This is a genomic window from Sphaerotilus microaerophilus, assembly GCF_023734135.1.
GTDB classification, from domain to species: domain Bacteria; phylum Pseudomonadota; class Gammaproteobacteria; order Burkholderiales; family Burkholderiaceae_C; genus Sphaerotilus; species Sphaerotilus microaerophilus.
This window is the reverse complement of sequence record NZ_AP025730.1, coordinates 1,009,898-1,125,240: the sequence shown is the minus strand read 5'-3', so window position 1 is coordinate 1,125,240 and position 115,343 is coordinate 1,009,898. Positions and strand designations below refer to the sequence as shown.

Genomic DNA, 115,343 nt, shown 5'->3' with positions numbered 1-115,343 from the left:
TCGACGGCATGCTCGACAGGGGCTGGGGCCGGATCATCAACATCTCCTCCATCAACGGCTCCAAGGGGCAGTTCGGCCAGACCAACTACTCCGCCGCAAAAGCCGGCATGCATGGCTTCACAAAAGCCCTCGCACAGGAAGTGGCGCGCAAAGGCGTGACGGTCAACACCGTCTCGCCGGGGTATCTGGATACGAAGATGGTGACGAGCATGTCGGAGGAAGTGGTCAAGCAAGTGACTGCCGGTATTCCCGTGGGTCGTCTGGGACGGCCTGAGGAAATCGCCGCACTGGTTGCATTCATCGCCAGTGAGTCTGCGGGGTTCATGACCGGCAGCAACGTGTCGATGAATGGTGGCCAGCACATGTACTGAGTGAGGAAGGGCCGGCAAGACGATGTGCCTGCGGCCCCTTTTCATTCAATTTTTCAGTTTCATCATAGACGGAGTGCCCATCGCCATGAATCAAGACACCACGACATCACCAACGGCCGCTTGGGGGCAGTTGCTGTGGGACCCGTTGCGACTATCGGCGATGGCAAACGAGTATGCAGTGGATGCCTGGCAGCGGTCCATTCTGTATGCCGACGTTCGCCGCCAACGCGGCAACCAGTACCAGGAGCATTTGCAGGAGCAGACGCCGAACGTACTCGACTTCGCCTCTGAGGTCATCATGTCCGGGCTGGACCTTCCGCAGCCGGTCAACTATGGCCTCGTACGTATCCTGCCGCCAGCCGACACGCCGAGCGATCCCCACAAGCGACCGTTCGTGGTGGTCGATCCACGCGCGGGCCACGGCCCAGGCATCGGCGGCTTCAAACCCGATAGCGAGGTCGGCGCGGCCCTCAAGGCTGGCCATCCCTGCTACTTCGTAGGCTTTCTGCCCGATCCCGTTCCCGGCCAGACCGTCGAAGACGTCATGCGCGCCGAAGCGGCCTTCGTGCGCAAGGTCGGCGAGCTGCACCCCGACAGCCGCGGCAAGCCTGCGGTCATCGGCAATTGCCAGGCGGGCTGGCAGATCCTGATGGCAGCTGCCGTCTGGCCCGAACTGTTCGGACCGATCATCGTCGCCGGCGCGCCGCTGTCGTACTGGGCGGGCGACATGCCGATGCGCTATGCAGGCGGCCTGACCGGCGGTAGTTGGTTGACGGCATTGACCGGCGATCTGGGCGCCGGTCGGTTCGACGGCGCCTGGCTGGTACAGAACTTCGAGAACCTGGACCCGGCCAATACGCTGTGGAGCAAACAGTACAACCTGTACGCCAAGGTCGACACGGAAGGCCCGCGCCACTTGCAATTCGAGAAGTACTGGGGCGGCCACGTGTTCCTGAACGATGTGGAAATACAGTACATCGTCGATAACCTGTTCATCGGCAACAAACTGAGTACGGCGCAGCTGGTGACGTCTGATGGCGTGCGCATCGACCTGCGCAATATTCGCTCGCCGATCCTGGTGTTCTGCTCCTATGGGGACAACATCACGCCACCGCCCCAGGCCCTGGGCTGGATCACCGACCTGTACCGCAACGACCTGGACGTGCTGGGACATGACCAGACCATCGTCTACGCTACCCATGACAGCATCGGACATCTGGGAATCTTCGTCTCCGGCAGCGTCGGGCGTAAAGAGCACCAGGAGTTCGCTGCGAACATCGACATCATCGACGTGCTGCCGGCAGGCATTCACCACATGCAAATCGATGAGCATCCCGACCCAGTGCAGGAAGGAGACCCAACCAGTGACGTCTTCCTGACGCGGATTCGCCGCAGCAGCATCGATGAAGTCCGTGAGATCGTCCGTCCCGACCCTGAGAACGATCGCCGGTTCGCCGCCGTTGCGCGGATCTCCGAGGTCAACCTGGCTTGCTACCGCAGCTTCGTGCAGCCATGGATGCGTGCCCTGGTCACGGACCAGGGTGCGAAGTGGCTGGAGCAGCTGCATCCGCTGCGCATGGGCTATGAATTGTGGTCTGACAGGCATCCGCTCGCCGCCGCAGTACATGAGGCTGCGCAACACGTGCGCGACCATCGTCAGCCCGTCTCCGAGGCCAACCCTTTCCTGCAACTGCAGGCGCAGTTTTCCACCGCCGTCGAACAGATGCTGGATCAATTCCGTGATTGCCGCGACCAGATCTACGCACAGGCGTTTGACACGCTGTACAGCCTGCCGCTGGTGCAGGCCATGACTGGACAGAGCCTGCACGACGATGCACCGCCGCGACCCCGTCCCAGCGAGACGCCCGAGCATCGCCAGTATCTGGCGCAAGAGTTGACACGGCTCGAAGCGGATATTCACAGCGGCGGGCTCGCCGAAGCCTCCATACGGGCGCTGTTCTTTGTGCTGGCCGCGCGTGGCGAGGCCGACGGGCGGCACTTCCGGCACGCAAAAGAACTCGCGCGCCCCCATTTGGCAAACGACTTCGACATGCAGGTCTTTCGCCACCTCGTTCGTCGGCAGGCTTTGCTCATGAGGCTCGACGAGGACGCCACGGTGTCCGCCATCCCCGGATTGCTCAACGGCATAGCGCCTGATGACATCCGCCAGGTGGCGGGAATGATCGTGCAAGTGATTGGCAGCGGCGGTGTGCTGTCCGCACAAGAACAAACCAGGCTGGAACAGGTTTCTACCTTGTTCGAGCAGGCCGAGCGCCAAGCGCAGGCGGCTTCGGCGCCCGCCGTGATAAGTCCCGCCACTGATACCTCCGCTACGGTCGTGGACGCGAAGTCGACAACCGCCATGCCACGCTCTGCCAGTGGCACATCCGCTGCGGTCGAGGATGCGAATGCGGCGCCAGCCATGCCGAGCTCCGCCAGTGACACCTCCGCTCCGGCCATAAACACGACCTCCAAGACATCCTCTCCAAAGCCTAAGGCGCCTCAGAAGAAAACTGCTACGCAGAAAACTGTGTCCAAGACGCCAGCCGCCCCGCGGACAAGTCAAACACGGCGAGGGAAAGGCAAATGACGACGTCCTCCGCACCGGTCGATGGCGCCGCCGACGCATTGCAGGTTCTGCGCAACCGCACCTTCGACGAGATCGCCATCGGCGACAGCGCCAGCCTCGAACGCGCGTTTTCGCCGCAAGACATCCACATGTTCGCGCTGCAATCGGGCGATGTGGATCCGGAATCTTCGGTGTCTTCGCCCTCGCGGGGCACCACGGAGGCCATTTGTGCAAACGCCCTGATCTCGGCTGTGCTGGGAACACGCCTGCCGGGGCCTGGAACCCAATATGTCAGCCAGAACCTGCGCTTGCTCGGAGCCGTTCGGCCCGGCGACAGGCTGACCGTGCAGATGCAGGTGAGCAGCAAAGACACGGCCACCCATCACGTCACGCTGGACTGCACCTGCACCAGCCAGGAGGGGGTGGCGATTTTCCAAGGCCAGGTAGAGGTCGTAGCGCCCACTGAGCGCATTGAAAGAACGCGCACGGCGTTGCCGGAAATCCATCCGGATGCGCAGGGCCGCACAGGCCTGCAGCACCTGCTGGCGCATGTCGCGCACTTGCAACCGATTCGGGTAGCCGTCGCCCATCCGTGCGATGTCCCCAGCCTGTCCGCTGCGCTCGAAGCGCGCCACGCGGGGTTGATCGAGCCGGTGCTGGTCGGGCCACGAGGGCGGCTCGAAGCAGTCGCCACCGAGGCCGGGCTGGATCTGGCCGACGTCGCCATTGTGGACGTCCCGCACAGCCACGCCGCTGCGCAGCAAGCCGTCGCCTTGGCAGCCGCAGGTGAAGTCGAAGCCCTGATGAAAGGGAGCCTGCACACCGACGAACTGATGTCCGCGCTGGTTTCGGCAGCAGCGGGGTTGCGCACCAAGCGCCGGGTCAGCCATTGCTTCCTGTTGCAGACACCGGCCTATCCGCGCCCGTTCATCGTCACCGATGCGGCGATCAATATCGCCCCGAATCTGGAACAGAAGGCAGACATCATCCGCAACGCCATCGAGCTGGCACAGGTGATCGGCGTGCGCGAACCCAAGGTCGCGATCCTGGCCGCGGTCGAGACGGTCAGCCCGACGATGGCGGCCACGCTGGACGCTGCGGCGCTGTGCAAGATGGCCGATCGCGGCCAGATCACTGGCGGCCTGCTCGACGGGCCGCTGGCCTTCGACAACGCCGTCTCCATCGCCGCTGCGCGTATCAAGGGGATCGTTTCCGAGGTCGCCGGGCAAGCTGACATCCTCGTCGTGCCTGACCTGGAGAGCGGCAACATGCTTGCCAAGCAGTTGATCTTCATGGGCGGCGCAGCCAGCGCCGGGATCGTTCTTGGAGCCAAGGTGCCAGTCATTCTGACCAGCCGCGCCGACTCGCGTGATACACGCATCGCCTCATGCGCGATCGCACTGATGCTGGCCCACCACTATCGGCTGTCACCCCCTTGAGCCGACTTATCGGCAACTTATTAACCCCCTCTTTTTAATCCACCCCTTTGGAGGAAACACCATGCAGTACTCATTCTCTGGCCGCGTAGCCCTGGTCACCGGTGCAGGGTCTGGCATTGGCGAGGCCATTGCCCGGCTGCTTGCAAGCAACGGCCTGAATGTCGTCGTCTCCGATGTCAGCGCCGACAATGCGCAGCGCGTCACCAGCCTCATCAACGCCGAGGGCGGCCACGCCGTGGCCAACGTGGCCGACGTGGCATGCATCGATGAGGTCCAGGCTGCCGTGGCCTGCGCGGTCGATACGTTCGGCGACCTTCATTTTGCCGTCAACAACGCCGGTATCGGTGGCGACCAGAGCCCGGCGGGAGAACTGGACCCTGCCGCCTGGCGCCGGGTGATCGATGTCAACCTGAACGGCGTGTTCTATGGCCTGCGCCATCAGATTCCCGCCATCCTGCGCTCGGGAGGCGGCGCCATCGTCAACGTCTCCTCCATCCTGGGGGTGGTGGGCGACGCAGCGAACCCTGCGTACGTCGCAGCCAAACATGGCGTGACCGGGCTGACCCGCTCGGCAGGACTGGCCTATGCGTCCAAGGGAATCCGGATCAATTCGATTCATCCCGGTTACGTGCGTACGCCCATCCTGGATTTCCTGGATGAATCGGCCCTCCAGAAGGCCGTTGACCTGCATCCGATCGGCCGTCTGGGGACCCCGGACGAAATCGCCCATGCCGTGGCGTTTTTGCTATCGGAAGGAAGCAGCTTCTTTGCGGGCACCCAGCTCATCGCGGACGGCGGCTACACGGCACGCTGAATCTGACGACGATGAGAGTGCAGGCATACCCGCACACCGTGGCGACGTCACCGGGGCCGGGCAAAAAGAGGACGACATGATGGATGCGACCACGGCCCGCTCCGGACGCCCCGGGCACGGACTGATCCTTGTACTGAACTGCGGTTCATCCAGCATCAAGTTTGCGGTGTTCGATCCCTCGGCCACGCCACTGCCTCGCCAGGCATTGTGGAATGGCAAGGTGCAGGGGATCGGCGGTGCCGATCCGGATTTCGGAGAGACCGGAGTTGCGCCGTTCTCGATCGAACTGGACACGGCACATCCGTATCGCGCCGCACTGCGCCTCATCCGCGATCGTGTCAGCCGGCGGCTCGACGGCCGCCACGTAGGTACGGTCGCCCACCGTATCGTCCACGGCGGCAGCAAATACTCCATGCCCGTGCGCCTGGACGCAAATGTCCTGGCCGACCTCAAGGGCTACATTCCTCTGGCCCCGCTGCACCAGCCATTCGCGCTCGAAGCCGTGGAGATCCTGCTGCGGGAGCAGCCAGATCTGCCACAGATGGCTTGCTTCGACACGGCCTTCCACCACACTTTGCCCCAGGTCGAGAAGATCCTGCCGTTGCCCTATGCCGCATGGGAGCGCGGTCTGCGTCGGTACGGGTTTCACGGCCTGTCGTATGAGTACATGGCAGTGGCCTTGCCCGAACGCCATGGCGACGCCGCGTGCGGGCGCACCGTCGTTGCCCACTTGGGCAGTGGCGCCAGTCTGTGCGCCATGCAAGGACTCAAAAGCGTGGCCACCACCATGGGCTTCTCCGCGCTTGACGGCCTGATGATGGGCACCCGCACCGGCGCGCTCGATCCGGGTGCGGTGCTCTACCTGATGGAAGTCGAGAAGCTCTCACTGGAGCAAGTGGGGCGCGTCCTCTATCACGAGTCCGGCCTGCTCGGCGTTTCGGGAATCTCGGCCGAGCCGCGCGTCATTGTCGGGCACGAGAACGATGCAGGCGAAACGGGGGAGCGAGCGCGCTTGGCACTGGCCCTTTACGTGCGACGCATCGTGCGCGAGATCGGGGCCCTGGTCGCCGTGCTGGGCGGTCTGGACATGTTGGTGTTCACGGCGGGTGTCGGTGAACACAATGCGTTCATTCGCGAGCGCATCTGTGCGGCGCTGGGCTTTCTGGGCATTGCCCTGGATACCGACGCCAACGCCCGCCACGCGGCGAAGATTTCCAGCGACCACAGCCAGGTCATCGTGGCGGTCGAGCCCACCAACGAAGAGTGGATAGCCGCCAGCCACGCACTGTCCTGCCTGGACAGGGAGAAGGCGCGATGACGATCGATGCCTTCCATGGATTCACGCTCGCCATCGTGCTGTTGTTCGTGGGCAAGGGCCTGGTTGCGCGTTGGGGCATCTTGCGTCGATACAGCATCCCGGAATCCCTGGTGGGCGGCCTGGCCTGCGCCCTGGTTGTCTTCGCCCTGTACTACGGTGCGGGGATCGTCGTCAGTTTCGATCTCGAAGCGCGTGACGCGCTGCTGCTGTACTTCTTTGCGGCCATTGGCCTGGGTACCGACGCCCGCACGCTGCGCCATGGTGGGCGGCCCTTGCTGATCCTGTCGGGGTTGGCCATCGGGTTCATGGTGCTGCAGAACCTGGCCGGGATGGAGATGGCACGCGCCTTCGGCCTGGATCCGCGCGCCGGGCTGATGGTGGGATCGATTTCCCTGACCGGAGGCGTGGGCACCACCTTGGCCTGGTCCGATCACTTCGTTCAAAACCTCGGCATTGCGCAAGCGCAGGAACTGGGATTGGCAGCGAACATGATCGGCCTGATCGCGGCCTGCACCATCGGCGGCCCGATCGCAAGCCTGCTCATGCGCAGGCATCGGCTTCAAGCCGGAGACAGCGCCCTGGAAATTGGCACGCTGCACAGCAATGAGCAGCATGCCCGCCTGGACTACTACGGCGTGCTGCTGGCATTGCTCTGGCTCAACTTGGCCTTGATGCTGGGATACGGAATCAATGCCTTGGTAGCGCGTACCCCCGTCACGCTGCCCGCCTTTGTGGGCTGCCTGCTGGCCGGGATTCTCCTGCGCATGGTGGCCGACTGGATGAGGCCGAGTGGGGGCGGACGTCTATGGAACTGGCCGAGCATGCAGCCAGGCATTGCCCTGGTCTCCGATATCTCACTGGGCCTGTTTCTGACCATGGCGCTGATGGGACTCAGGCTCTGGGAGCTGCAGCCCGTGCTTGCCTTCATCACGGCGGCGATGCTGGTGCAGATTGCCCTGGTCATCGCATTCGTTTTGCTGATTGTTTTTCGGGCAATGGGCAAGGATTACCAAGCCGCCGTGGTGTGCGCGGGTTTCGGCGGTATTGCGCTGGGATCTACCGCCACTGCCATCGCCAACATGACGGCGGTGACTCGGGAGCATGGTGCGGCACGCGAGGCGTTCATTGTGGTGCCCCTGGTATGTGGGTTCGTCATCGATATTGCGAACGCACTGGTAATCAGCCTGATGGCCGGTTAGGCGAAGCGAAACAGCGGAGCGAGCTGGCAGATGGATACATCGCTGACGCGCTGGCGAGGCGTCGTCGCCCAGGAAATCGCAATCGACTCCCGTTTTCAAGCAAGGGGCTCTTTCTACTTGTGCAGAAATAGAGGTAATACGCTTTGACGAATAAAAAGAACGGCAATATCGACTCAGCCATCAATCCGAAGTTGGATGGGGATGCCCATGTCGCTTGGGCACAGGCTTGGTCGTCTATTTCGCCGGAGACATCGTTGCTCGCGTGGGTGGACTGGGCGAGCCATTTAGCAAACAGTCCTGGCAAGCAAGCCGAGCTTTTGGCGTTTGCAGCCTCCCTGTCCGAGCAATGGATGGCCGTATTGAAGAAGAATCGGGCCAACCCGAACCGGGGAGCCACCGCTCCTGACCGGTCACCTGTCAATGACCGCCGCTTCAACGATCCTGCATGGGATCAATGGCCCTACGACCTTTTCCGCAGTTCATTCGTCAATCAGACCAAATGGTGGGAGCAGGCCACGCAGGGGGTGTGGGGAGTGGATCCGAAACACCAACGCCTGCTGGCGTTTGGCGCCAAACAGTGGCTGGAAATGCTTTCGCCCGCCAACGCTGCGGTTTTCAACCCCGTTGTCCTGAAAAGAACCATCGCAGAGCAAGGCGCCAATCTAGCGCGGGGGACGTCCAACTTTCTCGACGACTTGCGTCGGCAACTATCCGGCCAGCCTCCCGCGGGAACGGAGAACTTCGTCGTTGGGCGCGACGTAGCGGTCACGGAAGGAAAAGTCGTTCTGAGAAATCGACTGATCGAACTGATTCAGTACACGCCCACTACCGAGAAAGTCCATCCCGAACCGATCATGATCATTCCTGCCTGGATCATGAAGTACTACGTACTGGATCTGTCACCGCATAACTCGCTGATACGGTATCTGGTTGCGCAAGGGCATACGGTTTTTTGCATCTCCTGGAGAAATCCGGATGCTGAGGATCGAGATTTGGGCATGGATGAGTACCTGGAGTTCGGCCTGCATGCAGCGCTGGACGCTGTGACTTCCGTTGTCCCCGGGCATGGAGTCCACGCGGCTGGTTATTGCCTGGGCGGAACGCTACTGGCCATTGGTGCTTCAGCCATGGCGCGTGATGGCGATACGCGGCTGGTGTCGGTAAGCCTGCTTGCCGCACAGACGGACTTCAGCGAACCGGGCGAGCTGAGTCTTTTCATCAACGAGAGTCAAGTGGCGCTGTTGGAAGCCAGCATGGCTCAAACCGGTTATTTGACCTCCGACCAGATGAGCGGAGCTTTTCAGCTACTGCGCTCCTACGATCTCATATGGTCTCGCATGATTGACGAATACCTATTGGGCGATCGCCGGCCAATGACCGACCTGATGGCTTGGAATGCCGATGGGACTCGCCTGCCCGCGAAGATGCATTCGCAGTATCTCCGACGCCTTTACCTGAATAACGATCTCAGCGCGGGGCGTTATCCCGTCACGGGTCGCCCCGTTTCAGTGGGAGACATCGCTGTGCCGGTGTTTTGCGTCGGCACTGCCTCGGATCATATTGCGCCTTGGCGCTCGGTTTACAAGCTGCATCTCCTGTCTTCGGCCGAGCTGACTTTCGTGCTGACCACTGGAGGACACAACGGCGGCATCGTGAGCGAGCCCGGCCGAGGTAAGCGCCAATATCAAATCCATACCCGCGCGGCCGGTGATGGATACATGGCGCCGGATGAGTGGCAAGCGACGATGCAGACGCATCCGGATTCCTGGTGGCCCGCATGGTCGGCGTGGCTGCGAGAGCGTTCCGGTGATGTTGTTGCGCCTCCGCTCATAGGTGCTGAATCCAGTGGATACCCCACTGTTTGCGACGCCCCAGGGGAATATGTACGCAACTGAATAAGCGCATACCGCGTCCGCTATTGCGACACGGTATACGCAATATCTGTTCGTCACCCCGTTTTACTCTGATAACTGGAGACATTCATGTACTCAAGAATCCTGGTTCCGCTCGACGGAAGTCCTACTGCCGATTTAGCGCTCCACCACGCTGCGGTGCTGGCACGCCTGAATGGCGCAACCATCGTCTTGCTGCACGTCATCGAGGAGATGAAGCACAGCAACGGCTTCGAGAGGCCGAGGATCTATATTGAAGAAGTGAGGCCGGGCTTCCTGGCGGCCGGGCAGAAGCTGCTGGACGAGGCGGCGCTGCGGCTGAGGCAGGGAGGCCTGGTGGTTGAGACCGTCCTTCTGGAAAGTAACGGCGAGCGCGTCTCGGTGCTCATCGCTCAGCAGGCACTGACTACTCAATGCGAGTTGGTGGTGTTGGGTACCCACGGACGCCGGGGCGTGGACAGGCTGCTGATGGGAAGCGATGCAGAGCAGCTCGCTCGCATCGCACCAGTTCCGGTGATGCTGGTGCGCCAGCCCCAATCGGTCATTGCGACTGCAACCCCTGGGCAGGGTGGCACGCCAGCGTGACGAAGGTTCAGTCCACCGACCAAACTGAATGGAGGCTGAAAGTCGCAGCCCCCTTGCTGCTGCTATTGCTGAGCGCCTCCGCACAGGCCCAGTCCTGCCACCAGGACAACCCGCTGCGCTCAACGGGAACGCTCAATCTGCGGATCGACAACGACATGTTCGGCGGCATTGGACAAGACCAAGGGTACTCCAACGGGTTTCTCGTCAGCTGGGTCTCCCCCAACCTTGTGGACTATCGCGATGACCCTTGCCTACCCCGTCTCGTCCGTGGGCTGAATCGTTTTCTCACGGTGCTGCAACCCGAGGGTTTTGACGAACAGAACATGACCATCGGCTTCGGGCAGATGATGTACACCCCGAACGACAAAACGCGCAGCGATCTCATCAAGGATGATCGTCCTTTCGCGGGCGCCTTGATGTTGAGCCTTGGCTATAACGCGAGGCGGGGCGATACGCTGCGCACTTCGCAACTCCGCGTGGGGGTGGTGGGGCCCTCCTCCCAGGCCAGGCAAGTCCAGAACTGGTGGCATGACACCGTCGGAGTGGACAGATTCAATGGCTGGAGACATCAACTGCGCGACGAACCCGTGCTGCAGTTGCTCCACGAACGCCGAACACGAGTCATCAGGCAAGAAAACGTCAGCGGTTGGGGTTGGGATCTGACCCGCCACTGGGGCGGCAGCTTGGGCAATTTCGCCACCTACGCGAATGTCGGCGGAGAACTGCGCTATGGCCTACGCCTGCCGGACGACTTAGGCACCGCACCGCTGCGCCCGGCTGGAGAAAACACCTCGCCCGTGCGTAAGACCGCTGGCAGCAACTGGAACGGGCACCTGTTCGTGGCACTCGACGGTCGCTGGGTTTTGCACGACATCACGTTGGACGGCAATACGTTCAAGTCCAGTCATAGTGTTGATAAACGGCCATTCGTGGCTGATGTGGGCTATGGCATCGCGATGACTCAGGGCAACTGGCGCATCGCGATAGCCCGCTACCACCGCACCCGCGAATTTCGTGGACAAAAGGAAATCCCGGTCTACGGAACGATCACCGTAGGACGGCGATTCTGATGCAGATCGATTCCTTGAACGCCATGCAAGCCACTCTGTTGCTGTTCATGACAAGAGCCTGGTTGCTTGTGGAGCTACCACGTCGACGCAGTACTGCCAATGCCGTCGTCATTAGCCAGTTGGCAAGGTGAACACAGCGAGCTGAACGATAAGGCACCCGCGCTCGATAAGAGACCAAGGACAACAAATAAGGAGATAAATGGATGCAACGACTCACCTTGGCCCTACCCGGCAATGAAGATCTGGCCCGCGGCATCGCGCAGGCATGCGGCAGCGAAGCCGGCCGCATCGAAACGCGCCGATTCCCCGATGGCGAGAGCTATGTCCGGTTGCATGGCGAACCTGCCGATCGGATCGTGGATGTGATTTGCACGCTGGCCCATCCTGATCCGCAGTTCCTGCTTCTGGCTTTTGCCGCTGACGCGGCGCGCGAACTTGGCGCGCAAGAGGTGAACCTGATCGCACCGTATCTGGCCTACATGCGCCAGGACAAGCGATTCCATGACGGAGAAAGCGTGACGTCGCGGTCCTTCGCACGTCTGGTCTCATCGACCTTCGACAAGCTGCTCACGGTGGATCCGCATCTGCACCGCTATCCGACACTATCAGCGGTCTACACGATCCCCACCATCACCTTGCATGCCGCACCACTGCTGGCCGACTGGATCGCGAATCATGTCGAAGAACCTTTGATCGTGGGCCCCGACGAGGAAAGCGAGCAGTGGGCCGGCGCCATCGCGTCCCGCATCGGCGTACCGCACGCTGTGCTTCGCAAGACACGCCATGGCGATCGCAGCGTGGACATCGATGTTCCCGACCTGTCGATCTGGCGCGGCAGAACGCCGGTGCTTGTGGACGACATCGCATCATCAGGCCGCACGCTCGCCGTCGCGGCGCGCAAGCTCGCCGAGCAAGGAATGCGCAAGCCGGAGTGCGTAGTGGTGCATGCCCTGTTCGCCGAGGATGCCTGGGCCCAATTGACACCGTTGTTTGCCCGAATTACGTCCACCGACGCAGTACCGCATCCGAGCAACCGGATTGGTCTCGCTTCGCTGATTGCCGACGCTCTCTCTAGCGGGAAAACCGATCCGCGAGGCTGATCTTTTTATCGATCCAACTATTTTCAAGGAGACCTGAAATGTCCTCTCAAGCTAACCTCGCAACCGATTGGCGTGCTGGTTACGGGCCCATCGCGCACAGGTCTGAAACCATCGAACGTATGCAGGCCCTAGTGCAACGTCTGGTCGCGCAAAGGCGTATAGCAGACGAAGCCTCGGCCCATGCGCTGCTGGCTGCAGCCGACCGGGTGGCCTGCACGGCCATGAGCGTAGTGGCGCATATGACCTATGCCCGGCGCATCGACCGAAGCGGCTGCCCACTGGGCTCCGATGATTTCAAACAAACGCCCGAAGGCCACACCGGCGGCTCGCTCAACATGGTGCCAGCCTTCGTGGGTTATCTGTTGGCCAACGCGCTGACCGGGACGACACGCGGCTGGCTCATGGGGCAGGGGCACTGCGTGGCCGCGATCGAGGCGGTGAACGCACTGACCGGCGATGTATCCGCCGCCCAGCGTGGACGCTACGACCGCAGCGAGGCGGGCCTGTCGCGTTTGATCGGGGACTTCTACTCCTATGCCATCGATAAGCAGGGTCGGCCCGCGGTACCGCTGGGTAGCCATGCCGGGCCGAACACGGCCGGCGCGATCTCCGAAGGCGGCTATCTGGGGTTCGCCGGGCTGCAGTATGTGCACACGCCGTTGCCGGGAGAAAGCCTGGTGGCATTCCTCAGTGATGGCGCTTTCGAGGAACAACGTGGCTCGGACTGGGCGCCGCGCTGGTGGCGCGCCGAGGACTGCGGCTTCGCCATCCCGGTCATGATTCTCAACGGACGGCGCATCGAGCAGCGCACCCAGATCGTGCAGGAAGGTGGCGCTACCTGGCTGGCCGAGGACCTGCGCCACAACGGCTTCGATCCGGTCATCGTTGATGGACGTGATCCGATGGCGATCGCATGGGCCATTGTTGAAGCCGAAGACACGCTGAGCGCCTTCGCCGCACGCTCGGATCGGCGCTATCCGGTCAAGCTGCCCTACGTGATCGCCGAGACGGAGAAAGGTTTTGGCTTCCCGGGCGCGGCGACCAATGCCGCCCACAACCTGCCGCTGAACGGCAATCCGCGCGAGGATGCGCAGGCACGCGAGGCCTTCAACGCAGGGGCTGCGGCGCTGTTCGTGCCCGAGAGCGAACTGGAAAACGCGCTCACCGTCCTTGCGAATCACGGCCAGAGCCAGCGCTCGCGCGAAAGCGAGCACCCCATGGCCCTACGCCATCCAGCGAGCCCTCATCTGCCGATGCCGGCCTGGGCGCCAACTGAGGTATCGGGCAGCGCCATGTCTTCACTGGATCGTTGGTTCGTGAAACTGGCGCAGGCAAATCCACAGTTGCGCGTCCGGATCGGCAATCCCGATGAACTGGCCAGCAACAAGATGGGAGCCACACTGGCACTGCTCAAGCACCGCGTCAACGTGCCCGAACCCGGCGTCCCGGAATCGACGCATGGCTCGGTGATCACCGCACTCAATGAAGAAGCCGTTGCGGCCGCCGCCCTCGCCAACAAAGGGGGGCTGAACCTGATCGTCAGCTACGAGGCCTTCGCGGTCAAGATGCTTGGATTGATTCGCCAGGAGATCATCTTCGCGCGCCGACAGAAGGAACTGGGCCAGCCGCCAGGCTGGATCTCCATCCCGCTGGTCGTCACATCCCACACCTGGGAGAACAGCAAGAACGAGCAGTCACACCAGGACCCGACCATTGGCGAAGCATTGCTAGGGGAAATGTCGGACACCGCACGCGTGTTGTTCCCGGTGGATGAAAACACGGCGTGCGCCGCGTTGCGAGCGGTCTACGCCAGCCGCGGCCAAGTGGCTTGTGTGGTGGTCTCCAAGCGCGACACGCCGAATCACTTCAGTGCCGCCGCGGCTCAATCGCTGATCGAGCATGGAGCAGCCCATGTAGCCGGCGATCCGTCCACCGCACAACTGCAATTCGTAGCGATTGGCGCCTACCAGTTGGAGGAAGCGCTCAAAGCCCATGCCCGCCTGGAGCACCATGGGCTTGCGTCGTGCATCACCGTGGTGGTCGAGCCCGGCCGTCTACGCATTCCGCGAGACGAACTTGAGGCCGCCTTCGTGCTCGGTGACGAATCCCTGCAAGCGCTCTTCCCGCCTCACCTGCCGCGCGTGTTGATAAGCCATACCCGCCCTGAGCCGATGCTGGGCGTGCTTCGCCGCATTGACAGCGGCCCTTCGAAGACGCGGGCTTTGGGCTACATCAACCACGGCGGCACCCTCGATGTGGCTGGAATGCTGATCGCCAATCGATGCACCTGGGTGGATGCCATCTATGCCGCTGCGCAAGTGACCGGCTGGAACAGTTCGCAGGCTGCTGCTGCCGCGACCGACGCGTGAATTTCAAGTGGTTCTGACACGGTCCGCAGTGACCGCGCCAGCTCCTGATTTCACAACCCACCAACAAGCGAGGAGACAACTTCATGCTCTCACTGACCAGCCTGGGCGGTGCCGGTACCGTCACCGGCTCCAAACACCTGATCACATATGGCAGTACCCGCATCCTGATCGACTGCGGACTTTTCCAAGGACTGAAGAACCTGCGCGAGCTGAACTGGCAGCATCTTGTCGTTGAGTCCAAGGACATCGATGCGGTTGTACTGACGCACGCGCACCTGGATCATTGTGGATATCTCCCCCGATTGGTGCTGAACGGGTTCCGCGGGAAGATTTTCTCGACGCCAGCCACACGGGACGTCGCCGAACTCATCCTGCTCGACAGTGCTTGGTTGCAGGAGAAGGATGCCGAGTTCGCCAACCGGAAGGGATTTTCCAAGCACAAGCCAGCCCTTGCCCTGTATCGGGTCCGAGATGCCGAACGCACGCTCTTGCAGTTCAAGCCCGTGCCACTGCATCAGGAGACGGTATTGCCGGGCGGTGCACGCCTGGTTCTACGCAGGGCCGGCCACATTCTTGGAGCGGCGACGGCGCAGATCGACATCGGCGGCAAGCGTTTGGTGTTCTCCGGCGACCTGGGCCGCTATGACGATGCGGTCATGCCTGATCCTGAACCCGTCACGGAAGCGGACTACATCATCATCGAGTCCACCTATGGCAATCGTCATCATGACCGTTCCGATGCCGTCGAAGCGCTAGGCGACATCATCGAGCGTACGACTCGCCGCGGAGGCACCGTAGTGATTCCCGCTTTTGCCGTAGGACGCGCGCAGTCGTTGATCTATGACCTATGGCTGTTGCGACAGCGCGGTCGGCTCCGCAACGTGCCCGTCTATCTGGACAGTCCCATGGCCACCAGCGCAACTGCGCTGCTGCACCGCCATGCCGACGACCACAAGCTCGCTCAACACGATTTCGAGACGGCATTCTCAGAAGTCACATACGTGCGCGACGTTGAAGAGTCCAAGGCGCTATCGGCGAATCGATACCCCAAGGTGATTATTTCCGCCAGCGGCATGGCCACCGGCGGCCGCGTGCTGCATCACATAGAAGCGTTTGGCGGTAGCCATCAGAACACGCTGCTGTTCTCTGGATTCCAAGCAGCAGGTACGCGCGGGCGCAAGCTGCTTGAGGGCGCTCGCGAAGTCAAGATCCATGGACGCTGGATGCCGATCAAGGCAGAGGTCGCCGAGCTTGCGATGTTGTCGGCTCATGCCGACAGCGATGAGCTGATGCGATGGCTGCGCGGCTTTACCAAGGCGCCGGAAAGAGTGTTCATTGTTCACGGTGAATCTGATGCCTCTGAGGCGCTGCGCGAACGTATCCAGCGCGAACTCAATTGGCACGCATCGGTGCCCATGCAAAACCAGGAGTTCGCCCTGTGAGTGCCCGCATCACGCCCCAGACACCCGCCTTGCAAGCATTGCGCATGCGACTGCATGCCCAGCATCAACCCGTCGTCTTGATGCGGACCGACTGCCATGTCTGCCGTGCCGAAGGGCTGGCACCGCGGTCACAGGTACTGATCATCGCCGGCGACCGAACTGTGCAAGCGCTGCTGTACCAAATCGACAGCGATCTGCTCAAAGCCGGACAGATCGCTCTGTCCGAGGCCGCCTGGGATGCCCTGGACATCCATGAGGGCGATTTTGTGCAGGTTCGGCATCCGCCAATGCTCGAATCGTTGTCGGCCGTGCGTGCGCGAATTCACGGCCACCGACTGCAAACGACGGAGTTGCAGGCGATCGTCCGTGATGTGGTCGATGGTCGCTATACCGATGTCGCACTTTCGGCCTTCCTGACCGCAACGGCGGTACTGCCTCTGGATATGCAAGAGACCATCCATCTCACCCGTGCGATGGTCGATGTCGGAGATCGCCTGCAATGGCAGGCTCAGATTGTTGTGGACAAGCATTGTGTGGGCGGATTACCGGGAAATCGCACCACGCCGTTGGTGGTTGCCATCGCCGCAGCCAATGGATTGGTGATGCCCAAGACCTCATCACGCGCCATCACCTCTCCCGCTGGCACGGCGGACACCATGGAAACGCTGGCTCCTGTAGACCTGGACCTGGATACGCTCAGAAAGGTCGTGGAGAAAGAGGGTGGATGCGTGGCGTGGGGCGGCGCGATGCACCTGAGCCCTGCGGACGACATCTTCGTGCGTATTGAGCGTGAACTGGATATTGACACCCAAGGACAACTGATTGCCTCGGTGTTATCCAAGAAGATTGCGGCAGGGGCGACCCACATCGTGATCGATATTCCGGTTGGGCCAACCGCAAAAGTCCGCAGCCGGGAAACTGCCGAGCACCTTGCGCATCACCTTTCAGAAGTCGCCGCGTCATTTGGCCTTGTATTGCGTTGCCTGTTTACAGACGGGAATCAACCTGTCGGAAGAGGTATCGGCCCGGCGTTGGAGGCGCGCGACGTGTTGGCCGTGTTGCGCAACGAGGCGGATGCGCCGCAAGACCTATGTGACCGCGTGGCGTTGGTGGCGGGTGCGGTGCTTGAGCTTGGCGGCGTCGCCAAAGAAGGGGAGGGATTTCGGTTGGCTCATGAGACGATCAGCAGTGGCCGCGCGTGGGAAAAATTTCAGAGAATCTGCGCGGCACAGGGGGGATTTCGTGAGCCGCCCCAAGCTCTCTATGTCGAACCGCTTCTGGCAACCACTTCAGGCCGAGCAGTACACATCGACAACCGTAAGCTTTCTCGTTTAGCCAAATTGGCCGGTGCGCCTGAGAGTCCAGCCGCAGGGATTCAATTGCAGGTGCACTTAGGTGACGAGATAACACGAGGACAGCCATTGATGTTTTTGCATACGCAAACCTCTGGAGAGATGGCCTATGCACTTGCATACGTACAAGACATTGGGGACATTGTAAAGATTGACCCTTAGCGCCGTAGATAAACAGGGCTCTTGAATGCTCGGTCAAACACAGCCCGATCTCTCGTTTGGAAAAGTTGAACGCCTACATCTCATGCTCAAGAACACATGAATAGGACTTACGCAGGGTCACTTCAGCTAGCGCAATGATTCGCCATTTCGACTCAATATGTCAGATGGGTGCCATGCGAATGGTTGGTGACCGAAGTTCCTTCTTGAGGAATTCCGAGAGGATTCCCTTCTTCAGGCTGTAGATGTTTGTCTTCAGCGCTTTGGCCGTCTCGCAGAGGTGGACCCAGGCCAATATCGCGCAGGCGATGTGATTCTTCTGTGACCGGGCCATTCTGCACTGACATTTTTCGATGCCAAGAACCTGCTTGATCTCCCTGTGGTACTGCTCAATCTTCCAGCGCACGGCACACATCTCATGCGTATCGTCCGTCGAATCTTGAGATAGGTCGTTTGTCACAACCCAGTCCGTGCGATTGGTATCAACCACAACCCGGAACAGTTTCAGCTTGATGTCACTGGGAAACTTGAACAGTTTGACGTGTTTGCCATGCACATGTTCTTGGGCACTCCACTGCAGCGTACTGACCGCCTTGTAGGGCTGCTGGCCTTGGCTGTCGTCAACCTTGCGATTGCTCTTGAGCGGGCAGTAGAAGTGCTTGCCCGCCCGGTGGATGTGCTTCATCAGATCCATGGTGGCGTACCAGGAGTCCATCAGCACGGTGCGAAAGGGCAGCTTCTTGTGCGCCATGGCATTGTCGAACATCTCCTGGACATGATCCAGCTTGGACTTGCCGTCTTCGTCAGGCGCATAGATGCGCCAGTCGATGATCCAGTAGTGGCCGGTCTTGATGTTCACGTACAGGCAGTTGACCACCCCAATGCCCTTGATCAGGCCGTGGGCGTTGCCGCTGTACTGTTTGCGCACCAGCTCGATTTTGTGCGAGTGGTTCTTGTCCAGAACGCTGTCATCGAAAACCAGGCAGGCATCGTCGTCAAATTCGATGTTTCGTCGGGCCAGATTCCAGACATCGGCCGGGCTGATATTGGCAGCCTGCAAGTAGCGATTTATGGCGTCATGAGAAAACCTCTGATGGTGATCCGCAAAATAGGTCTGCGTGTAGTTGATTTGTGTGGATATCAGAAATTGGCAGTAGTCTCGGCTCGTGGGTTTCATGGTGAATATATTATCACAAATACCACGAAATCGGCGCCGATATATTAAATAATCTAGTTTGATTTAAACGTTTGCGTAAGTCCTAATGAAAAAACATCGCTTAAAAGAGGTTTTCAACGCGCATAGCGTGGAGCAAACAGAAGGAGGTCGTCAGCGCCTGTATAGGAACATTGCTCATGGAACTGCGGCATCTGCGTTGCTTTATCGTTTTGGCCGAAGAGCTTCATTTCACACGGGCGGCTGAGCGTCTTCACATTGAGCAACCTCCTCTGTCCCGCGCCATCAAGGAGCTTGAGGACGAGTTAGGCGCTGTGCTCTTCGACCGGGACCGCCGGGGCACCCGACTGACCGCTGCGGGTGCCGTGTTCCTGCAGGACACTCGCCGGCTATTCACCGTCCTGGAGCAGGCCCGCGAGAACGTCAAGGCTGTCGCGGCGGGCTTGCGAGGCAGCCTGCGCATCGCCGTATCCGACGGCGCGCTCGATCCCCGGCTGTCGGCGTTTCTAGCCCGTTGCCGTGCCGAAGAACCCGAGATCGAGATACGGATGTCCGAAGTGCCTTTGGCCGAGCAGTTGCGCGGCCTGCGCTCGGGCGACTTCTGCATCGGATTCGCTCATACCGCCGACGTCGGTGATGGCATCGTCGCCGAACCTATCTGGCAGGACCCGCTGGTGGTCGCCTTGCCAGCCCGGCACGCACTGCTCGTCCACAAGGAGGTTCCACTCCATGAACTCCGGGGGCATCCTCTTGTCCTGTGCGATCCCCAGGTGTGCGAAGGCTACTGCCGCGAGTTGGCGCGCCTCCTGCAGACCCAGGAACACAAACTGAATGTCGTTGAGGAGGTTTCCTCGCTGGACATGATGCTCACCTTGGTCGGTGCCGGCTACGGCGTGGGCTTCATGACGGCGACCAAGATTCCGGTCAGCCAGCGACCGGACGTGGTGATCCGTCCATTGGCGCTGGATACAGCCGTGATCACCACCTACCTGCTTCGACTCGAAAGCAGCAACTCATCGGCTTCGCTGGTGCGATTTATCGACCGCCTCCGGGACCCTTCGAGCGACTGACGCAACGGACCGCACCACTTAAGATTGGGCATCGGCACGAAGATTGCGTTCCGTTGCACTCATCAGCTCTGCCGCACTTATGCTGAGGGCAGCGGAGATTTTCAGTATCAATGCGAGCGTGGGCATGTGCTCCCCACGCTCGATCTTGCCCATATGCGAGCGAGCTATACCAGCCATGGACGCGAATTCATCCTGAGCGACTCCCTGCGCCAAGCGGGCAGCACGCACCGCTTGGCCGAAGGCCAGTGCCGGCTCGGCTTCATAGGTGGTTGTGCCAGGGGGGCGGCCCGGTTGAACGCTGCGCTTCTGCATCACCAGAAGCGTCGATCAATCGACCGAATTTAACCACGTTAAAGATATCTCTTTTGGCTATCATGGTGGCTCGCCTTTTTGATCCGATCGCTTTGTGGGGGCTCTCATGCACGACGCCACCAGCCAGTTTTCCTTTTCCAATTTCAGGCTTGCCATAGCGCCTGGCGTACCGTCATCGCATCTTTCGGCATTGCTTGCGTTGCAGCGTGCGGAAGAGCCGGAAGTCACCATTTCGTTTCATGAGGTCACAGCCGATGATTTGATTGCGGGACTTCGGGAAGGCCGCTACGACGCGGGCATGACGCTTGAAGGATCGAGCGATCCGTCGCTGAAAAGCCAACCTCTATGGACCGAGAACATGGCCGTCGCCATGCCGTTGCGCTTTCCCTTACTTGACCAGGCGAAGCTCACGATCGCCGAACTGTTGGACTACTCCGTCTTTCGCTGGCCTGCAGAGAATTGCCCTTTGCTGGATCAGCGGCTGCCTTCTCTTCCCGCGGTGAGTCAACAGAACATTCAGCGTGTCTCTTCCTTCGAGATGATCGCGCTATGGGTCGCTGCCGGCTACGGCGTCGGGGTATCCGCGCAATCGCGCATTGAGCATGCGCAGGGATGGGGCATTCACACACGGCCGCTGTCTGACGGACCCTACGAGATCGTGACCCACCTGCAGCGGCCCTGCGGACAAGCCGACGTTGTTTCAGAGCGGTTCGAGCGCAGAGCACTGCAGGTCGCCAAGAATGCTCCAACCTAGTCGAGTGCCAATGTCCTCGTTCTGCGTCTTCAGTTCAAGGTGCTACACGTGCATTAGGCATTCCACTCGCCAAGCAGCAGACATCACTCGCGCTCTGTGACACGGAGCAGCGCCGTTCTACGCTTCGACATGGGGCCAAACGCCTTCGTGACCCCTTCAACGGGTTTCCCTGCCTGCAATGAGTCAAGGATGTCAGCCCAGTCCTGCATGATTACCTTGCGGGACTCCACAAACTTCGTGTGATCGTAGGGCGCGCGCGATGAGTCCTTGCTCTTTTTGGAATGAGCGAGTTGAAGATCGACCCGCTTCTCCGGATATCCCAACAGTCCAAGGATCGTCGTTGCGGTCGAGCGGAAGCCATGGGACGAAAACCGTCCGCCATAACCCATGCGCTTGAGTGCTTGATTGAGCGTCGTTGCCGACATCACTTGTCCCGGCTTTCTGTAGCTCGGGAACAATACTTTGCCGCCGCCAGTTAGAGCATGTAGTTCCCTAAGAGCGGCCACCGCCTGCCGTGACAGGGGAACCAGATGGGGGCGTCGCATCTTCATGCGCTCGGACGGAATCGACCACATGGCGTTGTCCAGGTCGAACTCTTCCCAGGAGGCCTTGCGCAGTTCTACGGTGCGCACGTAGGTCAAAGCCATCAGCTTGAGGGCGAGGACTGTCGTCTGGTAACCCCCTTCGTTGTCCACACGATTGAGAAAGTCCGGGATCTCTGCCCATGTCAACGGAGGGTTGTGGCGGACCTGAGGGCGCTTGACCAGTCCCTTGAGCAAGGAGGCAGGATCGTATTCGCAGAGACCTTGGGCAGCCGCATAACTGAAGATTTGCCCACACCACTGGCGGATGAGGATCGCCACAGTCTTCGCGCCACGAGCCGCCACATCCTTGATGATGGGGCGCAGATGTGGAGCCCTGATGCTGCTGATCGGCAACTTGCCAATCCGGGGGAAAACATCCTTCTCAAGGTAGCTGGTGACCTGGTTGGTGTAGTACTCGCTCCAGTGAGCATTGCTGACGATCCACTCCCGAGCAACGGTCTCGAACGTGCGTTCGTATGTGTCGGCCTGGAGGGCGATCGCCGCCTTTTTCTCCACGATGGGGTCGAGGCCCTTCTTGACCAACGCCTTTGCCCGGTCCCGTTCCGCACGGGCTGCCTCCAGCGTGACCTTTGGGTACACCCCGATTGAGTACACCTGTTCAGCGCCGCCCAGCCGGTAGCGGTACCACCAGAGCTTGGAGCCGTTGGGCTGAACGCGCAAAAAGAGGCTGCCTCCGTCCCGGAGTTGGTACACCTTGGGCCTGGGCTGCGCCGTTTCCACTTTGCGCGCCGAGAGAAGATTGAGTGCTGTGAGTGCCATGTGTATAACGCCTCCAGTTTGGCCCGTTACACACTCCATTACACACATGAGCACTGGATTTGTCCAGCTTTCAGAATCGCTCGATGGACGATCAACCCTTTAAAAACATAGACTTAGAGTTGTTCCATGGAGGTTGATAGACGCCAGTAGACCTCAATCGTAGTTATCGATCATCAGCAGCATGGTGGTTCTCCCGGTGCGGTTCAGAAGCCTTCTTCGACCAGTTCGGCGGCGCGGATGACCGCGCGCATCTTCACCTCGGTCTCCTTCCACTCCATCTCCGGCACCGAGTCGGCCACGATGCCGGCGCCCGCCTGCACGTACAGCGTCTGGTCCTTGATGACGCCGGTGCGGATCGCAATGGCCACGTCCATGTCGCCGGCAAAGCTCAGGTAGCCCACCGCGCCGCCGTAGACGCCGCGCTCGCTGATCTCCAGCTCGTCGATGATCTCCATTGCGTGGATCTTCGGCGCGCCGCTGAGCGTGCCGGCCGGGAAGCTGGCGCGCAGCACATCCAGGCTGCTCATGCCGTCCTTCAGCACGCCCTCGACGTTGCTGACGATGTGCATCACGTGCGAGTAGCGCTCGATGCCGAAGGCCTCCGTCACCTTCACCGAACCGGTCTTGGCGATGCGGCCGATGTCGTTGCGCGCCAGGTCGATCAGCATCAGGTGCTCGGCGCGCTCCTTGGCGTCGGACAGCAGGTCCTGCTCATTGCGCGCGTCCAGCTCCGGCGTGGCGCCGCGCGGCTTGGTGCCGGCGATCGGGCGGATCGTGACCACCTTCTCCTGCTGCCCCTCGACCGTGCGCAGCTCCTGGCGCACCAGGATCTCCGGCGAGGCGCCGACGATCTGGAAGCCGCCCATGTCGTAGTAGTACATGTACGGCGAGGGGTTGAGCGAGCGCAGCGCGCGGTACAGGCTCAGCGGGTTCTCGGTGTAGCGCTTCTTGACGCGCTGGCCGATGACGATCTGCATGCAGTCACCCGCGGCGATGTAGGCCTTGGCCTTCTCCACCGCCGCCTCGAAGTCGGCCTGGCGGGTCTCATGTTCGACCGGGTGCGAGGGGCCGCGCCGAACCACCGGCGCCGTCACGCTGTAGCGCAGCTGGTCGCCCAGCTCCGACAGGCGCTTCTTGGCCGAGAAGTAGGCCTCCGGCGTGCGCGGATCGGCGTAGACGATCAGGTACAGCCGGCCCGACAGGTTGTCGATCACCGCCAGCTCCTCGGTCTGCAGCAGCTGGATGTCGGGCGTGCCGATGCCGTTGGGCAGGCGTTTGCCGGCCAGCTTCTTTTCGATGCAGCGCACCGTCTCGTAGCCGAAGTAGCCCGCCAGCCCGCCGCAGAAGCGCGGCAGCCCCGGGCGCAGCGCCACCTTGAAGCGCTGCTGGTAGGCCTCGATGAAGTCCAGCGGGTTGCCCTCGTGGCGCTCCACCACCTGGCCGTCGGTGACCACCTCGGTCACCCCGCCGGTGGCGCGCAGCAGCGTGCGCGCCGGCAGGCCGATGAAGGAGTAGCGCCCGAAGCGCTCGCCGCCGACGACGGACTCCAGCAGGAAGCTGTGCGGCTTGCCCCCGGCCAGCTTCAGGTACAGCGACAGGGGCGTTTCCAGGTCCGCAAAGGCCTCGCTGACCAGCGGGATGCGGTTGTAGCCCTGTTCGGCCAGGCTCTTGAATTCGAGTTCGGTGATCACGGTGTGCTCCGAAAAGAGGAACTGGGCCCACCGGCATGTTCGCGTCCGAAGAACACTCGGCGCACGCGGTCTGCCGCGGGCCTGGTTTGATCGTGTGGGGGACGGGGCGGATCGTCACCGCGCCAGACCCCTCGGGGTCGCGGGCCGTTGGCGCTCAGCGCCGCGGCGGCAAACAACAGCAGATCAGTGCTTCAGCGGGCCGGACTCGTCCTGGTTTCAGACCGAGACGGCCACGCCCGCTGCCAGGCGTGTGGTCAGCGACGCCAGGGCCAGGCTCCCCGGTCGTGCGACCCGGTCACCTGCGTGATGCTGCGTTTGCGCGGAAGGAACATGATGGGCGCGAAGTGTAGCAGCGGCTTTCCATGCGGCATCAAGCCGCGCCCCGGTGTGCCACGCGACCGGCATCGGCCGTGCGCCGGTGCGTCAGGCGCTGCACCCACTGCACCACGTCGTCCACGTAGGTAAACACCACCGGCACCACCAGCAGGCTCAGGAAGGTGCTGGTGATGAGGCCGCCGATCACGACGATGGCCATCGGCGCGCGGAAGCTCGGGTCCACGCCCAGGCCGAGTGCGATCGGCAGCATGCCCGCGCCCATCGCGAGGGTGGTCATGATGATCGGGCGAGCGCGCTTGCGGCAGGCGTCCAGCAGCGCCTCGGGGCGCGACAGGCCATGCTCGCGCCGCGCCAGCAGCACGTAGTCCACCAGCAGGATGGAGTTCTTGGTGGCGATGCCCATCAGCATGATCAGGCCGATCATCGAGGGCATCGAGATCGCCGTGTGCGTGACGAACAGCGCCAGGAAGGCACCTGGCACCGACATCACCAGCGCGGCCAGGATGGTCACCGGCTGCACGAAGTCGTGGAAGAGCAGCACCAGCACGATGTAGATGCACAGGATGCCCGCGCCCATCGCCAGCGCGAAGCCGGTGAACAGCTCGCCCATCGCCTCGGCATCGCCCACCGAGGTGCGCGTCACACCCGGCGGCAGCTTGCTCAGGCTGGGCAGCGCGAAGGCGGCGGCCTCCACCTCGCCCAGCGGCACCTGGTTCAGCTCGATCTCGAAGTTGATGTTGCGCGAGCGGTCGTAGCGATCGATCTGCGCCGGCCCGCTCTCCAGCGCCAGCGTGGCCACGTTGCCCAGCGGCACCGGGCCGCGTGCGCCCGGCACCGGCAGGCGCGCGAGCAGATCGAGGTCCTGCCGCGCGTCGGCGGGCAGCTTGACCACCACCGGCACCTGGCGCTCCGACAGGTTGAGCTTGGCCAGGCCCTGGTCGTAGTCGCCCGCGGTGGCGATGCGCAGCGTGTCGGCGATCGCCGCCGAAGTCACACCCAGGTCGGCGGCGCGGGCCGGGTCGGGCCGCACGATCAGCTCGGGCCGCTGCAGGCTGCTGGTCGAGTTCACGCCGCCGATGCCGGGGATGCTGCGCAACTCGCGCTCGACCTGCCTGGCGTGCTCGCCCAGCACGCGCCCGTCCTCGCCGGCCAGCACCAGCACGAACTTCTCGCTGCTGGCGCCCAGGCCGACCTTGAAGCGCGCGCCGGGGATCTCGGCCACCAGCTCGCGCAGCTGTGTCTCGATGGCCTGCTTGCTCAGCCCCGGGCGATCGCGACGGTGCGTCATGTTGATCGTCAACGTCGCCTTGCGGACCTCGGCGGCCTGCGGCGCGAAGGGGTCGCCCCCGGCCGAGCCGCCGCCGATCGCGGTGTAGACCAGCTTGACGTGCGGGTTCTTCTGCACCGCGATGCGGGCCTGCTCGGCCGCGGCGCGGGTCTGCTCGAAGGTGCTGCCCGGCGGCAGCGTGACCGTCACCTGGGTCTGCGAGAGGTCGTCCGGCGGCACGAAGCCGGTGGGCAGCAGCGGCACCAGCATGAACGAGCCGACGAAGAACACCGCCATGCCCAGCAGCGTGAGGATGCGGTGGTGCAGGCACCAGGCGGCCCAGCGCAGGTACCAGCGCAGCCAGCCGGGCTCGTGGTCGGCGCTCGGCTGCGGCTTGAGGAGGTAGGCCGACATCATCGGCGTGAGCATGCGCGCCACCACCAGCGAGAAGAACACCGCGATCGCCGCCGTCCAGCCGAACTGGACGAAGAACTTGCCAACGATGCCGGTCATGAACGCCGTGGGCAGGAACACCGCGATCAGCGTGAAGGTGGTCGCGATCACCGCCAGGCCGATCTCGTCGGCCGCCTCCATCGCCGCCTGGAAGGGCGTCTTGCCCTGCCGCAGGTGGCGCATGATGTTCTCGATCTCCACGATGGCGTCGTCCACCAGGATGCCCACCACCAGCGACAGGCTCAGCAGCGTCACCACGTTGACGGTGAAACCCATCAGGTACATCACCGCAAAGGTGGGGATCGCCGACAGCGGCAGCGCGGTGGCGGCCACGAAGGTGGCGCGCCAGTCGCGCAGGAACAGGAACACCACCAGCACCGCCAGCGCCGCGCCCTCGTAGAGCAGCGTCATCGAGCCCTCGTAGTTCTCCTGCACCGGGTCGACGAAGTTGAAGGCCTCGGTGATGGTGATGTCCGGGTGCTCGGCCTTGAGTTTGTCCAGCGCCAACTTGACGCCCTCGGCCACCTCCAGCTCGCCCGCGCCGCGCGAGCGGGTGATCTCGAAGCCCACCACCGGTTTGCCATTGAGCAGCGCCGCCGAGCGCTGCTCGGCCACCGTGTCGCTGACCGTGGCGACCTGGTCGAGGCGGATGTGCCGGCCATCGGCCAGCGTCACCTGCAGCGCCGCCAGCTCCTCGGCCGACGCCACCGTGGCGATGGTACGCACCGACTGCTCGCTGCCGCCGACGTTGCTGCGCCCGCCCGAAGCCTCCTGCTGCACCTGGCGCAGCTGGCGGGACACGTCCGCCGCGGTGGCATTGAGCGCCAGCAGCCGGGTCGGATCCAGCTCGACGCGCACCTCGCGGCTCACGCCCCCTACCCGGCTCACCGCGCCCACACCCTTGACCGCCAGCATGGCCTTGGCCACCTGCTTGTCGACGAACCAGGACAGCGCCTCGTCGTCCATGCGCGTCGAAGCCACCGTGTAGGTCAGGATCGGCTGGCCGGACAGGTCGACCTTGGCGATCACCGGGTCGCGCAGGTCGCCAGGCAGGTCGGAGCGGATGCGCGCCACCGCGTCACGCACATCGTCCACCGCCTCCTGGGTGCCCTTCTCCAGGCGGAACTCGGTGGTCACCACCACCGCGCCGTCCATCACGTTGGTGTAGATGTGCTTGACACCCTGCAGCGTGGCGATCGAGTTCTCGATCTTGCGCGCCACCTCGGTCTCCAGCTGGCCCGGCGCCGCCCCGGGCAGGCTGGCGGTGACCGTGACCATCGGCAGGTCAAGGTCCATGAAGTTCTGCACCTTCATGGCCCGGAAGGCCACCAGGCCCACCAGTGTGAGCAGGATGAACAGCAGGATCGAGGGGATCGGCTTGCGGATCGACCAGGCGGAAACGTTCATGCCGGTCGCTCCTCAGCGGGCCGCCACCGAAGCGGCTGGCGCGGGCACGGGGGCAGACGCGGGCCCATCCACCACCTTCACCAGGTCGCCATCCACCAGGAAGCCGGTGCCCGAGGCCACCACCCGCGCCGCGGCATCCAGGCCCTGGGTCACCTCGACCCGGTCCGCCGTGCGCCGGCCGGTGGCCACCTTGCTCATCACCAGCCGCCGGTCCGCGCCGACGCGGAAGACGTAGGCAAACCCATCGCGCAGCACCACTGCCGAGGCCGGCAGCGTCAGCGCGGGGCTGGCCTCCAGCGCCAGGTGGCCGCGGGCGAACATGCCGGCGCGGGCGCTGCCGGGGTTGGGCAGATCGACATAGATCAGGCCGTTACGCGTGGCCGCATCCACCGTGGGTGCCACCATGCGCACCGTACCGGTGAGCGGCTGGCCGCCCGGCGGCGTCAGGGAGGCGGCCATGCCGCGCCGCACCCGAGGCAGGTCCGCCGCCGACACTTCGGCGCGCCACTCCAGCCGGCCCTGGCGGATCAGGCGGAACAGCTCCTGCCCCGGGTTCGCCACCGCGCCCAGCGTGGCGGCGCGGGCGGTGATCACCCCGTCATCGGGCGCCAGCACGCGCGTCTGCGCCAGCCGCAGCTCCTGCGCCTTGGCCGACGCGCGAGCCGCCTCCAGCCGCGCCTGCGCAGTGCGCTCGGCGGTGAGGTTCTGCTCGATCTGCTGCTTGCTCCAGGCGCCGGACTCCTGCAGCTCGCGGGCGCGCCGCGCATTGGCCTGCGCCTCCTCCAGCTGGGCCTCGGCCTGCACCACCTGGGCGCGCAGCTGGGCCAGGTCGGCCTGCACCGTCTCGGTCGCAAACTCGGCCAGCAGCTGGCCGCGCCGCACCGTGTCGCCCACGTTCACCAGCACCTTGGCCAGCCGCAGGCCCGCCACCTCAGCGCCCACGCTGGCCTCCTGCCAGGCGGCGATGCTGCCGGTGGCCGGCACCTGCTGCGGCAGCTGGGCGCGCTGCGGGCTCACCAGCGTCACGGTCAGCGCCGGGCGGGGCGCCGCCGAGGCGGCCACCGCGGGCTTGGGCGCATCGGCCGCCCTGGCCACGCCAGGCCAGCCACCGGCCACGGCGAGCAGCCCGCCCAGCAGGGGCAGGCAACGCGAAGTCAGAAAAAAAGGCCGATCAGCGGCCAGGGGGCGAGCGGTTGGGGCGGCGTGCATGGGCGTCGGTGGGGACTCGGCTGCAGGAAGTCGCCCCCACGTCGAAGGCGACCAGCTGCAACGGTAACACCGGCTAACTGTCATGGCCCGGGCGGGTCACCCTGGATGATGGAAGACACTGAGGGTGTGCGGGCCTGAGCGGGTAGAGGTCGGTCAATATTTTGATGGCACTCGACCGCGATCGCTAACTTGACCCGCTGCCGACCACTCGTACCCAGGATTGCCTGCGGGCGCTGCTGAGTTCCTTGCGGAGCCCGGGCGCCCGACAGCCCACATTAAAGAGAGCCGCCAGGCTTTGTCCCGGCAGGCCGTTGGTCGGCGGCACCTGCGCGGGCCCGCACGCTTGTGATTGTTGTTCAAGCTGCAGGAGCCCGGCAATGGATCTGACCCCGATGCACAAACGCGTGATCGCGCTGGACGTACACCAGGCCAAGATCACCGCCTGTGCGGTGGTCGAGCATGACGATGGCCGAGTGGAGGTCACCAAGCGCGACTTCGGAGCCTTCAGACGCGACCGCCGTGCCTTGGCGCAATGGTCGCTGGAGATTCGGCCCGAGGTGGTGGTGATGGAGAGCACGGGGGTGTACTGGAAGAGCCCGTTTGCGGCGCTGGAGGCGGTGGGCATCATCGCGTGGGTGGTCAACGCGCGCCATGTCAAAGCTGTGCCCGGGCGCAAGACCGACATGGCCGATGCGCAGTGGCTGGCCACGCTGGCGCGTGCGGGCCTGTTGCGCGCCTCGTTCATTCCACCGGTGGACTTGCGCCAGCTTCGTCTGGTGGCGCGTCAGCGGCAGAAGCTCGTGGGCATGTGCAGCGCCGAGAAGAACCGGCTGCACAAGGTGCTGGTAGATGCGGGCATGCGCATCAACGTGGTGGTCAGCGACATCCACGGTGCCAGTGCACGCGCCATGGTCAAGGCGCTCATTGCGGGCCAAGCCATGTACGAGGTGCTGGATCAAAAGGGGCGCCTTCGGGCCAGCCGGGACGAGTTGTTCGAGGCCCTGAGCACCGAGCAGTTCAGCGCCGCGCACCGCTTCGTGGCCCAGGAGATCATGCAGCACATCGAGCACATCGAGACCCGCATCGCCCGCATGGACCAATACCTGCTGGACGGACTGCGCGCCTGGCAGCCGCAGCTCAAGCTGCTGCAGACCTTGCCGGGTATCGACATCCAGGGCGCGGCGATGCTGCTGGTGGAGATCGGCGCGGACATGGACGTCTTCGGCAGTGCCGAGCGGCTGGCCAGCTGGGTGGGCATCTGCCCGGGCAACAACGAGAGCGCGGGCAAGCGCAAGACCGGGCGCATCCGCAAGGGCAACGCCTGGGTCAGAAGGCTGCTGTGCGAGTTCGCCCAGGCTGCAGCGCGTACCCGCTGCGCGCTCAAGGCCAAGTTCGACGCGCTGGCCATTCGCAAGGGACACAAGAAGTCCATCGTGGCGCTGGCCCACAAGATGCTGCGTACCGTCTACGCCATGTTGGCCAACGGCACCCACTACCAAGACAAGGAGGTCGACTACGAGGCCCTGAACGTCCAGCGCAACGCCCCGCGCTGGCTCAAAATGCTGCGCAAGCACGGCTTCATCGCCACCCCCACCGCCACCTGAGACTCGCTTGCCTGCTGACCTTGCGGCCCCGACCAGCCTCAGGTCAGGCAGCCACACGTCCGCGCTTGGGTGTCTTCCACATTAACGACGCCAGCTCGGCAACGTGAATTGCATCACACAGGCGCCTCCAGCCCCGCGCTGCGCCCCCGCAGCCCCTCACCCGGCAGCCGCCGCCAGGCTCAGTTCGCCTTGACCGAGTAGGCCGCGCCGGACACGCAGTCACGCCCCTTCTGCGGCGACTCGAAGTGATCGATGGTGTAGGTGCCAAACCCCTTGCCGGTCACGCCGATCCAGAGGAAGGCCACCTCGCCGGCCTGCGTCTGGATGCTGATCCAGGGGCTGGACGTGCCGGCGATGCCGTCGTTGCGCATGCCCACCCCGTGCGTCCCGGGCTCGACCAGGGCGTGCACGAACATGTTCGGCTTGACCGCGCCGATGTCACGGCCGTCGACCATCACCTGCGTCGTGACGCCAGCCGCCACCAGCATCGCCGGCTCGCGGCAGACGTACAGGCTGGTCTTGCCGGCCACCGGCTTGAACTGCTTCAGCTCGGCTTCCACCGTCTTGTCACCGAGCTGCACGCTGCCGCAGCCCGTCAGGGTGACTACCGCCAACGCGGCGGCCCACAGCTTGATGGACATGGAACGCTCCTTCCTCGCGGGTTGAAAGGGCTCCACCCTAGCTCGACCGCAGCAACTCGTCCAGCCGGTCCACGCAAGCCTGGGCCGGAACGTCCCGGATCGGCTCGCCGTGGTTGTAGCCATAGCTCACCAGCACGACCGGGCAGCCGGCCGCGTGGGCCGCTTCGGCGTCGTTGCGCGAGTCGCCCACCATCAGCGTGGCCGCCGGCGCCGTGCCCAGCGCCCGGCAGGTTTCCAGCAGCGGCAGCGGGTCCGGCTTCTTGCGCGCAAAGGCATCGCCGCCAAACACCACCTCGAAATAGCCATCCAGCCCCTTGGCCGCCAGCAGCGGGCGGGCAAAGGCGGTCGGCTTGTTGGTCAGGCAGGCCAGCCGCAGTCCGGCGGCGCGCAGCTGCTGCAGGCCCTCGACCACGCCCGGGTACACAGCCGAGTGCTGCCCATTGATCACCAGGTAGTGGCGCTGGTAGGCCGCCCAGGCAGCGTCATACAGCGCCGCGTCGCCACCGACATGGGCCAGCGTGCAGCGCAACAGGTGCTCGCTGCCCTTGCCGACGGTGCGCTCGACAAAGGCCCGCTCCACCGCCGGCAGGCCCAGCTCGCCCAGCGTGAGGCCGAGCGCAACGACAAAGTCGCCAATCGTGTCCACCATCGTGCCGTCGAGGTCGACGATGGCGGCTTGCAGGTTCAGTGGGGCCAGGGAAGCGGAAGAAGCGGTGAGAGCGGTGGGAGCGGTCACGTTCAGGCAGTCGGGCGTTGGCGGGGCGGCGGATTGTCCGCTGCCCCGCGCTCATGCGGGGCTCCACCGCGGATCGCTGATTCAGACGCTCAGCTTGCGCCCCAGGTGCTGCTCCACCTTGGCCGTCTTCGCCTTCAACCGCCCGCCCGGGCCGGCGCGGTAGTCCACCTTCAGGTGCAGGCCCACGCGCGGAAACTCCGCCGCCATCAGCTCGAAGCACTGCGTCACCACGCCCATCACCTCGGCCCACTCCCCTTCGAGGATCGTGCCCATCGGCGTGAGCTGATAGGGCAGCCCGCTGCGGTCGATGAGGTCGATCACCCGCGCCACGTGGGCACTGAGGCTTTCGCCCTGCCCCGTCGGGGCGATCGAAAATTCAAGCAGCACCATGGTGCGGGTTCCGGTTGCATCGACCGGGGGATCCGGTCGAAGGGCGACATCATGACGCGGCGGGGCCGCGCAGCAGGTTCACCGCCAGGCCGTGACCCGCCTGGGCCAGCCGGTCGTCGTTCGTCCAGAGTTCGTCACAGCCGTGGAGCTGCGCGCAGGCCATGTGCAGTGCATCCGGCGTTTTCAGGCCATGCCGGGCGCGCAACTGGGTGGCCTGCGCGAACACCTCGTCGTCCACCGGCAGCCAGACGAAGCGATCAAAGAACGCCTCGTAGTGGCGCTGCAACGCGAGATTGCCGGTGCGCATCGGCTTGACCAGGCATTCCATGCGGGTCAGCGGCGACAGGGCAAAGCACTCCTCGGCGCGGTTTGCCAGCGCTGCCCGAACGACGGCACTGTAGGCCGGGTGGTCTTCGCAGGCGTAGATCAGGATGCAGGCGTCCAGGTAGATCACCGGCTCACTCCCAGGCGTCCCGCTCTTCCTGGATGGCCGCGTCGATTTCCTGCGCGCTGCGCCGCAGGTAGGCTGGCAGCGGATGCGCCTCCAGCCACTGCGCCACGCCGCCGGGCTGCCGCGGCGCCCACTCGCGGGCCGTGGCCAGCCGTGGCACAGGCCGCCCCGTCGGCGCCCCGATCGGCACCAACCGCGCCACCGGTTCCCCCCGGTTGGCGATCACCACCTCTTCACCGGCCTGCGCAGACTTGATCAGCTGCGAAAGCTGGCTCTTGGCTTCGAGGATGTTGACTTGCATGGCGCCACCTGCAGACTGCCTGAATGAGACTGGTGGCAAACGATAGCGAACTCTGACCAACTTGGTCAAGTTGGCCACGTTGGCCATATTCTTCTTGCATTACACCGCCACGCGTGGCGCGGCGCGCTTACTGCAATCGTCCGCCGAAGAAGTCAAATCAAACTCTGGTCAAATCCACCGGAAACGTCCGACGGACCCTGCTTGAGGCCCTACTCACGAACCAAATGGCGCCTTGAAAATACCCTGTGCCCGCACTGCTCATACCTTTATCTACTCGTCAGAAAATTCCCCTCCTTTGGCAGGCATCGAGAAAAGGCTTCTTAAGGAAATTGCAGTCGGTGAATGGGCGTTTTCCGGTGTTGAACGCCAACGTCTGGAGAAAATCTTGAGGATCTTTCCCGAGCTCTTTCCATTCATCCAGCACTTGCGTGAGCCACGCCTTTCCATCACTTTCTGTACAAAGCTTCAACTTGTAGCGCTCTTCGATGCCGTACACGTCCTTCCACGTGTCAATCTCCTGTGCGACGGCCGCAGGGCCAAATTGCAGGGCGATGTCTGCCGGGTGCAGCCTGGCAACCGAAGTTCGACACCAACCTCGCCAAGTCCTTGATTTGCTTAGTGGCGACCTTGCGGCGCGCCACTACAGCAGGGACATTTGGGCGTCGAGGCTGGGTTTCTTGATCTTGAGTGCATCCAGGGTGTCAGCCTGGTCCTGGTGGATGGTGGAGATGCCGGCGATGGGCTCGGCGCCGTCGATGCGCACTTGGTGACGCTGGACGCGGCGCAGCTGCTGCAGCGCGGCCTCGGGCGACAGGGGGCTGCCGGCCAGCCTCAAGCGCTGGCGCATCACCCGGTGCAGCACCAGCGCCATGAAGCAGATGCTGGCGTGCGCGCGGATGCGCTCGGGCAGCCGGTGGAACACCGGCGCAATCTCGATCTCGGACTTCAGCACATGGAAGCCACGCTCGATGTCAGCCAGGCTCTTGTAGCGCGCCACGATCTGCTGGGCGCTCAGGTCATGCACGTTGCTCACCAGCAGCAGCTTGCCGTCCATCGCCTCTGCGCGCGCCTGGGCGACGTGGTCGATGTCGTAGGTGAACAGCTCGGACTTCAGGTCCACCCGGATGATGTTGGCCAAGTGCGCCTCGCACACCTCGTGGAAGAAGCGCGCCTTGGCGCCGCTGTCAGACAGCTTGCGCCCGCGCTGGCTCTGGCCGGCGTCCTGTTCGTCGAGCTTGCCGGTCAGTGCCTGGGCGCGCACCTGCAACGCCGTGATGCGATCACGTCGGCGCTGGGTGAGATCGGCGGCCTGCTGCGCGTTGTGCGCCACCACCAGGCGATGGCCTTGCCAGCTCAGCTCGTCGATCACCTCGGCGGCTGAGCCTTCAGCCCTGGCCTGCAGTGGCGCCAGCAGTTCGACGAAGTCCCCATGCCGGCGCCCGGGCACGGCCAGGATGAACTCCAGTGCCCGATCGCCCGGCAGCTTCAGCTCGCTGAGCATCTGCAGGTTGTCCAGCGACAGCAGCCCCCGATCGGCCACCACCACCAGGCGCTTCACATGCGGGTAGCGCTGCAGCACGCGCTCCAGTGTGGGCTTGAGCGTGGGGCCCTCGCTGGCGTTGCCGTCGAACACCTCGTGGTAGATCGGCAGGCCATCGGCCGTCTGCACCACGCCCAGCAGGAACTGCCGGGCAACGACACCTTCCTTGGACATGCCGAACTTGCGCACGTCATCGCGTTGCTGGCTCAGCCCCTCGACCCGGATGGTCGTCAGGTCATAGAACACCACCGACAACTGCTCGTCGATGAGCGGGCGCAGCAACTGCGCCACGCAATCGTCCACGCTGGCCTGGTGATCCATCAGCGCGTCCATGCTGCGCAGCAGGTGCTGGTGGGTGATCGACCCGGGATCGACATCGGGCATCGCCACTGTCTGCAACCAGCGCAGCGCACCGAGCTTGGAATCGGCATCACAAAGCCGGTTGAACACCATCACGCGGATGGCCTGTTCCACCGGGGTGGTGTAGCGCGCACGGCGGAACACCGCGTGCAGCCGATCAAAGCCCAACTCGTGCCAGAGCTGGTGCAGCACCCAGACATCGCCCAAGGCCAGCGCGGACTCGAACTGCACCTGGGGCGGCGAGGCCAGCGCGGCAGGGCGACCCTTCACGCGCAGCAGGCCCTGCAGCAGCGAATCGACCTGGCCGCCGATCTCATCGGTGCGGCCCAGGGTGGCCAGGGTGCGCTGCCGCGGGCGGCCTTGCTCATCGCGGAAGGACTCGACCAGCTGGGCGTAGCTGCGTCCACCGGACCGCGTGAGCTTGATGAACATGGCCTGCGAGTATAGCCAAAAGGCAGGATAGTGCCAATACATGAATTCCGCAAACGTGCCACTACAAACCTTCTCTCAAAACGTCGCCAAGTGCTTGTCGGGATTGAGATCGGCCTCGCCAAAAGGGCGCAAAGTGTCGAACTTCGGTGGCAATGTCTGCATGCTGCAGGTCGATTTGCAGCTCAATGGAATGCGGCGTTGTCTTGTAGGGGTAGAAGATCGGACGGCGATGAACCGCCCCTGCTGGATCCTTGATCGGATAGGCGGGATCCTTGCTGGTTTTGTAGCTGCTATTGCAGTGATGACAGGCCGGGACAAGATTGCGAAAGTTGATGGAGTTAAACGGGTAAAGTGCTTTGGGGAAGTAGTGATCGTAGGCTTCACGAGGAGTGTGGTTCGGCCCTAGCAAATCGCTCATGCCGCAAAACGGGCACTTCCCAGTATTGTTGATTTTTACAAAGGTCTTGTAATGATTGTCGATGTCACCGATCTTGGCGCGCAGTGCGGCGAGTCCTAGAAGCGACTGCGAGTACAAGTCTCTGAAGAATGCGCCAAGTTGGGCTGCAAGGTCTTTGTGATTGATGGCAATGTCAGCGTAACGAGCGACGTGTGTTGCCGGATCATTAGCGCATACTTTTTCCAGATCGTTATTGCCTTGGTACCAACACTTGAATTGATCGATCTCCGTCGCTGAGAGTGGCGCAAATAGTTCGTAGATCGCTTTCACGTCTTTGTAAAACGTCTTCCCCCGCTCTGCCGCCTTTGCAGAGAATCCAAACTCCGCCATGATCTCCTTTAGGTCTGAATTTCCAACGAACAGATCAGGATGAAAAACCAGGCCGACTGGAGCCTTGCACCAGACCTCATAAAAGATGAAGTCGATGAAGGTCTGCATCTTCTCCATCTGGTGCGGGACATAGGTGTACGGAAACAACATCAGCCCTGAGCCTCCCTATTTCCAGGCTGATCACCGTCGAGAATGGCCTTGATCAACAGCACCTTTTCTACCGAGTCACCAAGCTGCTGGTGAATCTCAGTGATCAGGATTTCCTTGTCTTCGATGCCCTGTTCAAAGCGGGCCCGCAACGCCTCCAGCAAGGCCTGCGCATGGCCGCCGATGGTTTCGCGCTTGCCGAAGGTGCTCATGGTGATCTTGTTGATCGACGCGCCCAGCGTGTTGTAGTCCGGGTGGCGGATGCTGACCTTGCCACTGGCTTTGTCCTTGGCAAACACCAGCACCTTGTCCGGTTTGCTGTCGGAAATCAGGAATGGCGTGTGGGTGGTGATCAGCATCTCTTGCGCGAACTCACCGTTGCCGGGCAGGCACTGGCGCAAGCGGCTGATGAAGTTGGCGCGCCAGTCCGGGTTGAAATGCGTTTCGGGCTCGTCGAGCAGGAACAGGCTGTTGGTCCCTCGAAACAGCAAACACAGCCCAAGGCTGTGAAGCAATTGATGCTCGCCGTCCGACAATTCTTTGAGAAGCATCGGCTTCTCAACGCCCTGTTTTGTGAAATAAAAGTTCTTAATTCGCATGGCGCGCTCATCGGACGCCAAGGTCGGAACCGTCTCACTGACGTAGTGACTGGTCGAGGTATAGAGATCTGCCTTCAGGGATTCGCTAACCGGGTAAAGGTTCAGCGCCAGGAGAACTTGCAGTGCCTGGAACAAGGCCAAAGGCGAATCATCAAAGTTGGCGCGGAAGGCCTGCTTGGTATGCTCATTGACCCAGTAATCAAGGGTCAGTGTGTCCGAGGCATCATCGTGGAAATGCAGCGTGGCGCAGCGCTTGAGCTTCTCGATGATGGAGGTATTTTGTGTGCGCTCATTCGCCTCTAAGCCTCGCAACAGCTTGAGACGATAGTCTCCGGTGGCGGGGTCAAGATAGACCGCATCGGCATCCGCGAAACGACCGTCCTCCGTCTCAGTGGGCAACATGAATTCACCCGATGTGAAGGCTGCCAGCTGCTGACGCGTGACTGGAACACTCCGGCGCAGGATGATACGAAATTCCCTGATTTCATCAATGCCAATGTCCTCGCGGAAAGGCTGCAAAGTGGCCTCATCCTGAAACAGCAGATTGCACAACAGGATGACCTGACTGAATCCGCTGTCCAGGTATGCCAACCTCGCATCTGGGCGACCGGGATACGGCAGCTTTTTGGCCAGTGCAGTCCAGTATTCGTCGAACTGCACAAAGCGCATTTTGAAAAACGGCAGACTGAGGATTTCGTTCTCGCCTGAGGAGTAGCCCAGCACGTACTGCGGCAGCAGGATGTCGGCGTGTCCGCCCTTGAACGCCTCGTACACATCGGTGCTGAAGTCGCCTTGGTTCTCCCAAAGAAAGCGCACCGATTCGCCGGCGTTCTTCCACACACCCACCTTCGCCCACGGCGGGCTGTCGGGGCTGCGGTACTCGGCGGGCACGCGGATCAGGTAATCCAGTTCAAAGGCTACGGGAGAAACATCCGGCGCCTCGTCCTGCAAGGCTTCGGGCAAAAAGCTGCGGCGCACGCGCAGCACTTCCAGCTGAAAGAAGATGGCTGCCAGCGCTTCGAGCAGGTTGGACTTGCCGCTGCCATTGGGCCCAGCGCAAACGAAGGGCGCAAAGTCGTTCGCTTGCGCCAGCTCGTCCTGCAAGTTCCACTCGGTGCGGAAATGGTGCTCAAAACCGCAAGGCAGGCTGCGGAAACCGTCCGGGTCCGTGATCTTCAGGCGCAGCAGCTTCATGACTGATTGGCCTTCAGCTCAATCATGTTTCCCGAGACTGCTTCGCCTGTGTTTTCGTCGTAGTGGCTGACGTTTATCGCCTGCACAAGACTGCCGGTGCTCAGCGCCTCGAACACCCAAGTCTTGATCTGTTCGTAGTCGCTCGCGCCCAGTGCGAAATCATTGTCCGGGTGCAGTTCCGCCAGCCGGGCTTGCGCGGCGGCGATGAAGCGTTCGAGGGAGAAAGCCGCACTGCCCAACTGCGTGCGATAGGCCTCCAGCCAGAAACGCAGCAGCGGCGCCAGCTGTGTGCGATCTTGCAGTGCGGGCAGCAGCAAATCGGTGTCGGGCAGCTCGATCACCGGCGTGGTGATGGGTGCAGGCACGGCAGCGGCCACGGTTTTTTCTCCTTCAATGGAGGTGGCAGGCAGGGTCACCCGCGACAAATCCAGCTCGCCCTTGAAGGCCTGCTGGCTCAGGGCACCGTAGAGGGCTTCGAGGTCGGTCAGGCTTTGCTGGTAGCGGGACTTGAGGGCTTCGACTTTTTCGACGACTACAGCGAATTGATTCTGGAGCTCAAAGGGCGGCTTGATCATCGTGATCTTCTCGAAGTCACCCTTCGTCAGAATCTTCTTCATTCCCTTCGCAGCATGGCTCTGTATGTAAGCCCGAGACAACTTTAACAAGCCATATAAATACAGGGGGGACACATCTCGGCCAGGCTGAATGGCATTGATCTGCTGATTGAAGGACACCATCCTATTCGTAAGCGCTGCACGCCCAATTGATTCGACGCTGCCTGCGATACAGGCCACGAGCAAGGCGCCTGCTGTAACTGTTCTCGCCTTTCGCGCACCAACTTCAGAAAGATGCTCGGTGGAGGGCGTGACGAAAACAGCATCACCAGTGATGTTGTCAGTCTTGATCCATTCGATGAAATCATCATCGTAGTTTGCGGGTTCATTTCTGGGTGGGGTATTGCCCGTGGAAATCTTGCCGAAGGCCTTTAGCTCTGGCTTATCCCACCCCTTCTCATTCCGCACCGGGTCTCCAAACATACCCAAGAAGATGCTCTTGATCAGGTCATCAAGTTGTTGCAGGTGTTGTTTGCGCTGTGCAATTAGACCTTCCACTTTGCCGAGCAGATGGGCAATGCGGATTTGGTCGTCGAGAGGCGGGAACGGAATTTTCAGGTTGAGGAAGTCCGTTTTTGTTAGGCTGCGCCGCCGTGCAACAGCACCTTGCATGCGCGAGGCATATGAAGCCTTGCCTGTGCCGATCGCAAATATCGTTCAAGGTAGGGGATGTGGGAATCGACTTTGCTTCGTAGCGTCCAGATGTCATACGCTGGACTAACGATTCCTGCTGGATACTTCGTCTGAAATCCGAGGACACCTTCATCAATCGGGAAGCCGACAACCAATTCGTTCTTGTATGCGACACGATAGTTCGAGGTGTCTGAACTGGCGACGCGCTTCTTGAACTTGTCTGCTTGATCGACCAAGCCATGCTTCATGGTGATCGAAAGGACTGGCAAATCCTGATCGCCAGCACGGTGGCGGCCCGACTGTTCCAAGAGTTCACGTAGAGGCTTAGGGGTCCAGCTCATCCCACCATCCCCTTCAACTCCAGCAGCTCGCGCACGATGCCGCTTCGCACATTGGCGAGATCCGCTTCGTCTACATCCCCCACCTCGGCCTGGATCAGGCGATCCAGAATCACTCCCGGCGCGTCGTAGCGCGGCTCCTCGAAGACATCCTGCTTGTAGCGTGAGAGCGAGAGGTCGTAGTTGTTCTTCTCGTCCGCAATCTCGGTGCGCGGCACCATGAAGCATTTGGCGGTGCGGTCGGTGTCAGTGGCGGCATCGCGGGCGTGATATCTGGCGACGATGTCTTGCAGATCGCCGTAGCCTTCCTGCTTGCTGCGCTTGTCGTCCAGCGAATAGCCGTCGGCGGCCATTTCGTAGAACCAGACGTGCTCGGTGGCGGGTTTGCTCACCCTGTCTCTCGGCCCCCAGACCTTGGTGAATAACAGGATGGCGGTGCTGACCCCAGCATAGGGTTTGAACACGCCACTGGGCAGGATGATCACTGCTTTGAGGTCGCACCGCTCCACGAGCATCTGGCGCAGGGTTTTAAAAGCACTACCGGAGCCGAACAGCACGCCCTGCGGCACGATCACGCAAGCGGTGCCGCCCTTCTTGAGCAGGCGGTAGATGTTCTCGACAAACAGCAACTCGGTCTTGGTGGTGGCCAGTTGCAGGTGCTCGTTGATGTCGCCCTTGTCGATGCTGCCAGTGAAGGGCGGGTTGGCCATGACGATGTCGTATTCGGCTTCCTCGGTGTAGCTCTTGCTGAGGGTGTCCTTGTAGTCGATGTGCGGCTCGTCGATGCCGTGCATCATCAGGTTCATCAGCCCCAGGCGCACCATGGTCTGGTCGATGTCGTAGCCCCAGAGCGAGCTGGCCAGAATGGCCTGCGCCCTTTCGGTGAGCGCTGCCGCTACCGAGGTGCGGGTGAAACCGTCTTCATCGGGCTTGAGGTCTTGGGCACCCGCTTTTTTCGCCAGTTCGGTAACGATGTACTGATACGCGCCGAGCAGAAAGCCGCCTGAACCGCAGGCTGGGTCGGCAATCTTGTGGCCCAGTTGCGGCTGCACCAGGTCGGCCATCAGCTTGATGATGTGGCGCGGGGTGCGGAACTGGCCGTTCTTGCCGGCGGTGGCAATTTCTGAGAGAAGCATTTCATAGACATCGCCCTGGATATCCTGGAATGCCTGGCCGTTCTCGCGCGAATCGCGCTCCATGACCTCGAAGAGGTCATCAATGGTTTTCACCGCCTCCACCAGCAGGGCTGGTTTGGGGATGATGAACACGGCATTTCGCATATGGTGGGTGAATTTGCTCTCCGCTCCGTTCAGGTCCTTGAGGAAGGGAAACACCTTGCCCTGCACGTGTTGCAGCATCTCTTCAGCCTGCATGTTCTTGAATTCGCTCCAGCGCAGCAGAGCCCGGTCAACCGCATACCGGCCTGGTTCCGGTTGCTGCCTGTACTCTGGCGGTATCCAGAATCCGCTGAACTTTGAACGATATTCAGTGCCCACCCATTCCGCATCGGCTTGGCGCTTTGCGTCAAGCTCGTCGAGGCGTTTCATGAACAACAAGTAGGTAATCTGTTCGATGGCCGTGAGCGGATTGCTGATGCCGCCGCTCCAGAACTTGTTCCAGAGCTGGTCGATCTTGCTTTTGAGTTCAGGGTTGTTTTGCAGCATGGTGTGCCTTGTTATTTAGGCAGCCAACCGTTCGGTCAACTGCAGGATCTCGTTGATTTCAATTGGGCCGAACACGCCACGGATGCCTTGCGGATGGATGACCGTGAAGGGGGCGTTGATCAGGTCCTTCTTCTCCACCTTTTCGCGCTCGATGATGAAGCCCTTCAGCAGATTGAGGAATTCCATCTGCCGGCTGCTGAGCGTCGTGTGGGCGCGGATGAATTGATCGAAGGCTGCGCTGACCTCGTCCGGGAAGCTCCTGAGCACCTCGATACCCAGGATGTGGCGGATGAACTGGATGAAGCGCGCCTTGCGGTTCCTGTAGACCTGGCGCAGCAGGTCTTCGGTGATGTGCGGGTGTTCTTCGTGCAGCAGTTCGGCCAGTTCATTGGCCTCTTCGCTGCTCACTGCCTCGCCGTTCTTGATCTTCTGCAGCACCGGGTTGTGCACGGTGAGTTCGGCAATCAGGTTCTCTACCATTTCGCGGTAGCGGGTGATGCTGACCGCCTCGTGCTGTGGACCGAACTCCACCCATTCCTTTTTATGCAGTTCATCGGCCAGATCGAGGTGGGTCTGCTCTTGGCCGGTAGATCCCTCCCGGAACTTCATCAAGGGGCCGAGTTTGGCGACCAGTTCGTCGAAGGCGTCTTCATCCGCCTTGGCCCAGTAGTGGCTGGTTTGCGCGGCGCGGATCAGGGCCTCTTCCTGCTTGACGAAGCTGACGGAGAGCGGCAGTTCGCTGATCTGCTCGACGATGCCTTCCTTGAGGGTGTCGGCCTGTTCTTTTTCTTCGCTCAAAAGGGCCAGCGAGTACTCCAGCAGGTCGCGCTCGAAGCGCATGGCCTTGAAGTCGGCCTCGGACACGGTGCGGAACAGCGGCTTGATGTCTGCGCGCAGGAACTCCAGGCGGTGGTGGCTGAGACTGATCCAGAAGTTGTCGTCGTCCAGCCGCGCCAGCGCAGCGGCGGCTTCCTTGATCACCACCGACTCGTTGGGCAGTGCGCTGATCTGTAGGCGGAGCTTGGCGATTTCCCGCGCAGCAATGTCGGCATGGCCGCTGTCATTGGCCTTTTCAATCTTGTCGAGGCGCAGGCCCACCAGTCGCACCGGCAGCGGCAACTGGGCTTTCAGGTCCTTGCCCTTGGGGTTGAGCTTGAAGTATTCGAAGTTGTCCCAGCAGTCGAGGATCAGGAACAGATCCTTCTCAAGGCACCAGGGCTTGGGCTTGCTGGTTTCCAGCAGGCGTGTGCCGCGCCCGACCATCTGCCAGAACTTGGTGTACGAGTAGACCGGCTTGGCGAACACTAGGTTGACGATTTCGCGCACGTCGATGCCGGTGTCGAGCATGTCCACGCTGATGGCGATGCGAGGCATGTCGTTGTTGGTGAACTGGTCGAGCAGGCCGCCTTTGCCGTAAACGCGCGGGTCGTCTGACACCAGCACCTTGGCCAGCTCACCGTGGTGTTGCGGGTAGAGCTTGTCGAAGATTTCTTCCATGCGCCGGGCATGGGCCTTGGTGGCGCAAAAGAAGATGGTCTTGCCGGGCAGCACGCCATTGGCGTCCTTGATGGCTTCCTCCATGAACTCGCGGACGATCAGGGTGTTGGTGCCCTTGTTGATCACCTGCTTTTCAAGCTGAGTGCCCTCGAAGTTGATGTCTTCAACCTCCTTGCCCTGGAGGATCAGCTTCTTTTGGTCTTCCAGGGAAATCGTGCGCTTGCTGATGCCTTCCATCTGGAACTTAGTCTGAATCTTCATGACCTGGAAGTTGCAGAGGTAGGGCGGCAGGTTGTTCACGGCTTCTTCATAGGTGTAGGCAAACGTGGGAATGCCGTCTTCGCAATGGAAAAGCTGGAAGGTGTTGTGGTCGATGATGTCGGTTGGCGTGGCCGTCAGGCCCAGCGTGATGGCCTTGAAGTAGTCGAGGACTTCGCCGAAGGTGTTGTAGATGGATCGATGGCTCTCGTCGACGACGATGAAATCGAAGAAGTGCGGCGAGAGGGACTGCGCCTTGTCCCGAATGATGTTCAGCATCGTCGGGTAGGTGGCGACGTACACACGGCGATCCGTCGTAATCAGCTTTTCGCCCACATTCGGCCAGCGCGGCTCGTTGGGCATGTGCTCCTTGAAGGCAGCCAACGCCTGCTCTCGCAATGCGATGCGGTCCACAAGAAACAGCACCTTTTCTGCATGCCCGGCGCGCATCAAGGCATCGACCATGGCAATGCAAGTTCGCGTTTTGCCGGTGCCGGTGGCCATCACCAGGAGGAAGTTGCGTCGTTTCTGCTCGATGCCGTCGAGCACTGAGCGAATCGCACGGATCTGATAGTCGCGGCCGGCAATCGAGGTGTTGATGAACTCCTGCGTCAACGGCTTGCGATTGCGGCGGATGTAGGCAAAGCGCTCCAGATCGTTGCGGGTGGGAAAGCCGACCACCTTGCGCGGCGGCGCGTTCTCTAGATCCCAGAAATAGAGCTCGTGACCGTTGGTGTAGAAGCAGAACGGCAACTCGCAACCTAGCTGCTTCTGAATGTTGTAGCAGTACTGCTTCGCTTGCTCGCGGCCGATGGCGGCATCGCGGCTGGTCTTTTTGGCCTCGATCACTGCCAGCGGCTTGCGGTGTTTGCCGAGCAGTACGTAATCGCTGAATTGGTGGCCCTCATAGGGCGTGCGCGGTTCCGCTACCCCATCGGGCAAGGCAGTAAGAATGTCAAATTCCTCAACCACCTGGGTCGGATCTTTCAGGTCCCAGCCTGCCGAGGCAAGTTGCTGGTCGATCAGTTCCGATCGGGTTTGCGCCTCAGTTTTTGTCATTTTTCGCTCCCTCCCTCTGCTTGGTTTCGACGATCCATGGATCGCTGTTCAGACCCAGGCTTTGAGAGCTTGGTGCCAACTTGATCCACTTGGCGGCACGCCCCTTGCCATTGGGGGCGATCAATCCCTCGGCCTTCATCGCACGCAAGATCACCCGCACCATGTCGCGGCTGATGCCAGGGCAGGCTTCCTCGATCTCCGAGATGGAGAAGGGAAGTTGGCGCTTGAGAACCTCTGAGCGGACACGGTCGCCTTTGGCGCCCCGCCCGCGCTCAATGGTGCCCACGCGCTCTTCGAACTCCTTGTAGGCACGCAGTAGAGCCCCCCAGAAGTAGTCGAGCCACGGGGCAATGTTATGACCCGCCTCGTGCCAGCCCTGGGAGCTGGCCTCCAACGTTTCGTAGTAGCTCTCTTTCGACTCCTCGAAGATGCGCTCCAGGCTGATGAAGCGGCCCACTGCATAGCCGAAGTGATAGAGCAACTGCAGGGTCAGCAGTCGTGCCATGCGGCCGTTGCCATCCGGGAATGGATGGATGCACAGGAAGTCGAGGATGGCGAGCGGCACCAGCACCAAGGGGTCTGCCAGGTGCTGATCCAGCGCCGAGCGGTACCGCGCGATCAGGTCCGCCATCGCGATGGGCGTGAGATGCGCAGCGACTGGACGAAAGCGGATGCGCGTGCTGCCATCGGGGTGACGCTCGACGATGTCGTTGTTCGTGGCCTTCCAGTGCCCGCCCGGTTGCGGCATGTAGCGGTACAACATGCCGTGGAGCTGCAGGACAGTGCCCTCCGAGAACGGCATCTGCTCGCCGCTTTCGTGGATCAGCCCCAGGGCATCGCGATAGCCCGCCACTTCCTGCTCGGAACGGCTTTGCGGGTTGGCGTTCTTGAGCACCAATGACTTGAGCCGATGCGCAGCAACGACCACCCCCTCCAAGCGGTTCGACGACTCGGTGGACTCGACAACGGCCACCTGCCGCAGATCGCTCAAGACCTCGGGCGACTGCGCCACGAAGAGCAGCTGCTTACCCCTGTATTCACCCAGAGCGCGCAGCGTCGCCAACTGCTGTGTGTCGAAGCGCAGCTTGGCGAGGTAGTCTGGCGAGAGTGATTGCATACAGCAGCATCCGTACGGGAACAATTGGGGGCATACTACTGTCGATTGGGGTATCCATGCGCTAAATTACCCCAATAATTCAATGACTACCCCATTTCCACGTCACCGATCAGCTTGCTGACCCCGGTTCCTCGGGATCCTTCGGAACGACATCAAGCCCCGACCGCCGACCCCAGCCGCTCCCGCAACTCCCCCGCCTCCTCCTCCAGCGCCGCCACAAAGGCCGCCCGCAGCGGATGCTCCACGCGCAGCGTCGGCTCGACCAGCGCAACGCTGAAGGGCACGCGCATCGTCAGGGGGCGCAGCTGCAGGCCGGCGCCGGACCATTCGAGGGCCGTCAGCGGGTTGACGATGGCCACGCCCAGGCCCTGGCGGACGAGGGCGCAGCAGGCGGCAGCGCTGTCGGCTTCGAGAGCGAGTTGGCGGGTCACGCCGGCTTCGGCAAACAGGGCGTCGACGATCTGGCGGTAGGGGTCGGCCGGGGCGAAGCTGATGAAGGGCTGGGCGGCGAAGTCCTGCGGGGTCAGGCGGGGGCGCACCAGCAGCGGGTGGCCGGCGGGCAGCACCCCCACCTCGTCGGCCTCCAGCAGCAGGCGGCTGCGGGTGGCGGGTGGGGCCTGGCGGCGTTCGGTCAGGCCCAGGTCGTGGCGCTGCTCGCTCAGTTCGCGCTCCAGCAGGGGCGACTCCTGCGCGCGGATGCACACCCCGGCGCGCGGGTGCGCGGCGACGAAGCGGCGCACCGCATCTGGCAACAGGGCATGCGACAGCGCCGGCAGGCAGGCCAGCGCCAGGCGGCCTTCGGCGAAGTCGCGCAGCGAGGCGGCGGTGGCGGCGATGCGCTCCAGCCCGACGAAGGAGCGCTCCACCTCCTCCTGCAGCGCCAGCGCCCGGGCGGTGGGGCGCAGACGGCCGGCGACGCGGTCGAACAGCGCCATGCCCAGCACCTGCTCCAGCCGCGCCAGCTCGCGGCTGACGGTGGGCTGCGAGGTATGCAGCCGCTCGGCCGCGCGGGTGGCGTGGCCGGTCAGCATCAGGGTGCGGAAAACTTCGATCTGGCGGTGGGTGAGCCTCACGCGGCCAGCATATCAAGAATGAATCGATGGCATAAGAACTGGAACTGGATCAAATGACCCGGCTGCGGCAGCATCGGGCCATTCGACGATTCACGAAGTCCAAGCCATGCCGCACACCCCGAAGCCCCTGCCCATCGCCACCGACCGCCTGCGCGCCCTCGCCCGGCAGCACGGCACGCCGCTGTGGGTCTATGACGCCGCGACGATCCGCAGCCGCATCGCCGCGCTGAAGGCTTTCGACACGGTGCGCTTCGCGCAGAAGGCCAACTCCAACATCCACCTGCTGCGGCTGATGCGCGAGCAGGGCGTGGTGGTGGATGCCGTCTCGCTGGGCGAGATCGAGCGGGCGCTGGCGGCCGGATTCCGTGGCGGCAGCCCAGCCGGTGTGGCCTCGGAGATCGTCTTCACCGCCGACCTGTTGGACGCCGCCACGCTGGCCAAGGTGGTGGAGCAGGCGATTCCGGTCAACGCCGGCTCGATCGACATGTTGCGCCAACTCGGCCAGGTGAACCCGGGCCACCGGGTGTGGCTGCGCATCAACCCGGGTTTCGGCCACGGTCACAGCAACAAGACCAACACCGGCGGCGAGCACAGCAAGCACGGCATCTGGCATGCCGACCTGCCCGCCGCGCTGGACGTGATCCGCAGCACCGGCCTGACGCTGGTGGGCCTGCACATGCACATCGGCTCGGGCGTGGACTACGGCCACCTGCAGCAGGTCTGCCAGGCGATGGTGGCGCTGGCCGCGCGGGTGGACCTGCCGATCGAGGCCATCTCCGCCGGCGGCGGGCTGTCGATCCCCTACCGGGTGGGCGACGCGCGCATCGACACCGCGCACTACCACGGGCTGTGGGACGCGGCGCGCCGGGAGATCGCCGCCGCACGCGGCCACGCCATCCACCTGGAGCTGGAGCCGGGGCGCTACCTGGTGGCCGAATCCGGCCTGCTGGTGGCCGAGGTGCGCGCCACCAAGGACGTGGGCGCCAACCACTTCGCGCTGGTGGACGCGGGCTTCAACGACCTGATGCGCCCGAGCATGTACGGCGCGCACCACGGCATCAGCCTGCTGCCGCACGACGACAGCGCCCGCCCGATGCGGCCCACCGTGGTGGCCGGCCCGCTGTGCGAGTCGGGCGACGTGTTCACCCAGGGTGAAGGCGGCGTGGTGCTGTCGCGTCAATTGCCGCAGGCCGAGGTGGGCGACCTGCTGGTGTTCCACGACGCCGGGGCCTACGGCGCGAGCATGTCCAGCAACTACAACAGCCGCCCGCTGATCCCCGAGGTGCTGGTGGACGGCGACCACGACCGCCTGATCCGCCGCCGCCAGACCATCGGCGAGCTGCTGGCGCTGGAGCTCGACCTGGCGGGTTGACCCGCGCTGCTCAGCTCTGCCCAGTCCAGCGCTCACGCAGCTCGCGCTTGAGCAGCTTGCCGATGGCACTGCGGGGCAACTCGTCAACGAAGCGCAGCTCGCTCAGCCGCTGGGTTTTGCCGACGCGCGCGTTGAGCCAGTCGCGCAGCTCCGCCCCGGTGGTCGGATCGCCCGCACGGCGTTCGACGAAGGCCACCGGCGTCTCGCCCCACTCGGCGCTGGGCACGCCCACCACCGCGGCCTCGACCACCGCGGGGTGGCGGCGCAGCTCGGCCTCCAGGTCGCTGGGGTAGAGGTTGAAGCCGCCGGAGATGATCATGTCCTTGCGGCGGTCGAAGAGGGTGAGGAACCCGTCAGCGTCGAAGCGGCCGATGTCGCCGGTGCGGATGAAGCGCAGGCCCTCGGGCGAGAACCACTCGGCCTCGCGGGTGAGCTCGGGGCGGCCGTGGTAGCCGGCCATCATCGCGCCGGAGCGGCCCACCACCTCACCACCTTCCGTCAGACAGCGCTCGGGCGGCAGCTCCACGCCGGCCTCGTCGATCAGGCGGATGTCGTGGCCCTCGGCCGGGCGGCCGACGGTGTGCAGCTTGTCCGGATGCAGGTGGGCGTCCAGGATGCAGGTGCCGCCGCCCTCGGTCATGCCGTAGAACTCGACCAGGCCGCCGGGCCAGCGGCGCAGCACCTCGGCCTTGACCTCGGCGGCGAAGGGCGCGCTGGTGCAGAACTTGACCTGGAAGGCCGAGAGGTCGCGGCGGTCGAAATCCGGGTGGCCCAGCAGCCGGCGGACCTGCACCGGCACCGGCACCAGCATGGCGTGGGTGACGCGTTCGCGCTCGGCGATCGCCAGCCAGGCGCCGGCGTCGAACTTGGGCTGCAGGTTCACCGTGCCGCCGAAGGCCAGCGTCGGGAAGGCCACCACCAGCGTGGTGTTGGAGTACAGCGGCGTGGACAGCAGCGTCACCGTGTCCGGCCCGTAGCCGTACCTGGCGCCGCGCTGGATGTGCAGCCAGCGCATGCCGTGCGGCTGCACGATGCCCTTGGGCGTGCCGGTGGTGCCGGAGCTGTAGATGATGTTGAAGGGGTCCTCGGGACGGATCGCCACCGGCGTCGGCCGGGCGCCCTCGGGCAGCAGCCAGCGCTCGAAGGGCGTGCCGGGCGCCTCGCCGTCCAGCGCGATGCAGGCAGCCTGGTCCTCCGCAGCCAGCAACGGCTCGGCCTGGGCGTCGACGAAGAGGCGCTTCGGGTCGGCGTCCCGCCGCATCGCTGCGAACACCGCCGGCGTCACCGAGCAGGCCAGCGGCGCCACCACCACGCCGGCGCGCAGCGCGCCGAGGAAGACGGCCATCAGCCGCGGCGACATGCCGCCGGCCAGCACGAGGGCGTCACCGGGGCGCAGGCCGTCGCGCTGCAACGAGGCGGCGACACGGTCCATCAGCGCATCCAGCGCCGCCCAGCTCAGGCGCTCATCGCCCATCACCAGCGCCGGCTGATCCGGCCGGGCGCGGGCGTGGGCGCGCGCGTGGTCAGCGATCAGCGCGCCGATCGGGCGGAAGTCCGGATCGCCGGCAGTGGCACCGACGCTCACTTGGCGGCCAGCCCCAGGCGCTCGATCAGCGCACGGTCCTTGGCAAAGGTGGCCTGCGCCCAGGCACGGTAGTCTTCCGGGCTCTTGTACCAGGGCGCCTGGTTGAGTTGGCCGAGCAGCTCCAGGTGCTTGGGGTCGTCCATCGCCTTCTTGAAGGCATCGTGCAGGCTGCGGACCACCGCCGGGTCCATGCCCTTGGGGCCCACCAGCCCGTAGGGCGAGGTGGAGACCACGTTGTAGCCCAGGTCCTTGGCGGTCGGCACGTTGGGCCAGCGCTGGGTGCGCTGTTCACCGAAGGTCAGCAGCACGCGCATCTGGCCGGCGTCGACCAGCTTGTCCCAGCCGGTGGCGTCGCTGCCGGCCATCACGTGGCCGCCGAGCACCGCCTGCATCAGGTCGGCGTTGCCCTTGTAGGGCACGTGGTTGAGCTCGACCTTGGCGGCGTCGGCGAGCTCCTCCATCAGCAGGTGCGGGCTGGTGCCCTGGCCGGTGGAGCCGTAGTCGATCTTGCCGGGCTGCTGGCGCGCCGCGGCGATGTAGTCGTTGAAGCTCTTGTAGGGCGAATCGGCCTTCACCACGAAGCCGAAGGTGTAGCCGGTGACGCCGATGATGAAGCTGAAGTCGTTGAGCGGATGCCAGGCCGTCTTCTGCATGTGCGGGATGCGCAGCATGCCCAGCGGGTACTGGGCAATGGTGTAGCCGTCGGGCCGGGCGTTCAGTGCCATCGTGCCCGGGCCCAGCGTGCCGCCGCCGCCGGGTTTGTTCTCCACCACGATGGGCTGGCCCAGGTGGCGGCTGGCGATCTCGGCCAGGCCGCGCAGGTGGCGGTCGGTGGAGCCGCCGGCCGGCCAGGGCACGATCAGCGTGATCGGCTTGCTCGGGAAGGCCTGCGCCTGGGCGGAGGCCAGCGGCGCGAGGCTGGCGGTGGTAGCGGCGGTGACGGCCAGGGCGGTCAGTGCCCCACGGCGGGTGAACATGTTCATCGTCTGTCTCCTCGGTTCAGGCTCAGGGGGCACTCAGGGTGCGATCAGGGATAACGCCGCGACACCGACTCGGCCACGCAGACCGGCTTGGCCGAGCCCTCGCGGCGGATCGTCACCTCGGCGGTGAGCTGCAGCCCGCCGTGGTCCACCGGCTCGCAGGCGGTGAGGCGGAACTCGCCCTGCAGCCGGCTGCCCACCGGCACCGGGGCCGGGAAGCGCACCTTGTTCAGGCCGTAGTTGACGCCCATGCGCTGGTCGCTGATCGCAAAGGCGGCCTCTCCCATCCAGGGCAGCAGCGACAGCGTCAGGAAGCCGTGCGCGATGGTCGTGCCAAACGGCCCGGCCGCGGCGCGCGCCGGGTCGACATGGATCCACTGCAGGTCGCCGGTGGCATGGGCAAAGGCGTCGATGCGGGCCTGGTCGATCTGAATCCAGGGGCTGGCGCCGAGCACCTGGCCGACCAGGGCGGGCAGTTCGGCGAGGGTGTAGCTGCGGGTGTCGCTGGCGGTGTCGCTGGCGTTATCGCTGGCGTTGTTGCTGGAAGTGTGGGTCATGAGGTCCTCGGTAGGAATTCAGGCGCCGGCCGCTTCGCCGTCGCGTCGGGCCTGCTGCTCCTGCAGCTCGCGCCACATCACCTTGCCGCTGCCGGACTTGGGCAGCGCGGTCACGAAGTCGACGATGCGCGGCACCTTGTAGGCGGCCATGTGGTCGTGGCACCAGTGCATCAGCGCCTCGGCGTCGGGCGGCTCGGCGCCAGCTTTCAGCACCACGATCGCCTTGACCGTCTCGCCGCGGCGCGCATCGCGCGCGCCGATCACGCAGGCCTCCTGGACGGCCGGGTGGTGGTACAGCAGCGCCTCCACCTCCGCCGGCCAGACCTTGAAGCCGCTGGCGTTGATCATGCGCTTGAGGCGGTCGGTCATGAAGAAGTAGCCGTCCTCATCGACCCGCGCCAGGTCGCCGGTGCGCAGGAAGCGCCGGCCGTCGATCTCCAGGAAGGCCTCGGCCGTGGCCTGCGGCTGGCGCCAGTAGCCGGTCATCACCTGCGGGGCGTGCACGACGATCTCGCCGGGCTCGCCGGGCGCCACCTCGGTGAGCGTGACCGGGTCGATGATGCGGGCGTCCACGTCGTAGACCGGCACGCCCAGGCACTGCGGCTTGGGCCGCTGCGGCGGGTTGATGTGGGTGGCGGCCATCGTTTCGCTCATGCCGTAGCCCTCGACGAAGTCCAGGCCGGTCAGCGCCTTGAGCTTGGCGCAGATGGCCGCCGGCATCGCCGCGCCACCGCCGCGGATGCCCACCAGGCTGGACAGGTCGTAGTCGCCGATGCGCGGGTGGTTGACGAAGTCGATCACCATCGTCGAGATGGCCTGCCAGGTCATGACCCGGTAGCGCTGGATGCATTGCGCCGCGGCGTCGCGGTCCCAGCGCGGCAGCAGGACCACGGTGCCGCCGGCGTAGATCGGCCCGTTCATGCCGCCGGACATGCCGGTGACGTGGAAGAAGGGCAGCACCGACAGCGCCACCCAGTCCTGCGTGCGGCCGAACCAGTGCACGCCGCCGACCGCGGTACTCATCACCGAGCGGTGCGTGTGCATGCACCCCTTGGGCTGGCCGGTGGTGCCGGAGGTGTAGGGCATCACCGCCAGGTCGTCCGGCCCGGCGTGGTACGGTTCCGGCACGTGGCCCGCGGCCATCGCGTCGGCCCAGGCGGTGACGTCCGGCCGCTGGGGCAGGTTGCGCGGCGCGGCGACGAAGGGCGGCACGGCCAGGTCGGTGGCGGCGGTGAGGTGGTCGCTGTAGGTGATGGCGACGACGCGCTGCAGGCCCTCGCTGCCGTCACCGGTGGCCGCGGCCTCGTCCAGCAGCGGCAGCACCTCGGCCAGCAGGTCCTGCGCGACGAGGGCGATGCGCGCACCGGCGTCGGCCACGACGTGGCGCAGCTCGTCGCAGCGGTTCATCGGGTTGACGGGCACCACCACCGCGTCGGCGCGCAGGATGGCGTAGTAGGCCAGCACCCACTGCGGCGAGTTCTGCGCGTCCAGCAGCACCCGGTCGCCGGGGCGCACGCCGCCTTCGCGCTGCAGCCAGCCGGCCAGCCGCTCGGTCTGCGCCAGCAGGTCGGCGTAGGTCAGGACGCTGTCGTAGAAGATCAGGCAGGGCTTGTCCGGGAACCGCGCCGCGGACACCTCCACGTTGTGGAAGAGGTGGGTGCGCGGTAGCGTCAGGTGCCGGGGCTGGCCGGGCGGCCAGTGACGGAAATGCGAGGGCGCGGGCTCGGTCACGTCGGCAGGGGGATCGAAGGCGGGCGGCGGGGCATGCAAACGATCATCCCGTAGACCCCGGCGTCCGGCGTCCGGGACTACCCGGGGAGACTGACGCTTGCGCGACGCGGTTCGCCCGCCCCGAAAACCCCGCCAAGGACAACGGGGCCGTCGAGCTGAGGGCGCGCGATCAGCTGCCGCGCGCCACCGGCATCGCCGGCACGCCGCCCTTGGGCAGGGCGCCGTGCTTGCCCAGCTCCAGCTTGGCGATCGAGGCGCGGTGCACCTCGTCCGGGCCATCGGCAAAGCGCAGCGTGCGCTGGTGCGCGTACATGAAGGCGAGCGGGAAGTCGTCGCTGATGCCGCCGCCGCCGTGCGCCTGGATGGCCCAGTCGATCACCTTGCAGGCGACGTTCGGCGCGACGACCTTGATCATCGCGATCTCGGCCTTGGCGTGCTTGTTGCCCACCGTGTCCATCATGTAGGCGGCCTTGAGCGTGAGCAGGCGGGCCTGGTCGATCATCATGCGCGACTCGGCGATGCGCTCGTGCCAGACCGACTGCTGTGCGATCGGCTTGCCGAAGGCCACGCGCGACATCAGCCGCTGGCACATCAGTTCCAGCGCACGCTCGGCCGCGCCGATCGAGCGCATGCAGTGGTGGATGCGGCCCGGGCCGAGGCGGCCCTGGGCAATCTCGAAGCCGCGGCCCTCACCCAGCAGGATGTTCTCCACCGGTACGCGCACGTTCTCGAACAGCACCTCGGCGTGGCCGTGCGGCGCGTCGTCGTAGCCGAACACGGACAGGTGGCGCACGATGGTGATGCCCGGCAGGTTGGCCGGCACCACGATCATCGACTGCTGCGAGTGGCGCGGCGCCTCCGGGTCGGTCTTGCCCATGAAGATGAACACCGCGCAGCGCTCGTCGTTGGCGCCCGAGGTCCACCACTTGCGGCCGTTGAGCACGTAGTGGTCGCCGTCGCGCTCGATGCGGGCCTGGATGTTGGTGGCGTCCGACGAGGCCACCGCCGGCTCGGTCATCGCGAACGCGGAGCGGATCTCGCCGCGCAGCAGCGGGTCCATCCAGGTGCGCTTGATCTCCTCGGTGGCGTAGCGCTCCAGCGTTTCCATGTTGCCGGTGTCCGGCGCGGAGCAGTTGAACACCTCGGCCGACCAGGGCGTGCGGCCCATGATCTCGCACAGCGGCGCGTAGTCCAGGTTGGACAGCCCCCCGTCCGGCGCGCGCTCCGAGCGCGGCAGGAACAGGTTCCACAGCCCCTGCTCGCGCGCCTTGGGCTTGAGCGACTCGATCAGGTCGGTGGGCTTCCACATGCGCCCGGCCTGGCGGTTGGCCTCCACCTCGGCGTGGTAGCGCGCCTCGTTCGGGTAGATGTGCTCGTCCATGAAGGCGAGCAGGCGCTCACGCAGGCTCTGGCAGCGGGGAGAAAATTCGAAATCCATGCGGCGATCCTCGGCGGTCGGTCGTTGGGTGGGGAACGGGACAGTGTGCGGGGGCGTCCCGCTGCGTGCAGCCGTGGTTATCCCAGACGCACCCCGGGCCGGCGAGCACGTTGGCGACATGGCGCCTAGGGGACAGCCCTCGGTGGCCCGCGCCGCTCGCCGTCGGAGTTCCGCTCAGGCGGTGCTTGCTGGCACGCCTTCAGCCTGCGGCGCATCGACGCCGCACACGCGATTGCGCCCGGCCTCCTTGGCGCGGTACAGCGCCGCATCGGCACGCGCCAGCACCGCCGCCACATCGGCATCGTCACCACCGACCTGCGCCACGCCCACGCTGGTGGTCATCCGCAGCGATTGCCCGCGCACCCGCAACGGCTCGTCGCCCACGCAGGCCCGCACCCGCTCGGCGGCCGCGAGCGCTGCCGCCGCGTCCGTGTCGGGCAGCAGCAGCAGAAACTCCTCGCCGCCCGTGCGGGCCACCGTGTCGACCTCGCGCACGCCCGCCTGCAGGCGCTGGCCGATCTGCACCAGCATCTCGTCGCCGGCCAGGTGCCCGTGGGTGTCGTTGATCTGCTTGAAATGGTCCAGGTCCACCGCCAGCACCGTGAAAGGCGCCGCGTGGCGGACCCAGCGGCGCCACTCGTGCTTCAGCCGAGCTTCGATCACCCGGCGGTTTGGCAACCCGGTGAGCGAATCCTGCAGCGACATGGCCTGCAGCCGCCGCGTCATGCGCACCATCACCATCGTCATGTAGCTGAAGTTGAACGCCGCCGCCCCGACCAGGTAGCTCAGGATCATCTCGACATTGTTCAGCCGCGTGAGGTGCAGCTCCAGCTGCCGGCCCGGGTCCTGCAGCTGCTGCCCCACGCGCAGCAGGCCCACCGCCATCACCAGCAGGCCCGGGGACACGATCACCAACGACGGCCACAGGCCGTACTCCACCTGCACCTGGCGCATGAGCGTCTGCACGGCGCGCAGCACGATGAGCACGGTCACCCCGTACGCCAGGAGCACGCGCCAGAACGCCTGCTCCGCCCCCGGCCCCAGCAGCAGGAAACCCGCCGCGGCCAGGCCGAAGAGGGCCAGGTGCTCCGCATCCCGCGGGCGCTGGTGCAGGAAGCGCTCGAAGCCGCGCCGCACCAGCACGTACCCCAGCACCAGCAGCAGGTTCGCCCCGGTGTAGGCCAGCCAGGTGCGCGGCTCGCCCCGCAGGCCGATGAGCAGGAAGGCCGCGCTCATCGTCAACATCGAGCCGCCCCAGTGCGCCACGGCACGCCGGTCCTGCCGCAGCAGCCAGGCGCACAGCAGCCACGCCACCGCGTACAGCAGCATCTGCACGCTCGTCACCAGGACGAGGGGCTGCAGGGCGTTGTCGATCATCGCGGCAGCGGCGTTCAGGGGCACCCGGCCATTGCCCAGGCGCCCGCCTGCTTGTTCAGCGGTAGAAGGCCTCGACCCGGCCCTTGAGCTTGATCGTCAGCGGCCGGCCAAACCGGTCCCGCGCCTTGCCGGCCGGCACCTTCACCCAGCCCTCGCTGACGCAGTACTCCTCGACGTCGCTGCGCTCCTTGTCGTTGAAGCGGATGCCGATGTCGTGCTCGAAGGCCGCAGCCACATGGAACGGGCTGCGCGGGTCGGCGCTGAGGTGGTCGGGGAGCTCGGGGCGGGCGGGGGTGACGGGGGTAGGGTCGGTCATGGTTGGATGGGCGATGTGCTGGAAACGGGGCATTTTAGGTGCCTTGGTGACTCGATTAAGCAAAAGACAAGACCTGACCCCTGCTATGCATGACCCCAGCCATGCACATCGTTTGAATTCACCGGTATTGCGCGGCTCTATGCGCAAGGCCCGGTGGAATCATGGGTTGGGCATCAATGGGGAACACCGGCACGGCGACAGTCTTCGCTTTCCGTCTTCTTCCACTGCTGATAGCTCGGCTCATCTTTAGCTTGAAGATACGCAGCTGACACAAGGCCAGCCTGAACGCAAACCTGAATAGCATTGCCTTGGCGTTTGGCAATTTGGTATTGATTTACGGCATCAGCAGCGACCTGGTTTTCAATCTTTTGCATCTCTTGAGCAGCTCGCTTGTCCAGTCCGCCACCTGCAAAGAACCAGAGTAGTGCGCCTGCAATAAAAAGGTAGCCAATTACTTGCCCGCCGGACAAGTGCTTTGCCTTTTCATTGGGGTGTCCGCACTTCGGGCAAGTGGCTGCCTTCGGTGAAATTTGATTGCCGCAGCTACTGCACTTAATCATGGCCATTGCTCAAAGCTCCTATGGTGAAGATGCGTGGTATTGGTGCCTAACGAATGGTTAGGCCTCTTCGAGGATGACGTATGGGCACGCAACGTAGTTTCGCGCATCTTCAACATGCCAGAGAACGCGTGCGAGGCAGCGCACAGGAATCGAAATGTTCCCCTTAAGAGCAGTCGAGGCGCCGAGTGCTTGTGCGAAGCCGGCGGCAAAGTACTGGTTTAGGACTTACGCAGGGTCACTTCAGCTAGCGCAATGATTCGCCATTTCGACTCAATATGTCAGATGGGTGCCATGCGAATGGTTGGTGACCGAAGTTCCTTCTTGAGGAATTCCGAGAGGATTCCCTTCTTCAGGCTGTAGATGTTTGTCTTCAGCGCTTTGGCCGTCTCGCAGAGGTGGACCCAGGCCAATATCGCGCAGGCGATGTGATTCTTCTGTGACCGGGCCATTCTGCACTGACATTTTTCGATGCCAAGAACCTGCTTGATCTCCCTGTGGTACTGCTCAATCTTCCAGCGCACGGCACACATCTCATGCGTATCGTCCGTCGAATCTTGAGATAGGTCGTTTGTCACAACCCAGTCCGTGCGATTGGTATCAACCACAACCCGGAACAGTTTCAGCTTGATGTCACTGGGAAACTTGAACAGTTTGACGTGTTTGCCATGCACATGTTCTTGGGCACTCCACTGCAGCGTACTGACCGCCTTGTAGGGCTGCTGGCCTTGGCTGTCGTCAACCTTGCGATTGCTCTTGAGCGGGCAGTAGAAGTGCTTGCCCGCCCGGTGGATGTGCTTCATCAGATCCATGGTGGCGTACCAGGAGTCCATCAGCACGGTGCGAAAGGGCAGCTTCTTGTGCGCCATGGCATTGTCGAACATCTCCTGGACATGATCCAGCTTGGACTTGCCGTCTTCGTCAGGCGCATAGATGCGCCAGTCGATGATCCAGTAGTGGCCGGTCTTGATGTTCACGTACAGGCAGTTGACCACCCCAATGCCCTTGATCAGGCCGTGGGCGTTGCCGCTGTACTGTTTGCGCACCAGCTCGATTTTGTGCGAGTGGTTCTTGTCCAGAACGCTGTCATCGAAAACCAGGCAGGCATCGTCGTCAAATTCGATGTTTCGTCGGGCCAGATTCCAGACATCGGCCGGGCTGATATTGGCAGCCTGCAAGTAGCGATTTATGGCGTCATGAGAAAACCTCTGATGGTGATCCGCAAAATAGGTCTGCGTGTAGTTGATTTGTGTGGATATCAGAAATTGGCAGTAGTCTCGGCTCGTGGGTTTCATGGTGAATATATTATCACAAATACCACGAAATCGGCGCCGATATATTAAATAATCTAGTTTGATTTAAACGTTTGCGTAAGTCCTATGGTTGTTGGGTAGAAAAGCCATGCGCTCTGTACCGTGGTGAAGTTCATAGAACTCGTACCCTGGCTTCTCGCTCTTGCGGTCCTTCCACTCAGCAAGCGTGAGCTTGCCGCTTAGCCACAGAAGCTTCGTTCCTTTGTAGTTCTCGAACGCCCCAAAGTCTGGGTACGTGGTCTGCAGTTCCTGCCAGACCGCGCTCAGCATCTGGCGCGACGTGATGCTGTACGACACTGACTCTGTAACGGAGACCCCGGCATTGGCGAAGTAGGCCTTGATCCCTGCGTTCGCACCCTCGGTGCGGGTTGTCTTGGCCGCGGGGTCCTCGCCCTTTAGTTCTTCGTACTTCCGCGCGATGAAGTCAAGATCGAGGTACACGAGCTTATCGTGGTTCAGGTGCATGCGGTCCCCGGGTAGTGGAGTAAGAGGCCTAACTTGTTGTGCACTGCCAAGCACTCAATAACATCGGCTTGCGCTAAATAACATGGCAATCCGCCTATTAATCCGGCAATTAAAAAAGAAAATTTACGTATCAAGGAAGTCCTTTGCAATCAAGGACTTGCGGGACCTTTTTGTCGCCTTTTTTATTGCCGGTTTAATAATCACATCGGACCTATGGCAAATAGCAGCGCCAAGTCCACTACAACGCGCGCCGCACGCGCGGGCAAGACGCCCGACCGAGCCAGCGCGTCGCGCCGGCGTCTTCTGGATGGATGCTGTCGAAGTCTGCACGCGCCCTCCCGTCTTGTTTGTCGCGCCTCCAGCGCGTCAGGTTTTTCTTGATTTCTTGGTTCAGCTTACCCACGCCCCCGGCGTCTGTCCACACGGCAGATCAAAGGCAAAGTGCGGATAAATTCACGAACGCACGGCCAACGCTCGTCACCACGGGCCGGCCCCCAGGGATCGTTAGAGGGATCGTTAGGGTCAGGTCTTGTCTTTTGCCATCCGACGCATAGCTACATGCGCCCACTGGTGAAGTGAACCGCCCGGCACGCCCATGCGCGCGCCTCAAAGCCCCGCCGCAGCCAGCGCCGACTTCGTGCGGCAGCCGACGATGGCCGGCGCTTCGTGGAGCAGCGCGTCGTTCGCCAGCGCCTCCACCATTAAGCGCGCGAAGTCGATCCGCCGGGTGCGGTTGCTCGCCAGGACGGGGTCGCCCACGTGCCGGCGCCACACCGGCAGGCCCTCGCTGGGGCCCTCTTCGAGGTCGCTGCCGCGCACGACGGTCCAGCGGCGGTCGCTGGCGAACACGCGGCGGCAGGCTTCCTCCTGGTCGGCGAGGTCGGCGAAGGGGATCAGGCGGGTCACCCAGCGGAAGATGCTGGCCTGCAGCAGGAGCGAGCGGGGGTAGACGTCCTGCCCGTCACGGCTGATGTGCCAGCCGCAGGAGAAGACGAGACGGGCGCCCGGCGCGGCAAGGTCAAGCACCGCCTGTGCGGTGCCGGTGGCGTATTGCTGGTGGCCCCAGGGGACCAGCACGGTCAGGACGCCGTCACAGCCCTGCACCGCCCGGCGGATCACCTCGCGGTCATTGGTCGCACCTGGGAAGATCTGGATCCGGCCCTTGAAGGCATCGAGCTTGGCAACGCTCTTGGCGCGGCACACACCGACCACCTCGTGGCCCCGCTCCAGCGCATGCCGGACCATGTACCGGCCGAGCTTGCCGGAGGCGCCGACGATGCAGACTTTCACGGCTAGAACCACAGGTCCTTGATGCACCTGCCGTCGCGCGGCAGGTCCGCCCACGTGTCCAGCCCGTCGAAATGGTCGATGGGCAGGTCGGCAATCGGGCCAGGCTCCGTCAGGCGCAGGTTGACGGCGATGCGCCGCCGCCCCTGCTCGTCAGCGGCCAGTGATCGCCAGTGCGAGACGCCGCCACAGGTCGGGCAGAAATGGAAGCTGAGCGACTCTCCCCGGACGTAGGCGGTGGTCTCGCCGCTCACCAGGATGTTCTCGCCTTCGTAGCCGTAGGCCCAGAGCACGCCGTAGCGCCGGCAGGCGGTGCAATTGCAGGCGGTCGCGGATTCGGGCCGCTCGTCGAGTTGCCAGGTGGCCGAGCCGCAGTGGCAACTGCCTTCAAGCATGGTGAGCCTCCTCGGTGCGATGCGCCGGTGCCGTCAGGCTGGCGATCCCTGTGCGCCGCCATCCGCACCCACAGCCTGCGGAAGCACGCCGTCGTACACCTGCTGCACCGGCAGGTCCAGCCCTAGGCTGTCCAGCCGGAGGAGTTCGCCTTCACCTGCCGGGTACAGCTCCCAGCGCCCCTGGCCGTTGCGGCGGAACAGGTCGATCTGCAGGCGCTCCTGATCGACGAAGAGCACCTCCTGCAGTTCCGGCAGCCGCCGGTAGAGCTCGAACTTGCGTCCGCGGTCGTAGGCGGCGGTGCTGTCGCTGAGTACCTCGACGATCAGCAGCGGGTGCTGCTTGACCAGATCGGCGTCGGGTGAGCGGTCGCGGGGGTCACAGGTGACGAACACGTCGGGGTAGAACACCGCGTCGGCGGAGTCCACGCGCAGCTTCATGTCGGACATGAAGACGCGGCAGGGGCTGCCGCGCAGGTGGCCCAACAGACCTGAGGCGATGTTGAGCGCGATGCGGTTGTGCGCATCGCGCGCGCCGGTCATGGCGAAGACTTCGCCATCGACCCATTCGTGGCGCTCGACCTGCTCGGCCTCCCACGCGAGGTAGGAGGCGTAGTCGAAGCGGCTGACTGGCTGTGCTTGGCCCATCTCGGCGTCCCTGGCGGCAGGTAGGTGGATGGGTTCGAAGTGTGCCCGATCCCAGGACTGGGGGCCGGCCTGGGCCGACATTCAAACCCGGGCCCGCGGCGAAGCGGGCCCGGCCGGCAGGGTCAGCAGAGGATCACCAGCCGATGTCCTTGAGCAGCTCGTAGGTCAGGTCCAGCGGCGCGCGCACTGCGTGGGGCATGCCCGGGTTGTCGAAGGGCTCCATCAGCAGGTTGCGCAGCGCCGAGGTGTCCCAGTGCGAAATCGACGAGCCCGGCGCGTAGGGGTTGGGGGTGTACAGCAGCACCCGGTTGCCCTTGGCCGCGCCACGCAGCCGCTCCATGTCCAGCCCGAGCGAGGCCACCGCGTTGCTGCCGGCCAGCTTCTTGAGCAGCACACCGTCCTCCAGCATCACCCGCACGGCCGGGATGACGATGGTCGGGTCCGTGCCGCCGAGGTCTGGCGGCGGCCCCCCGGCCACGTTGTTGACCACCACCATCGCCACCGCACCGGCCGCCTGCACGTTGGCCGCCTTGACGGTGAAGGTGCAACCGCCGCGGTCGACGATGGCCACCTTGCCGGCCACCCGGGCGATGTTGGCGGGCGACAGCGGCGTGCAGGCCCAGCCGGTGCCATCCGGCTGATCCACCACCTGCCCCATCGCCTGGACCACCGGCCGGCGGCCGAGCGGCGGACCGAAGCTGGCGGTGCCGACCATCAGCGAGCGCTCGCCACGGAAGTGCCGACCATGGCCATGCAGCACCAGCTCGGGCGTGCCGCGCTCCAGCACCTGCTCGGCCCGGCTGCGCACGGTCTCCCCCGCCCACACCAGGTTGCGCGGGGCGATGGAGGACGCCACCCGCTCGGCCTCGGTCATCTGCAGCCAGGTCCGGCGGGCCGCCACGTCGTACATGAAGTGGTCCCAGATGCCCGGCTGGCCGGCGAGCTGGACGCCGCCGAACGAGAAGTTCTGGAATCCCAGGCCATGCCCGAGCTCATGCAGCAGCGTGGTGATCAGGTCCAGCTGGCCGGCAGGTACACGGCTGTCCAGGCCGAGGTAGTAGCCCACGCCGGTCAGGCAGCCGGGCTTGCCGAGTTCGGAATTGAAGAAGGCGACGATGTCGTTCTCCGATCCGTCTACGTAGGGGCCGGGGTCGATGTCCTGCCGGGCCAGTTTGTTCGCCAGCGCCGACGGGTACCAGGTGCCGGGTTTCTCGGCGCCCGGGAAGTCCGACCACACCGAGATCGCCCCCGCCGCCCCCAGCACCGCACTGGTGTCGCTGCAGTTGAGCGGCTCGAACGTGGCCAGCACGGAGATCGGCACCTGCGACTTCAGCGTGCGGGCCCAGATGTTGGCTGCGTGCTGGAAGGCCACCAGGCGCTGCTGGCCGAGGGTCGTGCCGGGGTTGCCGCCCACGGGGGCCACCGGCGTGGGGTCGTTGAAGCCGATGCCCGGCTCGTTGGCATTGATGATCTGCACCACGGCCGACTGGGCCAGCGTGGTCAGGCCGCCCAGCGCCAGCGCACAGAGGCCGCGGCGCAGGGGAGTCGCCAGGCGCGACGCGAGGTCATTCCACATCGGCGGCCCCCTTCCTGGCAGGTTGGGCGCGGTGGGCCGCCGCATGGCTCGCGTGTGCCTCGGCGCTCTCGCCCACGGTGCAGGTCATGCTCAGGCTGCCATCGGGCAGGCGGGTCGCCCGCGTGTAGTTGAGGTGCTCCGGGCTCAGGCGCATGCCACGCACCCCGGTGGCGGAGACAACTGCACCACCCTTGAGGCGCGACATCAGGCCGGTGGCCGGTGCTGCAGCAGCGCCCGCCTTGCCTGCCGAGACGGCGGTGCCGTCATCGGCCTCGAAGGGCCGGACCTGCCCGGTCGCCGGGTCGATCGCCACCCGCTTGCCATCCAGTGGCGCGGGCGCGCCCGCTCCCGGTGCCGTCTGTGCCAAGGCCATCGGCGCGATCAGCGCCAGCCCGATTCCCCAGCCGACCCGTCGGGCCAGCCTGTTCCTGAGTGTCATGTGTTCCCCTCGATGATCGGTTGCAGATCACCCCGGCGGGCAGCGCCCGGTCAGACCACAGGCCCGCTCGACCGAAGCTCGGTTCATCGTAGAGCGGTGAACTGGATATGAAAATTACTGTTACCGAATGCTTACTGAATGGTTTCCAGATCCCGTATTCAGGGGGCCTCAGCTCGCCCAAGACCCTTCGGATCAGGGGGTCGACCCCAGGGGCAGACACCGGGTGCTCGGCATCCACGGCCGCCGTAGGATGGGCCCGCGCCCAGTCCCTCGCACAAGGAGATCACCATGAAGCCGCTGACCCACGCACGGGCCGCCGTCCTGGCGGGCATCCTGGCTTTCACCGCATCCCTCGCATTGACCGCGTCACCGGCGGCGGCGCAGGCCACGCCCCCGGCCAGCTACGACGCGGCGCTGGCCGCCCGGCTGGGCGCCGACGACCACGGCATGCGCAGCTATGTGATGGTGCTGTTGAAGACCGGGCCGAAGCCGATGCCCGCCGGCCCGGAGCGGGACGCGATGTTCCGCGGCCACTTCGCCAACATGACGCGGCTCGCCAGCGAGGGCAAGCTGGTGCTGGCGGGCCCGTTTGACGGCGTGGATGGCTGGCGCGGCCTGTTCATCTTCGCGGTCAAGACCATCGACGAGGCCAGGCAGCTGGCCGCCACCGACCCCGTGCTGATGCAGGGCGAGATGGTGGCCGAGTACCACCGCTACTACGGCTCGGCCGCGCTGATGCAGGTGAGCGAGACGCACGAGCGGCTCGCGAAGAAGCGCTTTTGAGCGCTCCGACTTTCGAGCCACGCCCGACGCCGCCCCGTCCGCGGCGGGGCGCGTGTCTTGCTCAGCCCTTCTTGGCGAACATCTGGTCCTGCGCGGCCTTGCGGTCGGCCGCCACCTTCTGTGCGTGCGGGCGCTGGCCGACCAGGGCGGCGTAGGGCTTCCACTCGACACCGGCGGAGGCCAGCAGGTCCTCGCCGAGCACGATCTTGGTGGCCATGGCCACCAGCGGCAGGCTCACCCAGGCAGCGCAGTCGGCCTGGGTGAAGGTGTCGCCGGCCACGTAGGGGCCGAACTTCGCCAGGCGCTGGAAGGCGGGGATGTTCTTCGCCAGGCGCTTGCGCACGCTGGCCTGGGTGTCCTCGCTCACCGTGCCGCCAAAGAAGGCCTGCGCATAGAGGTCGCGCGCCACCAGCTCCAGGTGCAGGTCGATGAACTGCGACAGCTCGCGCACCTTGGCCGCCGCAAAGGGGTCGGCGGGCAGCAGCGCGGGCGTGCCGGGAAAGGCCGCCTCCAGGTAGCCCATGATGACCTCGCTCTCGCACAGCGCACCCTGCGGCGTGCGGAGGAAAGGCACCTTGGCCAGCGGCGAGTCGCACAGCACCGCCTCGTCCTTGGAACCGGTCATCACGAACACCTCCTCGAACGGGATGCCCTTTTCGAGCAGGGCCAGCTTGACCTTGTTGTAGTAGTTGGACACGGCAAAGCCGCAGAGCTGGATCGTCATGGTCTTGTCTCCTGTTGGGGGGTGGGCAGAGGGTCCCATGCGCAGATGGGCCGGGGACCGATCGGCTGGCAGTGTAGGCAGCGCCGGCAACCCGCGTTGACCTGTGGGTGACACGTGGCGACGCGGCGCCCCGGCGCATGGCCCTCGCACGATCAGCGCAGCACTACCAGCGCAGGACCCGCGGCCCGAGCCAGGCTCCCAGGGCACCGGCCAGCGCGATGCCCAGCGAGTACCAGACCGCGACGAAGGTGGGCGACAGCTCCGGGCAATGCAGCGCATAGGCCAGCGCGCCCACGGCCCCGGCCAGCAGCCCGGCCGCCAGCCCGGCGGCGCGCGGCCGGGTGGGCGCCAGACCACGCAGGGCCCAGAGCACGGTGGCCAGGGTGGGCAGCGAGGCGCCGAGCACGATCCACGGGCAGACCGCCCAGGTGCGGCCGAGCAGCGCATCCACGCGGGCTCCGGCCGGCAGGCTGAACCAGTGCAGCAGCGCCAGCCCCGCCATGCCGGCCAGCACGGCCACGAGTGCCCGCCGCGGTGCGGCCAGGCGGGCCACCGGCCGCGCCAGGCGTGCCGTCAGGCTGCCGGCGGCCAGGGCCAGGGCGGCGGCGTAGGCCAGCTTGAGCAGCATGCCGCCCTGGCCCAGCAGCGCTCCCGGGTAGGGCCCGAAGGTGCCGAGCACGAGGGCGACGGCCAGCCCGGCGCCCACCAGCAGGGCCGGCCCCAGGCGGCGCGCCACCACCGCGCGGGGCGCCGGGCCGGCCTGGGTGGCCAGCAGGCGGATGAAGTCGTCGGTGTTCATGGGGCGTCCTTGCGGATCAGGTCGGCCAGCTTCTTCAGGCCGCGGTGCACCTGCACCTTGATGGCCGAGACCGAGGCGCCGGTGCGCTCGGCCGCTTCCGCCACGGACAGCCCCTCCACCTTGGTCAGCACGATGGCGTCGCGCTGCGCGACGGGCAGCGCCTGCAGCAGCACCGCCAGGTCGCGCTGCGCCGGGGCGGCGCTGTCGTGGCTGCCCGGCAGGGCGTCGTCGTCCAGCTCGTCGAAGGAGGTGTGCAGCTCGGCGTGCCGGCCGCGGCGGCGCCACAGGTCGATCAGCTTGTGCCGCGCGATGGCAAACACCCAGCTGCTCACCGGCAGCGCCGGGTCGTAGGTGCCGCGCTGCAGGTGCAGCGCCAGCAGGGTTTCCTGCACGAGGTCCTCCATCTCATCCGGCCAGGACTGCATGCGCCGACGCAGGTAGGCGCGCAACCGGGTCGCGATCACACCGAGCGCCGCCCGGTAGGCGGCCTCGTCACCCGCCAGGGCACGCAGCCAGAGCGGCCTCAGGCGGGATTCAAATTCGTCGCGGAACACGGCAACCTTCCATTCGCCGCCAGAGCGGTGGCGGTTACAGCCCGGCGCAGAAAAATGTGGGCGGCAAGCCAACAGCAACAGCAACAGCAACAGCAACAGCAACAGCGCAACGATTGTGCTGTCCAGACCTGCGCCCCACCCGGACGGCGGCAAGGTTGCGCACGGCGCGGCACAGTTGGTCTTGTGCCGCGACTTAAACAGGACTACATTGAGTCCCAAACAAGACATGCGGAGTCCATATGCCTGCCCCCTTCTCCACCTCCTTACCGTCGTCTGGCCCCGCCCTCGTCGCACGGGAGGCCATGCCCCGGCATTGGGCCGGCGCTGGGCAGGAGGTGGATGCACGGGCGGCCACGCTGTGCATAGCCACGCCGATGGAGCTGGTCGAGGCCGAGCGCCAGGGCGTGCAGGGCCTCTACCTGAAGGACCTGTCGCGCCGGCTGGCGGTGCCGACCTCGCGGCTGTACGCCATCCTCGGCGTGCCCAAGGCCACGGCCGAGAAGAAGGCCACCACTGGGGAGGCCATCACCGGCGCGCCGGGGCATGCCGCGATCGGGCTGACGCGCCTGCTCGGCATGGCGCAGGCCATCGTGGCCGAGAGCACGGCCGCCGAGGCCGAGGGCTTCGACACCGCGCACTGGCTGGGGCAGTGGATCGAGCGGCCCCAGCCCGCGCTGGGCGGGCGCCGGCCGGCGGACCTGATCGGCACGCCCACGGGGGTGGACATCGTCGCCCGGCTGCTGGGTGGGCTGCACAGCGACGCCTACCAGTGACGGTGCCCGCGCGAGGGGCGGCAACGGAGGCGGCGCCCGACCCGGCGGCCGACGGCTCGGTCCTGCTCTGGCGCATTGCCGCCGAGACGCGCCGCCATGGCGCCGACGACCTGAGCGGCGCGGGGGCTGCGCTGTACCCGGGGCGCTGGAACGACATCGACCAGCCGGTGGTCTATGCCGCCACCTCGATGGCGCTGGCGGTGCTGGAGACGGTGGCGCATCTGGACGACGGCGGCCTGCCGCTGAACCGCTTCCTGGTCGAGATCCGCGTGCCGGCCGCCGCCTGGGCGGCGCGCGAGGCGCTGGCCGCGACGGACCTGCCCGCCACCTGGGCGGCCATCCCGGCCGGGCGCGCCAGCGTGCGGCTGGGGTCGGCCTGGCTGGCGAGCCGGCGCAGCCCGCTACTGGTGCTGCCTTCGGCGGTGCTGCCGGAGGAGCGCGTGGCGCTGGTCAACCCGGCGCACCCGCTGGCTGCGGGCATCACGGCCCGGGTGCTGCGGCGGTTCGAGTACCGGCGGGTGCTGCGGGGCTGAGCCTGCCCAGAGCCCTGGCTCACCCCGCCAGTTCTGCCCGCATCGCGTCGATCACCACCTTGTAGTCGGGCTGGCCAAAGATCGCGCTGCCGGCCACGAAGGTGTCGGCACCGGCGTCGGCGATGCGGCGGATGTTGTCGGCCTTGACGCCGCCGTCGATCTCCAGGCGGATGTCGCGCCCGGACTGGTCGATCAGCTTGCGGACCTGCTCCGCCTTGCGCAGCGTGCTGTCGATGAAGCTCTGCCCGCCGAAGCCGGGGTTGACGCTCATCAGCAGGATCACGTCCACCTTGTCGATCGTCCACTCGAGCACGTCGATGGGCATGGCCGGGTTGAACACCAGCCCGGCCTGGCAGCCCGCGCCGCGGATGAGCTGCAGCGTGCGATCCACGTGCGTGCTCGCGTCGGGGTGGAAGGTGATGATGTCCGCGCCCGCCTTGGCGAAGTCCAGCGCCAGCGCATCCACGGGCTGCACCATCAGGTGCACGTCGATCGGGGCCGGGCTGCCGTCGGGCTTGACGGCGTGCTTCTTCAACGCCTGGCAGACCATCGGGCCGAAGGTCAGGTTGGGCACGTAATGGTTGTCCATCACGTCGAAGTGGATCCAGTCGGCGCCGGCGGCCAGCACGTTGCGCACCTCCTCGCCCAGGCGGGCAAAGTCGGCCGAGAGGATGCTGGGGGCGATGCGGTAGGTCGGTCGGGGCATGGTCGGCGGGTGGGCAGCGGGTCGGGGCGCGGGGATTGTAGGCAGACCGCTCAGGCCCGGTGGGCGCAGCCTATCCCGCTCCGGCTGCGGGTCTTCACAGCTGTCACATCGGCTGACGGATGGGGCGAACTATGATGTTTTTCATGACTTCGCATCGTTTTCGCGTCAGCGTGCAGCCGCAGTACCTGCCCGAGCAGTCCGACGCCGCCCAGGGTGTGTACGCCTACGCGTACACCGTGACGGTGGTCAACGAGGGGAACCAGCCCGCCCAGCTGATCGCCCGCCGCTGGCTGATCACCGACGGCGCCGGCCACCGAGAGGAGGTGCGCGGCCTGGGCGTGGTCGGCAAGCAGCCGCTGCTCAAGCCGGGTGAGGGCTTCGAGTATTCGAGCTGGACGCGCCTGGCCACGCCGCATGGGCGCATGGAGGGCACCTTCTTCTGCATGTCCGAGGACGCGCACTGGTTCGAGGCCCCGATCGCTGCCTTCGAACTCGGCCAGGCGCACGCGCTGCATTGACGGCGCTGCCCCCCGCGCCGAACGGCGGCGCCCCCGACGACAGCCTGAGCGCGCGCTGGCGCGCGCTCATCACCCGCCTGAGCCAGCCGCTGGCTGCCCTGCGCCACCGCCTGGGCCTGCGCTGGCTGCGCCGTGGCAGCTGGGAACTCACCGCGCTGCTCAATGCCGCCGACCCGCACGCGCCCGGCCCCCTGCGGCGGCTGTGGCTGATCCGCCTGGCCGAGTGGTTGCGCAGCCCGCCGCGGCTGGCGGAGCCGGCATCGAACAGCTTTGGCGACGGCCGCAGCTCAACCAGCGAGCCCCCCTCGCCGGGCACGCCCTGGCCGGTGCGCCGGCTGCGTCACCTGCTCAACGTGCTGGAGCGCCACCCCGAGCACGCCGCTGCGGTGCGCGGGGTGCTGCACTCGGTGCTGCGCGAGTCGGACCTGACGGCGCTGCTGGCGGACTTCGGCTTTGCGCCGCGCGCGGCCTTCACCAGCGAACTGGGCGAGCGATTGCGCCTGGCCCTGCTGCCCGGCACGCCGGACACCGACGACCTGGGCCAGCTCTTCCAGCTCATCTTCAAGGGCCGCGGCGACGCGCTCTGGCTCGCCGCGATCGACGCCGGCACGCTGCGCCGCCTCGCCGTGCTGCTGCACGACGACGGCCTGAGCGCGGACTGGCGCCGCGCCCTGACCGATGCGATCCAGATGCTCGCCAGCCAGGTGCGCGCCGTGGGCCTGTCAGCCACGCTGCGCCAGCGCATGGATCCGGCGCTGCTGGCCGGCCGCCCCTTCCACCGCCTCGCCCAGGCCGCCACGCACCTGGCCGACTCGGCCGATGCAGCCAATGCAGATGCGGCCGATGCCGCCAGCCTGCCCGTGCAGGTGCAGGCCCTGCGCGTGCTGCTGCAGGACTGCCGCCGCACGGCGGACACGGTGCACCAGCACCTGGAGGCCTACGGCATCTCGGTGGACCTGGTGTTCCAGGTGGAGCAGCTGCGCGAACGCACCGAACGCGTCGACGCGCTGCTGGACCACCTGGGCTCGCTCGATGCCGCGCAGGAGCTGCAGTGGCTGCTGGTGCGCCTGGCCGACGGCGTGCAGAACCGCCGCGGCCTGGGCCCGCTGTTCGCACACCACTACTCGATGCTGGCGCGCAAGGTGGCCGAGCGCAGCGCCGAGACCGGCGAGCACTACATCACCCGCAGCCGCGCCGAGTGGTTCGACATGCTGCGCCGGGCCTGCGGCGGCGGGCTGGTGATCGCGGGCACCACCTTCGGCAAGTTCGCGCTGGGGGCGATCGCCTTCTCGGCCTTCTGGGCCGGCTTCTGGGCCGGGGTGAACTACGCCGCCAGCTTCGTGCTGATCCAGCTGATGCACTGGACGGTGGCCACCAAGCAGCCCGCCATGACCGCGCCGGCCATGGCCGCCCGGCTGCACGGCAGCCAGCTCGATGCGCTGGACGATGGGGCGGTGGAGGGCTTCGTCGACGAGGTGGCACACCTGATCCGCTCGCAGTTCGCCGGCATCGTGGGCAACCTGGCGGTGGTGGCGCCGGTGGTGCTGGCGGTGCAGGCGGCGGCCTGGTGGCTGGCCGGTGCGCCGCTGCTGAGTGCGGCCGAGGCCCGCCACACGCTGGAGAAGCTGACGCTGCTGGGGCCGACCGCGGCCTACGCCGCCTTCACCGGCGTGCTGCTGTTTGCCTCCAGCCTGATCGCCGGCTGGGTGGAGAACTGGTTCGTCTACCACCGGCTGGACAGCGCCATCGCCTGGAACCCCGGCATCGTGCGCCTGCTGGGGGCGCCGCGGGCACAGCGCTGGTCCACCTGGTGGCGCGGCAACATCTCCGGGCTGGCGGCCAACGTCTCGCTGGGCCTGCTGCTGGGGCTGGTGCCGACGCTGGCGGCCTTCTTCGGCCTGCCCGTCGAGGTGCGCCACGTGACGCTCTCGGCCGGGCAGATCGCCGCGGCGCTGGGCACGCTGGGCGCCCAGGTGCTGCACGAGCCGGCCTTCTGGTGGAGCCTGGCGGCGATCCCCTTCATCGGCGCGCTGAACCTGGCGGTGAGCTTCTGGCTGGCCTTCCGGGTCGCGCTGCGCTCGCGGGGCATCCAGCTGCGCGAGCGCGACCGCATCGGCGCGGCGATCCGCGCCCGCCTGCGCTGCGCACCCGGCAGCTTCCTGCGCCCCCCGCCAGCGTAGGGCACGTGCTTGCGGCGATGATCGGGGGCTGGCGCGGCGACCGCCACCCGGTCATTGCTGCGCCGCCCGCCCCTGCCCGATCCACCGCTGACGATGCCTGTTCCCTTCCTTCACCGAGCCGCCCGGCACGGCCCCGGTCCCTTCCTGGCCGCCCTGCTGGTGCTGGCGCTCCTGGCCGGCTGCGCCAGCAAGGCGCCCCGCCCCACCCCTGTGCCCGAGCCGACCGAGACCCCGCCCGTGGCCACCCCGGCGCCACCGCTGCCGAGCGCCGACCAGTTGCGCCTGACCGGGCGCGGGCGCTGGATCCGCAGCGACTGGGCCGAGCTGCCCGGCTGGTCGCAGGACACGCTGGCGCCCGCCTGGGCCGCCCTGCTGCGCAGCTGCGAGCGCCAGCTGCGCTGGGTCCTGAGCCCGGCGGCGCCCAACGGCCAGGGCATCGGCCAGGGCGGCAGCCAGGGCACGCCGCCCACCTTCCCGCCGGCCCAGGTGGCCGCGAGCTGGGCGCCGACCTGCCGCGCCGCGATCGCCCTGGGGGGCGGAGCCGATGAACGGCAGATCCGCGACTTCCTGCAAAGCCGCCTGCAGCCCTGGCGGGTCGAGAACGCCCAGGGCCAGGGCGAGGGCCTGCTGACCGGCTACTTCGAGCCGCTGCTGGAGGCCAGCCGCCAGCGCAGCGAGCGCTTCGGCGTGGCGCTGCATGCCCCGCCGGCCGACCTGGCGCAGCGCCGCCCCTGGTACACGCGCGCCCAGATCGACAGCCTGGGCGCCGCCCAGGCGGCGCTGGCCGGGCGCGAGATCGCCTGGGTCGCCGACCCGATGGAGGCGCTCATGCTGCACATCCAGGGCTCCGGCCGGCTGGTGTTCACGGAGCCGAACGGCACGCGACGCATGGTCCGCATCGCCTACGCCGGGCACAACGACCAGCCCTACCAGTCGGTGGGGCGCTGGCTGGTGGACCAGGGCGCCTTCACGCTGGAACAGGCCAGCTGGCCGGCGATCCGCGCCTGGGCCCGCGCCAACCCGCAGCGCGTGCGCGAGATGCTGGCGGTGAACCCGCGCTACGTCTTCTTCCGCGAGGAGCCACTGCCTGACCCGACCATCGGCGCCCTGGGCGCCCAGGGCGTGCCACTGACGCCGGGGCGCTCGATCGCCGTGGACCGCGAGAGCATCCCCTACGGCAGCCCCGTCTGGCTGGCCAGCACCGAGCCGCAGCCCTGGCAGCCCAACCCGCCGCCGGCGCGCCCGATGCAGCGCCTGGTGGTGGCGCAGGACACCGGCAGCGCCATCGTCGGCGCGGTGCGGGCAGACCTGTTCTGGGGCTGGGGCGAGGGCATCGAGGACCGCGCCGGGCGCACCAAGCAGCCGCTGCGGCTGTGGGTGCTGTGGCCGCGTTGAACGTGGGCAGGGCGGCAGGCTGGCGCCGGCTCGGCCAGGCGGCGTGGCTGCTGGCCTCGCTCTGGCTGGCCGCCTGCTCCTCCACGCCGCCGGCGGGCAGCGCGGCCCCGGCCCGACCCGGCCCGCCGGACGTGGCCGAGCTGGCGATGCGCGACCTGCTGATCCCGGTGGAGGGCATCCGCCCCGAGCAGCTGCGCGACAGCTTCCGCGCCGCCCGCTCGGCTGGCGCGCACGAGGCGATCGACATCATGGCGCCGCGCGGCACGCCGGTGCGTGCGGTGGAGGACGGCCGCATCCTGAAGATGGGCAGCAACCGCGCCGGGGGCATCACGCTCTACCAGAGCGACCCGGGCGGGCGCTACGTCTACTACTACGCCCACCTGGACCGCTACGCGCCCGACCTGGCAGTGGGGCAGCTGCTGCGCCGAGGCGAGCTGATCGGCGCCGTCGGCAGCAGCGGCAACGCACCGGCCCATGCGCCGCACCTGCACTTCGCGATCTACCGCCCCGGCACGCCCGGCCTGCGCTGGCCGGGTGCGGCGATCAACCCCTACGCGGTCTGGCGCGGCGGCGCGCCGTCGGCCGGCAGCACGCCCGAGGCACCCTGAGGCGGCCCCGCCTCAGCCCAGTTCGGTGCGCCCGCGCCCGTCCGTCTTGGCGCGGTACATGGCCTGGTCGGCCTGCTCGATCGCCTGCTCGATGTCCTCCTCGGCCAGGCAGGCCGCCACGCCGGCCGAGAAATTGATCGCCAGCGGCGGCTCGGTCACGGCCAGCGGCACGGCCTGCAGGCGCCGGCGCAGCCGGTCCACACAGGCACGTGCCTGCTCGGGGGTGCTGTCGGGCAGCATCAGCAGGAACTCTTCGCCGCCCCAGCGCGCCACCACATCGGTGCTGCCGCGCAGTTCCTCACGCGCGAGCTGGCTGAAATGCTGCAGCGCCAGGTCGCCGATGGGGTGGCCGTGGCCGTCGTTGATGCGCTTGAAGTGGTCGATGTCCACCAGCACCAGCGAGACGTTCACCGGCACGCCGACACCGGCCTGGCGGCGCTGGCGCTCCAGCTCACGGCGGATCGCCTCGCCCATCGAGCGGCGGTTGAGCAGGCCGGTCAACTCGTCGTGGGCCGCCATCTCGCGGATGCGTTCCAGCGCCACGGCGAGATCCTGTTTCTGCTCCTGCAGGCGGCGACGCAACTGACCGAAGCGGATCGACAGCGCCGACACCGCCGCCGCCACGATGGCGGCGAACATGAAGTGCGCGCACTCCACCTGCGGCGGGTAGCGTTCGGGGTCGGTGCGGCTCTTCCAGGCCATCACCGTGGCGATCAGCAGGAAGCCGAACCACGCGAGTGCGCGGGCCTGCCCCGGCCGCAGCGCAAACATGCCGAACTGCAGGATCAGCACCATGATGGCCAGCACCGCACCACGCGCCGGCCCCGTGATCGCGTAGGACCAGGCGATCGACACCAGCGCGAAGGCGATCTGCGCAAAGGTCAGCGCCGGGTCGCGCTCATGGCGCAGGTTCAGCCCGCTGCGCACCACCGCGTAGAACAGCAGCGAGCCGCCCAGGTTGCAGGCAGTGAGCCAGTGGGACTGGGCCGCGTCGATCAGGCCGAGCATGACCTCCAGCTCCTGCAGGCCCGCGAAGACCACGAACACCAGCAGCGCCAGCAGGCACTGCGAGGCGCGCACGCGCTGGCGACCGGGCGGGCCAAGCAGGAGCATGGCGGCGCGGGACAGGGGGGCAGCGGGAGGGGACATGGGCGGATTTCGTCCGCCCACCCCTTGTCTGCAGGGCCCGTGGCGGCCCCGGCGTGAAGGGCATCACGCTCGCAACCACCGGCGCGCGTCGTCCAGGTCCTTCAGGCCGTCTCCGTGCGGCTGCGCCCGCCATTCTTGGCACGGTAGAGCGCCCGGTCGGCCCGCTCGATCGCGGCATCCACGTCGGTCGCCCCCTGGCAGGCCGTCACGCCCGCAGAGAAACGCACGGCGAGACCGTCGGCCACCTCGTCGAAGGGGCTGGTGTGCAGTTGCTCGCGCAGCCGTTCCACACAGGCCAGCGCCTGCTCCAACGTGGTATCGGGCAGCAGCAGCAGGAACTCCTCGCCCCCCCAGCGCCCCAGCACGTCGATCGCCCGCAGCGTGGACATCGCGCGCTCCGCAAAGCCGCGCAGCACCACGTCCCCGGCGCGGTGGCCATGGCCGTCGTTGATGGCCTTGAAGTGATCCAGGTCGATCATCACCAGTGCCACCGGCTCGCTCAGGCGTGCCTGGCGGGTGATGGCGGACTGCAGCGCATCGGCCATCGCCCGGCGGTTGGGCAGTCCAGTGAGCTCGTCGCGCGTGGCGAGCAGGCGGATGCGCTCCAGCGCCTCGGCCAGTTCGCTGCGCTGCAGCATCAGGCGCTGACGCAGCCGTGCCAGACGCGCCACCAGCACCCCCATCGCGGCGGCGGTGACCAGCGACAGCATGAAGAGCACGCCCTCCTCGCGCGGGTCGTGGCGGCCCGGATCGGACCAGGCCAGCCAGGCCATCACCCCGGCCAGTGAGAGCACGCCGAACAGCGCGGTGCCCCAGCCCTCGCGCGGCGTGAGCTTGGAGGCGCCGAACAGCACCACCAGCATGCTGATGGCAATCACCGCGCCCCGCAGCGGCCCGGCCAGGGCATAGGCCCCGCTGGCCGCCACGAGGCCGAAGAGCGTCTGCGGCAGCGTCAACGACGGGTCGCGTGCCAGCCGGTGGCTGGCGCCACTGCGCACCAGGGCCACGAAGAGCAGTGCCCCGCCGAGATAGAAGCCCATCCAGGTCAGCGAGGCTCTTGGCATGATCCCCAGCGCCACGGCCAGGCCCTGGCAGACGGCGAAGAGGCCATAGACCCCCAACGCGAGCAGGCTGTGGGCAACGCGAAGGCGTTGCTGGCGATCCGGCCCCAACAGCCAGCCGGCCCAGATGTGTGTGATGGATTGCACGATCCGTCACAGTGTAAGGACCTGCAACGCGCCGACACAATGGGATACGAACCACCCCCCGCGAATGAGCCAGCACGGCGGTCCATTCACGCAAAGTGGGGGTGGTTTTGCGCGACGCCCGCCCACCGCGGGTCGGCTACCGGCCGCGCACGTGGCTCAACGGCCAGGCCGCACCGGCCTTGACCTCGCCCAGCGAGAAGCTGGTGTGTACGTCCTTGACGTTGGGCAGTCGGAAGAGCACCTCCATCGCCCAGCGGGAGTAGGCGTCCAGGTCGGTGGCCACCACCTGCAGCTCGAAGGTGCCTGCGCCGCTGATGTAGTGGCAGGCCACCACCTCGGGCATCGCGCGGATGGCCGCCTCCAGCGCCTGGGTGGCCTCGGCGTTGTTGCGATCGGCATCCACCCGCACGAAGGCCAGCACGCCCAGGCCGATCTTGCGACGGTTGATCTCGGCCCGGTAGCCGGTGATGTAGCCCTGCTCCTCCAGCCACTTGACACGCCGCCAGGTGGGCGCCGCCGACAGCCCGATGCGCGACGCCAGCTCGGCATTGGACAGCCGCGCATCACGCTGCAGGGCGCCCAGGATGGCGATGTCGTAGCGATCCAGCGCGGCGCCATGGGCCTCGGCGGGGTCGTCATCCATCCCCCTGGTTTTCCCTGATACGGGTATTTTTGGCAATCTTGTTTCGCTTGGCATCGCTTTTCCTTTCCCGAATTGCTGCAAGTATCCTGTCTACGGCAAACATGGAAAACACCTGTTGGCGTGTGGTGCCTACACTGCAGCCATCACCCACCCCTGGTCCACCGCTCACGAGGCCCGGGCCGGACTGCAGGAACACCGCCATGAACGCCCCCCTCCCCGAAGCCGTGCGCCGCGCGCTCGAAGCCGTCACGCTGGACGACAAGTACGCCCTCGGCCAGGGCCGCGCCTTCATGAGCGGCGTGCAGGCCCTCGTGCGCCTGCCAATGCTTCAGCGCCAGCGCGATGCGCAGGTCGGGCTGAACACCGCCGGCTTCGTCAGCGGGTACCGCGGCAGCCCGCTGGGCGGCTACGACCAGGCGCTATGGGCGGCCAAGAAGCATCTGGCAGCCAACCACGTCGTCTTCCAGCCGGGCGTCAACGAGGAGCTGGCGGCCACCGCGGTCTGGGGCACGCAGCAGATCGAGTTCGACCCCGCGAACAAGAAGTACGACGGCGTCTTCGGCATCTGGTACGGCAAGGGCCCGGGGGTGGACCGCTGCTCGGACGTGTTCAAGCACGCCAACATGGCCGGCACCGCGCCGCACGGCGGGGTGATCGCGGTGGCCGGCGACGACCACGTGGCCAAGAGCAGCACCGCGGCGCACCAGAGCGACCACATCTTCAAGGCCTGCGGACTGCCGGTGTTCTTCCCCAGCAGCGTGCAGGAGATCCTCGACCTGGGCCTGCACGCCTTCGCGATGAGCCGCTTCGCCGGCGTGTGGACCGGCATGAAGACCATCCAGGAGGTGGTCGAGTCGGCCGCCAGCGTGGAGGTGGACCCGGACCGGGTCAAGATCCTGCTGCCCGAGGACTTCGAGATGCCACCGGGCGGCGTGCACATCCGCTGGCCAGACGCGGCGCTGCCGCAGGAGGCCCGGCTGATGGACTTCAAGTGGTACGCCGCGCTGGCCTATGTGCGCGCCAACCGGCTCAACCGCAATGTCATCAGCGGACCGAACGACCGCTTCGGCATCATCGCCAGCGGCAAGGCCTACAACGACACCCGCCAGGCGCTGGTCGACCTGGGGCTGGACGACGACACCTGCCGGGCGCTCGGCATCCGCGTGCACAAGGTCGGCGTGGTCTGGCCGCTGGAGGCCGCCACCACGCGCGAGTTTGCCGAGGGGCTCAGCGAGATCCTGGTGGTGGAGGAGAAGCGCCAGGTCATCGAGTACCAGCTCAAGGAGGAGCTGTACAACTGGCGCCCGGATGTGCGGCCCAACGTGCTGGGCAAGTTCGACGAGCCGGACGGCGATTTCACCGGCGGCGAGTGGAGCCAGCCCAACCCCAGCGCCAACACCCTGCTGCGCGCCACCGCCGACCTGACGCCCGCGCTGATCGCCCAGGCGCTGGCCAAGCGGCTGAAGAAGCTGGGCGTGCCGCCCGACGTGGCCGCGCGCATGGACCAGGGCCTGGCGGTGCTGGCCGGGCGCGACCTGAAGGGCGGCGGCAGCTGGAGTACCACCAGCGGCGAACTGGAGCGCAAGCCATGGTTCTGCAGCGGCTGCCCGCACAACACCAGCACCCGGGTGCCGGAGGGGTCGCTGGCGATGGCCGGCATCGGCTGCCACTTCATGAGCGTGTGGATGGGCCGCAGCACGGTGGGCTTCACCCAGATGGGCGGCGAGGGCGTGCCCTGGGTCGGCCAGGCCCCGTTCACGAAGCGCCCACACATGTTCGCCAACCTGGGCGACGGCACCTACTACCACTCCGGCGCGCTGGCGGTGCGCCAGAGCATCGCCTCCGGGGTGAACATCACCTACAAGATCCTCTACAACGACGCGGTGGCAATGACCGGCGGCCAGCCGGTGGACGGCATCCTCACCGTGCCGCAGATGACCCGCGAGCTGGAGGCCGAGGGCGCCAGGAAGATCGTCGTCGTCACCGACGAGCCGGCCAAGTACGACGGCGCCGTCGGGCTGGCCCCGGGTGTCACGGTGCGCCACCGCGATGAGCTGGACACGGTGCAGCGCGAGCTGCGCGAGCAGCCCGGCTGCACCATCCTGATCTACGACCAGACCTGCGCCACCGAGAAGCGCCGCCGCCGCAAGCGCGGCAAGATGGTCGACCCAGCCGTGCGCACCGTCATCAACGAGGCGGTCTGCGAGGGCTGCGGCGACTGCAGTGTGCAGAGCAACTGCCTGAGCGTCGAGCCGGTGGAAACCGAGTTCGGCCGCAAGCGCCGCATCAACCAGAGCAGCTGCAACAAGGACTTCTCCTGCGTGAAGGGCTTCTGCCCGAGCTTTATCACCGTCGAGGGCGGGCAGCTCAGGAAGCCGAAGAAGGAGCAGAAGGCCGACCCCTCTGCGCTGCCCGCGCTGCCGGAACCGGTGCTGCCGGTGGCCGAGCAGCCCTGGGGCATCGTGGTGGCCGGCGTCGGCGGCACCGGCGTGATCACCATCGGCCAGCTGCTGGGCATGGCCGCGCACCTGGAGGGCAAGGGCGTGGTCACGCAGGACAGCGCCGGCCTGGCCCAGAAGGGCGGCGCCACCTGGAGCCATGTGCAGATCGCCAACCGGCCCGACGCCATCCACAGCACCAAGGTGGACACCGCCAAGGCCGACCTGGTGATCGCCTGCGACGCCATCGTCGCCGCCGGCGCCAGCACGCTGCAGGTCACCCACCTCGGCCGCACCTTCGTGGCGATGAACTCGCACCGCACCCCCACCGCGGCCTTCGTCGGCAACCCGGACTGGCAGTTCCCCGGCGAGCGCTGCGAGGCCGCGCTGCTCCAGGCGGTGGGGGCCGACAAGCTCGGCAGCTTCGACGCCGAGCAGGTAGCGCTGCAGCTGCTGGGCGACGCCATCTTCACCAACCCGCTGATGTTGGGCTACGCCTGGCAGCGCGGCCAGGTCCCGCTGAGCCGGGCCGCGCTGCTGCGCGCCATGGAGCTCAACGGCGTACAGGTCGATGGCAACCGCACCGCCTTCGAATGGGGCCGCCGCTGCGCCCATGACCTGGCGGGCGTGCAGTCGCTGTTCAGCGCGCAGCAGGTGATCCAGATCGTCAGGCGCCCCTCGCTGGACGAGTTGCTGCGCCGCCGCGTCGAATTCCTGACCGGCTACCAGAACGCCGCCTACGCCGCCGAGTACGCCGCCTTCGTCCAGAAGGTGCGCGAGGCCGAGCAGCGCGTGCTGGCAGCGGGCTCAGGTGCGGCGCCCGCGCAGCTCAGGCTCAGCGAGGCAGTGGCGCGCTACCTCTTCAAGCTGATGGCCTACAAGGACGAGTACGAGGTGGCCCGGCTGCACAGCGACCCGGCCTTCCTGCAGCGCATCGCCGAGATGTTCGAGGGCGAGTTCAAGATCGTGCACCACCTCGCACCGCCGAAGTTCGCCGCCCGGGACGGCGACGGCCACCTCGTCAAGCGCCGCTGGGGCCCCTGGCTGAACCGCGCCCTGCCCTGGCTGGCAAAGCTGAAGGGGCTGCGCGGCAGCGCCTTCGACCCCTTCGGCGGCACCACGGAGCGCCGCACCGAGCGGGCGCTGATCGCCGAGTACCGCGCCACGATCGAGGAACTGCTCACCGGCCTGAGCGCCGAGCGCCTGGCCCAGGCGGCGGAAATCGCCCGCCTGCCGGAGGAGATCCGCGGATACGGGCACGTCAAGGAACGCCACCTCGCCGCGGTGCGGCCGCGCTGGGACAGCCTGATGGCGGCCTGGCGAGGCACTGCGGCCAGCCGCCGGCCGGCACGCACCTGAGCCCGCTTCACGGCACGATGCGGAACCGGTAGCGGTAGTCGCGCGGCACCCCGGCCGCGCGCACGCCCTGGATCAGCACCTCGTGCTCGATGTCGGGCTCGATGCCGGCGGCCTTGAACTGCAGGCTGTTGGGCAGCCCGTAGCCGTGGTGGTCGAAGCTCAGCTGGCTCACCACCAGCGGGCGGCCGTCGGCCCGGCGCACGCTGACGCTGGCGCCGCGGTAGTCCACCGCGGCATTCGCCGCCCGCTCGGTCAGGTCGACGATGGCGGAAAAGGACAGGAAGGCCTCCGGGTGGAAGTACCTGGCCGGATACACCCCCTGCGGCCAGGCCCAGTGGTCCGCCCGGGCCGAGCCGCCCAGGCCACCCGCATCGTTCAAGCCGCCGGCCACGTCCACCACGCTCAACGCCGCACCGTCGTGCAGCATCGCCCCGGCTCGGGCTCCCACCCGGCCGAAGGCCACGCGCTTCAGGAAGGGGTCGAGCATCCAGCGCCGGTGGCCGATGTTGCCGCTCACGCGATTGCCGATGTCGGTGAGGAAGCCGATCACCACGTCTTCGCTCCTGCGCGGCAGGCTGCCCGCGCTGCCCACCCAGAGGTGGATGTTGCTGCTGGCCGCACCCTGCGCCCCGGCCGCCGAGAGGCAGCGCCAGTGCGCCGACGGCGTGTGCGAGAGCTGGCCGTTGGCCGCGAACAGCAGCGCGGCGCGCATCACGGGCTCCTCCTGCGTGGCATCCCAGTCCACCGGGCCCAAGCCGTGCAGGCGGCGGATGTCGTTCAGCAGCGCCAGCGCGCGGGCCTGCTCGGTCGGCGCCAGACGGCCGGGGCGGCAACTCGCCAGATCGGGTGCCACCGCGTAGACACCCGCCCAGGGGCTGGCCGCATCGCCGCGCTCCGTCAGCGGTGCAGGGGTTGAGGTCGGCGGCAACGGCATCGGCTCCCACCCACCGCGGGCTGCGCTCGCCTCGACACCGAGCAGCAGGCCCGTCGCCAGGATGACCACCGGCACCGCCACCCGTTGCATCGGCCGGTACACGCCCCGGCGGCGCGTCCAGCGCCCCGCCACCCGCGACCATCGCCCCCACCCGCTGCGCATTCGTCCTCCCTGTTGGTATGTGCACCCGTCCGGGCAAGTGCCCGTGGGAACGACCGGGATTGTGGGAAGCGGGCAGGCAATCGCGCCCCGCGTGTTCAGGGGATGGCGGCGCAGCCCAGGGCCAGCGGGCGGGCTTCCGTCACGCGCAGGTGGCGCACCCGGCCTGGCCCCGGTGGCCCGGGGGTCGAAACCCGGGGCGCGGAACCCGGGACGGGAAACTCAGCGGCTGAAGAACACCGCAGCCATCACCAGGCCGGTGCCGATCACAATGGCCCGCACCGCCGCTGCGGGCAGGCGCCGGGCAATGCGTGCGCCGACAAAGCCGCCGCCGGTGGCTGCGGCGGCCATCACCAGCGCCTGCGGCCAGTGCACCGCCCCCGCCCAGGCGAAGGCCGCGACGCTCAGCAGCGACAACACCAGCGAGTTGAGGTTCTTCAGCGCGTTGGCCGTGTGGATGTGCGCCTCGCCAGCCAGCGCGTACAGCGCCATCAGCAGAATGCCGAGCCCGCCGTTGAAGTAGCCGCCATAGACCGCCACCAGGAGGAGCCCGCCGTTGCGCAGCAACGGGTGCGCGCCGCCACTGGCAGCATCACCGGCGCCGGTCGCGCGGCCGGCACGCAGGCGCAGCACGGCCAGCAGCCGCGGCCCGAGCGCGAACACCGCGGTGGCGAACAGCAGCAGCCACGGGACGATGGCCGAGAAAACCTTGGCCGGCGTGACCAGCAGCAGCAGCGCACCGGCCACCCCACCCACCGCGCAGATCAGCCCCTCGACCACCAGCAGTCGGCGCGGCAGCGCCGCCAGTTCCGCCCGAAAGCCCAGCGTGCTGCCCAGGTAGCCCGGGCTGACCGCCACCGCGCTGGTGGCGTTGGCGGCAATCGGCGGCACGCCGGTGAACACCAGCGCCGGGAAGGTCAGAAAGCTGCCTCCTCCCGCGATGGCATTGAGCACGCCGGCGCCGAAGGCGGCAGCAAGGAGGAGAGGCCAGGCGGAAGGGTCGATGAGCATGGAACGAAGCGGCAGCGGGGCCGCCATCCTCGCACAGGCCGCCGGCCGGCCAGGCCAAGCCAGGGACGGGCGGGCTCCACCAAGAGCGACCACGCATCTCAACGAGCGGCCCGCACTGGCCACCTTGCGCCGCCCGCACCCTCATCCGCTCCAGGCGCTGGATCGAATGGAAGTGCCCAAGCGCAAACGAATGGCGTCACGCAACCGGTTGCACAACGGTGTCAGCAGGACCACCGCCGCAAGGACCGACATCGCAGCAACCGCCGCGTGACGTGCGCTGCCTGGGTGCCACGGACTGACTGCGCAAACAAAGCACAGCACGGGATAGTGGATGAGATACAGGGGGAATGTGAGCGATCCGACCCAGCGAATCACCCCAGCAAAGGGGATGGAAGTCTTCTTTCGTGAGAACAGCGCCTGGGCAAGGAACAGGTGCAGCGAAAAGAAGATCCCGACGAAATAGTCGGCCAGCAGATTCCTGTTGAAGGGTCCCCGCCCCCAGGGGAACCGGAAGCCGAAATTATCCTCGGGAAAGGCGTCGACGATCTTGGGGCTGAGCACGAGAACCACTGCGGTCAGGAGAAACAACAGCGCCGACAGCGGGACAGGGATCTTGAACCGCGGGCGCATCCTGTAGACGGCAAAACCCAGGAGCCAGACGGGGAACAACGCAACGATCGTGCGACCGCCGAGCAACAGCAGCGCCGCAGCCAGCGGCAATCCGATGGCAGGCCGCAGGAAGAGCACCAGGCCCGCGACCGCGTAGTAGACCGCCTCGAAACTCAGCGACCAATAGGGACCGTTTGAACCCGGGGCAATGCCGCCGAACTGGAAAACCTGGAATTCGTTGACGAAGAAAACCGATGCGAGATACGCTTCGACGCTGGGCGGCTTCCACAACACGGTCTTGATCGCATAGAAGGGTGCATTGATGCTCGCACCCCAGGCGTCCAGCATCCATGTCAGCGGCAGCGCCACGGCCACCACGGAGTACAGCCGGCTGACCCGGGCCGAGATGTATTGGCGGGGCAGTTTCTCTCGCTCGCAGCTGACATACGCGATCACGTATCCAGACAGCACGAAGAAGATCGTGACCGCCGCATCACCAAAGGCGTTGGCGCCGTACCAACGGCGGTCGTGGGTGAATGGACTGCTCGACAGATGATCCAGAAATACCGCAGCCGCGGCAATGAACCGCACCAGGTCCAGATAGAGCGACAGGCTGAGGGGCATCGTTGAGTCATCCCCGGATATGTTCCATGCAGGGACCGGATTCATCATGGATGATCAGGGATCAATCCCGCGAGGTTCCTGGCCGCGGGGCCACCATGAGGCATGGGACGCCACAGGGACACCGGCATCCTACCCGCGCCCATGATCGCGCTGCAGGCCCGGCCCGCGGCCACGACGGGCAGGCCATGCGCTGGCCCTCACGTGGCAGTGCGCAGCCCACGACGCCCAGGCTGGCGCGGCAGGTCAGGACCGCACAGGCGCGTCGGCGAGGCCGGCAGGAGGCCTCCAGAGCCCATCGCGGGCGGCGCGACGGGCTGCTGCAGGCGGCTCAGACCGCCACGACGCGCCGCCCGGCGGCCCCCGGCCGCACCCGCAGGGCCTGGTCCGTCAGGGCGGTGTAGCTGCGGCGGGTCACGCTGTCCACGTAGACCCAGTCGGCGCGGCACTCGGTGGCCGTTGCGGTGAGCAGCAGGTAGCCGCGGCACGCAGTGGAAGTACCGCTTCGAGGCCGCCGGCAACGTCGCCGCCGACTTCCAGCTGCTGGATGCCTCGACCGGCCTGGTGATCGAGCGAGACGACGCCACCGAAGGCGCCGGCCCCGGCTGCCCCGAGGCGCCGCGTACGGACTGTTTCACCCGTCCGGCGAAGTTCAAGCGCATCTACAAAATCGACCTTAGCCAGCTCGACGCCGACGGCTTCGTGAAGAAGGTGGCCTACATCGACCTCACGAAGATCGCCAACCCGAAGCGCCTGGCCAAGGTGGGGCCGAACGAGGAGACCTTCGTGCTGCCGCACCTCGGCCCCGAGGGCCTGGCGGTGGTGGATGCCCGCCACATCGTGGTGGTCAACGACAACAACTTCCCCTACTCCTCGGGCCGCCAGATCGGCAAGCCCGACGACAGCGTGCTGACGCTGCTGGACATCTCCGCGCTGGTGGACGCCAAGTAATGGGCGAGGGGCGAGGGGCGAGGGGCGAGCGATGAGCGATGAGCGGCCCGGCCAGCCGCCAGGGGCGACGGCGCAGCACAGTGGTTACATGCGCTGACCAGCGCGGCGGAACCACGGCGCCGCGTTGCGGTCCAGCCACTGTGTGATTCTTGTCACAGTGCTTCATCGCCGACTTCCCTAGAGTCCACGCTCCCGTGTCGCCGCCCCACCCACCGTGTGGGGCGGCGACGCTCCGACCCCGTCCAGAACCTGCATTGACCATGGCCAAACAGATCCTCCGCCTTTCTCTGATCGCGCTCGCTGCCCTCGCTGCTTCTGCCGCCCAGGCCCAGTCCTCCGGCTGGACGCTGATGCCCGCCCTCAAGGACCCGAACTTCAAGCCGGAAGTCAGCATCGCCTTCACCGGCAACCGCGTGATGCCCGACCAGGGCGCCAACACGAATGCCTGGGGCCTCGACCTCAACATGAATTGCGGCCTGATCCAGTCGCCCGACAAGCGCATCCGCACCCACGTGAACTTCTCGCGCTCCAACAAGGGCGGCGTGCAGGGCACCAACTGGGAACTGTCGCCGCGCTACACCGCACCGGTGCAGGGTGCGCCCGGCCTGTCGATGGGCGTGGGCCCGAGCCTGGGGGTGTTCCAGTTCGACAGCGCCGCGGGCGACCGCACCTACACCGGCCTGGGTGCCGCCGCGGGGGCGAACTTCCGCGCCGGCCCGCTCTACACCGGCCTCGACGTTCGCTACCACTTCACCAACCGGCGCGGTGGCGAGCGGCTCGACCCGCTGACCTGGGGTGCCAAGGTCGGCGTGAACTTCTGATCCGCCGGGTCGCCCGAGGAAGGCCGCAAAGCGGCCTCAATTTGGAAAAATCAATCGCCAAAGGTCTCTGGATACTGCTCGGCAGTCCAACCGGAGACCCTCATGAGTGACCCGCACGCCACCATCCTGGTGGTCGATGACAGCAAGATCTCACGCAACATCGCCTGCGGCCTGATCCGCAACCGTTGCCCCGCCGCCCGGCTGGTCGAGGCGGGCGACGGCCCCGAGGCCATCGCCCAGGCGCGCGTGCATGCGCCGACGCTGGTCATCATGGACGTCAACATGCCCGGCATCAGCGGCATCGAGGCCGCGGCGTCCATCCTCTCCGAGCAGCCCGACACCCGCATCGTCCTGCTCACCGCCAACGTGCAGGCAGCCACCCTGGCCAGGGCCGAGGCCCTCGGCGTGGCGCTGTTTCGCAAGCCGATCAAGGGCGAGGTGATCGACGCCATCCTGGCCCTGCTCGATGCGCCCCGCACGGCGGTCGAGGTGTGCCCGTGATCGAGCTCGACGACGACAGCCGCGATGCCCTGGCCGAGGCGTTCAACCTCGCGCTGGGCGAGGCAGCGGCCTCCTTTGCCGACATCGTGCACGAGGAGATCCAGATGACGGTACCGGTGGTCGAGCTGCTGCCGCGTGCCGAGCTGGTGCGCCAACTGCAGGGCCTGCCGCGCCAGGGCGCCACGACCAAGCTGTGCAGCATCGCGCAGCGCTTCGACCGCCAGCAGGGCGGCCTGTCCACCGAAGCCGTGCTGCTGTTTCCCGAGCACGGCAGCCTGGAGATCGTGCGCCGCATGCTGGGCGACTGCTCGCCCGCGGCCGAGCAGATCAGCGAGCTGGAGCAGGACGCCCTGGCCGAGGTGGGCAACATCATCATCAACAGCTGCATGAACAGCCTGGCGCACATCTTCGACGCGGAGATGATCGGCACCCTGCCGGGCGTACGCTCGGCCGAGCCGCAGGAGCTGTTCGCCAGCCACCCCGGCAACGAGATGGTGCTGATGGCGCGCATCGGCATGAACATGCTGGCCCAGCAGATCAGCGGCTACGTGCTGTTCCTGATGGAGCTGTCGGCGCTGGAAACCGGCATCGAACGCATCCGGCACTTCTTCGAACTCGACCCCACACCGGCATGAGCCCCGTCCGCCCGGCGTCCTCACACGTGACCGCCTCTGTGACTGCCTCTGCAACCGCTCCCGTGGCTGCGACCGTGATCGCGGCCGTTCCCCCGCCCACGAAGGCGCCCGCGGCGCCGCCCTGGCCCATGCATCACCTGCTCGACACCATCGACTTCGGCCTGCTGGTGCTCGACCGGGACGCCCGCATCGTCATGGCCAACCGCTGGGTGCGCGAGCGCATGCGCAGCGTGCCGGAGCCGGTCGGGCGCCGCCTGGCCGACGTCTGGGGCGGCAGCATCGACCCGCGCCTGCTGTTCGCGGTGCGCGAGTGCCTGGAGTTCGGCCACTCGCTGCGGCTGTCGCACGCCTTCCACCCGGTGCCGCTGCCGCTGTTCCGCCCGGGCGATGCCGGCGACGAGCGCATGCGCCACGCGGTGGACGTGATCGCGACGCTGCCGCCGCAGGGCTCGCCCGAGGGTGCCCGCCAGGGCAATGGCGCACTGCAGTGCGTGCTGCAGATCCGCGACATGAGCGAGATCGCCCGGCGCGAACGCCTCCTCAAGGACCAGGCCCGCCAGCTGCGCATCGAACTACAGCGCGCCACCGAGGTGCAGCAGGAGCTCGCCCGGCAATCGCTGCGCTTTCGCGAGCTGGCCCGCCAGGCGTCGGTGGGGCTGTTCGAGACCGACGCACAGGGCCAGCTCAGCTACTGCAACGAGCGCTGCGCGCAGATGCTCCACGTCGATGCGCTCGCCCAGCTGGGCCGCCACTGGCTGAACATGCTGCCGGGCGACGACGTCGCCCGCCTGGGCCCGCGCTGGAACGCGGCCAGCAGCGCCCAGGTGCGCTTTGCCGACGAGCTCTGCCTGGGCGCGAGCGGTGCCGAGACCTGGCTGCGCATCGAGGCCGGTCCGATCCTGGATGCGCACCGGCTGCCGGCGGGCTTCATCGGCACGGTGACCGATGTCACCGAGTTCCGCGAGCACGCCCGTCGCAACGAATACCGCGCCAACCACGACGCGCTGACCGGCCTGGTCAACCGCGAGCGCTTCGCCGAGCGGGTGCATGCGGCCATCGCCGAGGCGCAGCGGCTCGGGCAGCGCGTGGCCATCCTGTTCCTCGACCTGAACCACTTCAAGCAGATCAACGACGAGCACGGCCACGCGGTGGGCGACACCGCGCTGAAGGCGGCGGCCCAGCGCATGCGGCGCTGCCTTCGCAGCGACGACATGGTCGCCCGGCTCGGTGGCGACGAGTTCGCCGCGCTGATCCCCAACGCCCCGGAGGACGCCAGCCTGGAGCGCATCCTGGGCAAGCTCTCCAAGGCGATCGCGCTGCCACTCAACGTCGGCAGCTGCTGCCTGCGCATCGGCTGCTCGGTGGGCATGGCGATCTACCCGGACCACGCCGCCGACCCCGCCAGCCTGCTGGCCCACGCCGACGAGCAGATGTACCAGCGCAAGCGCCAGGCCCACGCGGCTGCGGCGGCCGGGGCAGCACCACGGCTGCGGCTGGTGGAGGAGGCACCGCTGCGCTGAACAAGCGCGGCCGCGCAGGCGGCTCTTTCTGGCTCTCTTTGGCTCTCGTTGGCTCTCTTTGGCTCTGTTGCTGCGCACTCCCGGCCCTCAGCGCGGCCGCGGCGCTTCCCGGCACAGGCTGCGTTTCTCGAACCAGTACACGACGTTGCCGACGATCACCACCGAGCCGGAGATCACCGCTGACACCGACGCCACCGCGCCGAGCGCCACCAGCGCGCCAGCGCAGCCCTCGTTGACGCAGTGGCCGAGGGTGCCGATCTGCTGCACGTCCAGCACCATCTGGCGGCTGGTGATCTGGCAGTCCTCGTCGTAGACCTGCACGGTGCGGGGCACGAACACGCAGCCAGCCAGCGCCAATGCGCAGGCCACGGCCAACAGACACCGCCGGGGAGGCGCCCGCACGGCCTGCCGCCCCTCAGGCCAGGGCGGCTTCGAGGGCATCGATGAACAGCGCCGCCACGTCGCAACCCGTCTGGTCGGTGATTTCCTGGAAGCAGGTCGGACTGGTGACGTTGATCTCGGTCAGGCAGTTGCCGATCACATCCAGCCCCACCAGCAGAAGCCCACGCGCGGCCAGGATCGGGCCGAGCGCCTCGGCAATCGCCCGGTCGCTGTCCGACAGCGGTTGCGCCACACCCTTGCCACCGGCGGCCAGGTTGCCGCGGATCTCGCTACCCTGCGGGATGCGCGCCAGGCAGTAGGGCACCGGCACGCCGCCGATCAGCAGGATGCGCTTGTCGCCCTGGACGATCTCGCCCAGGTAGCGCTGCACCATCACCGTGGTGGCGCCGCCCTGGTTGAGCGTCTCGATGATCGAACCGAGGTTCAGCCCGTCCGGCCCGACGCGGAAGATGCCCATGCCACCCATGCCGTCCAGCGGCTTGAGGATGATGTCGCCCTGCTCGGCATGGAAGGCGCGGATCGCTGCCGCCTCGCGCGCGACCAGGGTCGGGGCGATGAACTGCGGAAACTCCAGGATCGCCAGCTTCTCCGGGTGGTCACGCAGCGCCTGCGGGCGGTTGAAGACCCGCGCACCCTCGCGCTCGGCCTGCTGCAGCAGGTGGGTGGCGTAGACGTACTCGCTGTCGAAGGGAGGGTCCTTGCGCATCAGCACCGCGTCGACATCGGCCAGCGCCAGCTCCTGCGTGGCGACCACCTCGTACCAGTCGGCCTGCTCTCTGCCAGTCAGGATCAGCGTGCGCGCGTTGCGAGCCACCACCCGGCTGCCGCGCACCCAGACCAGGTCGGTCGGCTCGCACACGTGCAGGCGATGACCGCGCCGCGCGGCCTCACGCATCATCGCGAAGGTGCTGTCCTTGTAGGTCTTGAAGGTCTCGATCGGGTCGGCAACGAAGAGCAGGTCCATGAGGGGTTCCGTGAATCGCAGGGGCTCCGGCACGCCCGGGTCAGCGGGCGCGCCAGTGTTGCACAGCCACCGCCAGCGCGCCGGCCACCACGCCCCAGAAGGCCGCGCCGATACCCAGCAGGCTGACGCCGCTGAGCGTGACCAGGAAGGTGATCAGCGCCGGCTCGCGCCACTTCGGCGTCTCCAGCGCCGTGGCCAGTGCGCCGCCGATGCTGCCCAGCAGCGCCAGCCCGGCCACCGCCAGCACCAGCGCCTTCGGGAAGGCGGCGATCAGCCCCACCACCGCGCCGCCGGCCAGCCCCATCGCCAGGTAGAACAGCCCGGCCATCACGCTGGCGGTGTAGCGCCGTGCCGGGTCCTCATGCGCCTCGCGGCCCATGCAGATCGCCGCGGTGATGGCCGCCAGGTTGTAGGCATAGCCGCCGAAGGGCGCAAGCAGGAGGTTGACCACGCCGGTGGCGGTGATCACCGGCGAGACGGGGATCGCGTAGCCGGCCGCGCGCTGCGCCGCCACGCCTGGCAGGTTCTGGGAGGCCATCGTCACCACGAACAGCGGCAGCGCCACGCCGACCAGGGCGCGCGCGCTGAACTCGGGCGTCGTCCACACCGGCTGGGCCCAGCGCAGCTGCACGGCCTCCAGGTGCAGCTGGCCCAGCAACGCCGCGAGCAGCAGCCCGGCGACCAGCACCGCCGGCACCGCGTAACGCGGCCAGAAGCGCCGGCCGAGCAGGTAGACCAGCAGCATGCTGCCGACCAGAGCAAAGTCGCTGCGCAGCGCCGCAAAGGCATCCAGCGCGAAGCGCGCCAGCACGCCGGCCAGCAGCGCGGCCGCCAGCGGCTGGGGGATGCGGTCCATCACGCGCTCGAAGGCCCGGGTGGCACCGGCCAGGGTGATCAGCCCGGCGCAGACGATGAAGGCGCCGATGCCTTCGGCCAGGCTGACCCCGGCACCGGCCGTGACCAGCAGCGCCGCACCGGGCGTGGACCAGGCGGTCAGCACCGGCTCGCGATACCACAGGCTCAGGCCGGCACTGCTCAGGCCCATGCCGATGCCCAGCGCCCACATCCAGGAGGTGAGCTGCTCGGCGGAGGCGCCCAGGCCCTGGGCGGCCTGGAAGATGATCACCACCGAGCTGGTATAGCCCACCAGCACGGCGACGAAGCCGGCCACCACCGACGACAGCGCGAGGTCGCGCCCGAAACGGCGCAGTGCGCTGGGCATGGCGGGGCCGCGGCCGGTCAGAAGGTGTAGCCGTCGCGGGCGCGGACGTCTTCCAGCCGCTCCAGCAGGCGTGCCAGCGGCGTGAGCACGGAGTAGCGCATCGCCACGTGGTGGGCGTAGCGCCAGACCAGCGGCAGGTCCTTCAGGTAGCCGTCCTTGCCGTCGCGGTGGGACAGGCGCGCGAAGATGCCCAGAACCTTCAGGTGGCGCTGCAGGCCCATCCACTCGTAGTCACGCCAGAAGCTGCCAAAGTCATCCGCCACCGGCACGCCGGCTTTGCGGGCGCGCTCCCAGTAGCGCGCGGCCCAGTCGATCTGGATGGCCTCGTCCCACTCGATGTAGGCGTCGCGCAGCAGCGAGACCAGGTCGTAGCTGGCCGGGCCGGCCACCGCGTCCTGGAAGTCGAGGATGCCCGGGCCGCTGCCCTCGGCCAGTTCACCCGGGCCACCCAGCGGCAGCATCAGGTTGCGGCTGTGGTAGTCGCGGTGCACCAGCACGGCCGGCTGGGCCAGGCAGGTCTTCAGGATGAGGTCGAAGCAGCGCGCCAGCTGCTCACGCTCCCGGTCCGTCAGCGTGGCGCCGCGGTGGCGAGCCACGTACCACTCGGGGAAGAGGTCCAGCTCGCGCTGCATCAGCGCGCGGTCGTAGGCCGGCACGGCCGCCGTGGCGTCGATGCGCTGCAGCCTCACCAGCGTGTCGATGGCGTCCCGGTAGAGCCCGTCGGCGCGCCGCAGGCCCGCCCCGCCGGACAGGTCGAGCGACTGCAGCTCGGCCAGGTAGGTGCGATCGCCCAGGTCGGACAGCAGCATGAAGCCCTGCGCCTCGTCCCAGGCCAGCACTTGCGGCGCCGCCAGGCCGGCGCCACCGAGCAGGCCGGCCACCTGCACGAAGGGGCGGCAGTCCTCGTGGCTGGGCGGCGCGTCCATCACGATGCGGCTGGGCTGGCCCGCCTCACGCGCATCCAGGCGCAGGTAGCGGCGAAAGCTCGCATCCGCACTGGCCGGCCGCAGCGTGGCGGGGTCGAGCCCCTGCTGGGCGGCGACACCGGCCAGCCAGGCGTCGAAGGCGGCGTGGCGGGCGGGGTCGGTCCAGGTCACCTCGCTCGACGGAGCAGGGGAGGTCGGGGCGGCGGGAGAAACGGAGTCGGCAGCGGGATTCAAGGTGATCGGCGGCAGGCCCGCGTGAAATAATCGATCGATTCTAGCGAGCGGGGTACCGCGAGCCGTCCGCCATTGCCGACCCGACCTTGCCTGCCGCCCGCCGTCCCCTCGCCCGCCCGACCTGCCCACCCGTCCACCTGGCCGTGCGCCCGCTGGTCAGCGCACTGCTGGTCGCGCTGGCAGGCCCCGCGTTCGCGGCCACGAACCTGGCCACAGACCCTGCCACCGATGCGGCCACGGTGGCCGCCGCCAGCAAGGCGGCAGCCAGGCGCCAGCCGCCCCTGAGCTGCCGCCCGGCCAACTGGCGTGCCCCCGCCGAGGGGCTGCGGCTGGCCCCGCGCAGCGCGGCCGACGCCACGCTGCTGAGCTTCGAAGCCGACCGCCTGGAGGGCTCCATCGGCAGCCAGCTGCGCGCCACCGGACGGGTGCAGCTGCAACGCGGCGAGATGGCCCTGCAGGCCGACGAGCTGGAGTACGGCCTCGCCAACGACCGCCTGCGCGCCCGGGGCGACGTGCAGCTGCTGCGCGGCGAGGACCGCTTTGCCGGTGCCGAGCTGGACATCGACACCGAGCGAGTCACCGGCCACGTGCTGAAGCCTCGCTACCACTTCGCCCTCACCGACGCCGGGGGCCGTGCCGAGCGCATCGACTTCCTCGGCCCCAATCGCCTGGAGGTGAGCGGCTCCAGCTACAGCAGCTGCAAGGTCGGCGACGACGAGACGCCGCCCTGGGTGCTGACGGCCCGGCGCATCCGGCTGGACTTCAACACCAACGAAGGCCTTGCCGAAGGGGCGGTGCTGCGCTTCCAGGACGTGCCCATCCTCGCCCTGCCGGTGCTGAGTTTCCCGGTCACCGAAGACCGCAAGTCCGGCTGGCTGCCGCCGAGCATCGACCTTTCGACCACCAACGGCCTGGTGGTGGCGGTGCCGTACTACTGGAACATCGCCCCGAACTACGACGCCACGCTCACGCCGACGATCTCGCTCAAGCGCGGCGCGGGCCTGGACAGCGAGTTCCGCTACCTGCAGCCGCGCCTGAGCGGCGAGACCGCGCTGGCCTGGCTGCCGCAGGACCAGCTGGCGGGGCGGGACCGCTGGGCCGCGCGCTGGGATCACCGCGGTCAGCTGGGCAGCGACGTGGACATCGATGGCCACCTGCTGCGCGTCTCCGACGATGCCTACTGGAACGACGGCCTGCGTGGCGCCTCCAACCTGACGCCGCGCCTGCTCGGCTCGCAGGCCCGGGCACAGCAGCGCCGCAGCCTGCGCCTGGGCGTGATCGGCCCGGTCGACCAGTGGCTGTACGCCTCGGCCCAGACCTGGCAGGTGCTGCAAAGCAGCGACAGCAGCGGCACGATCACCGCCCCGTACCGGCGCATGCCACAGGTTGGCGCCCGCTGGGCCGGGCTGGGCAGCGAGCTGGAGTGGTCGCTGCAGGCCGAGGCGAACCGCTTCGAGCACGAGGACCCGACCCTGACCAAGGGCAGCCGCGCCCACCTGCTCGGCACGCTGGCCTGGCACCTGGGTGACGGCGGCTGGCAGCTCACGCCGCGGCTGCGCTTCAACGCGGCCGCCTACGACATGGACCAGGCGCTCAGCGACGGCCGCCGACGGGCCTCCCGCTTCATCCCGACCGTCAGCCTGGACAGCAGCTGGACCTTCGACCGCCCGCTGACGCTGTTCGGGCGCGCCCTCACCCAGACCCTGGAGCCGCGCCTGCTGTACGTGCAGACACCCTGGCGTGAGCAGTCGGCGCTGCCCAACTTCGACAGCGCCGCACTGGATTTCAACGCCACCACGGTGTTCCACGACGCGGCGTTCTCGGGTGTCGACCGGGTGGCCGACACGCAGGGCGTCACCGCCGGGCTCACGACACGCTTCATCGATGCCGGCTCCGGCGTCGAGCTGGGTCGCCTGGGTCTGGCGCAGCGCTACCTGCTGCGCGACCAGCGCATCACCGGCGACGGCGTGCCGCTGACGCAGCGCTTCTCGGACGTGCTGCTGCTGGGCTCGACCAGCGCCATCGCGCGCTGGTCGCTCGGCTCCACGGTCCAGTACAACCCCGAGATCAGCCGCGTCACCCGCTCCACCGGCACGGTGACCTACTCGCCAGGCCCCTTTCGCACGGTGCATGCGAGCTACTCCTTCCAGCGCGATGCGAGCGAGCAGTACGCGCTGGGCTGGCAGTGGCCGGTGCTGGGGCGCGGGGCACCGCTGTCCCTGCCCGCCGGCGCGGCGGCCCAGGCCAACACGGCGCTACGCGCGGCGGGCGGCAGCAGCGGCAGCAGCGGCAGTGGCGGCAGTGGCGGCAGCTGCGAAGGCACGCTCTACACCGTCGGCCGCATCGACTACAGCAAGCGCGAGCGGCGCGTCAGCGGGGCGCTGGCCGGCTTCGAGTACGACGCCGGCTGCTGGATCGGCCGCGTGGTGGCCGAACGGCGCTCCACCGGCGCCAGTGCCGCCACCAGCCGGCTGATGCTGCAGCTGGAGCTGGTCGGCCTGTCCCGGCTGGCCCTGGGCAGCAACCCGCTCTCGGCGTTGAAGGACAATATCCCGGGTTACAGGTTGCTGCGTGAGCGTGGCAGTGCCTCTGGTTCCTCTTCGACCTCCGTGGGCGATGGCGGCAGCGCCGAACCGTGACCGACTGCCGAGCCGAACGCCGCTCCCTTCGCCCAGCCCCTAGCAGAGCCCCTTCCTGCGCATGCCCACCATGACCGACCTGCCGCCCTCCGCCCCGAGCCGCCGCCCCCGCGCGCCCAGGCTCGCCGTTGCCGCGGCACTTGCGCTGCTCGGCGCCGGCCTGCAGCTCGCGGCCACCCCTGCCACGGCCCAGACCGCAGCCGCCATCCGCGCAGCGGAAGCCGCCTCACCCCGGCGCGCGGGTGACCACATCGTGGCCGTGGTCAACCGCGAGCTGGTCACCAACAGCGAGGTGCTGCAGCGCGTGGCCCAGGTGGAGCGCGAGGCTGCCCGCAGCGGCACACGCGCACCGACGCGCGACGAACTGCTGCGCAGCATGCTCGACCAGCTGATCGACGACCGCGCCCAGCTCAGCCATGCGCGCGAGACGGTGTCGCGCATCGAGGACGTCGAACTCGACCGCGCGGTGGGCGCCGTGGCCGCACAGAACCAGCTCAACCTGGCCCAGCTGCGTGAGCGCCTGCGCGGCGAGGGCATCGACTACCAGCGCTTTCGCGACAACCTGCGCGACCAGATGCTGCTCGATCGGGTGCGCGAGCGCGACGTGCAGGCCCGCATCCGCATCACCGACACCGACATCGAGAACTGGCTGAACGAGCAGCGCCTCAAGGCCGGGCTGTCCACCGAGCTCAACGTGGCGCAGATCCTCATCACGCTGCCCGAGAACGCCAGCATCGCCGAGACCGCCGAGCGCCGCTTGCGCGCGGTTCAGCTGTTGCAACGCCTGAAGGCGGGCGAGGACTTTGCCGCACTGGTGCGCGAGGCCTCCGAAGGCAGCAAGGACAAGGGCGGCGAGCTCGGCCTGCGCCGCTCCGACCGGCTGCCGGACCTGTTCGTCGATGCCGTGTCCCCGCTGCGCCCGGGCGAGGTCGCGCCGCAGGTGCTGCGCTCCGGCGCTGGCTTCCATGTGCTCAAGCTGATCGAGCGCAAGGAGGCCAACCTGTCGGTGGTGCAGCAGCACGCCCGGCACATCCTGCTGCGCCCCGGCCCGCAGCTGACACAGCAGGCGGCCATCACCAGGCTGCAGGACTTCAAGCGCCAGGTCGAGGCGCGGCGCGCCCGCTTCGAGGACCTGGCCAAGCAGCATTCCGAGGATGGCAGTGCCGCCTCCGGCGGTGACCTCGGCTGGGCCGGACCGGGCCAGTTCGTGCCGGAGTTCGAGCAGGTGCTGACCGCGCTGCCCGCCGGCGCGGTGTCCGAGCCGGTGGTGTCGCGCTTCGGCGTGCACCTGATCCAGTTGCTGGAGCGCCGCAGCGTGGACCTTGACGTGCGCCAGCAGCGCGAGGCCGCCCGCAGCGCCCTGCGCGAGTCCAAGTACGAGGAGGCCTACAACGAGTGGGCCCGCGAGATCCGCGCCCGCGCCTACGTCGAGCTGCGCGACCCGCCTGGCCCCTGAATACCCGCTGCCCCCCCTTTTGTCGACCCCACGAACCCGAGGCGCCCTGCCGACGTGAAAGCCCATCAACCGCGCAAACGCTTCGGCCAGCACTTCCTGACCGACTCCGGTGTCATCGACGACATCGTCCGCTGCATCGACCCGCAGCCGGGCGAGCCGCTGGTCGAGATCGGCCCGGGCCTGGGAGCGCTCACCAACCCGGTGGTGGCCCGCTGCCGCCAGCTCACCGTGATCGAACTCGATCGCGACCTGGCCACCCGCCTGCGCAAGCGCAGCGAGCTGCAGGTGGTGGAGGCCGACGTGCTCACGGTGGACTTCACCGCGCTCGCGGCCGAGCGCGGGCGCAAGCTGCGCGTGATCGGCAACCTGCCCTACAACATCTCCAGCCCGATTCTCTTCCACCTGCTGCAGCACGTGGGGGCGGTCGAGGACCAGCACTTCATGCTGCAGAAGGAGGTCGTGCGCCGCATGGCCGCCCAGCCCTGCAGCAAGGACTACGGCCGGCTGTCGGTGATGCTGCAGTGGCGCTACGACATCGAGGACCTGCTCGACGTGCCACCCGAGGCCTTCGATCCGCCACCGCAGGTCGACTCGGCCATCGTGCGCATGCTGCCACTGCTCACCCCGCCCAAGCTGGACACGAAGTTGCTCGAAGAGGCGGTGGCCGTGGCCTTCTCGCAGCGCCGCAAGCTGCTGCGCCACAGCCTGGGCCGCTGGCTGGAGGCCCGCGTGGACGCCCCGGCCTTCGACCTGCAGCGCCGCGCCGAGGAGGTGCCGGTGGCCGACTACATCGCCCTGGTGCAGGGCCTGGGTCAGCCCTGAAAAGCACGAAGCCCGCACGCGGCGGGCTTCGTGAGGTGGCGGCTCGGCAGGAGCCGCCCCGTGGATCTCTTCGATCTGGATCCGTCGATCAGGCTGCGGCAGCCAGTGCCGCGGTGTCGAACGCGCTGCTCATCACCGGCATGTGCGGCGCGAAGGTCGGCGCTGCGTTCTTGCTCGGCTTCGGCGGCGGCTTGACCGGCTGCTGCTCGACTTGGGCCCCATCCGCCCGCTCCCCTGGGCCTTGTTCCTGGGAGCGGGCTACTGAAAAGAATAGAAGCATCTGAAGGGTATCTTGCGTTCCCCCCAGAAGTCCGCGGCGTCTCGAAAGACATCCAACAACTGCTCGCGCACCTCGCGGTCAAAGCGAGGGTTGTCCGGCAACTGCTCCAGCACGACGATGAAGCCCTGCTGGGCCCCCGACTTGTTGACCATGTCGGTCAGGCAGTCGTACAGCGCATCCATGTTCTTGCCGAAGTGGCTCGGGAACAGGAAGGCCTGGGCGATCCCCTCCAGCACCTCCGGCTTGGTCTGCGCCTTCGAAAGATTGGCGTATAAAAAGTGATAGCCCATGTCCTGGGCTGCCGACATCAGCTCATCCACGCGGAAAGCGCGGATCGCTTGTACGATGTTCGGACGCACGGTCTGCAAAATCATGATGGTCCCTAGCGGGTCTCTCTCGATCCTCTTCGATCTCACTGCACGATACGGCGGAAGCTCGCGTAGTGGTCCTGTGTGTAGTAACAGACTTCCGGTGCGGTCCGCGAGTTCCCGCCACACACGATGCGCCGCGCGCCCCGGTCACGAGAACCTGGTGTCGGGACGGTATATTCCAAGTAGTAGCCGCGGGGGTGCCGAGGCAACTGCCGCTCCCGGTTCCCGAACACCGAGCCGTCCTTTCTCGGGTAAGGGAATGGCCCACCCGACAGGATGAGCCGGTAGGTCTGTTGAGCCTGCTCTGGCAGCGTCGCCAGGGCCACGATGTCACTGGAAGACTGCGCCGCCTGACGCGCCTGGGCCGTTGCCAGCCAGCCGCCCGAGCCCGCGAGCACCGCCCACACGAACAGCGCACCCACCAACGCGCCCCAGATCCGGGCCAAAAATTGCTTGTAACTGCCCGACCGCTGCACAGACGCCACGGGTTTTCCTGTATGCCGAAGGCGAAATGGTACCGAAACAGCCTCCGGATCTCAAGGCTCTGCTGCAAATTCAGGCGACAAGACAGGTCTTCAGCAGCAAGTCAGCATGTACTCACTGCCGTGAATTTCGCGTTGCACCCTGTTTTGGGCCCGAAACAGGCCCCTGGGCATCCGCATCCAGGAGCAGAAAGTGCAAACACGGGAATGTTTGCACCCACTCACTTCATCGAACGGCGTTCGCATCCGCCACGGTCAGTGCGGTCATGTTGACCACCCGGCGCACGGTGGCCGAGGGGGTCAGCACATGCACCGGCTTGGCCGCACCCAGCAGGATCGGGCCGATCGCGATGCCACCGCCGGCCGCGGTCTTCAGCAGGTTGTAGCTGATGTTGGCTGCGTCGATGTTGGGCAGCACCAGCAGGTTGGCCTCGCCCTGCAGCCCGCAGCGCGGCATCAACTCGGCACGGTAGGCCGGGTCCAGCGCGGCATCGCCGTGCATTTCGCCGTCCACTTCCAGCCAGGGCGCCTGCAGCTGCAGCAGCGCCAGGGCATCGCGCATCTTCACCGCCGACGGCTGGCTGCTGGAGCCGAAGTTCGAGTGCGACAGCAGCGCCACCTTGGGCTGGATGCCAAAGCGCAGCATTTCCTCGGCGGCGAGCAGCGTGATCTCGCAGAGCTGCTCGGCGCTCGGGTCGTAGTTGACATGCGTATCGACCAGGAACACCTGCCGCCCCGGCAGCACCAGGCCATTCATGCAGGCGTAGGTGCTGACGCCCGTGCGGCGGCCGATCACCTGGTCGATGTACTGCAGGTGATAGGCGGTGGAGCTCCAGGTGCCGCAGATCATGCCGTCGACGTGGCCATGCTCCAGCAGCATCGACGCCACCAGCGTCATGCGGCGGCGCATCTCGATCTTGGCGAGCTGCTCGGTGACGCCCTTGCGCTCCATCTTGCGGTGGTACAGCGGCCAGAACTCGCGGTAGCGCGGATCGTCCTCGATGCTGATGACGTCGATGTCGCGGCCGATCTCCAGGCGCAGGCCGAGTTTCTCGATGCGCTGCTCGATGATGCTGCGCCGACCCAGCAGCACCGGCAGGGCCAGGCCCTCGTCGACCACGACCTGCACGGCGCGCAGCACGCGCCGGTCCTCGCCCTCGGCATAGGCGATGCGGCGCGCCTTGGCGCGCTTGGCCACCGCGTAGACGTTCTTCATCATCGAGCCGGAGGCGTAGACGAAGGCGCGCAGCTTCTCCCGGTAGGCCTCCATGTCGGTGACCGGCCGCACCGCCACCCCGGAGGCCACGGCCGCCTCGGCCACCGCCGGGGCGATCTGGATCATCAGGCGCGGATCGAAGGGCTTGGGGATCAGGTACTCCGGGCCGAAGCTCAGGTTCTGGCCGCGGTAGGCGGCCGCCACCACGTCGCTCTGCTCCACCTGGGCCAGCTCGGCGATGGCGTGCACTGCGGCGATCTCCATCTCGTCGGTGATGGTGGTCGCCCCGCAGTCCAGTGCGCCGCGGAAGATGTACGGGAAGCACAGGACGTTGTTGACCTGGTTCGGGTAGTCGGTGCGGCCGGTGGCCATGATGGCGTCGTCACGCACCGCCTTGACCTCCTCGGGCATGATTTCCGGCGTCGGGTTGGCCAGTGCGAAGATGATCGGGCTGGGCGCCATCGAAGCCACCATGTCCGCCTTCAGCACCCCGCCGGCCGACAGGCCCAGGAAGACATCGGCGCCGGCGATCGCCTCGCGCAGCGTGCGCATCTCGGTGGGCTGGGCAAACTCGGCCTTGTCCGGATCCATCAGCTCGACACGGCCCGTGTAGACCACGCCGGCCAGGTCGGTCACGAAGATGTTCTGGCGCGGCACGCCCAGCTTCACCAGCAGCTGCAGGCAGGCCAGCGCCGCAGCCCCGGCGCCGGAGGTGACCAGCTTGACCTGGTCGATGCGCTTGTCAACCACCTTCAGCGCGTTCAGCAGGGCCGCACCGACCACGATCGCGGTGCCGTGCTGGTCGTCGTGGAAGACAGGGATCTTCATGCGCTCGCGCAGCTGGCGCTCGACGTAGAAGCAGTCCGGCGCCTTGATGTCCTCCAGGTTCACGCCGCCGAAGGTGGGCTCCAGCGCGGCGATGATGTCCACCAGCTTGTCGAGGTTGCGCTCGTTGATCTCCAGGTCGAAGACGTCGATGCCAGCGAACTTCTTGAACAGAACCCCCTTGCCTTCCATCACCGGCTTGGCCGCCAGCGGGCCGATGTCGCCCAGGCCGAGCACCGCGGTGCCGTTGGTCACCACGGCGACCAGGTTGCCGCGCGAGGTGTAGCGGAAGGCATTGGCCGGGTCGTCGACGATCTCCTCGCAGGCCGCCGCCACGCCGGGCGAGTAGGCCAGCGCCAGGTCGCGCTGGTTGACCAGCTGCTTGGTGGCGACCACCTCGATCTTGCCGGGCGTGGGCAGCTCGTGGTATTCGAGCGCGGCGCGGCGCAGTTCGGCACGCTTGTCCTGTTCAGTGGTCATGGCAGCAGCGGAAGGAAGCTTGGAGGGGCCCGGGGAAGGCGGGGGCAGGCGGCGGAGTTCCGCCTGGATTCACGACCGGGCCAGCCTGTGTTGCCGCGCCTGCAAGCGCGCGCAGGCCAACCTGTCGCATGGGGGACGCGGATTCTAGGAAGCCAGCTGCCCGCGCGCCACTGTGGATCCACCCGATGCCGCATGGCCTCATGCGGAGAGGACATGACGTTGCGCCATGCCTCATTGCGGGGCACGGTGCGGCGATGCGTACGAACGCGTACGACCCGCCACCTCGGGGCGCGCGGATACTGTGCCCATGAGCGCACCGGCATCACTGCCACCCACCGGACCCGACGCCAGCGCCGCACTGCCCTCCCCGTCCGCGCGGCGCCGACGCCGGCTGCTGCTGTGGTCGGCCCTCGTAGCCCTGCTCGTAGCCGCGCAGGGCGCCCTGCTCTGGCTGACCTGGCAGCTCGAACACGTGCGGGTGCAGGAGTCCACCGACGCCGCCGCCGCGGTGGCCGCTGCCGACGTGCGTCAACGCCTGACCGACCAGATGCAGGCGCTGCAACAGCTCCTCTGGCTGGAGCCGGGCAGCCCGGCCTGGACGGCCGCTGCCACGCCCGTGATGCGGCAGTACCGCGAGCTGATGCGCATCGAGCTGCGCGACGAGGCCTTCGGGCTGCACAGCACGGTCGTCTCACCCTCCCACCCCGGGCAGTTCGGCACCATCCCGCGCCAGGACATGAGCGTGGACGCACAGACCGCCTGTGCCACCGCCCAGCGCTACTCGACGCCGGCCTTCTCGCGCACCTATTTCGTCCCCACCACCGGCGGCCTGGGCATGGAGGTGGTGGACCTGTGCCTGCCCAGCCTGGCCGATGGCCGGGCCCGGGGCGCGATGATCGGCACCATCGTGCTGCGCGAGTTGCTCGAACAGGCCGTACCGGCCGCCACCCTGCGCGAGCACGAGGTGCTGCTGGTCGAGGCCGACGGCACCCGGCTGGCGCGCGCCGGCATCCGGCGCGGCGCCGGGGTCTATACCGCCGAGCGGCTGATCGACCTGTCCGGCCTGCTGCTGCCGCTGCGGCTGGACAGCGTGGCGCAGGCGCCGCGCTGGATCCCCAACCTCTCGGCCGCGCTGGTCATTGCGCTGGGCGTCGCGCTGGCCGGCGTGGTGACGCTGCTGGGCTACGACGTGCGCCGCCGCGCCACCGCCGAGCAGAGCCTGGCCGACGCGCTGGCGGTGCGCAAGGCGATGGAGGACTCGCTGGTCACCGGCCTGCGCGCGCGCGACCTGAACGGGCGCATCACCCACGTGAACGCCGCGTTCTGCCAGATGGTGGGCTACAGCGCCGAGGAGTTGCTGGCCGCCACCACGCCACCGTACTGGCCGCCGGAGATGGCTCCCGAGTACGCCCGCCGGCAGGCCGAACGGCTCGCGGGCGCCAGCCCGCCGCGCGAGGGCCACGAGACGGTCTTCATGCGCCGCGGTGGCGAGCGCTTCCCGGTGCTGATCTTCGAGGCGCCGCTGGTGGACGGGCGCGGCCAGCACGCCGGCTGGATGAGCTCGGTGCTCGACCTGGGGCCGCAGCGCCGCATCGAGGAGCTGTCACGCCAGCAGCAGGAGAAGCTGCAGGCCGCCTCCCGCCTGGCGACGATGGGCGAGATGACCACCCTGCTCAGCCACGAGCTGAACCAGCCGCTGGCGGCCATCGCGAGCTACGCCACCGGCTCGCTCAACCTGCTGCCCGAGAACGATGCCGACCCCGCGGCCGACCTGCCCACCCAGCTCATGGTGCGCCAGGCCACCCAGCGCATCGCCGAACAGGCCGAGCGCGCCGGCCGGGTGATCCGCAGCGTGCACCAGTTCGTGCGCCGCCGCGAACGGCTGCGCGAGACGGTGCGCGCCGACGAGCTGATCGAGGCGGTGCTGCCGCTGATCCGCCTGGCCGCGCGGCGCAGCCACAGCCGCGTCGAGATCGCCCTGGACACCCCGGTGCCGCGGGTGACCTGCGACCGCACGATGGTCGAACAGGTGCTGCTGAACCTGGCACGCAACGGCATCCAGGCGATGGAGGACGAACGGATCGCCCCGGCCGACCGGCTGCTGGAGATCCACGTCCACCCCGTCAGCGAGCGCTGGGTGGAGTGGCGCGTGGCCGACCACGGCCTGGGCATCCCGGCCGCGGTGGGCGAGCAGCTCTTCACCCCCTTCTTCACCACCAAGCCCGAGGGGATGGGCATGGGCCTGGCCATGTGCCGCACGGTGATCGAGCAGCATGGCGGCGCGCTGGAGTTCAGCAGCCAGGCCTGGGTGGCCCATCCGCCGGCCGATGAGCCCGGGCACGCCTTGCCGCGCCTCCCGCATGGCAGCGTCTTCCGTTTCACGCTGCCCGCGGCGGGTGCGCCGCCTGGGCGTGGTGCCACCCCGGCGCCACCGGTCTGACCGGCGGCTGGCCCCCAAACGCCCTCAGCGATTCACGCCAACTCGCGCTCGTGGACGGTGACGCGATTGCGCCCGGATTCCTTGGAGCGATACAGCGCCTGGTCGGCGTGGTCGATCAGCTCCTTCAGCGTCTTGGCACCCGTGAGCAAGCTGGCCACGCCGAAGCTGGAGGTGATCCGGCGCACCTGCGTGCCGCGGATCGCACTCTGCGCATGCGACTCGATCTCGGCACGCAGACGCTCGGCCACCTCGGCGGCCACGGCCGGGGTGCTGCCCGGCAGCACGATGCAGAACTCCTCGCCGCCGTAGCGGCACAGGATGTCGGTCGGCCGGATGCCCCCCGTCAGCGCACGCGCCACCACCTGGATCACCTGGTCACCCACGGCATGGCCGTAGGTGTCGTTGAATGACTTGAAGTGGTCGATGTCGCTCATGATGCAGCACAACCCGCTGTGGGCCGCCCGGGCCGCCTCGAAGGCCACCTCGGCCGCCTCGAAGAAAGCGCGCCGGTTGTAGCAGCCGGTCATCGGGTCGCGCGACGCCAGGCGCTGCAGCTCCTGGTTCTTGGCATCCACCTCGGCCTTGGCGTGCTCCACCTCGGCCAACGCCTGGCGCAGATCGGCATGGCTGCGGTGCAGCGCCGTCTCGTCGTTGAAGCTGACCATGCAGCCGCGCACCTTGCCCCGGTCGTCCACGACCGGCGCGCTGGTCACCAGCAGGTGCAGGTCCGGCTCGCCCGGGCGCGGCAGCCTCAGCACCTCGTCGGTCACGTTCTCGGCGCTGTGGAGCGTTCGCTCCCAGGGCGGCACCTCTGGCTGCCCCTCGTCGCGCCCGTTCAGCAGCCAGCGCAGGGACTGGATCGGCTGGCCGTTCAGATCCACCTGGGCCGCCGGATGCATGCGCCGGAAGGCCGCATTGGCCAGCACGATGCGGGCCTGCTGGTCGAGGATCAGCAGGCCCTCGGTGAGGTTGTCATAGGCGCGGCGCACGCGGTCCGGGATCGTCGCGGACGGATTCAGGTACTGCATCGCCCGGCTCAGGTAGGCGTGGCTGAGCAGGAAGCCCCCCAGACCGAGCACGACCAGCAGTTGCACTCCCGGCTGTGCCAGCCACTGGCGCAGGCCGCCTGAGGCCAGCGGCACGAAGGTCATCTCCACCTCGCCCCACAACTGGCGGCCCGCCAGGATGGGCACGCGCAGGTGGTTCAGGTCGGAGGCCTGTTGCTGCGAGCGCTCGGCCAGTGACGGCAGCTCGCCTCGCTGCATCACCAGGGCGCCATCGTGGCGGTGCACGCTGATCGAACGCACCTCCGCATTGCGCGCCAGCACCTGCTGGATGGTCTTGCCCAGCGCGGCATGGTCCCCCGACTGCAGCAGGCTGGTCAGCTGTACCGCGAGGTTCTCGGCCACGCGCTTGCGCAGCATGCGCTCATACTGGCCATGGCCGGGCACCACGCCCAGCACCAGGTCCGCCACCAGCAGCAGCGAGATCAGCAGCGCCGTCAGCCCGAGGCTGATGCGCGTGACCGGTCGCATGCCCCAGCGGGGCCACAGTCGCCCGGCGGGCCGGGCAGGCAGGGAGCTCATCGCGGATCGTTCTCCATCGCGTCGTCAGAGGCGCCCGACAGCAACCGGTCGAAGGCCATCTCGTCGCGCTCTGCCTCGTCATCGGCATCCCGGTTCCAACCTTCAGCCCCATCGTCGTCCGGCAGCACCGCCAGCAGGTCCACATGGCGCCAGGTCGGCAGCGAACCAAGCAGGCTCGTCACCAGCCCACCCGCGCGCAGCGCCCACCAGACGCTCCCGGCCGTCAGCACGGCACCCGCCGCCTGCGCAGCGTCGGTGGCCAGCGTCAACTCCTGCGACGGCGCATCGCCCTCATCGGCCAGCCCGCTGGATTCACTGCTGCGGCCGGCGCGGCGCGGTTCCACCAGCGCAAGCGTCTCCACCACCTGGTCCGGGTTGTCCTGGCCAAGATCCAGCTCCCAACCGGCCTCGAACAACAACTCCAGCCGCGCCAGGCGCTGCGCGGCCTGCTGCTCCCGCTCAGACGACGGCAGGTCCACCACCAGGGGCGTGCGATGCACCGCTGCGGTCGTTGCCGCCACCTGTCGGCTCGCGTGCTGCGCCGCATCCTCCGCAGTGCTGGCACCCTCGACCACCGCCTGCAACACGGCCGCCTGCATCGCCTCCCCACCGCCGCGCTCGCCATCGCGTGCAGAGCCGATCGACTTGACGGTAGCGGTCCCCATCGGCGCCGGGGGCCCCGGCGGCAACGCAGGTCCCGCAGGCTGCGAAGGATCGTCCGGCGCATCCGGCGTCGCCCCAGCAGAGCCAGACTCGTCACCGGGCATCGCCAGCAACGCCGTGGTCTCGTGCGACACCCGCACGCTCACCGGCTGCTGCGTGCCGGCACCGTCGCCCACCGCCAGCACGAAACTGGGCAGGTTGCTGGAACTCAGGGCCACGAAGCGCACCCGATGGCCGGACACATCGGCCTGCGTGAACTGATCGATCGCCACACCCGGCTGGTCCACCGCCTCGAAGTGCCCATGGGACATCGAAGTCACCCGGTACACCACCTCCGTGGAAGGCGAGTCCACATCGGTGGCCAGCAGCTGCGCATCGGAGAGCAGCAGCGACGCCCCATCCGTCAACGTCAGCTCGACGCGCTCCAGACGCGGCGCGTCGTTCACGGCCTGGACATCCAGCACCACCTGCTGGCTGTCCGCTGCCCAGACACCCGCGACATCGGCCACGCGCACCTGCAACACGGCCAGCGCAGCCCCAAAGGCATCCGCAGGCGGCTTGTAGATCAGGTGCTCCAGGCGATCGGAGCCGATCTCCTGCCCCGCCACCACGGCCACACCGTCCAGGGTCAGGCTCCCAACGCCGGGCAGCCCCTCGATGCGCACGGCCCCCAGGGCATCGGCCGAGTCCACATCCGCAAAGCCGAAGTCGGCGGCAGAAAAGGTGTGACCCTGGTCTTCGACCAACTCGACCACCCCATCGACCGCCGTGGGTGCGTCGTTGACGTTGGTCACCGCCGCAGTGCCCGCACTCGCCACGCTCTCGCTGGCGCCCAGCGCATCGGTGTAGCTGGCCACCACGCTGAGCACGGCGCCCACGTCAGCCTGGCTGGTGGTGTAGCTGCTGCCTGTCGCCCCGCCAATGGCCACGCCGTTGCGCTGCCACTGGTAGTTGATCGTGCCCAGTCCGTCGGCGTCGGCCAGGGTGTTCGTCGCGGTCAGGGTCTGGCCCTGCGTCGGTGTGCTGTCGTCGATCGTGACACTGCCGGTGGGCGCGTCGTTGACGTTCGCGACTGCGCTCGTGTCGGCACTGGCCACGCTCTCGGCAGATCCCAGCGCGTCGGTGTAGCTGGCCACCACGCTGAGCACGGCGCCCACGTCGGCCTGGCTGGTGGTGTAGCTGCTGCCCGTCGCGCCGCCGATGGCCACGCCGTTGCGCTGCCATTGGTAGCTGATCGGACCGAGTCCGTCGGCGTCGGCCAGGGTGTTCGACACCGTGAGCGTCTGGCCCTGCGTCGGCGTGAGGTCGTCGATCGTGACGCTGCCGGTGGGCGCGTCGTTGACGTTCGCGACTGCGCTCGTATCGGCACTGGCCACGCTCTCGCTGGCACCCAGCGCGTCGGTGTAGCTGGCCACCACGCTGAGCACGGCGCCCACGTCGGCCTGGCTGGTGGTGTAGCTGCTGCCCGTCGCGCCGCCGATGGCCACGCCGTTGCGCTGCCACTGGTAGCTGATCGGACCGAGTCCGTCGGCGTCGGCCAGGGTGTTCGACACCGTGAGCGTCTGGCCCTGGATCGGTGTGCTGTCGTCGATCGTGACACTGCCGGTGGGCGCATCGTTGACGTTCGCGACTGCGCTCGTATCGGCACTCGCCACGCTCTCGGCAGATCCCAGCGCGTCGGTGTAGCTGGCCACCACGCTGAGCACGGCGCCCACGTCGGCCTGGCTGGTGGTGTAGCTGCTGCCCGTCGCGCCGCCGATGGCCACGCCGTTGCGCTGCCATTGGTAGCTGATCGGACCGAGTCCGTCGGCGTCGGCCAGGGTGTTCGACACTGTGAGCGTCTGGCCCTGGATCGGTGTGCTGTCGTCGATCGTGACGCCGCCGGTGGGCGCGTCGTTGACGTTGGTCACCGCCGCAGTGCCCGCACTCGCCACGCTCTCGCTGGCACCCAGCGCGTCGGTGTAGCTGGCCACCACGCTGAGCACGGCGCCCACGTCAGCCTGCGACGTGGTGTAGCTGCTGCCCGTCGCGCCGCCGATGGCCACGCCGTTGCGCTGCCATTGGTAGTTGATCGGACCGAGTCCGTCGGCGTCGGCCAGGGTGTTCGTCGCGGTCAGGGTCTGGCCCTGCGTCGGCGTGAGGTCGTCGATCGTGACGCCGCCGGTGGGCGCGTCGTTGACGTTCGCGACTGCGCTCGTGTCAGCACTCGCCACGCTCTCAGCAGATCCCAGCGCGTCGGTGTAGCTGGCCACCACGCTGAGCACGGCGCCTACGTCGGCTTGCGACGTGGAGTAGCTGCTGCCCGTCGCGCCGCCGATGGCCACGCCGTTGCGCTGCCATTGGTAGCTGATCGGACCGAGTCCGTCGGCATCGGCCAGGGTGTTCGTCGCGGTCAGTGTCTGGCCCTGCGTCGGCGTGAGGTCGTCGATCGTGACGCTGCCGGTGGGCGCGTCGTTGACGTTCGCGACTGCGCTCGTATCGGCACTGGCCACGCTCTCGCTGGCACCCAGCGCGTCGGTGTAGCTGGCCACCACGCTGAGCACGGCGCCCACGTCGGCCTGGCTGGTGGTGTAGCTGCTGCCCGTCGCGCCGCCGATGGCCACGCCGTTGCGCTGCCACTGGTAGCTGATCGGACCGATTCCGTCGGCGTCGGCCAAGGTGTTCGTCGCGGTCAGTGTCTGGCCCTGCGTCGGCGTGACGTCGTCGATCGTGACGCCACCGGTGGGCGCGTCGTTGACCGGCAGGACGTTCAGGCTGCGACTGACCAGGGCGCTGCCGAGACCGGAGTACACGTCCGTGACACTGAAGGCCAGCGTGCGGGCGTCGGCGGTGGGCGCCTCGCTGGTGTTGGCGTAGGTGACCGAGCGCAACGCCTGCTGGTACTGCGCCACGGTGGCTTGGCCGCTCAGGGTCAGGATCCCGGCGTTGGCGTCCCAGCTGCCGGTGATGCCGAACTGGCTGGTGAAGGCGAGCACGTCTTCGCCGGCCTGGTGGTTAGCGCTGATCCGCACCGTTGCGCCAGCGAGATGGGTGCTGTCGGCATCGCTGACAGTCAGCGCCGGGTCGACCGCCACCGGGGCCGAGTTCTCCGTGTAGCTGGTCGCCGTGCCGGAGACAGCCACGACGGGCGCCTGCGGCAGGACGTAGCTCACCGACAGGTAGGGCCGCTGGCTGACGGTGCCGTTCTCCGACGAGGCAAAGGTCCACAGGTCGGCGTTGTCCGAGATGAAGGCCCAGCCATGGTTGGCCTCCCCGTTGGCCCAGGCCTGGACCGTGGCGGTGAGCTGGGCGCTGCTGAGGTGGTTCCAGCCGGTCGAGCCGGCGCTGAAAGTCAGCAACGCGGAGCCGGCCTCGGCGCCGCCGGTGCTCACCCCGCTGATGAGCGAGTCGAAAGTGGACGCCTCCGTCCAGGGCTGCAACATGCGGTGCAGGGCCACGAAGTCGAGCGCATCGGCATTGGTCACGTAGACCGACAGGCTCACCGACTGAATGATGGCGCCGGCGGGAATCTGGCCAGCCCCCGTGCCGAACAGGTTGTCAAAGCGCAGCAGCGCCGCATCGCGGAGGCTGTTGTCGTCGGCCACGACGGTGGTCTGCGCGCCGTGGTCCGTGCCCGGTGAACTGGTGCTCACCCAGGTGTCCTGGGTACCGCCGTAGCCGTCCGCCCCTTCCTGGAAACGTGCGCCACCGACGGCGATGTTGAGGCTGTCACTGTCAGCAAGCGCCCCGCCGCTACCGGTGTTGCCGAGGTCGTTGGTGGCCAGGCTCAGCACGGCGCTGCCCTGGTAGCCGGCGGCCGGGGTGAACACCAGCCCGTCCAAGGCCGCGTTGATGGCCGCGGCCGTGCCCGTGAAGGTCATGCTGGCGTCGGCCGTCCCGTCGCCGGTCGTGAAGCCCAGCCCCGCCATGCCGGCCAGTGTCAGCGTGCCGTGGGTCGCCGACAGGGTCACCGACAGCGCCGCGTTGGCGGCATCCGCGTCGCCGATGCTGATCGCGTTGCCGTTCGCCACCGACAAGGTCAGCGGCACATTGACCGGGGTGACCTGGGTGCCCGGTAGGGCGTTGACCGGTGCGTCATTGACCGCCATGACGCTCAGCGATGAACTGGAGGCGCCGAAGCTGAACGCCGTGCTGCCGCCGTACACGCTGGCATCGCCCAGGCCCCCCGCGACGCCGCTGGTCTGGTCCCAGGCCTGGTAGGCGAACGGGCCGGTCACGCCGTTCCAGTCGGCCGCGGGCACGAAGCGGATGCGCGCCACGGTGTCGGAGGGCAGCAGGCGGGCGTTGGTCTGGGAGACCGCGCCGATGTCCTGCCAGGTCGTGCCGTCCAGCGTGTACTGCCAGGTGCCGTGGCTGTCATCCACGCTGGTCACGGCCAGGCCCTTCAAGGCACCGGCATCGGCGTCGTTCGCACCGTCGGCCAGAAAGGAGACGAGGAAGCCGCTGTTGGTGACGTCGTCCTCGCTGACGGACGGCAGTGCGGAGCTGCTGCTCAGGGTGGGCGCGTCGTTGACCGGCGTGATCGACAACGTGCCCGACACGATGTTGCTGCTGCCGCCGGCCCCGTCGGTCAGGTAGCCGGCCATCGTGCGCACCGCCGTGGACGGGCTCTCGGACACGTTCTCGTAAGTGACGTTGCGCGCCAGCGCCTGGACGGCCACGGTGGTGGCGCTGGAGTTGAACGTGACCACCAGCGGCGTCAGTCCGTCCGTGCCCCCGGTCCAGTTGCCGATCACCACGCCTTCGTAGCTCACGTCGGTGCCGGACACGCCGATCTGGCCCGCCCCACTGCCCTGGTTGCGGATGGCGATGCGGTCCTCCGCCTGGCCGTTCTCGGCGAAGTAGACATGCAACTGCCCACCGGTGAGGGCGGTCCCATCGACATCGGCCACGGTGGCGGCGGGTGCGACGATCAGCGCCCCGGCGTTCTCGGCAAGGACCGTGCTACCGCTGACGAAGCTGATCAACGGTGCGTCGTTGACCGCCACCACGGACGTGGAGAGGGACTCCAGGCTGGCACTGATCGCAGAACTGCCGCCGGGGCTGGTGGCATCGGCCGTGACGCGCGTCGCGCCGCTGGTGTAGGCGCCCGCGTAGCTGTCGTCCAGTGCCCGCACCGACAGGCTGTCTGGAAAGCCGTTGAAATCCGCCGCCGGCAGGAAGCGCACGCGCGTCGCGGCATCGAGCGCCAGCGACTGCGGATAGGCGATGGCGTCGATGTCGTGCCAGTTGCCGCCCGCATCGGTCGAGTACTGCCAGGCGCCCTGGGACGCGTTCAGCGGGTTGTGCGTGACGAGGATGCCGCCCAGGGAGGCGCCCGCATCCACGTCGGCAAAGGAGCCGGAGAACAGGTTGGCGATGGTGTCGCCCGGCGGGTTGGCCGCGTCCTCGGTGGTCGCGGCCAGCATGGCGCCGCCGACCGTGGGGCTGTCGTTGACCGCAGCCACCGACACGTTGCGCGTGGCAGTGTTGCTGTCAACCATACCGTCGTTGACCGAGAAACTCACCGTGCGCGTCGCAGTGCTCGGGTTGTCCGAGCCGTTGGCGTAGGTGATGCTGCGCAGCGCCGCCTGGTAGTTCGCTACCGTAGCGCTGCCGCTGAGCGTGAGCACACCGGTACCGGCGTTCCAGCTGCCGGTAATGCCGTTCTGGTTGGTGAACGCCAGCACGTCCTGGCCGGAGGCGTAGTTGCCCGTGATCTGGACGGTCGCGCCGGAGAGGTTGGTGCTGTCGATGTCCGTCAGCGTCAGCGTGGCAGTGACGGCGGTGGCAGCGGCGTTCTCGCTATAGGCCAGCGCGCTGCCTTCGACAGCGGAGATCACCGGGGCGTCGTTCACCGACGTGACGGTCAAGGTGACGCTGCCCTGTTGCGTCGTCGACGCGAGCTGCGCCACTTCCTGGCTGCTCAGGTCACGGTTGTAGATCTTGACGCTGTCGAGTGCGTTGCCGTAAAGCCTGCTCGGGTCGCCGTCCTGCCGGCCACCCAAGTACAGGCTGCCGGTCGGGTCGAAGGCGTCGCCGCCGCGTGAATCGCTTGCGCACAGGGTCCCGTCCAGGTAGATCTTCGACGTGCCTCCGGCCGCCACCACCAGCGTGAACTCGTGCCACTGCCCGTCTCCCACGAGCGAGTTGACATCCACGGTGAGCACGCCCGAACCCGCACCGTCGTTCGAGTCGCGCATCACGGCGCGCATGACCCCGGCGTTGCCCACCCCGGCACCGCTTTCGCCGACGAGGATGTTCAGGCTGTTGACGGCCGTGTAGTCGCCATGAGAGTAGAGGTACTGGTAGGTGCTGCCCGAGATGTCGTCGAGCCGGAAGCTGAACGAGACCGTGAAGGCGTTGGTGTAGGTGAAGTCGGGCACGACGACGACGTCATCGATCTCGTCGAACTGCATCGCGGAACCGGCGTCACCGGTCACAGCGGTGGTTCCGGTGACGGTGCCATGGGCACCACCGACAACGTCGTTGCCATTGCCTTCCAACGCCCAATAGTGGACGAGCCCGGAGCCGTCGCTGACCAGGTACTGAAAGCTGTCGCTGCCGTTCCAGTTGGCATTGGGCGTGTAGCTGTAGCTGCCGTCGGCGTTCAGTGTCAGGCTGCCGTTGCTGGAGCCGGACACGAGGGTGGCCGTCAGCGCCCCCCCGTCGGCATCGGTGTCGTTGGCCAGCACGTTGCCGTTGATGGCCACGTCCTCGTTGCCGGATCCTGCATCGGCGGCGGCCACGGGCAGGTCGTTGGTCGCCGTCACCGTGATGTTGCGCGTGGCGGTGTTGCTGCTGGTGCCGTCGCTGACCGTGAAGCTCACCGTGCGTGTGGCCGTGCTCGGGTTGTCCGACGTGTTGGCGTAGGTGATGCTGCGCAGCGCCGCCTGGTACTGCGCCACCGTCGCGCTGCCGCTCAGCGTCAGCACGCCCGTGCCCGCATTCCAGCTGCCGGTGATGCCGTTCTGCGTGCTGAAGGCCAGCGTGTCCTGCCCGCTGGCGTAGTTCGCACTGATGCTCACCGTCGCGCCGACGAGCGTGTCACCGTCCGCATCACCCACCGTGAGAGCGCTGTCCACGGCCGTGGTCGCGCCGTTCTCGGTGTAGGCCAGGACGCTGCCGGTCGTGGCGACGACCGGGGCATTGTTGACGAACGGCTTGAGGGACAGCGCCACGGCTGCCCACTCGCCGGCCCCGCCTCCGTTGGTCGTCCAGGACATCGTGACCGAAGCGGCGCCGGCCTCGGTGCTGGAGCCGGCCCAGGAGTCGTTTGCACCAGTGCCGGCCTTGCCAGTCCACAGCAGGGTCTGCCCAGCGCCCACCACCTGGCTGTCGACATCGCGATCGGCCACCGCGTCGACGACCAGTTCGCCCACCGCCGAGGCCAGCGTCAACGACGGATCGCCGGAGCCGGAACCGGTGGTCACGCTGCCGAAGGGAGTGGTCTGGCTGACGTTGTAGAAAGTGGTGGCGCCGGCCGTGGCGTTGGCGCTGCCGCTCAGGGTCACGACCACGTTGGCGGTGCCGGTTGGCGGCGCCAGCAGGTACCACATCTCCGCACGCACCTTGCCGCTCGGGTCGACCCGGCTGCCCACCTGGGTTAGCGCGGTGCCGCCATAGGTGACCGAGGTCACCGGCACATCCTGCCGGACCGACACGGTGACGATCAGGATGTCGTGGCTGCTGGCCGAGGTGGTATGGAACCAAGTCAGGGAGGTGGCCCCGGTGGTGGTCGCCGACGAACTGGCGCCCGCGCCGATCTGCTCGTCCACGTTCGTGACGGTGACCGCCAGCGCTTGCGTATCGGTGGCGCTGCCGTCGCTGACCTGCACGGTCACGTCATAGACGTTGTCAGCACCGCCGTCGGTCGGGTTTTCGTAGTCGGGTGCACTCACGAAACTCAGCACGCCGCTGCCGGCATCGATGCTGAACTTGGCGGCATCGGCACCGCCCAGGATGCTGTAGGTGAGGGCCGCGCCCTCCGCATCGGTGGCCGAGACGACGGCGACCGTCGTGCTGTTCTCCGCCACGCCGACGGCCGCGGTCGCGCCGCCGCCGTTGCTGGTGATCACCGGCGCGTCGTTCACCGCCGTCACCGCCATCGTCACGACGGCCGGCGTGCTGGTCATGCCGGTGCCGTCGGAGACGGTCAGGTTGATCGTGCGGGTGGCTGTGCCGGGGTTGTCGCTGGTGTTGCGGTAGGTGATGTTGCGCACCAGCGCCTGCACCGCCGCCACGCTGGCGCTGCCGTTGAACGTCACGGTCAACGCTGTGCTGCCGTTGCCGAAGCTGCCCGCACCGGCTGAGCCGGTGTAACTGCCGATGACGGTGCCGCCATAGGTCACGTTGCTGCCCGACAGCCCGATCAGGCCAGCGCTGCTGCCCTGGTTGCGGATGCCCAGCTCGTCGCTGCTGCTGCCGTTGGCCGTGATCTGGTAGAGCAGCTGGCCACCGCTGAAGACGGTGGTGTCGGCATCGGTGACCGTGGCGCTGGCGTCAAAGATGACGCCAGCGTTCTCGACGTAGGTGCCGCTGTAGCCGCCGAGGGTGAGCACCGGCGCCACGGCATAGAGGTAGCGCTGCGCGAACACGCCGTCGCTGTCGCCAACGCCATTGCCGTGCCAGGCGACCACAAGGTGGCCGTTGGCATCGGCCGCCACACTGGGTACGTCCTGGTAGTCCGTGGTGGTGGTGTTGACGCGCGTCTCGGCGCTGAGCGCCGTGCCGCTGCCGTCGTACTGGCGGGCGTAGACGCCGTCGAAGCTGCCGTCCTGCGCCATGCTCTGCCAAGTGACGACGAAGCCGCCGCCGGTGGTCATCGCCACCACCGGATTCTGCTGGTTGTTGGTCGTGGTGGTGTTGATCTGGAATTCGCTGCCCTGCGCCACACCGCTGGGGTTGTAGCGCTGACCAAAGACACCCGAGACACTGCCATCCTGGGCGTAGCTTTCCCACACCACGACGAAGCCGTTGCCGTCCATCGCCACCACCGGCAGGCCCTGGTAGCCGGTGGTGTAGGTGTTGACCTTGAACGCGCCGCCCTGCGCCACGCCGCCGCTGTCATAGCGCTGGGCGTAGATGCCTTCGTCGCTACCGTCCTGAGCCCAACTCGCCCAGACGATCACGAAATTGCCCGCCGCGTCCATCGCGATGCTCGGCTCGCTCTGATCGTCGGTGGTGTAGGTGTTGACGCGGAACTCGCCGCCCTGCGCCACGCCGCTGCTGTTGTAGCGCTGGGCGTAGATGCCCGCCGAGTTGACGGCATCCTGGCTCCACGACTGCCAGGTGACGACGAAGTTGCCGGTGGCGTCCATCGCCACCGCCGCTTCCGTCTGGTCCAGCGCAGTCGTGGAATTCACCCTGAACTCGCCACCCTGCGCCACCCCGCTGGCGCTGTAGCGCTGGGCGAAGACGCCGTAGCTGCTGCCGTCCTGGCCGTTGCTCTCCCACACCACGACGAAGCTGCCGTTGCCGGCCATCGCCACCTGCGGGTTGCGCTGGTTGTCCGCGGTGTAGGTGTTGACCTGGAACTGGCTGCCCTGCGCCACGCCGGCGGCGCTGTAGCGCTGGGCATAGATGCCGATGCCGCTGCCGTCCACGCCCGAGCCGTCCATCCACACCACGACGTAGTTGCCGCTGGCATCCATCGCCACGGTCTTGGCCGACCAGTTCTCGGTCTGGCCGCCGCTGGTGGTGGTGTTGACCAGGGTTTCGCCGCCCTGGGCGGTCAGGCCCAGGCTGCCGCCCCAGGTGCCGGCCTGCAGCACGGTCGCCTGGAGGCGGCCGCGGCGGGTTTCGAGCTGCCAGTCGCCGCCCTGCGCGGCGGCGCCGGTGCGGTCGTCGCTGGCCGCCACGTCGGCCCCGGTGGCATCCGCCAGCGCCTGCGTGAACTGCACGCCGGCCTCGCCCGCGCCCACCTCGCAGCCGTAGAGCAGCAGGTCCGCGTCCGCGCTCAGTGCGCCGGCCCAGCCGCCCAGCTCGCCCGCCCGCGTGGCCAGCGTGGCCGTGTCGACCACGCCGCTGCCGAACAGCAGCTGCCCGCTCGCGCCGTGCGAGATCAGGTGCAGCGCATCGATGCCGCTGCGCCCGGCCAGCGCGGCGCTGACCTGCGCCAGGCCGTCACGGCTGGCATCGATGCGGATGACCTCGAAGACGACGTCGTCACTGCGGTCGGCCACCAGCTCGTCGAGCAGCGGGGCGATGTCGGCCACGCGCGCGTCGATGAAGACGATCTCGCTGCGCAGCGGCTGCACGGCGGGATCGGCAAGGCGGAGCAGCTCGCCACCCGGCCCGGCCTGCCAGCCGATCAGTTCGGCGCCGTCGGCCAGGGCGGCCAGAGCGGCCACCTCCCCCAGGCTGCGCTGCGTAGGCGCCGCGTCCTGCGCGGGCCCGACAAGATGCACCGCCGCCAGGCCCTGCTCGTGCCCGAGCAGTTCGGTGAGCTGCGCCTGCCGGTCGCCGTCGGCATCGAGCACGACCAGGTCGTAGCTGGCCGCACCGCCGCGCTGCCTGGCCAGGGCGTCCAGCACGGCGTAGGGATCGGCCACACGGGCATCCACCACCACCAGCTCGCGCCGCTGCGCCGCCTCATCCAGCATGGCCGGCGTAGCCAGGGTCTGCACCGCAGCAGCCGGGGCGGGCGCAGGCGGCGGGGCGATCACGCGCACTTCGGCCAGGCCACCCAGCGTGGGGTCGAGCAGCAGCGCCGCATCGGCCGAGTAGAGCACCCGAGGCTCCAACTCCTCGACGTGCAGGCGGGGACGGACGGGCGGGCGGCGGCGGCGGGTCATGGCAAGCGGGCAGGGCAGACGGCGGGCAGTCGTCCGAGTCTGAGCAGGCGCTGCCCGGCCGATCGGCGGATCAGCCGGGTGCGAACCAAGGAGATCGGCGCATCGCCATCCCCCGGCTCAGGAGCCGGGTCAGCGGTGGCGCGTGGCGCCTGGCGCCGGTTCGGCGGCAGCCACCGCCGCCGCGTCGATCTCGGCCTTGCAGCGCAGGCCGGCGGGCAGCGCCAGATCGGGGTTGGGCAGTTCCAGCTGGACGCGGAAGGTGTTGCTGGCCGGGTCGATGACCTTGTCCACCATCGTCACGCGGGCGATCAGCCGGGCGGCGCCGGGCAGCTCCGGCGAGACGCCGACCTTGCCGCCCACGCGCACCTGGCCGTACAGGCTGGTGGGCACGACGAGCTGCACGCGCAGCGGGTCGATGCGGGCGATGCGCAGCAGCGGCTTGTCGTCGGCGCGCTCGCCTGCAGCGGCATGGCGCTCGGCCACCACGCCGTCCATCGGGCTGCGGATGACGCGCTGCGAGAGCTGGGCCTCGGCCACGTCGCGCTCCTGGCGCGAGATGGCACGCTGCTCGCGGGCCTGCTTGAGCTTCTGGTCAGCCAGGCGGGCCTCGGTGCGGGCCTGGTCCAGCGCCTGCTGGGAGATGAAGCTCTGGCGGAACAGGTCTTCGGCCCGCACCAGGCGGTCGCGGTTGAAGGCAGCGTTGGCAGCGGCGGCCTCCAGGTCGGCGTTGGAATCGGCGCGCGACTTGGCCACGTCGAGCGAGGCGCGCTCCACCTCGGCGCGCAGCACCGCCAGCACCTGGCCCTTGCGCACGCGCTGGCCGCGCTCGACCTCGATGCGCTCGATCACCCCGGCCACCGGGCTGCCGACGTCGGCGCTGCGCTCGGGCTCGATCAGGCAGCCGGTGAGCGGTGCGGCCAACACGCCAGCCGGCCCGGCGAGGCAGGCGGCCAGGACGCACAGGCCGCGCCAGACAGAGGGGTGGAACAACGGGGTCGGTGTCTTCATGGTCAGGCTCATTCACTCACTGCGGCCCGCGAAGGCGAGCCGGCGTTCCATCTGTTCGTCGTGGCGGATCAGGCGCTCGCGCTGCATGCGCTGGCGCTGTTCTTCCATGTGCTGCGGCCAGCGCAGCAGCGCGCGCAGCAGCGGCTGCGGCAGGCGCCGGCAGCGCGCGGCCAGCCAGGGGCGCCAGGAGGCGGGCAGGCTGCGTGCGAGCAGCGCGCTGTCCAGCGACAGCCAGG

The 115,343-nt window shown here is 67.0% G+C and carries 90 protein-coding genes and 1 pseudogene (2 of these 91 running past the window's edge); 34 read left to right on the top strand and 57 right to left on the bottom strand.

What is annotated here, in order from left to right:
* The 13 genes from phbB to NGK70_RS04765 form a co-directional block, all read left to right on the top strand.
* Nucleotides 1–371, top strand: the final stretch of a protein-coding gene (gene phbB / locus NGK70_RS04825) for an acetoacetyl-CoA reductase (protein ID WP_251972221.1). The gene continues 376 nt to the left of window position 1, outside the view; 371 of the gene's 747 nt are visible here — the last part of the coding sequence; its start codon lies off the left edge, out of view; it ends in the stop codon at nucleotides 369–371.
* Nucleotides 372–456: 85 nt separating this feature from the next.
* On the top strand, nucleotides 457–2,961 hold the full coding sequence (locus NGK70_RS04820; protein ID WP_428985573.1) for a DUF3141 domain-containing protein: 2,505 nt from the start codon (nucleotides 457–459) through the stop codon (nucleotides 2,959–2,961).
* On the top strand, nucleotides 2,958–4,379 hold the full coding sequence (locus NGK70_RS04815) for a bifunctional enoyl-CoA hydratase/phosphate acetyltransferase (protein ID WP_054667833.1): 1,422 nt from the start codon (nucleotides 2,958–2,960) through the stop codon (nucleotides 4,377–4,379). The genes NGK70_RS04820 and NGK70_RS04815 overlap by 4 nt, the downstream gene beginning before the upstream one ends.
* Before the next feature lie 61 nt (nucleotides 4,380–4,440).
* Nucleotides 4,441–5,193, top strand: coding sequence for an SDR family NAD(P)-dependent oxidoreductase (locus tag NGK70_RS04810; RefSeq protein WP_087747807.1), 753 nt, complete (start codon nucleotides 4,441–4,443; stop codon nucleotides 5,191–5,193).
* A gap of 76 nt (nucleotides 5,194–5,269) precedes the next feature.
* A complete protein-coding gene (locus tag NGK70_RS04805; protein ID WP_087748439.1) occupies nucleotides 5,270–6,511 on the top strand; it encodes an acetate/propionate family kinase in 1,242 nt (413 codons plus the stop codon).
* On the top strand, nucleotides 6,508–7,710 hold the full coding sequence (gene gltS, locus NGK70_RS04800; protein WP_068679683.1) for a sodium/glutamate symporter: 1,203 nt from the start codon (nucleotides 6,508–6,510) through the stop codon (nucleotides 7,708–7,710). Before NGK70_RS04805 ends, gltS begins: the two co-directional genes overlap by 4 nt.
* Nucleotides 7,711–7,853: 143 nt before the next feature.
* Complete coding sequence (locus tag NGK70_RS04795) at nucleotides 7,854–9,605, top strand: PHA/PHB synthase family protein (protein ID WP_083944494.1); 1,752 nt, start codon at nucleotides 7,854–7,856, stop codon at nucleotides 9,603–9,605.
* A gap of 87 nt (nucleotides 9,606–9,692) precedes the next feature.
* A complete protein-coding gene (locus tag NGK70_RS04790; RefSeq protein WP_132978740.1) occupies nucleotides 9,693–10,187 on the top strand; it encodes a universal stress protein in 495 nt (164 codons plus the stop codon).
* Nucleotides 10,184–11,257: a lipid A deacylase LpxR family protein gene (locus NGK70_RS04785; RefSeq protein ID WP_132978739.1), complete on the top strand. Its 1,074-nt coding sequence runs from the start codon at nucleotides 10,184–10,186 to the stop codon at nucleotides 11,255–11,257. The genes NGK70_RS04790 and NGK70_RS04785 overlap by 4 nt, the downstream gene beginning before the upstream one ends.
* Nucleotides 11,258–11,460: 203 nt before the next feature.
* Nucleotides 11,461–12,357: a ribose-phosphate pyrophosphokinase gene (locus tag NGK70_RS04780; protein WP_003050021.1), complete on the top strand. Its 897-nt coding sequence runs from the start codon at nucleotides 11,461–11,463 to the stop codon at nucleotides 12,355–12,357.
* 38 nt (nucleotides 12,358–12,395) lie between these two features.
* Nucleotides 12,396–14,726: a phosphoketolase family protein gene (locus NGK70_RS04775; protein WP_251972220.1), complete on the top strand. Its 2,331-nt coding sequence runs from the start codon at nucleotides 12,396–12,398 to the stop codon at nucleotides 14,724–14,726.
* 83 nt (nucleotides 14,727–14,809) lie between these two features.
* Entirely contained in the window at nucleotides 14,810–16,168 is a 1,359-nt protein-coding gene (locus tag NGK70_RS04770; protein WP_020307801.1) for an MBL fold metallo-hydrolase RNA specificity domain-containing protein, read from the top strand.
* Entirely contained in the window at nucleotides 16,165–17,682 is a 1,518-nt protein-coding gene (locus tag NGK70_RS04765; protein WP_107219997.1) for a thymidine phosphorylase family protein, read from the top strand. The genes NGK70_RS04770 and NGK70_RS04765 overlap by 4 nt, the downstream gene beginning before the upstream one ends.
* A gap of 160 nt (nucleotides 17,683–17,842) precedes the next feature.
* Here the strand turns inward: NGK70_RS04765 and NGK70_RS04760 are convergent, their stop codons facing one another.
* Nucleotides 17,843–18,856 (bottom strand): IS701 family transposase, encoded by a 1,014-nt coding sequence (locus NGK70_RS04760; protein WP_251969112.1) that lies wholly within the window; start codon nucleotides 18,854–18,856, stop codon nucleotides 17,843–17,845.
* A gap of 176 nt (nucleotides 18,857–19,032) precedes the next feature.
* Here NGK70_RS04760 and NGK70_RS04755 point away from each other — a divergent pair, with 176 nt between their 5' ends.
* The gene (locus NGK70_RS04755; protein WP_003050005.1) at nucleotides 19,033–19,923 is read left to right on the top strand and encodes a LysR family transcriptional regulator; all 891 of its coding nucleotides are present in this window, start codon (nucleotides 19,033–19,035) and stop codon (nucleotides 19,921–19,923) included.
* An 18-nt stretch (nucleotides 19,924–19,941) separates the two neighbouring features.
* Here the strand turns inward: NGK70_RS04755 and NGK70_RS04750 are convergent, their stop codons facing one another.
* Complete coding sequence (locus NGK70_RS04750) at nucleotides 19,942–20,235, bottom strand: helix-turn-helix domain-containing protein (protein WP_003050003.1); 294 nt, start codon at nucleotides 20,233–20,235, stop codon at nucleotides 19,942–19,944.
* A 106-nt stretch (nucleotides 20,236–20,341) separates the two neighbouring features.
* Here NGK70_RS04750 and NGK70_RS04745 point away from each other — a divergent pair, with 106 nt between their 5' ends.
* Complete coding sequence (locus NGK70_RS04745) at nucleotides 20,342–20,989, top strand: substrate-binding domain-containing protein (protein WP_020307796.1); 648 nt, start codon at nucleotides 20,342–20,344, stop codon at nucleotides 20,987–20,989.
* An 83-nt stretch (nucleotides 20,990–21,072) separates the two neighbouring features.
* On the opposite strand, the gene NGK70_RS04740 is transcribed toward NGK70_RS04745, so the two are convergent.
* The 4 genes from NGK70_RS04740 to NGK70_RS04725 all read right to left on the bottom strand — a co-directional run bounded on the left by NGK70_RS04740 (nucleotide 21,073) and on the right by NGK70_RS04725 (nucleotide 28,716).
* Nucleotides 21,073–22,353, bottom strand: a complete 1,281-nt coding sequence (locus NGK70_RS04740) for a tyrosine-type recombinase/integrase (protein WP_251972219.1) — start codon at nucleotides 22,351–22,353, stop codon at nucleotides 21,073–21,075.
* Between the two features lie 203 nt (nucleotides 22,354–22,556).
* Complete coding sequence (gene trpE, locus NGK70_RS04735; RefSeq protein ID WP_251972218.1) at nucleotides 22,557–24,044, bottom strand: anthranilate synthase component I; 1,488 nt, start codon at nucleotides 24,042–24,044, stop codon at nucleotides 22,557–22,559.
* 370 nt (nucleotides 24,045–24,414) lie between these two features.
* A complete protein-coding gene (locus NGK70_RS04730; protein WP_251972217.1) occupies nucleotides 24,415–27,507 on the bottom strand; it encodes an efflux RND transporter permease subunit in 3,093 nt (1,030 codons plus the stop codon).
* 12 nt (nucleotides 27,508–27,519) lie between these two features.
* Nucleotides 27,520–28,716 (bottom strand): efflux RND transporter periplasmic adaptor subunit, encoded by a 1,197-nt coding sequence (locus tag NGK70_RS04725; RefSeq protein ID WP_251972216.1) that lies wholly within the window; start codon nucleotides 28,714–28,716, stop codon nucleotides 27,520–27,522.
* A gap of 377 nt (nucleotides 28,717–29,093) precedes the next feature.
* Here NGK70_RS04725 and NGK70_RS04720 point away from each other — a divergent pair, with 377 nt between their 5' ends.
* Nucleotides 29,094–30,320 carry an IS110 family RNA-guided transposase gene (locus NGK70_RS04720; protein ID WP_251969229.1) on the top strand — a complete coding sequence of 409 codons (1,227 nt, stop codon included), beginning with the start codon at nucleotides 29,094–29,096 and terminating at the stop codon, nucleotides 30,318–30,320.
* A gap of 179 nt (nucleotides 30,321–30,499) precedes the next feature.
* Here the strand turns inward: NGK70_RS04720 and NGK70_RS04715 are convergent, their stop codons facing one another.
* The 15 genes from NGK70_RS04715 to NGK70_RS04645 form a co-directional block, all read right to left on the bottom strand.
* The gene (locus NGK70_RS04715; RefSeq protein ID WP_251972215.1) at nucleotides 30,500–30,961 is read right to left on the bottom strand and encodes a DUF2846 domain-containing protein; all 462 of its coding nucleotides are present in this window, start codon (nucleotides 30,959–30,961) and stop codon (nucleotides 30,500–30,502) included.
* A gap of 37 nt (nucleotides 30,962–30,998) precedes the next feature.
* Complete coding sequence (gene gph / locus NGK70_RS04710) at nucleotides 30,999–31,697, bottom strand: phosphoglycolate phosphatase (RefSeq protein WP_256490748.1); 699 nt, start codon at nucleotides 31,695–31,697, stop codon at nucleotides 30,999–31,001.
* Between the two features lie 81 nt (nucleotides 31,698–31,778).
* Complete coding sequence (locus NGK70_RS04705) at nucleotides 31,779–32,087, bottom strand: MTH1187 family thiamine-binding protein (protein ID WP_251972214.1); 309 nt, start codon at nucleotides 32,085–32,087, stop codon at nucleotides 31,779–31,781.
* A gap of 49 nt (nucleotides 32,088–32,136) precedes the next feature.
* Nucleotides 32,137–32,541, bottom strand: a complete 405-nt coding sequence (locus NGK70_RS04700; RefSeq protein ID WP_251972213.1) for a type II toxin-antitoxin system VapC family toxin — start codon at nucleotides 32,539–32,541, stop codon at nucleotides 32,137–32,139.
* 4 nt (nucleotides 32,542–32,545) lie between these two features.
* A complete protein-coding gene (locus NGK70_RS04695; RefSeq protein WP_251972212.1) occupies nucleotides 32,546–32,839 on the bottom strand; it encodes a type II toxin-antitoxin system Phd/YefM family antitoxin in 294 nt (97 codons plus the stop codon).
* Nucleotides 32,840–33,116: 277 nt separating this feature from the next.
* Nucleotides 33,117–33,335, bottom strand: coding sequence for a hypothetical protein (locus tag NGK70_RS04690; RefSeq protein ID WP_251972211.1), 219 nt, complete (start codon nucleotides 33,333–33,335; stop codon nucleotides 33,117–33,119).
* 144 nt (nucleotides 33,336–33,479) lie between these two features.
* Nucleotides 33,480–35,171: an IS1634 family transposase gene (locus NGK70_RS04685; RefSeq protein WP_251972210.1), complete on the bottom strand. Its 1,692-nt coding sequence runs from the start codon at nucleotides 35,169–35,171 to the stop codon at nucleotides 33,480–33,482.
* A gap of 61 nt (nucleotides 35,172–35,232) precedes the next feature.
* Nucleotides 35,233–36,108 carry an HNH endonuclease gene (locus NGK70_RS04680; protein WP_251972209.1) on the bottom strand — a complete coding sequence of 292 codons (876 nt, stop codon included), beginning with the start codon at nucleotides 36,106–36,108 and terminating at the stop codon, nucleotides 35,233–35,235.
* Nucleotides 36,108–37,898 (bottom strand): restriction system-associated AAA family ATPase, encoded by a 1,791-nt coding sequence (locus tag NGK70_RS04675; RefSeq protein WP_251972208.1) that lies wholly within the window; start codon nucleotides 37,896–37,898, stop codon nucleotides 36,108–36,110. Before NGK70_RS04675 ends, NGK70_RS04680 begins: the two co-directional genes overlap by 1 nt.
* Nucleotides 37,895–39,124, bottom strand: coding sequence for a restriction endonuclease subunit S (locus NGK70_RS04670; protein WP_251972207.1), 1,230 nt, complete (start codon nucleotides 39,122–39,124; stop codon nucleotides 37,895–37,897). The genes NGK70_RS04675 and NGK70_RS04670 overlap by 4 nt, the downstream gene beginning before the upstream one ends.
* Nucleotides 39,091–39,486, bottom strand: a complete 396-nt coding sequence (locus NGK70_RS04665; protein WP_251972206.1) for a hypothetical protein — start codon at nucleotides 39,484–39,486, stop codon at nucleotides 39,091–39,093. The genes NGK70_RS04670 and NGK70_RS04665 overlap by 34 nt, the downstream gene beginning before the upstream one ends.
* Nucleotides 39,483–41,147: a type I restriction-modification system subunit M gene (locus tag NGK70_RS04660; RefSeq protein ID WP_251972205.1), complete on the bottom strand. Its 1,665-nt coding sequence runs from the start codon at nucleotides 41,145–41,147 to the stop codon at nucleotides 39,483–39,485. Before NGK70_RS04660 ends, NGK70_RS04665 begins: the two co-directional genes overlap by 4 nt.
* A gap of 15 nt (nucleotides 41,148–41,162) precedes the next feature.
* On the bottom strand, nucleotides 41,163–43,961 hold the full coding sequence (locus NGK70_RS04655) for a type I restriction endonuclease subunit R (RefSeq protein WP_251972204.1): 2,799 nt from the start codon (nucleotides 43,959–43,961) through the stop codon (nucleotides 41,163–41,165).
* Entirely contained in the window at nucleotides 43,948–45,078 is a 1,131-nt protein-coding gene (locus NGK70_RS04650; protein WP_251972203.1) for a Fic family protein, read from the bottom strand. The genes NGK70_RS04655 and NGK70_RS04650 overlap by 14 nt, the downstream gene beginning before the upstream one ends.
* Nucleotides 45,079–45,230: 152 nt before the next feature.
* Nucleotides 45,231–46,151, bottom strand: a complete 921-nt coding sequence (locus NGK70_RS04645; protein WP_251972202.1) for a LysR family transcriptional regulator — start codon at nucleotides 46,149–46,151, stop codon at nucleotides 45,231–45,233.
* A 106-nt stretch (nucleotides 46,152–46,257) separates the two neighbouring features.
* On the opposite strand from NGK70_RS04645, the gene lysA reads away from it, so the two are divergent.
* The gene (gene lysA, locus NGK70_RS04640; protein WP_251972201.1) at nucleotides 46,258–47,523 is read left to right on the top strand and encodes a diaminopimelate decarboxylase; all 1,266 of its coding nucleotides are present in this window, start codon (nucleotides 46,258–46,260) and stop codon (nucleotides 47,521–47,523) included.
* 10 nt (nucleotides 47,524–47,533) lie between these two features.
* Here lysA and NGK70_RS04635 read toward each other — a convergent pair whose 3' ends face one another.
* The 15 genes from NGK70_RS04635 to NGK70_RS04565 all read right to left on the bottom strand — a co-directional run bounded on the left by NGK70_RS04635 (nucleotide 47,534) and on the right by NGK70_RS04565 (nucleotide 62,184).
* Entirely contained in the window at nucleotides 47,534–49,108 is a 1,575-nt protein-coding gene (locus NGK70_RS04635; RefSeq protein WP_428985572.1) for a class I adenylate-forming enzyme family protein, read from the bottom strand.
* A complete protein-coding gene (locus NGK70_RS04630; RefSeq protein WP_251972200.1) occupies nucleotides 49,105–50,091 on the bottom strand; it encodes a tripartite tricarboxylate transporter substrate binding protein in 987 nt (328 codons plus the stop codon). Before NGK70_RS04630 ends, NGK70_RS04635 begins: the two co-directional genes overlap by 4 nt.
* 44 nt (nucleotides 50,092–50,135) lie before the next feature.
* The gene (locus NGK70_RS04625; RefSeq protein ID WP_251972199.1) at nucleotides 50,136–50,645 is read right to left on the bottom strand and encodes a MaoC family dehydratase; all 510 of its coding nucleotides are present in this window, start codon (nucleotides 50,643–50,645) and stop codon (nucleotides 50,136–50,138) included.
* A gap of 18 nt (nucleotides 50,646–50,663) precedes the next feature.
* Nucleotides 50,664–52,415, bottom strand: coding sequence for a long-chain fatty acid--CoA ligase (locus NGK70_RS04620; RefSeq protein WP_428985571.1), 1,752 nt, complete (start codon nucleotides 52,413–52,415; stop codon nucleotides 50,664–50,666).
* A 130-nt stretch (nucleotides 52,416–52,545) separates the two neighbouring features.
* Nucleotides 52,546–53,814 (bottom strand): acyl-CoA dehydrogenase family protein, encoded by a 1,269-nt coding sequence (locus NGK70_RS04615; RefSeq protein ID WP_251972198.1) that lies wholly within the window; start codon nucleotides 53,812–53,814, stop codon nucleotides 52,546–52,548.
* 174 nt (nucleotides 53,815–53,988) lie between these two features.
* Nucleotides 53,989–55,215 (bottom strand): GGDEF domain-containing protein, encoded by a 1,227-nt coding sequence (locus tag NGK70_RS04610; RefSeq protein WP_251972197.1) that lies wholly within the window; start codon nucleotides 55,213–55,215, stop codon nucleotides 53,989–53,991.
* A 31-nt stretch (nucleotides 55,216–55,246) separates the two neighbouring features.
* A complete protein-coding gene (locus NGK70_RS04605) occupies nucleotides 55,247–55,507 on the bottom strand; it encodes a DUF3297 family protein (RefSeq protein WP_251972196.1) in 261 nt (86 codons plus the stop codon).
* A 173-nt stretch (nucleotides 55,508–55,680) separates the two neighbouring features.
* On the bottom strand, nucleotides 55,681–56,073 hold the full coding sequence (locus NGK70_RS04600; RefSeq protein WP_251972195.1) for a zinc ribbon domain-containing protein: 393 nt from the start codon (nucleotides 56,071–56,073) through the stop codon (nucleotides 55,681–55,683).
* A gap of 272 nt (nucleotides 56,074–56,345) precedes the next feature.
* Entirely contained in the window at nucleotides 56,346–57,359 is a 1,014-nt protein-coding gene (locus NGK70_RS04595) for an IS701 family transposase (protein WP_251969112.1), read from the bottom strand.
* A gap of 63 nt (nucleotides 57,360–57,422) precedes the next feature.
* Entirely contained in the window at nucleotides 57,423–57,842 is a 420-nt protein-coding gene (locus NGK70_RS04590; protein WP_251972194.1) for a hypothetical protein, read from the bottom strand.
* A 606-nt stretch (nucleotides 57,843–58,448) separates the two neighbouring features.
* The gene (locus NGK70_RS04585) at nucleotides 58,449–59,132 is read right to left on the bottom strand and encodes an NAD(P)-dependent oxidoreductase (RefSeq protein ID WP_251972193.1); all 684 of its coding nucleotides are present in this window, start codon (nucleotides 59,130–59,132) and stop codon (nucleotides 58,449–58,451) included.
* A 2-nt stretch (nucleotides 59,133–59,134) separates the two neighbouring features.
* Nucleotides 59,135–59,524, bottom strand: a complete 390-nt coding sequence (locus NGK70_RS04580; RefSeq protein WP_251972192.1) for a GFA family protein — start codon at nucleotides 59,522–59,524, stop codon at nucleotides 59,135–59,137.
* A gap of 33 nt (nucleotides 59,525–59,557) precedes the next feature.
* On the bottom strand, nucleotides 59,558–60,169 hold the full coding sequence (locus NGK70_RS04575) for a Uma2 family endonuclease (protein ID WP_251972191.1): 612 nt from the start codon (nucleotides 60,167–60,169) through the stop codon (nucleotides 59,558–59,560).
* 133 nt (nucleotides 60,170–60,302) lie between these two features.
* Nucleotides 60,303–61,745 (bottom strand): PA domain-containing protein, encoded by a 1,443-nt coding sequence (locus NGK70_RS04570; RefSeq protein ID WP_251972190.1) that lies wholly within the window; start codon nucleotides 61,743–61,745, stop codon nucleotides 60,303–60,305.
* Nucleotides 61,735–62,184 (bottom strand): post-PEP-CTERM-1 domain-containing protein, encoded by a 450-nt coding sequence (locus NGK70_RS04565; protein WP_251972189.1) that lies wholly within the window; start codon nucleotides 62,182–62,184, stop codon nucleotides 61,735–61,737. Before NGK70_RS04565 ends, NGK70_RS04570 begins: the two co-directional genes overlap by 11 nt.
* 288 nt (nucleotides 62,185–62,472) lie before the next feature.
* Here NGK70_RS04565 and NGK70_RS04560 point away from each other — a divergent pair, with 288 nt between their 5' ends.
* A complete protein-coding gene (locus NGK70_RS04560) occupies nucleotides 62,473–62,967 on the top strand; it encodes a YciI family protein (protein ID WP_251972188.1) in 495 nt (164 codons plus the stop codon).
* A 61-nt stretch (nucleotides 62,968–63,028) separates the two neighbouring features.
* Here NGK70_RS04560 and NGK70_RS04555 read toward each other — a convergent pair whose 3' ends face one another.
* From NGK70_RS04555 to NGK70_RS04545, 3 genes are all read right to left on the bottom strand, one after another.
* Nucleotides 63,029–63,691: a glutathione S-transferase family protein gene (locus NGK70_RS04555; RefSeq protein WP_251972187.1), complete on the bottom strand. Its 663-nt coding sequence runs from the start codon at nucleotides 63,689–63,691 to the stop codon at nucleotides 63,029–63,031.
* Nucleotides 63,692–63,854: 163 nt separating this feature from the next.
* Nucleotides 63,855–64,490 (bottom strand): NrsF family protein, encoded by a 636-nt coding sequence (locus NGK70_RS04550; protein ID WP_251972186.1) that lies wholly within the window; start codon nucleotides 64,488–64,490, stop codon nucleotides 63,855–63,857.
* A complete protein-coding gene (locus NGK70_RS04545; protein WP_251972185.1) occupies nucleotides 64,487–65,044 on the bottom strand; it encodes a sigma-70 family RNA polymerase sigma factor in 558 nt (185 codons plus the stop codon). The genes NGK70_RS04550 and NGK70_RS04545 overlap by 4 nt, the downstream gene beginning before the upstream one ends.
* Before the next feature lie 302 nt (nucleotides 65,045–65,346).
* Here NGK70_RS04545 and NGK70_RS04540 point away from each other — a divergent pair, with 302 nt between their 5' ends.
* Both NGK70_RS04540 and NGK70_RS04535 read left to right on the top strand, forming a co-directional pair.
* Complete coding sequence (locus NGK70_RS04540; RefSeq protein WP_251972184.1) at nucleotides 65,347–65,817, top strand: antitoxin Xre/MbcA/ParS toxin-binding domain-containing protein; 471 nt, start codon at nucleotides 65,347–65,349, stop codon at nucleotides 65,815–65,817.
* 2 nt (nucleotides 65,818–65,819) lie between these two features.
* Nucleotides 65,820–66,350, top strand: a complete 531-nt coding sequence (locus NGK70_RS04535; protein WP_251972183.1) for an RES family NAD+ phosphorylase — start codon at nucleotides 65,820–65,822, stop codon at nucleotides 66,348–66,350.
* Between the two features lie 19 nt (nucleotides 66,351–66,369).
* Here the strand turns inward: NGK70_RS04535 and rpe are convergent, their stop codons facing one another.
* Nucleotides 66,370–67,056 carry a ribulose-phosphate 3-epimerase gene (gene rpe, locus NGK70_RS04530; RefSeq protein ID WP_251972182.1) on the bottom strand — a complete coding sequence of 229 codons (687 nt, stop codon included), beginning with the start codon at nucleotides 67,054–67,056 and terminating at the stop codon, nucleotides 66,370–66,372.
* A 143-nt stretch (nucleotides 67,057–67,199) separates the two neighbouring features.
* On the opposite strand from rpe, the gene apaG reads away from it, so the two are divergent.
* The 4 genes from apaG (at nucleotide 67,200) to NGK70_RS04510 (ending at nucleotide 71,757) form a co-directional block, all read left to right on the top strand.
* Nucleotides 67,200–67,574, top strand: a complete 375-nt coding sequence (gene apaG, locus NGK70_RS04525) for a Co2+/Mg2+ efflux protein ApaG (RefSeq protein WP_251972181.1) — start codon at nucleotides 67,200–67,202, stop codon at nucleotides 67,572–67,574.
* Complete coding sequence (locus NGK70_RS04520) at nucleotides 67,571–69,754, top strand: site-specific recombinase (protein WP_310742580.1); 2,184 nt, start codon at nucleotides 67,571–67,573, stop codon at nucleotides 69,752–69,754. Before apaG ends, NGK70_RS04520 begins: the two co-directional genes overlap by 4 nt.
* Nucleotides 69,755–69,847: 93 nt before the next feature.
* Entirely contained in the window at nucleotides 69,848–71,149 is a 1,302-nt protein-coding gene (mltA, locus tag NGK70_RS04515) for a murein transglycosylase A (protein ID WP_251972180.1), read from the top strand.
* The gene (locus NGK70_RS04510; protein WP_251972179.1) at nucleotides 71,128–71,757 is read left to right on the top strand and encodes a M23 family metallopeptidase; all 630 of its coding nucleotides are present in this window, start codon (nucleotides 71,128–71,130) and stop codon (nucleotides 71,755–71,757) included. Before mltA ends, NGK70_RS04510 begins: the two co-directional genes overlap by 22 nt.
* A gap of 12 nt (nucleotides 71,758–71,769) precedes the next feature.
* Here NGK70_RS04510 and NGK70_RS04505 read toward each other — a convergent pair whose 3' ends face one another.
* The 3 genes from NGK70_RS04505 to NGK70_RS04495 form a co-directional block, all read right to left on the bottom strand.
* On the bottom strand, nucleotides 71,770–72,906 hold the full coding sequence (locus NGK70_RS04505) for a GGDEF domain-containing protein (RefSeq protein WP_251972178.1): 1,137 nt from the start codon (nucleotides 72,904–72,906) through the stop codon (nucleotides 71,770–71,772).
* A gap of 101 nt (nucleotides 72,907–73,007) precedes the next feature.
* Nucleotides 73,008–74,114 (bottom strand): GGDEF domain-containing protein, encoded by a 1,107-nt coding sequence (locus tag NGK70_RS04500; RefSeq protein WP_251972177.1) that lies wholly within the window; start codon nucleotides 74,112–74,114, stop codon nucleotides 73,008–73,010.
* A 136-nt stretch (nucleotides 74,115–74,250) separates the two neighbouring features.
* On the bottom strand, nucleotides 74,251–74,757 hold the full coding sequence (locus tag NGK70_RS04495; RefSeq protein WP_251972176.1) for an Lrp/AsnC family transcriptional regulator: 507 nt from the start codon (nucleotides 74,755–74,757) through the stop codon (nucleotides 74,251–74,253).
* Between the two features lie 200 nt (nucleotides 74,758–74,957).
* On the opposite strand from NGK70_RS04495, the gene NGK70_RS04490 reads away from it, so the two are divergent.
* Nucleotides 74,958–78,554 carry an indolepyruvate ferredoxin oxidoreductase family protein gene (locus NGK70_RS04490; RefSeq protein ID WP_251972175.1) on the top strand — a complete coding sequence of 1,199 codons (3,597 nt, stop codon included), beginning with the start codon at nucleotides 74,958–74,960 and terminating at the stop codon, nucleotides 78,552–78,554.
* Between the two features lie 7 nt (nucleotides 78,555–78,561).
* Here the strand turns inward: NGK70_RS04490 and NGK70_RS04485 are convergent, their stop codons facing one another.
* The 3 genes from NGK70_RS04485 to NGK70_RS04475 form a co-directional block, all read right to left on the bottom strand.
* Entirely contained in the window at nucleotides 78,562–79,650 is a 1,089-nt protein-coding gene (locus NGK70_RS04485; protein WP_251972174.1) for a CAP domain-containing protein, read from the bottom strand.
* A gap of 219 nt (nucleotides 79,651–79,869) precedes the next feature.
* On the bottom strand, nucleotides 79,870–80,658 hold the full coding sequence (locus tag NGK70_RS04480; protein WP_251972173.1) for a sulfite exporter TauE/SafE family protein: 789 nt from the start codon (nucleotides 80,656–80,658) through the stop codon (nucleotides 79,870–79,872).
* 141 nt (nucleotides 80,659–80,799) lie between these two features.
* The gene (locus NGK70_RS04475) at nucleotides 80,800–81,891 is read right to left on the bottom strand and encodes an acyltransferase family protein (RefSeq protein ID WP_251972172.1); all 1,092 of its coding nucleotides are present in this window, start codon (nucleotides 81,889–81,891) and stop codon (nucleotides 80,800–80,802) included.
* A 534-nt stretch (nucleotides 81,892–82,425) separates the two neighbouring features.
* Between NGK70_RS04475 and NGK70_RS04470 the strand changes: the two are divergent.
* The 5 genes and pseudogenes from NGK70_RS04470 to NGK70_RS04450 form a co-directional block, all read left to right on the top strand.
* A pseudogene (locus tag NGK70_RS04470) lies at nucleotides 82,426–82,839 on the top strand (esterase-like activity of phytase family protein); the annotation flags it as partial.
* A gap of 260 nt (nucleotides 82,840–83,099) precedes the next feature.
* Nucleotides 83,100–83,660, top strand: a complete 561-nt coding sequence (locus NGK70_RS04465) for a hypothetical protein (RefSeq protein ID WP_251972171.1) — start codon at nucleotides 83,100–83,102, stop codon at nucleotides 83,658–83,660.
* Nucleotides 83,661–83,762: 102 nt separating this feature from the next.
* Nucleotides 83,763–84,161 carry a response regulator gene (locus tag NGK70_RS04460; protein ID WP_251972170.1) on the top strand — a complete coding sequence of 133 codons (399 nt, stop codon included), beginning with the start codon at nucleotides 83,763–83,765 and terminating at the stop codon, nucleotides 84,159–84,161.
* Nucleotides 84,158–84,796, top strand: a complete 639-nt coding sequence (locus NGK70_RS04455; protein WP_251972169.1) for a chemotaxis protein CheC — start codon at nucleotides 84,158–84,160, stop codon at nucleotides 84,794–84,796. The genes NGK70_RS04460 and NGK70_RS04455 overlap by 4 nt, the downstream gene beginning before the upstream one ends.
* Before the next feature lie 128 nt (nucleotides 84,797–84,924).
* Entirely contained in the window at nucleotides 84,925–86,316 is a 1,392-nt protein-coding gene (locus NGK70_RS04450) for a GGDEF domain-containing protein (protein ID WP_251972168.1), read from the top strand.
* Nucleotides 86,317–86,403: 87 nt separating this feature from the next.
* Here the strand turns inward: NGK70_RS04450 and NGK70_RS04445 are convergent, their stop codons facing one another.
* The 4 genes from NGK70_RS04445 to NGK70_RS04430 form a co-directional block, all read right to left on the bottom strand.
* Nucleotides 86,404–86,655 carry a hypothetical protein gene (locus NGK70_RS04445; RefSeq protein WP_251972167.1) on the bottom strand — a complete coding sequence of 84 codons (252 nt, stop codon included), beginning with the start codon at nucleotides 86,653–86,655 and terminating at the stop codon, nucleotides 86,404–86,406.
* A 76-nt stretch (nucleotides 86,656–86,731) separates the two neighbouring features.
* Nucleotides 86,732–87,682: a glutathione synthase gene (gene gshB / locus NGK70_RS04440; RefSeq protein WP_251972166.1), complete on the bottom strand. Its 951-nt coding sequence runs from the start codon at nucleotides 87,680–87,682 to the stop codon at nucleotides 86,732–86,734.
* Between the two features lie 40 nt (nucleotides 87,683–87,722).
* Nucleotides 87,723–88,904, bottom strand: coding sequence for a benzoate/H(+) symporter BenE family transporter (locus NGK70_RS04435; protein ID WP_251972165.1), 1,182 nt, complete (start codon nucleotides 88,902–88,904; stop codon nucleotides 87,723–87,725).
* 17 nt (nucleotides 88,905–88,921) lie between these two features.
* Complete coding sequence (locus tag NGK70_RS04430; RefSeq protein ID WP_251973678.1) at nucleotides 88,922–90,001, bottom strand: aminoglycoside phosphotransferase family protein; 1,080 nt, start codon at nucleotides 89,999–90,001, stop codon at nucleotides 88,922–88,924.
* A 149-nt stretch (nucleotides 90,002–90,150) separates the two neighbouring features.
* Between NGK70_RS04430 and NGK70_RS04425 the strand changes: the two genes are divergently transcribed.
* From NGK70_RS04425 to rsmA, 3 genes are all read left to right on the top strand, one after another.
* Complete coding sequence (locus NGK70_RS04425) at nucleotides 90,151–92,703, top strand: LPS-assembly protein LptD (RefSeq protein WP_251972164.1); 2,553 nt, start codon at nucleotides 90,151–90,153, stop codon at nucleotides 92,701–92,703.
* A gap of 61 nt (nucleotides 92,704–92,764) precedes the next feature.
* Entirely contained in the window at nucleotides 92,765–94,159 is a 1,395-nt protein-coding gene (locus tag NGK70_RS04420; protein ID WP_251972163.1) for a peptidylprolyl isomerase, read from the top strand.
* Between the two features lie 54 nt (nucleotides 94,160–94,213).
* Nucleotides 94,214–94,981: a 16S rRNA (adenine(1518)-N(6)/adenine(1519)-N(6))-dimethyltransferase RsmA gene (gene rsmA / locus NGK70_RS04415; protein ID WP_251972162.1), complete on the top strand. Its 768-nt coding sequence runs from the start codon at nucleotides 94,214–94,216 to the stop codon at nucleotides 94,979–94,981.
* 258 nt (nucleotides 94,982–95,239) lie between these two features.
* Here rsmA and NGK70_RS04410 read toward each other — a convergent pair whose 3' ends face one another.
* The 3 genes from NGK70_RS04410 to NGK70_RS04400 all read right to left on the bottom strand — a co-directional run bounded on the left by NGK70_RS04410 (nucleotide 95,240) and on the right by NGK70_RS04400 (nucleotide 98,683).
* Nucleotides 95,240–95,635 carry a barstar family protein gene (locus tag NGK70_RS04410; protein ID WP_251972161.1) on the bottom strand — a complete coding sequence of 132 codons (396 nt, stop codon included), beginning with the start codon at nucleotides 95,633–95,635 and terminating at the stop codon, nucleotides 95,240–95,242.
* Nucleotides 95,636–95,673: 38 nt separating this feature from the next.
* Nucleotides 95,674–96,006, bottom strand: a complete 333-nt coding sequence (locus tag NGK70_RS04405) for a guanyl-specific ribonuclease (RefSeq protein ID WP_251973677.1) — start codon at nucleotides 96,004–96,006, stop codon at nucleotides 95,674–95,676.
* 334 nt (nucleotides 96,007–96,340) lie between these two features.
* Nucleotides 96,341–98,683: an NADP-dependent malic enzyme gene (locus NGK70_RS04400; RefSeq protein WP_256490834.1), complete on the bottom strand. Its 2,343-nt coding sequence runs from the start codon at nucleotides 98,681–98,683 to the stop codon at nucleotides 96,341–96,343.
* A 259-nt stretch (nucleotides 98,684–98,942) separates the two neighbouring features.
* Between NGK70_RS04400 and NGK70_RS04395 the strand changes: the two genes are divergently transcribed.
* Complete coding sequence (locus NGK70_RS04395) at nucleotides 98,943–101,075, top strand: sensor histidine kinase (protein WP_251972159.1); 2,133 nt, start codon at nucleotides 98,943–98,945, stop codon at nucleotides 101,073–101,075.
* A 32-nt stretch (nucleotides 101,076–101,107) separates the two neighbouring features.
* On the opposite strand, the gene NGK70_RS04390 is transcribed toward NGK70_RS04395, so the two are convergent.
* The 4 genes from NGK70_RS04390 to NGK70_RS04375 form a co-directional block, all read right to left on the bottom strand.
* The gene (locus tag NGK70_RS04390; protein ID WP_251972158.1) at nucleotides 101,108–102,661 is read right to left on the bottom strand and encodes a sensor domain-containing diguanylate cyclase; all 1,554 of its coding nucleotides are present in this window, start codon (nucleotides 102,659–102,661) and stop codon (nucleotides 101,108–101,110) included.
* Nucleotides 102,658–114,099: a DUF4347 domain-containing protein gene (locus NGK70_RS04385; protein WP_251972157.1), complete on the bottom strand. Its 11,442-nt coding sequence runs from the start codon at nucleotides 114,097–114,099 to the stop codon at nucleotides 102,658–102,660. Before NGK70_RS04385 ends, NGK70_RS04390 begins: the two co-directional genes overlap by 4 nt.
* Nucleotides 114,100–114,228: 129 nt before the next feature.
* Complete coding sequence (locus NGK70_RS04380; RefSeq protein ID WP_251972156.1) at nucleotides 114,229–115,107, bottom strand: efflux RND transporter periplasmic adaptor subunit; 879 nt, start codon at nucleotides 115,105–115,107, stop codon at nucleotides 114,229–114,231.
* Between the two features lie 12 nt (nucleotides 115,108–115,119).
* On the bottom strand, nucleotides 115,120–115,343 hold the 3' portion of the coding sequence (locus NGK70_RS04375; protein WP_251972155.1) for a preprotein translocase subunit SecA. The gene runs 1,819 nt beyond the window's last position; only the last 224 of its 2,043 coding nucleotides appear in the window; its start codon lies beyond the right edge, outside the window; it ends in the stop codon at nucleotides 115,120–115,122.

Coding starts and splice junctions, on each gene's coding strand:
- NGK70_RS04595 (WP_251969112.1), bottom strand. CDS start 57,359: ATGAAACCCACGAGCCGAGACTACTGCCAATTTCTGATATCCACACAA.
- NGK70_RS04555 (WP_251972187.1), bottom strand. CDS start 63,691: ATGACGATCCAGCTCTGCGGCTTTGCCGTGTCCAACTACTACAACAAG.
- NGK70_RS04680 (WP_251972209.1), bottom strand. CDS start 36,108: ATGTTGTTTCCGTACACCTATGTCCCGCACCAGATGGAGAAGATGCAG.
- NGK70_RS04770 (WP_020307801.1), top strand. CDS start 14,810: ATGCTCTCACTGACCAGCCTGGGCGGTGCCGGTACCGTCACCGGCTCC.
- NGK70_RS04450 (WP_251972168.1), top strand. CDS start 84,925: ATGCATCACCTGCTCGACACCATCGACTTCGGCCTGCTGGTGCTCGAC.
- NGK70_RS04495 (WP_251972176.1), bottom strand. CDS start 74,757: ATGGATGACGACCCCGCCGAGGCCCATGGCGCCGCGCTGGATCGCTAC.
- NGK70_RS04715 (WP_251972215.1), bottom strand. CDS start 30,961: ATGTCCATCAAGCTGTGGGCCGCCGCGTTGGCGGTAGTCACCCTGACG.
- NGK70_RS04685 (WP_251972210.1), bottom strand. CDS start 35,171: ATGTTCATCAAGCTCACGCGGTCCGGTGGACGCAGCTACGCCCAGCTG.
- NGK70_RS04570 (WP_251972190.1), bottom strand. CDS start 61,745: ATGTGGAATGACCTCGCGTCGCGCCTGGCGACTCCCCTGCGCCGCGGC.
- NGK70_RS04820 (WP_428985573.1), top strand. CDS start 457: ATGAATCAAGACACCACGACATCACCAACGGCCGCTTGGGGGCAGTTG.
- lysA (WP_251972201.1), top strand. CDS start 46,258: ATGCCGCACACCCCGAAGCCCCTGCCCATCGCCACCGACCGCCTGCGC.
- NGK70_RS04650 (WP_251972203.1), bottom strand. CDS start 45,078: ATGCAATCACTCTCGCCAGACTACCTCGCCAAGCTGCGCTTCGACACA.
- NGK70_RS04505 (WP_251972178.1), bottom strand. CDS start 72,906: ATGTCCCCTCCCGCTGCCCCCCTGTCCCGCGCCGCCATGCTCCTGCTT.
- NGK70_RS04420 (WP_251972163.1), top strand. CDS start 92,765: ATGCCCACCATGACCGACCTGCCGCCCTCCGCCCCGAGCCGCCGCCCC.
- NGK70_RS04695 (WP_251972212.1), bottom strand. CDS start 32,839: ATGCAAGTCAACATCCTCGAAGCCAAGAGCCAGCTTTCGCAGCTGATC.
- gshB (WP_251972166.1), bottom strand. CDS start 87,682: ATGGACCTGCTCTTCGTTGCCGACCCGATCGAGACCTTCAAGACCTAC.
- NGK70_RS04755 (WP_003050005.1), top strand. CDS start 19,033: ATGGAACTGCGGCATCTGCGTTGCTTTATCGTTTTGGCCGAAGAGCTT.
- NGK70_RS04730 (WP_251972217.1), bottom strand. CDS start 27,507: ATGAACGTTTCCGCCTGGTCGATCCGCAAGCCGATCCCCTCGATCCTG.
- NGK70_RS04780 (WP_003050021.1), top strand. CDS start 11,461: ATGCAACGACTCACCTTGGCCCTACCCGGCAATGAAGATCTGGCCCGC.
- apaG (WP_251972181.1), top strand. CDS start 67,200: ATGACTTCGCATCGTTTTCGCGTCAGCGTGCAGCCGCAGTACCTGCCC.
- NGK70_RS04750 (WP_003050003.1), bottom strand. CDS start 20,235: ATGCAGAAGCGCAGCGTTCAACCGGGCCGCCCCCCTGGCACAACCACC.
- NGK70_RS04660 (WP_251972205.1), bottom strand. CDS start 41,147: ATGCTGCAAAACAACCCTGAACTCAAAAGCAAGATCGACCAGCTCTGG.
- NGK70_RS04675 (WP_251972208.1), bottom strand. CDS start 37,898: ATGAAGCTGCTGCGCCTGAAGATCACGGACCCGGACGGTTTCCGCAGC.
- NGK70_RS04575 (WP_251972191.1), bottom strand. CDS start 60,169: ATGGGCCAAGCACAGCCAGTCAGCCGCTTCGACTACGCCTCCTACCTC.
- NGK70_RS04630 (WP_251972200.1), bottom strand. CDS start 50,091: ATGAACATGTTCACCCGCCGTGGGGCACTGACCGCCCTGGCCGTCACC.
- NGK70_RS04665 (WP_251972206.1), bottom strand. CDS start 39,486: ATGAGCTGGACCCCTAAGCCTCTACGTGAACTCTTGGAACAGTCGGGC.
- NGK70_RS04385 (WP_251972157.1), bottom strand. CDS start 114,099: ATGACCCGCCGCCGCCGCCCGCCCGTCCGTCCCCGCCTGCACGTCGAG.
- NGK70_RS04565 (WP_251972189.1), bottom strand. CDS start 62,184: ATGACACTCAGGAACAGGCTGGCCCGACGGGTCGGCTGGGGAATCGGG.
- rpe (WP_251972182.1), bottom strand. CDS start 67,056: ATGCCCCGACCGACCTACCGCATCGCCCCCAGCATCCTCTCGGCCGAC.
- NGK70_RS04410 (WP_251972161.1), bottom strand. CDS start 95,635: ATGATTTTGCAGACCGTGCGTCCGAACATCGTACAAGCGATCCGCGCT.
- NGK70_RS04435 (WP_251972165.1), bottom strand. CDS start 88,904: ATGCCCAGCGCACTGCGCCGTTTCGGGCGCGACCTCGCGCTGTCGTCG.
- NGK70_RS04805 (WP_087748439.1), top strand. CDS start 5,270: ATGATGGATGCGACCACGGCCCGCTCCGGACGCCCCGGGCACGGACTG.
- NGK70_RS04790 (WP_132978740.1), top strand. CDS start 9,693: ATGTACTCAAGAATCCTGGTTCCGCTCGACGGAAGTCCTACTGCCGAT.
- NGK70_RS04760 (WP_251969112.1), bottom strand. CDS start 18,856: ATGAAACCCACGAGCCGAGACTACTGCCAATTTCTGATATCCACACAA.
- NGK70_RS04480 (WP_251972173.1), bottom strand. CDS start 80,658: ATGCTCATCGACCCTTCCGCCTGGCCTCTCCTCCTTGCTGCCGCCTTC.
- NGK70_RS04560 (WP_251972188.1), top strand. CDS start 62,473: ATGAAGCCGCTGACCCACGCACGGGCCGCCGTCCTGGCGGGCATCCTG.
- NGK70_RS04465 (WP_251972171.1), top strand. CDS start 83,100: ATGGCCAAACAGATCCTCCGCCTTTCTCTGATCGCGCTCGCTGCCCTC.
- NGK70_RS04705 (WP_251972214.1), bottom strand. CDS start 32,087: ATGGTGCTGCTTGAATTTTCGATCGCCCCGACGGGGCAGGGCGAAAGC.
- NGK70_RS04605 (WP_251972196.1), bottom strand. CDS start 55,507: ATGACCGACCCTACCCCCGTCACCCCCGCCCGCCCCGAGCTCCCCGAC.
- NGK70_RS04380 (WP_251972156.1), bottom strand. CDS start 115,107: ATGAAGACACCGACCCCGTTGTTCCACCCCTCTGTCTGGCGCGGCCTG.
- NGK70_RS04745 (WP_020307796.1), top strand. CDS start 20,342: ATGCACGACGCCACCAGCCAGTTTTCCTTTTCCAATTTCAGGCTTGCC.
- NGK70_RS04550 (WP_251972186.1), bottom strand. CDS start 64,490: ATGAACACCGACGACTTCATCCGCCTGCTGGCCACCCAGGCCGGCCCG.
- NGK70_RS04615 (WP_251972198.1), bottom strand. CDS start 53,814: ATGGATTTCGAATTTTCTCCCCGCTGCCAGAGCCTGCGTGAGCGCCTG.
- NGK70_RS04815 (WP_054667833.1), top strand. CDS start 2,958: ATGACGACGTCCTCCGCACCGGTCGATGGCGCCGCCGACGCATTGCAG.
- NGK70_RS04395 (WP_251972159.1), top strand. CDS start 98,943: ATGAGCGCACCGGCATCACTGCCACCCACCGGACCCGACGCCAGCGCC.
- mltA (WP_251972180.1), top strand. CDS start 69,848: ATGCCTGTTCCCTTCCTTCACCGAGCCGCCCGGCACGGCCCCGGTCCC.
- NGK70_RS04580 (WP_251972192.1), bottom strand. CDS start 59,524: ATGCTTGAAGGCAGTTGCCACTGCGGCTCGGCCACCTGGCAACTCGAC.
- NGK70_RS04655 (WP_251972204.1), bottom strand. CDS start 43,961: ATGACAAAAACTGAGGCGCAAACCCGATCGGAACTGATCGACCAGCAA.
- NGK70_RS04460 (WP_251972170.1), top strand. CDS start 83,763: ATGAGTGACCCGCACGCCACCATCCTGGTGGTCGATGACAGCAAGATC.
- NGK70_RS04720 (WP_251969229.1), top strand. CDS start 29,094: ATGGATCTGACCCCGATGCACAAACGCGTGATCGCGCTGGACGTACAC.
- NGK70_RS04725 (WP_251972216.1), bottom strand. CDS start 28,716: ATGCACGCCGCCCCAACCGCTCGCCCCCTGGCCGCTGATCGGCCTTTT.
- NGK70_RS04810 (WP_087747807.1), top strand. CDS start 4,441: ATGCAGTACTCATTCTCTGGCCGCGTAGCCCTGGTCACCGGTGCAGGG.
- NGK70_RS04590 (WP_251972194.1), bottom strand. CDS start 57,842: ATGCACCTGAACCACGATAAGCTCGTGTACCTCGATCTTGACTTCATC.
- NGK70_RS04625 (WP_251972199.1), bottom strand. CDS start 50,645: ATGACCCACACTTCCAGCAACAACGCCAGCGATAACGCCAGCGACACC.
- NGK70_RS04775 (WP_251972220.1), top strand. CDS start 12,396: ATGTCCTCTCAAGCTAACCTCGCAACCGATTGGCGTGCTGGTTACGGG.
- NGK70_RS04740 (WP_251972219.1), bottom strand. CDS start 22,353: ATGGCACTCACAGCACTCAATCTTCTCTCGGCGCGCAAAGTGGAAACG.
- NGK70_RS04540 (WP_251972184.1), top strand. CDS start 65,347: ATGCCCCGGCATTGGGCCGGCGCTGGGCAGGAGGTGGATGCACGGGCG.
- NGK70_RS04475 (WP_251972172.1), bottom strand. CDS start 81,891: ATGCCCCTCAGCCTGTCGCTCTATCTGGACCTGGTGCGGTTCATTGCC.
- NGK70_RS04490 (WP_251972175.1), top strand. CDS start 74,958: ATGAACGCCCCCCTCCCCGAAGCCGTGCGCCGCGCGCTCGAAGCCGTC.
- NGK70_RS04670 (WP_251972207.1), bottom strand. CDS start 39,124: ATGCAAGGTGCTGTTGCACGGCGGCGCAGCCTAACAAAAACGGACTTC.
- NGK70_RS04600 (WP_251972195.1), bottom strand. CDS start 56,073: ATGGCCATGATTAAGTGCAGTAGCTGCGGCAATCAAATTTCACCGAAG.
- NGK70_RS04390 (WP_251972158.1), bottom strand. CDS start 102,661: ATGAGCTCCCTGCCTGCCCGGCCCGCCGGGCGACTGTGGCCCCGCTGG.
- NGK70_RS04485 (WP_251972174.1), bottom strand. CDS start 79,650: ATGCGCAGCGGGTGGGGGCGATGGTCGCGGGTGGCGGGGCGCTGGACG.
- gltS (WP_068679683.1), top strand. CDS start 6,508: ATGACGATCGATGCCTTCCATGGATTCACGCTCGCCATCGTGCTGTTG.